The organism is Hwanghaeella sp. LZ110, assembly GCF_048892525.1.
In the GTDB taxonomy this organism is placed as follows: Bacteria; Pseudomonadota; Alphaproteobacteria; order UBA8366; family Aestuariispiraceae; genus Pacificispira.
Genome location: NZ_JBLZHT010000002.1, coordinates 225,937 through 340,278 on the forward strand (window position 1 = coordinate 225,937; position 114,342 = coordinate 340,278).

109 protein-coding genes and 2 tRNA genes (2 of these 111 cut by a window edge) are annotated in these 114,342 nt (G+C 56.9%); 55 read left to right on the plus strand and 56 right to left on the minus strand.

Translation table 11 applies throughout. The features are described from left to right. Positions 1–646: the 5' portion of an NAD(P)/FAD-dependent oxidoreductase gene (locus tag ACOSDM_RS04785; RefSeq protein ID WP_420723351.1), read on the minus strand. The gene continues 392 nt to the left of window position 1, outside the view; only the first 646 of its 1,038 coding nucleotides appear in the window; it begins with the start codon at positions 644–646; its stop codon lies off the left edge, out of view. 181 nt (positions 647–827) lie between these two features. On the opposite strand from ACOSDM_RS04785, the gene ACOSDM_RS04790 reads away from it, so the two are divergent. From ACOSDM_RS04790 to trxA, 5 genes are all read left to right on the plus strand, one after another. Next, positions 828–1,841 (plus strand): aminoglycoside phosphotransferase family protein, encoded by a 1,014-nt coding sequence (locus ACOSDM_RS04790; protein ID WP_420723352.1) that lies wholly within the window; start codon positions 828–830, stop codon positions 1,839–1,841. Beyond that, a complete protein-coding gene (locus ACOSDM_RS04795) occupies positions 1,838–2,581 on the plus strand; it encodes a nucleotidyltransferase family protein (protein WP_420723353.1) in 744 nt (247 codons plus the stop codon). Before ACOSDM_RS04790 ends, ACOSDM_RS04795 begins: the two co-directional genes overlap by 4 nt. Positions 2,582–2,621: 40 nt before the next feature. After that, positions 2,622–5,678, plus strand: a complete 3,057-nt coding sequence (gene addB, locus ACOSDM_RS04800) for a double-strand break repair protein AddB (protein ID WP_420723354.1) — start codon at positions 2,622–2,624, stop codon at positions 5,676–5,678. Further along, positions 5,675–9,205 carry a double-strand break repair helicase AddA gene (gene addA, locus ACOSDM_RS04805; RefSeq protein ID WP_420723355.1) on the plus strand — a complete coding sequence of 1,177 codons (3,531 nt, stop codon included), beginning with the start codon at positions 5,675–5,677 and terminating at the stop codon, positions 9,203–9,205. Before addB ends, addA begins: the two co-directional genes overlap by 4 nt. Positions 9,206–9,333: 128 nt before the next feature. Beyond that, on the plus strand, positions 9,334–9,654 hold the full coding sequence (gene trxA, locus ACOSDM_RS04810) for a thioredoxin TrxA (RefSeq protein ID WP_420723356.1): 321 nt from the start codon (positions 9,334–9,336) through the stop codon (positions 9,652–9,654). A 133-nt stretch (positions 9,655–9,787) separates the two neighbouring features. On the opposite strand, the gene ACOSDM_RS04815 is transcribed toward trxA, so the two are convergent. Beyond that, a complete protein-coding gene (locus tag ACOSDM_RS04815; protein ID WP_420723357.1) occupies positions 9,788–9,982 on the minus strand; it encodes a zinc-finger domain-containing protein in 195 nt (64 codons plus the stop codon). A gap of 270 nt (positions 9,983–10,252) precedes the next feature. Here ACOSDM_RS04815 and ACOSDM_RS04820 point away from each other — a divergent pair, with 270 nt between their 5' ends. Genes ACOSDM_RS04820 through ACOSDM_RS04830 form a run of 3 tightly spaced genes read left to right on the plus strand, consistent with a single transcriptional unit; the run spans position 10,253 to position 13,482 of the window. Next, positions 10,253–11,251 carry an ABC transporter ATP-binding protein gene (locus tag ACOSDM_RS04820; protein ID WP_420723358.1) on the plus strand — a complete coding sequence of 333 codons (999 nt, stop codon included), beginning with the start codon at positions 10,253–10,255 and terminating at the stop codon, positions 11,249–11,251. Between the two features lie 14 nt (positions 11,252–11,265). Further along, complete coding sequence (locus ACOSDM_RS04825; RefSeq protein WP_420723359.1) at positions 11,266–12,258, plus strand: lysophospholipase; 993 nt, start codon at positions 11,266–11,268, stop codon at positions 12,256–12,258. Between the two features lie 33 nt (positions 12,259–12,291). Further along, positions 12,292–13,482 carry a pyridoxal phosphate-dependent aminotransferase gene (locus tag ACOSDM_RS04830; protein WP_420723360.1) on the plus strand — a complete coding sequence of 397 codons (1,191 nt, stop codon included), beginning with the start codon at positions 12,292–12,294 and terminating at the stop codon, positions 13,480–13,482. Positions 13,483–13,485: 3 nt separating this feature from the next. On the opposite strand, the gene ACOSDM_RS04835 is transcribed toward ACOSDM_RS04830, so the two are convergent. Further along, positions 13,486–15,420, minus strand: a complete 1,935-nt coding sequence (locus ACOSDM_RS04835; RefSeq protein WP_420723361.1) for a transglycosylase domain-containing protein — start codon at positions 15,418–15,420, stop codon at positions 13,486–13,488. A 199-nt stretch (positions 15,421–15,619) separates the two neighbouring features. Here ACOSDM_RS04835 and irrA point away from each other — a divergent pair, with 199 nt between their 5' ends. From irrA to ACOSDM_RS04855, 4 genes are all read left to right on the plus strand, one after another. Continuing rightward, complete coding sequence (gene irrA / locus ACOSDM_RS04840; RefSeq protein WP_420723362.1) at positions 15,620–16,099, plus strand: iron response transcriptional regulator IrrA; 480 nt, start codon at positions 15,620–15,622, stop codon at positions 16,097–16,099. A 209-nt stretch (positions 16,100–16,308) separates the two neighbouring features. After that, positions 16,309–16,728, plus strand: a complete 420-nt coding sequence (locus tag ACOSDM_RS04845) for a rubrerythrin family protein (RefSeq protein WP_420723637.1) — start codon at positions 16,309–16,311, stop codon at positions 16,726–16,728. Positions 16,729–16,830: 102 nt separating this feature from the next. After that, the gene (locus ACOSDM_RS04850) at positions 16,831–18,189 is read left to right on the plus strand and encodes a (Fe-S)-binding protein (protein ID WP_420723363.1); all 1,359 of its coding nucleotides are present in this window, start codon (positions 16,831–16,833) and stop codon (positions 18,187–18,189) included. A gap of 46 nt (positions 18,190–18,235) precedes the next feature. Continuing rightward, positions 18,236–18,820 carry a DUF3501 family protein gene (locus tag ACOSDM_RS04855; protein WP_420723364.1) on the plus strand — a complete coding sequence of 195 codons (585 nt, stop codon included), beginning with the start codon at positions 18,236–18,238 and terminating at the stop codon, positions 18,818–18,820. A gap of 3 nt (positions 18,821–18,823) precedes the next feature. Here the strand turns inward: ACOSDM_RS04855 and ACOSDM_RS04860 are convergent, their stop codons facing one another. The 3 genes from ACOSDM_RS04860 to ACOSDM_RS04870 all read right to left on the minus strand — a co-directional run bounded on the left by ACOSDM_RS04860 (position 18,824) and on the right by ACOSDM_RS04870 (position 19,951). Further along, positions 18,824–19,102: a type II toxin-antitoxin system RelE/ParE family toxin gene (locus ACOSDM_RS04860; protein ID WP_420723365.1), complete on the minus strand. Its 279-nt coding sequence runs from the start codon at positions 19,100–19,102 to the stop codon at positions 18,824–18,826. Continuing rightward, entirely contained in the window at positions 19,102–19,392 is a 291-nt protein-coding gene (locus ACOSDM_RS04865) for an antitoxin of toxin-antitoxin stability system (protein ID WP_420723366.1), read from the minus strand. The genes ACOSDM_RS04860 and ACOSDM_RS04865 overlap by 1 nt, the downstream gene beginning before the upstream one ends. A 70-nt stretch (positions 19,393–19,462) precedes the next feature. Then, positions 19,463–19,951 (minus strand): SH3 domain-containing protein, encoded by a 489-nt coding sequence (locus tag ACOSDM_RS04870; RefSeq protein ID WP_420723367.1) that lies wholly within the window; start codon positions 19,949–19,951, stop codon positions 19,463–19,465. A gap of 233 nt (positions 19,952–20,184) precedes the next feature. Between ACOSDM_RS04870 and ACOSDM_RS04875 the strand changes: the two genes are divergently transcribed. Beyond that, positions 20,185–21,171 (plus strand): 2-hydroxyacid dehydrogenase, encoded by a 987-nt coding sequence (locus ACOSDM_RS04875; RefSeq protein ID WP_420723368.1) that lies wholly within the window; start codon positions 20,185–20,187, stop codon positions 21,169–21,171. Between the two features lie 97 nt (positions 21,172–21,268). Next, positions 21,269–22,693, plus strand: coding sequence for an MATE family efflux transporter (locus ACOSDM_RS04880; protein WP_420723369.1), 1,425 nt, complete (start codon positions 21,269–21,271; stop codon positions 22,691–22,693). 7 nt (positions 22,694–22,700) lie between these two features. On the opposite strand, the gene ACOSDM_RS04885 is transcribed toward ACOSDM_RS04880, so the two are convergent. The 5 genes from ACOSDM_RS04885 to ACOSDM_RS04905 all read right to left on the minus strand — a co-directional run bounded on the left by ACOSDM_RS04885 (position 22,701) and on the right by ACOSDM_RS04905 (position 28,084). Beyond that, complete coding sequence (locus ACOSDM_RS04885) at positions 22,701–23,942, minus strand: aminotransferase class V-fold PLP-dependent enzyme (protein ID WP_420723370.1); 1,242 nt, start codon at positions 23,940–23,942, stop codon at positions 22,701–22,703. A 3-nt stretch (positions 23,943–23,945) separates the two neighbouring features. Further along, positions 23,946–24,848 (minus strand): bifunctional 5,10-methylenetetrahydrofolate dehydrogenase/5,10-methenyltetrahydrofolate cyclohydrolase, encoded by a 903-nt coding sequence (locus ACOSDM_RS04890; RefSeq protein ID WP_420723371.1) that lies wholly within the window; start codon positions 24,846–24,848, stop codon positions 23,946–23,948. Between the two features lie 148 nt (positions 24,849–24,996). Continuing rightward, positions 24,997–26,652 (minus strand): EAL domain-containing protein, encoded by a 1,656-nt coding sequence (locus ACOSDM_RS04895; RefSeq protein WP_420723372.1) that lies wholly within the window; start codon positions 26,650–26,652, stop codon positions 24,997–24,999. A gap of 405 nt (positions 26,653–27,057) precedes the next feature. Further along, a complete protein-coding gene (locus ACOSDM_RS04900; protein WP_420723373.1) occupies positions 27,058–27,705 on the minus strand; it encodes a glutathione S-transferase family protein in 648 nt (215 codons plus the stop codon). Positions 27,706–27,730: 25 nt separating this feature from the next. Continuing rightward, complete coding sequence (locus tag ACOSDM_RS04905; RefSeq protein ID WP_420723374.1) at positions 27,731–28,084, minus strand: DUF1428 domain-containing protein; 354 nt, start codon at positions 28,082–28,084, stop codon at positions 27,731–27,733. A 222-nt stretch (positions 28,085–28,306) separates the two neighbouring features. Between ACOSDM_RS04905 and ACOSDM_RS04910 the strand changes: the two genes are divergently transcribed. After that, positions 28,307–28,786 carry a MarR family winged helix-turn-helix transcriptional regulator gene (locus ACOSDM_RS04910; protein WP_420723375.1) on the plus strand — a complete coding sequence of 160 codons (480 nt, stop codon included), beginning with the start codon at positions 28,307–28,309 and terminating at the stop codon, positions 28,784–28,786. A 26-nt stretch (positions 28,787–28,812) separates the two neighbouring features. Here the strand turns inward: ACOSDM_RS04910 and ACOSDM_RS04915 are convergent. Together ACOSDM_RS04915 and ACOSDM_RS04920 are read right to left on the minus strand one after the other, a co-directional pair. Next, a tRNA-Leu gene (locus ACOSDM_RS04915) sits at positions 28,813–28,898 on the minus strand. An 83-nt stretch (positions 28,899–28,981) separates the two neighbouring features. Next, positions 28,982–29,275 carry a hypothetical protein gene (locus tag ACOSDM_RS04920; RefSeq protein ID WP_420723376.1) on the minus strand — a complete coding sequence of 98 codons (294 nt, stop codon included), beginning with the start codon at positions 29,273–29,275 and terminating at the stop codon, positions 28,982–28,984. 153 nt (positions 29,276–29,428) lie between these two features. Between ACOSDM_RS04920 and ACOSDM_RS04925 the strand changes: the two genes are divergently transcribed. Further along, positions 29,429–29,599, plus strand: coding sequence for a hypothetical protein (locus ACOSDM_RS04925; RefSeq protein ID WP_420723377.1), 171 nt, complete (start codon positions 29,429–29,431; stop codon positions 29,597–29,599). Here the strand turns inward: ACOSDM_RS04925 and ACOSDM_RS04930 are convergent. Then, positions 29,583–30,365, minus strand: a complete 783-nt coding sequence (locus tag ACOSDM_RS04930) for a competence/damage-inducible protein A (protein ID WP_420723378.1) — start codon at positions 30,363–30,365, stop codon at positions 29,583–29,585. The genes ACOSDM_RS04925 and ACOSDM_RS04930 overlap by 17 nt on opposite strands. 10 nt (positions 30,366–30,375) lie before the next feature. Continuing rightward, on the minus strand, positions 30,376–32,256 hold the full coding sequence (locus ACOSDM_RS04935; RefSeq protein WP_420723379.1) for a prolyl oligopeptidase family serine peptidase: 1,881 nt from the start codon (positions 32,254–32,256) through the stop codon (positions 30,376–30,378). Positions 32,257–32,492: 236 nt separating this feature from the next. Between ACOSDM_RS04935 and ykgO the strand changes: the two genes are divergently transcribed. Next, the gene (gene ykgO, locus ACOSDM_RS04940; RefSeq protein WP_420723380.1) at positions 32,493–32,618 is read left to right on the plus strand and encodes a type B 50S ribosomal protein L36; all 126 of its coding nucleotides are present in this window, start codon (positions 32,493–32,495) and stop codon (positions 32,616–32,618) included. Positions 32,619–32,733: 115 nt separating this feature from the next. Here ykgO and ACOSDM_RS04945 read toward each other — a convergent pair whose 3' ends face one another. Next, complete coding sequence (locus ACOSDM_RS04945) at positions 32,734–33,621, minus strand: N-formylglutamate amidohydrolase (RefSeq protein ID WP_420723381.1); 888 nt, start codon at positions 33,619–33,621, stop codon at positions 32,734–32,736. Between the two features lie 201 nt (positions 33,622–33,822). Between ACOSDM_RS04945 and ACOSDM_RS04950 the strand changes: the two genes are divergently transcribed. Then, positions 33,823–34,293, plus strand: coding sequence for a RidA family protein (locus tag ACOSDM_RS04950; RefSeq protein ID WP_420723382.1), 471 nt, complete (start codon positions 33,823–33,825; stop codon positions 34,291–34,293). Further along, positions 34,293–35,162 (plus strand): HpcH/HpaI aldolase/citrate lyase family protein, encoded by an 870-nt coding sequence (locus tag ACOSDM_RS04955; RefSeq protein WP_420723383.1) that lies wholly within the window; start codon positions 34,293–34,295, stop codon positions 35,160–35,162. The genes ACOSDM_RS04950 and ACOSDM_RS04955 overlap by 1 nt, the downstream gene beginning before the upstream one ends. A gap of 356 nt (positions 35,163–35,518) precedes the next feature. Here ACOSDM_RS04955 and ACOSDM_RS04960 read toward each other — a convergent pair whose 3' ends face one another. Then, a complete protein-coding gene (locus ACOSDM_RS04960) occupies positions 35,519–35,698 on the minus strand; it encodes a hypothetical protein (protein WP_420723384.1) in 180 nt (59 codons plus the stop codon). A gap of 138 nt (positions 35,699–35,836) precedes the next feature. Here ACOSDM_RS04960 and gcvA point away from each other — a divergent pair, with 138 nt between their 5' ends. From gcvA to ACOSDM_RS04975, 3 genes are all read left to right on the plus strand, one after another. Then, positions 35,837–36,769: a transcriptional regulator GcvA gene (gene gcvA, locus ACOSDM_RS04965; protein ID WP_420723385.1), complete on the plus strand. Its 933-nt coding sequence runs from the start codon at positions 35,837–35,839 to the stop codon at positions 36,767–36,769. 334 nt (positions 36,770–37,103) lie between these two features. Further along, entirely contained in the window at positions 37,104–37,403 is a 300-nt protein-coding gene (locus tag ACOSDM_RS04970) for a hypothetical protein (RefSeq protein WP_420723386.1), read from the plus strand. A 22-nt stretch (positions 37,404–37,425) separates the two neighbouring features. Continuing rightward, positions 37,426–37,866: a hypothetical protein gene (locus ACOSDM_RS04975; protein ID WP_420723387.1), complete on the plus strand. Its 441-nt coding sequence runs from the start codon at positions 37,426–37,428 to the stop codon at positions 37,864–37,866. On the opposite strand, the gene cobN is transcribed toward ACOSDM_RS04975, so the two are convergent. Beyond that, complete coding sequence (gene cobN, locus ACOSDM_RS04980; protein ID WP_420723388.1) at positions 37,867–41,619, minus strand: cobaltochelatase subunit CobN; 3,753 nt, start codon at positions 41,617–41,619, stop codon at positions 37,867–37,869. It lies immediately after the preceding gene. Positions 41,620–41,845: 226 nt separating this feature from the next. Here cobN and ACOSDM_RS04985 point away from each other — a divergent pair, with 226 nt between their 5' ends. Further along, the gene (locus tag ACOSDM_RS04985) at positions 41,846–42,700 is read left to right on the plus strand and encodes a hypothetical protein (RefSeq protein WP_420723389.1); all 855 of its coding nucleotides are present in this window, start codon (positions 41,846–41,848) and stop codon (positions 42,698–42,700) included. A gap of 8 nt (positions 42,701–42,708) precedes the next feature. Here ACOSDM_RS04985 and ACOSDM_RS04990 read toward each other — a convergent pair whose 3' ends face one another. The 3 genes from ACOSDM_RS04990 to fabA form a co-directional block, all read right to left on the minus strand. Continuing rightward, positions 42,709–43,512 (minus strand): enoyl-ACP reductase FabI, encoded by an 804-nt coding sequence (locus ACOSDM_RS04990; RefSeq protein WP_420723390.1) that lies wholly within the window; start codon positions 43,510–43,512, stop codon positions 42,709–42,711. An 8-nt stretch (positions 43,513–43,520) separates the two neighbouring features. Continuing rightward, on the minus strand, positions 43,521–44,744 hold the full coding sequence (fabB, locus tag ACOSDM_RS04995; RefSeq protein ID WP_420723391.1) for a beta-ketoacyl-ACP synthase I: 1,224 nt from the start codon (positions 44,742–44,744) through the stop codon (positions 43,521–43,523). A 106-nt stretch (positions 44,745–44,850) separates the two neighbouring features. After that, complete coding sequence (gene fabA, locus ACOSDM_RS05000) at positions 44,851–45,387, minus strand: bifunctional 3-hydroxydecanoyl-ACP dehydratase/trans-2-decenoyl-ACP isomerase (RefSeq protein WP_420723392.1); 537 nt, start codon at positions 45,385–45,387, stop codon at positions 44,851–44,853. Positions 45,388–45,730: 343 nt separating this feature from the next. Between fabA and ACOSDM_RS05005 the strand changes: the two genes are divergently transcribed. The 9 genes from ACOSDM_RS05005 (at position 45,731) to ACOSDM_RS05045 (ending at position 55,994) form a co-directional block, all read left to right on the plus strand. Further along, entirely contained in the window at positions 45,731–46,390 is a 660-nt protein-coding gene (locus ACOSDM_RS05005) for a winged helix-turn-helix transcriptional regulator (RefSeq protein WP_420723393.1), read from the plus strand. Continuing rightward, positions 46,387–46,890, plus strand: a complete 504-nt coding sequence (nusG, locus tag ACOSDM_RS05010; RefSeq protein ID WP_420723394.1) for a transcription termination/antitermination protein NusG — start codon at positions 46,387–46,389, stop codon at positions 46,888–46,890. The genes ACOSDM_RS05005 and nusG overlap by 4 nt, the downstream gene beginning before the upstream one ends. 58 nt (positions 46,891–46,948) lie before the next feature. Further along, the gene (locus ACOSDM_RS05015; protein WP_420723395.1) at positions 46,949–47,965 is read left to right on the plus strand and encodes an MraY family glycosyltransferase; all 1,017 of its coding nucleotides are present in this window, start codon (positions 46,949–46,951) and stop codon (positions 47,963–47,965) included. After that, on the plus strand, positions 47,947–48,852 hold the full coding sequence (locus ACOSDM_RS05020) for an NAD-dependent epimerase/dehydratase family protein (RefSeq protein WP_420723396.1): 906 nt from the start codon (positions 47,947–47,949) through the stop codon (positions 48,850–48,852). Before ACOSDM_RS05015 ends, ACOSDM_RS05020 begins: the two co-directional genes overlap by 19 nt. Before the next feature lie 59 nt (positions 48,853–48,911). Further along, on the plus strand, positions 48,912–50,861 hold the full coding sequence (locus ACOSDM_RS05025; RefSeq protein WP_420723397.1) for a polysaccharide biosynthesis protein: 1,950 nt from the start codon (positions 48,912–48,914) through the stop codon (positions 50,859–50,861). Positions 50,862–50,886: 25 nt separating this feature from the next. Next, positions 50,887–52,443: a bifunctional phosphoribosylaminoimidazolecarboxamide formyltransferase/IMP cyclohydrolase gene (purH, locus tag ACOSDM_RS05030; protein ID WP_420723398.1), complete on the plus strand. Its 1,557-nt coding sequence runs from the start codon at positions 50,887–50,889 to the stop codon at positions 52,441–52,443. Between the two features lie 19 nt (positions 52,444–52,462). Beyond that, the gene (locus ACOSDM_RS05035) at positions 52,463–53,341 is read left to right on the plus strand and encodes a DMT family transporter (RefSeq protein WP_420723399.1); all 879 of its coding nucleotides are present in this window, start codon (positions 52,463–52,465) and stop codon (positions 53,339–53,341) included. 54 nt (positions 53,342–53,395) lie between these two features. After that, the gene (locus tag ACOSDM_RS05040; protein WP_420723400.1) at positions 53,396–54,103 is read left to right on the plus strand and encodes a HugZ family protein; all 708 of its coding nucleotides are present in this window, start codon (positions 53,396–53,398) and stop codon (positions 54,101–54,103) included. 286 nt (positions 54,104–54,389) lie between these two features. Continuing rightward, positions 54,390–55,994, plus strand: a complete 1,605-nt coding sequence (locus ACOSDM_RS05045; RefSeq protein ID WP_420723401.1) for a phosphoenolpyruvate carboxykinase — start codon at positions 54,390–54,392, stop codon at positions 55,992–55,994. Between the two features lie 62 nt (positions 55,995–56,056). Here ACOSDM_RS05045 and ACOSDM_RS05050 read toward each other — a convergent pair whose 3' ends face one another. From ACOSDM_RS05050 to ACOSDM_RS05085, 8 genes are all read right to left on the minus strand, one after another. Continuing rightward, complete coding sequence (locus ACOSDM_RS05050; RefSeq protein ID WP_420723402.1) at positions 56,057–56,623, minus strand: hypothetical protein; 567 nt, start codon at positions 56,621–56,623, stop codon at positions 56,057–56,059. Positions 56,624–56,656: 33 nt separating this feature from the next. Further along, positions 56,657–57,226, minus strand: coding sequence for a hypothetical protein (locus ACOSDM_RS05055; RefSeq protein WP_420723403.1), 570 nt, complete (start codon positions 57,224–57,226; stop codon positions 56,657–56,659). A gap of 56 nt (positions 57,227–57,282) precedes the next feature. Next, positions 57,283–57,849, minus strand: a complete 567-nt coding sequence (locus ACOSDM_RS05060) for a hypothetical protein (RefSeq protein ID WP_420723404.1) — start codon at positions 57,847–57,849, stop codon at positions 57,283–57,285. Positions 57,850–58,000: 151 nt separating this feature from the next. After that, a complete protein-coding gene (locus ACOSDM_RS05065; protein WP_420723405.1) occupies positions 58,001–58,750 on the minus strand; it encodes a hypothetical protein in 750 nt (249 codons plus the stop codon). A gap of 42 nt (positions 58,751–58,792) precedes the next feature. After that, a complete protein-coding gene (locus ACOSDM_RS05070; protein ID WP_420723406.1) occupies positions 58,793–59,566 on the minus strand; it encodes a hypothetical protein in 774 nt (257 codons plus the stop codon). A gap of 391 nt (positions 59,567–59,957) precedes the next feature. Continuing rightward, the gene (locus ACOSDM_RS05075; RefSeq protein ID WP_420723407.1) at positions 59,958–60,704 is read right to left on the minus strand and encodes a hypothetical protein; all 747 of its coding nucleotides are present in this window, start codon (positions 60,702–60,704) and stop codon (positions 59,958–59,960) included. Continuing rightward, complete coding sequence (locus ACOSDM_RS05080) at positions 60,701–62,320, minus strand: hypothetical protein (RefSeq protein WP_420723408.1); 1,620 nt, start codon at positions 62,318–62,320, stop codon at positions 60,701–60,703. Before ACOSDM_RS05080 ends, ACOSDM_RS05075 begins: the two co-directional genes overlap by 4 nt. A 170-nt stretch (positions 62,321–62,490) precedes the next feature. Next, entirely contained in the window at positions 62,491–62,751 is a 261-nt protein-coding gene (locus tag ACOSDM_RS05085) for a hypothetical protein (protein WP_420723409.1), read from the minus strand. 206 nt (positions 62,752–62,957) lie between these two features. On the opposite strand from ACOSDM_RS05085, the gene ACOSDM_RS05090 reads away from it, so the two are divergent. Further along, positions 62,958–63,242: a cupin domain-containing protein gene (locus ACOSDM_RS05090; protein ID WP_420723410.1), complete on the plus strand. Its 285-nt coding sequence runs from the start codon at positions 62,958–62,960 to the stop codon at positions 63,240–63,242. Positions 63,243–63,272: 30 nt separating this feature from the next. Here ACOSDM_RS05090 and ACOSDM_RS05095 read toward each other — a convergent pair whose 3' ends face one another. The 6 genes from ACOSDM_RS05095 to ACOSDM_RS05120 all read right to left on the minus strand — a co-directional run bounded on the left by ACOSDM_RS05095 (position 63,273) and on the right by ACOSDM_RS05120 (position 69,000). Further along, the gene (locus tag ACOSDM_RS05095) at positions 63,273–64,037 is read right to left on the minus strand and encodes an ABC transporter ATP-binding protein (RefSeq protein ID WP_420723411.1); all 765 of its coding nucleotides are present in this window, start codon (positions 64,035–64,037) and stop codon (positions 63,273–63,275) included. Further along, complete coding sequence (locus ACOSDM_RS05100; protein ID WP_420723412.1) at positions 64,034–65,080, minus strand: FecCD family ABC transporter permease; 1,047 nt, start codon at positions 65,078–65,080, stop codon at positions 64,034–64,036. Before ACOSDM_RS05100 ends, ACOSDM_RS05095 begins: the two co-directional genes overlap by 4 nt. An 11-nt stretch (positions 65,081–65,091) precedes the next feature. Beyond that, positions 65,092–66,210: an ABC transporter substrate-binding protein gene (locus ACOSDM_RS05105; protein WP_420723413.1), complete on the minus strand. Its 1,119-nt coding sequence runs from the start codon at positions 66,208–66,210 to the stop codon at positions 65,092–65,094. A gap of 84 nt (positions 66,211–66,294) precedes the next feature. Continuing rightward, positions 66,295–66,708, minus strand: a complete 414-nt coding sequence (locus tag ACOSDM_RS05110) for a hypothetical protein (RefSeq protein WP_420723414.1) — start codon at positions 66,706–66,708, stop codon at positions 66,295–66,297. A gap of 81 nt (positions 66,709–66,789) precedes the next feature. Further along, positions 66,790–68,154 (minus strand): MmgE/PrpD family protein, encoded by a 1,365-nt coding sequence (locus ACOSDM_RS05115; protein WP_420723415.1) that lies wholly within the window; start codon positions 68,152–68,154, stop codon positions 66,790–66,792. 9 nt (positions 68,155–68,163) lie between these two features. Next, complete coding sequence (locus ACOSDM_RS05120) at positions 68,164–69,000, minus strand: FAS1-like dehydratase domain-containing protein (RefSeq protein WP_420723416.1); 837 nt, start codon at positions 68,998–69,000, stop codon at positions 68,164–68,166. 391 nt (positions 69,001–69,391) lie between these two features. On the opposite strand from ACOSDM_RS05120, the gene ACOSDM_RS05125 reads away from it, so the two are divergent. Further along, complete coding sequence (locus tag ACOSDM_RS05125; protein WP_420723417.1) at positions 69,392–70,141, plus strand: NERD domain-containing protein; 750 nt, start codon at positions 69,392–69,394, stop codon at positions 70,139–70,141. A gap of 55 nt (positions 70,142–70,196) precedes the next feature. On the opposite strand, the gene gyrB is transcribed toward ACOSDM_RS05125, so the two are convergent. From gyrB to mutM, 8 genes are all read right to left on the minus strand, one after another. Beyond that, a complete protein-coding gene (gene gyrB, locus ACOSDM_RS05130; RefSeq protein WP_420723418.1) occupies positions 70,197–72,641 on the minus strand; it encodes a DNA topoisomerase (ATP-hydrolyzing) subunit B in 2,445 nt (814 codons plus the stop codon). Positions 72,642–72,675: 34 nt separating this feature from the next. Beyond that, complete coding sequence (gene recF / locus ACOSDM_RS05135) at positions 72,676–73,854, minus strand: DNA replication/repair protein RecF (RefSeq protein ID WP_420723638.1); 1,179 nt, start codon at positions 73,852–73,854, stop codon at positions 72,676–72,678. A gap of 17 nt (positions 73,855–73,871) precedes the next feature. Next, entirely contained in the window at positions 73,872–74,987 is a 1,116-nt protein-coding gene (gene dnaN / locus ACOSDM_RS05140; protein ID WP_420723419.1) for a DNA polymerase III subunit beta, read from the minus strand. Positions 74,988–75,452: 465 nt separating this feature from the next. Beyond that, entirely contained in the window at positions 75,453–76,817 is a 1,365-nt protein-coding gene (gene dnaA / locus ACOSDM_RS05145) for a chromosomal replication initiator protein DnaA (protein WP_420723420.1), read from the minus strand. Between the two features lie 872 nt (positions 76,818–77,689). Next, on the minus strand, positions 77,690–77,956 hold the full coding sequence (gene rpsT, locus ACOSDM_RS05150) for a 30S ribosomal protein S20 (protein WP_420723421.1): 267 nt from the start codon (positions 77,954–77,956) through the stop codon (positions 77,690–77,692). 148 nt (positions 77,957–78,104) lie between these two features. Continuing rightward, positions 78,105–78,881 carry an enoyl-CoA hydratase gene (locus ACOSDM_RS05155; RefSeq protein WP_420723422.1) on the minus strand — a complete coding sequence of 259 codons (777 nt, stop codon included), beginning with the start codon at positions 78,879–78,881 and terminating at the stop codon, positions 78,105–78,107. A gap of 111 nt (positions 78,882–78,992) precedes the next feature. After that, positions 78,993–79,412, minus strand: a complete 420-nt coding sequence (locus ACOSDM_RS05160; RefSeq protein WP_420723423.1) for a hypothetical protein — start codon at positions 79,410–79,412, stop codon at positions 78,993–78,995. 81 nt (positions 79,413–79,493) lie between these two features. Further along, the gene (gene mutM / locus ACOSDM_RS05165) at positions 79,494–80,375 is read right to left on the minus strand and encodes a bifunctional DNA-formamidopyrimidine glycosylase/DNA-(apurinic or apyrimidinic site) lyase (RefSeq protein ID WP_420723424.1); all 882 of its coding nucleotides are present in this window, start codon (positions 80,373–80,375) and stop codon (positions 79,494–79,496) included. 50 nt (positions 80,376–80,425) lie between these two features. On the opposite strand from mutM, the gene ubiE reads away from it, so the two are divergent. The 6 genes from ubiE to cysK all read left to right on the plus strand — a co-directional run bounded on the left by ubiE (position 80,426) and on the right by cysK (position 86,357). Further along, complete coding sequence (ubiE, locus tag ACOSDM_RS05170) at positions 80,426–81,175, plus strand: bifunctional demethylmenaquinone methyltransferase/2-methoxy-6-polyprenyl-1,4-benzoquinol methylase UbiE (protein ID WP_420723425.1); 750 nt, start codon at positions 80,426–80,428, stop codon at positions 81,173–81,175. 3 nt (positions 81,176–81,178) lie between these two features. Further along, on the plus strand, positions 81,179–82,723 hold the full coding sequence (ubiB, locus tag ACOSDM_RS05175) for a 2-polyprenylphenol 6-hydroxylase (protein ID WP_420723426.1): 1,545 nt from the start codon (positions 81,179–81,181) through the stop codon (positions 82,721–82,723). 104 nt (positions 82,724–82,827) lie between these two features. Further along, positions 82,828–84,060, plus strand: a complete 1,233-nt coding sequence (gene coaBC, locus ACOSDM_RS05180; protein WP_420723427.1) for a bifunctional phosphopantothenoylcysteine decarboxylase/phosphopantothenate--cysteine ligase CoaBC — start codon at positions 82,828–82,830, stop codon at positions 84,058–84,060. A gap of 10 nt (positions 84,061–84,070) precedes the next feature. Then, on the plus strand, positions 84,071–84,541 hold the full coding sequence (gene dut / locus ACOSDM_RS05185) for a dUTP diphosphatase (protein ID WP_420723428.1): 471 nt from the start codon (positions 84,071–84,073) through the stop codon (positions 84,539–84,541). A 15-nt stretch (positions 84,542–84,556) separates the two neighbouring features. Next, positions 84,557–85,009, plus strand: a complete 453-nt coding sequence (locus tag ACOSDM_RS05190) for an RrF2 family transcriptional regulator (RefSeq protein ID WP_420723429.1) — start codon at positions 84,557–84,559, stop codon at positions 85,007–85,009. A gap of 364 nt (positions 85,010–85,373) precedes the next feature. After that, entirely contained in the window at positions 85,374–86,357 is a 984-nt protein-coding gene (gene cysK, locus ACOSDM_RS05195; RefSeq protein WP_420723430.1) for a cysteine synthase A, read from the plus strand. Positions 86,358–86,516: 159 nt separating this feature from the next. On the opposite strand, the gene ACOSDM_RS05200 is transcribed toward cysK, so the two are convergent. Then, complete coding sequence (locus ACOSDM_RS05200) at positions 86,517–87,416, minus strand: LysR family transcriptional regulator (protein ID WP_420723431.1); 900 nt, start codon at positions 87,414–87,416, stop codon at positions 86,517–86,519. A 100-nt stretch (positions 87,417–87,516) separates the two neighbouring features. Here ACOSDM_RS05200 and ACOSDM_RS05205 point away from each other — a divergent pair, with 100 nt between their 5' ends. Both ACOSDM_RS05205 and ACOSDM_RS05210 read left to right on the plus strand, forming a co-directional pair. After that, the gene (locus ACOSDM_RS05205) at positions 87,517–87,978 is read left to right on the plus strand and encodes a (2Fe-2S)-binding protein (RefSeq protein WP_420723432.1); all 462 of its coding nucleotides are present in this window, start codon (positions 87,517–87,519) and stop codon (positions 87,976–87,978) included. 3 nt (positions 87,979–87,981) lie between these two features. Next, the gene (locus ACOSDM_RS05210) at positions 87,982–90,195 is read left to right on the plus strand and encodes a molybdopterin cofactor-binding domain-containing protein (protein ID WP_420723433.1); all 2,214 of its coding nucleotides are present in this window, start codon (positions 87,982–87,984) and stop codon (positions 90,193–90,195) included. Between the two features lie 67 nt (positions 90,196–90,262). Here ACOSDM_RS05210 and ACOSDM_RS05215 read toward each other — a convergent pair whose 3' ends face one another. The 6 genes from ACOSDM_RS05215 to ACOSDM_RS05240 all read right to left on the minus strand — a co-directional run bounded on the left by ACOSDM_RS05215 (position 90,263) and on the right by ACOSDM_RS05240 (position 98,644). Next, the gene (locus tag ACOSDM_RS05215; RefSeq protein WP_420723434.1) at positions 90,263–90,883 is read right to left on the minus strand and encodes a sarcosine oxidase subunit gamma; all 621 of its coding nucleotides are present in this window, start codon (positions 90,881–90,883) and stop codon (positions 90,263–90,265) included. Further along, entirely contained in the window at positions 90,876–93,869 is a 2,994-nt protein-coding gene (locus ACOSDM_RS05220; RefSeq protein WP_420723435.1) for a sarcosine oxidase subunit alpha family protein, read from the minus strand. Before ACOSDM_RS05220 ends, ACOSDM_RS05215 begins: the two co-directional genes overlap by 8 nt. Next, positions 93,866–94,162 (minus strand): sarcosine oxidase subunit delta, encoded by a 297-nt coding sequence (locus tag ACOSDM_RS05225; RefSeq protein ID WP_420723436.1) that lies wholly within the window; start codon positions 94,160–94,162, stop codon positions 93,866–93,868. Before ACOSDM_RS05225 ends, ACOSDM_RS05220 begins: the two co-directional genes overlap by 4 nt. Positions 94,163–94,176: 14 nt before the next feature. Then, entirely contained in the window at positions 94,177–95,433 is a 1,257-nt protein-coding gene (locus tag ACOSDM_RS05230; protein WP_420723437.1) for a sarcosine oxidase subunit beta family protein, read from the minus strand. A gap of 203 nt (positions 95,434–95,636) precedes the next feature. Beyond that, complete coding sequence (locus ACOSDM_RS05235; RefSeq protein WP_420723438.1) at positions 95,637–96,080, minus strand: RNA-binding S4 domain-containing protein; 444 nt, start codon at positions 96,078–96,080, stop codon at positions 95,637–95,639. Further along, on the minus strand, positions 96,077–98,644 hold the full coding sequence (locus tag ACOSDM_RS05240; RefSeq protein WP_420723439.1) for a helicase-related protein: 2,568 nt from the start codon (positions 98,642–98,644) through the stop codon (positions 96,077–96,079). The genes ACOSDM_RS05235 and ACOSDM_RS05240 overlap by 4 nt, the downstream gene beginning before the upstream one ends. 202 nt (positions 98,645–98,846) lie before the next feature. On the opposite strand from ACOSDM_RS05240, the gene ACOSDM_RS05245 reads away from it, so the two are divergent. From ACOSDM_RS05245 to ACOSDM_RS05260, 4 genes are all read left to right on the plus strand, one after another. Then, a complete protein-coding gene (locus tag ACOSDM_RS05245; protein WP_420723440.1) occupies positions 98,847–99,437 on the plus strand; it encodes a TetR family transcriptional regulator in 591 nt (196 codons plus the stop codon). A 30-nt stretch (positions 99,438–99,467) separates the two neighbouring features. Further along, entirely contained in the window at positions 99,468–100,169 is a 702-nt protein-coding gene (locus ACOSDM_RS05250) for a hypothetical protein (RefSeq protein WP_420723441.1), read from the plus strand. A gap of 72 nt (positions 100,170–100,241) precedes the next feature. Beyond that, positions 100,242–100,661 carry a DUF350 domain-containing protein gene (locus tag ACOSDM_RS05255; RefSeq protein WP_420723442.1) on the plus strand — a complete coding sequence of 140 codons (420 nt, stop codon included), beginning with the start codon at positions 100,242–100,244 and terminating at the stop codon, positions 100,659–100,661. A gap of 24 nt (positions 100,662–100,685) precedes the next feature. Then, positions 100,686–101,534 (plus strand): S1 family peptidase, encoded by an 849-nt coding sequence (locus ACOSDM_RS05260; RefSeq protein WP_420723443.1) that lies wholly within the window; start codon positions 100,686–100,688, stop codon positions 101,532–101,534. Positions 101,535–101,655: 121 nt separating this feature from the next. On the opposite strand, the gene ACOSDM_RS05265 is transcribed toward ACOSDM_RS05260, so the two are convergent. The 5 genes from ACOSDM_RS05265 to ACOSDM_RS05285 form a co-directional block, all read right to left on the minus strand. Further along, positions 101,656–102,951: a pyridoxal phosphate-dependent aminotransferase gene (locus tag ACOSDM_RS05265; RefSeq protein ID WP_420723444.1), complete on the minus strand. Its 1,296-nt coding sequence runs from the start codon at positions 102,949–102,951 to the stop codon at positions 101,656–101,658. Continuing rightward, positions 102,900–103,334, minus strand: a complete 435-nt coding sequence (locus tag ACOSDM_RS05270) for an NUDIX hydrolase (RefSeq protein ID WP_420723445.1) — start codon at positions 103,332–103,334, stop codon at positions 102,900–102,902. Before ACOSDM_RS05270 ends, ACOSDM_RS05265 begins: the two co-directional genes overlap by 52 nt. Before the next feature lie 302 nt (positions 103,335–103,636). Next, on the minus strand, positions 103,637–104,026 hold the full coding sequence (locus tag ACOSDM_RS05275) for a hypothetical protein (protein WP_420723446.1): 390 nt from the start codon (positions 104,024–104,026) through the stop codon (positions 103,637–103,639). Between the two features lie 400 nt (positions 104,027–104,426). Beyond that, positions 104,427–104,502: transfer RNA gene (locus tag ACOSDM_RS05280), tRNA-Ala, on the minus strand. Between the two features lie 104 nt (positions 104,503–104,606). Further along, positions 104,607–104,963 carry an FYDLN acid domain-containing protein gene (locus tag ACOSDM_RS05285; protein WP_420723447.1) on the minus strand — a complete coding sequence of 119 codons (357 nt, stop codon included), beginning with the start codon at positions 104,961–104,963 and terminating at the stop codon, positions 104,607–104,609. 292 nt (positions 104,964–105,255) lie between these two features. On the opposite strand from ACOSDM_RS05285, the gene aroA reads away from it, so the two are divergent. The 9 genes from aroA to ACOSDM_RS05330 all read left to right on the plus strand — a co-directional run bounded on the left by aroA (position 105,256) and on the right by ACOSDM_RS05330 (position 114,273). Continuing rightward, positions 105,256–106,581, plus strand: a complete 1,326-nt coding sequence (gene aroA, locus ACOSDM_RS05290; protein ID WP_420723448.1) for a 3-phosphoshikimate 1-carboxyvinyltransferase — start codon at positions 105,256–105,258, stop codon at positions 106,579–106,581. Between the two features lie 3 nt (positions 106,582–106,584). Continuing rightward, complete coding sequence (locus ACOSDM_RS05295; RefSeq protein ID WP_420723449.1) at positions 106,585–107,553, plus strand: NAD(P)H-dependent flavin oxidoreductase; 969 nt, start codon at positions 106,585–106,587, stop codon at positions 107,551–107,553. Positions 107,554–107,567: 14 nt separating this feature from the next. After that, positions 107,568–108,248: a (d)CMP kinase gene (gene cmk / locus ACOSDM_RS05300; protein ID WP_420723450.1), complete on the plus strand. Its 681-nt coding sequence runs from the start codon at positions 107,568–107,570 to the stop codon at positions 108,246–108,248. Between the two features lie 160 nt (positions 108,249–108,408). Further along, positions 108,409–110,097, plus strand: a complete 1,689-nt coding sequence (gene rpsA, locus ACOSDM_RS05305) for a 30S ribosomal protein S1 (RefSeq protein ID WP_420723451.1) — start codon at positions 108,409–108,411, stop codon at positions 110,095–110,097. Positions 110,098–110,467: 370 nt separating this feature from the next. Then, entirely contained in the window at positions 110,468–110,746 is a 279-nt protein-coding gene (ihfB, locus tag ACOSDM_RS05310; protein ID WP_420723452.1) for an integration host factor subunit beta, read from the plus strand. A gap of 107 nt (positions 110,747–110,853) precedes the next feature. Continuing rightward, entirely contained in the window at positions 110,854–111,225 is a 372-nt protein-coding gene (locus tag ACOSDM_RS05315) for a lipopolysaccharide assembly protein LapA domain-containing protein (RefSeq protein WP_420723453.1), read from the plus strand. A 167-nt stretch (positions 111,226–111,392) separates the two neighbouring features. Next, positions 111,393–112,016, plus strand: coding sequence for a cob(I)yrinic acid a,c-diamide adenosyltransferase (gene cobO / locus ACOSDM_RS05320; protein ID WP_420723454.1), 624 nt, complete (start codon positions 111,393–111,395; stop codon positions 112,014–112,016). A 45-nt stretch (positions 112,017–112,061) separates the two neighbouring features. Then, on the plus strand, positions 112,062–112,763 hold the full coding sequence (locus ACOSDM_RS05325; RefSeq protein WP_420723455.1) for a lipid-binding SYLF domain-containing protein: 702 nt from the start codon (positions 112,062–112,064) through the stop codon (positions 112,761–112,763). Between the two features lie 13 nt (positions 112,764–112,776). Continuing rightward, entirely contained in the window at positions 112,777–114,273 is a 1,497-nt protein-coding gene (locus tag ACOSDM_RS05330; protein WP_420723456.1) for a cobyric acid synthase, read from the plus strand. 35 nt (positions 114,274–114,308) lie between these two features. On the opposite strand, the gene ACOSDM_RS05335 is transcribed toward ACOSDM_RS05330, so the two are convergent. Next, on the minus strand, positions 114,309–114,342 hold the 3' portion of the coding sequence (locus tag ACOSDM_RS05335) for a Fic family protein (protein WP_420723457.1). The gene runs 1,055 nt beyond the window's last position; only the last 34 of its 1,089 coding nucleotides appear in the window; its start codon lies beyond the right edge, outside the window; it ends in the stop codon at positions 114,309–114,311.

A 114,342-nucleotide genomic window follows, 5' to 3' on the forward strand; every position in this document is an offset into this window, starting at 1 on the left:
CCAGTTTGCCTTGGTCGACCCAGGCCTGCATGCGGTCGACCATATCAGGTGCGGCGCGGAATTTGTCGCGACGATGGACGACATAAACCTTCTGTGCGACCTCTGGCAGGGAGACCGCCCAGTCGACAGCAGAATCGCCCCCGCCTGCAATGACGATGCGCTTATCGCGGAAATCTTCCCGTCGCTTGACCATATAGAAGACGGATTTGCCTTCATAATCCGCCAGATGATCCAACGGAGGGCGGTTTGGACCAAAGGCCCCGCCCCCGGCAGCGATGATAACCGCCTTGCAGCGGAATTGCGTTCCCTTGGATGTCGTCAGGTCAAAGCCGCCATCGGGTCGCACGACCAGTTCGGTGACCTGTTGGTTGACGTGATAGACCGGCTTGAACGGGGCTGCCTGTGCCTCCAGTTTCTCAATCAGCACCGCGCCTTCAATCCGGGGATGGGCGGGGATGTCGAAGATCGGCTTTTCAGGATAAAGCGCAGTGCATTGCCCCCCGACTTCTTCCAAAGAATCAACGACATGGGCGCGAATTTTCAGCATGCCCAATTCGAAAATGGCAAATAATCCAACAGGTCCGGCACCAACAATGACCACGTCGGTTTCAATCGGCGGGTTTTTCGGTGTCGTCTGATCGGTCATATCTGAATTCCTAGCAATGATATCTGGGCAGGGGTGTCTTGGGTTCGTCGCATTCGGGTGATAAGAAAGGTGCCAGACCCAACCCGTCAAGTGTTCTGACGTCGAAATGTGCCGGAAAATCACACTCGCCTTTGCGGAGAATCTCCTCTAACGCTATGGTTTCATATTGGAATTGGGATTTATGACAGGCGATCGCTCTCAACAGATTGACGCGTTTCTGGCAACTGCGGGCTGGTCCGGTGCGGCCCATGATACGTTGGCCGATGATGCCTCTTTTCGGCGGTATGAACGTGTCCGGCTTTCCGACAGGCAGGCCGTGCTGATGGACGCCCCGCCCGATAAGGAAGACACGCGACCCTTTGTGACGGTGGCGCAGATCCTGCGTGATTTGGGGCTCAGCGCCCCGGAAATCCTGGCGCAAGATGCGGATCAAGGCTTTTTGCTGTTGGAAGATTTGGGGGATGATACCTATACCCGCGTGCTGGCGCGGGGTGGGGACGAAGCGGCGCTGTATGCCCTGGCTCTGGAAACCCTGATCCATTTGCACCAGACATTTCCGGTGCGCGATCAGGTGCCCCCCTACACGATTGATAAAATGATGTCGGAAGCGACGCTTTTGATCGATTACTTCTGGCCTGCGATCAAGGGTCAGCCCTGTCCGGAATCCGAACGCGTCCTGTTTCAGGGATTGTGGCGCAATGCCTTGGCCCATGCTTTCGCCGTGCCGTCCAGTCTGGTTCTGCGGGATTATCACGTCGATAATCTGGTCCATCTGCCGGATCGTGACGGGGTTGCCGCATGCGGTCTTCTGGATTTTCAGGACGCGGTCATTGGGCCGATCAGTTATGATCTGGTCTCCCTTTTTGAAGATGCCAGACGGGATGTACCGCTGGACATGGCGAAAGCGCTGATGCGGCGCTATTTTCTGGCCTTCCCGGCCTTGCCCCCGGAGGCCTTGGCGCTGTCCTATGCCGTGATGGGCGCGCAACGGGCGACCAAGATCATCGGGATTTTCACGCGGCTGGATCGACGGGATGGCAAGCCCGGCTATCTGCGCCATATACCGCGTACCTGGCGTTGGCTGGATGGGGGGCTATCCCATCCGATGCTGCGGGATTTGAAATCCTGGTATGATCTGCATTTCCCGCCGGACCTGCGCATCGCGCCAGACAGCCAGCCAGGGACCCTGAAATGACAGCGCCAGTGTCCCCCGCAATCACGACCGCAATGATATTGGCCGCTGGGTTTGGGAAGCGCATGCGTCCCCTGACAAAAACCCGGCCAAAGCCACTTGTTGAATTATGCGGGTCGCCTCTGATCGATTGGACGATGGCGCGGTTGCGGGCGGGCGGCCTGACGCGGTTTGTGGTGAACAGCCACTATCTGGGCGATCAGATCGCGGCCCATTTCAAGAATCAGCCTGACGTGACGCTGTCCCCGGAAGAGGTCATTCTGGAAACCGGCGGCGGTGTGAGAAAGGCGCTGTCAGCCTTGGGGTCTGCCCCTTTTATCACGGCGAATGCTGATATCGTCTGGCTGGATGGCCCGACCCCTGCTGTTGCACGCATGGCTAAAGCATTTGATCCAGACGTAATGGATGTGCTGTTGCTGCTGCATCCGGTGACAACGGCGGCGGGGGATTACACGGGCGTTGGTGATTATACGCTGGATCAGATGGGGGTGGCGGCACGCCGTGTTGAACAGGCCGTTGTGCCCTATCTTTATGCCGGAGTGTCGGTGATGACGCCTGGTATGTTCGAAGGCGCACCTGAAGGATCGTTTTCCTTGAACTGGGTTTTCGACAGGGCGGAACAGGCAGGCCGATTATATGGGCTGGTTCATGATGGGGAATGGTATCATATCGGCACGCCACAGGCCTTGCAGGAGACCCAATGGGTAATCGCGCGCGGGCACACCAAATCCAACACCAGATGATGCTTGTTGCGGTCCTGCGAGTCCCGGTAGTCTTTTACCTGTGAAACACCAATCGCTGTACACAATCGCGCCCGATCGGGCTTTCGTGGACGCCTTGGCGCTGGGTCTTCTGGCCCGGGCAGGCGACGATCCCCTGGCTTTGTCTGATATGTTGGTTCTATTGCCGACACGTCGGGCCTGTCGGTCGCTGCGCGAAGCGTTCCTGCGTCAGGCGGATGGCAAGGCGATGCTGTTGCCCCGGATGCAGCCCGTTGGCGATGTGGATGAGGAAGAACTGGTCCTGACCGCCCCTGGTTCCGCCGCCGGTGCCCTGGCGGAACTGACCGATCTGCCCCCGGCGATATCTGAAACAGAGCGCCTGTTACTGTTGACCGGTCTGGTAAAGGCACAGCGCAACCAGCAGGCCAAATCGGACCCGGCGCTGGACCCGATCGGCCCGGATCAGGCGCTGCTTCTGGCCCGCGAATTGGGGCGGCTGTTGGATCAGGTTCAGACGGAGGGGTTAAGCCTGGATCGGCTGGATGGGCTGGTGCCCGAACTATATGCCGACCATTGGGGTGTGACGCTGGATTTCCTGAACATCATCCGCACGGCATGGCCCGCGCATCTGGCGGAAAGCGGCCTGATGGATCCGGCAGAGCGTCGCAATCGCCTGCTGTTGTCCCAGGCGGAATTGTGGCGCGAATCCCCGCCGACCCATCCAGTCATCGCGGCAGGGTCGACAGGGTCCATTCCCGCTACAGCGCATCTGATTGCAACGGTTGCCAATTTGCCCCAGGGCATGGTCGTTCTGCCCGGTTTGGATCGGGTTCTTGCCCAAGAGGATTGGGGCGCAGTCGTCGAAGATGCGACCCATCCCCAGCATGGTATGGCCGTGCTGTTGGAGAAGCTGGAGGTAACCCGTGCGGATGTGCTGGATTGGCCCGATGCGGGCACCGGTCCGGATCGGACGGCCCGGGTGCGGTTGATCGCGGAGGCTTTGCGCCCGGCGTCAACGACGGAGCGCTGGCGTGGCTTGGCGGAGTCCGGCGGGTTGGATGAATCGGCCTTCGCGGATGTGCAATGGCTGGCTGCCCCATCGCAATCGGCAGAGGCGGAAATGGCCGCGCAATGCCTGCGGGAGGTCTTGGAAACCCCCGGCAAGACCGCAGCCTTGGTGACACCGGATCGCATTCTGGCCCGTCGGGTGGCGGCGCAATTGGATCGTTGGGGGATTCAGATCGATGATTCCGCTGGTCGCCCGCTGGCTCAGACGGAGGCGGGTCGGTTTTTCGTCCTGACGGCAGAGGCGGTTCAGAAGCGATTGGCCCCGGTCGCCCTGTTGGCCCTGTTAAAGCATCCGATGGCGGCATTGGGCGGGCAGCCTGGCGATTTGCGGAAGGCGGTGCGGCATCTGGAAGTCACTGGATTGCGCGGGCCAAAGCCTGCAGGTGGGCCACAGGGCCTGCGCCGGGCCCTGATCGCACGACGCCAGGAAACCCGCAAGCCGCCCAGTGAGGAGTCCATTCAAGCGGCGCTGGGAACCGTGGATGCGATTGAAGCCGCCCTGCAGCCCCTGCTGGCCCTGATGGCGGGGGGTGACATCGGTTTTGATGATCTGCTGACCGCCCATATCCAGGCCGCAGAGGCGCTGGCTGCGACACAGGATAGCCCCGGTGCCGATGCCCTGTGGCGCGGTGAAGATGGGGAGATGCTGGCTGATTTCATCGCTGATCTGATGCCCGCCGCCCCCCTGTTGGGTGCGGTTGGTCCAGGGGATTATGTCGCCCTGATCGATGCGCTGATGGCAGGCAAAACGGTGCGCCCGCGCTATGGCGCGCATCCCAGACTGGCCATTCTGGGACCGCTGGAAGCCCGTTTGCAGCACGCTGATCGCCTGATCCTGGCAGGATTGAACGAAGGGGTATGGCCGCCGGAACCGGGGGATGATCCCTGGATGTCGCGTGCGATGCGCAGTGCCTTTGGCCTGCCCCCGCATGAACGGCGCATTGGTCTGTCGGCGCATGACTTCGCCCAGGCCTTCGCCGCGCCAGAGGTTGTTCTGCTGCGGTCAGAAAAGACCGGTGGGCAACAGACAGTGCCCGCCCGCTGGCTGGAGCGTCTGGCAACGGTGACGGAGCGGCTGGGTCTGGATCCTATCCTGCCCAAGAATAACACGGACAGCCGGCAGCGTATGGACTGGCAACGTCATCTGGACAGCCGGGATCGCCTGCCGATGTTGCAGCCGCCCGCACCACGTCCCCCCGTTGACAAGCGCCCCCGCAGGCTGTCGGCGACGCGCATTGAAACGCTGATGCGCGACCCGTATTCGATCTTTGCCAGTCGCATCTTGAAATTGGATGTGCTGGACCCGTTGGAAAGTGATCTGGGCGCGGCGGATAAGGGAAACATGATCCATTTGGCGCTGGACCGGTTCACCCGCGATTATCCTGATCATTTGCCCCCTGATGCCGCCGCCCGGCTAATAGAGATTGGACGAGACGTCTTTGGGCAGGAGGCATTGGCACGCCCCACTGTGCGGGCCTTCTGGTGGCCACGGTTTGAGCGGATCGCGGTATGGTTCCTGGCTCAGGAAGCAGCAAGACGCCCGAGACTGGCGCAAAGCTATACAGAGATCAGCGGGAAGATTGAAATCGCAGCCCCTGCTGGCCCGTTCCTGCTGACAGCCGAAGCGGATCGCATCGACCGGTATCGCGATGGCGGTTATGCCATTCTGGATTACAAGACCGGCACCATGCCCAACAAAAAGGCCGTAGGGGCCCTGACAGCCCCGCAATTGCCCTTGGAGGCTGCAATATTGAAGAACAGGGGGTTTCTGGACATTCCGCCAGGTCCCATTGTTGAATTGGCCTATTGGAAGCTAAGTGGGGGCGAACCGGCGGGATCGATTCAGATCAATGATGCGGCTGATCCTGATGAATTGGCCCAATTGGTGCGCGACAAGCTGACCGCGCTGATCGCGGCCTATGATGATCCAGACACGGCCTATCCGTCTGTGCCGCGCCCGGGGGAGGCCCCGCGCTTTAACGATTATGCGCATCTGGCCCGTATTAAGGAATGGTCGCTGGGTGGCGATGCGGACGGGGGTGAGTCATGACAGACCCAAGGCCCGATCCCAATCTGACCCAACGCCGTGCTGCGGATCCGAAATCCAGCGTCTGGGTTGCGGCCAGCGCTGGCAGTGGCAAGACAAAGGTTCTGACCGACCGGGTTCTGGCCCTGTTGGTCGATGGGGCCAAGCCGGATGGATTGCTGTGTGTCACCTTCACAAAGGCCGCCGCCGCAGAAATGGCGAACCGCATTCACCGTGAATTGTCAAAATGGACTCGCATGGATGAAGGGGCGTTGAGCACCGCAATCCGCAATCTGGATGGTGGCACAGTGACACCGCAGAAACTGGCGCGGGCCCGACGCCTGTTTGCCCAGGTGTTGGATCTTCCAGGCGGGTTGCGCATCCGCACCATTCACAGTTTCTGCCAGTCGGTTCTGGGCCGCTTCCCGCTGGAGGCCCGCGTCGCACCGAATTTTGAGGCGATGGATGAGCGCCAGGCGGCGGAAGCGATGGAATTGGCGCGCGATACCGTGTTGGGCGCTGCAGAGGGTAATGCGACCTTGAATGCCGCGTTGACGGCGGTGACGGCGCGGGCGGCAGAAGGCACATTCTCCGATCTGATGGCGGGGCTGTCCAGACATCGCGCCTGGCTGGCGCCGGATGCCCTGCGGCGCGTTGGCGGGTTGGATGGGGCAATTGCGGCCCTGCATCAGGCCTTGGGCGCAGAACCGGGTCTGGATGAAGATCAGGTGATCGATGACGCCTGTGCACCGGGCGTGGCAGACGAAGCGGCATTGCGACAGGCCGCGACGGCTCTGCTGGATTTTGGCACAGGTCCGAATCAGGAAAAAGGGCGCATTATCGCGGCATGGCTGGCCGGGGGTCGCGAAACGCGGATTGCAACATTTGATCGCTATATCGGTGCCTATCTGACCAGAAAGTACGAGCCCTTAAAGACCTTATGTGTGAAGGCGGTGGCGGAAAACAGTCCGGCGACGCCCGATGTGCTGTTGGCGGAACAGGACCGGCTGCTGGCGGTCGATCAACGCCTGCGCCGTCAGGCCACGGCGCGCGCCAGCGAGGGTCTGTTGCGATTGGGTGAAGCGGTGCTGCGGGCCTATGAGGCCAACAAACGGGCGACGGCGCGGCTGGATTATGATGACCTGATCCATTTCACCGGCCGTCTGCTGGCCAGGGATACTGTGCCCTGGGTGCTGTTCAAACTGGATGGCGGCCTGACCCATATGCTGATTGATGAGGCACAGGATACCAGCGCCGATCAGCGCGCCATCATTGATGCGCTGGTCACGGAATTTTTTTCCGGCCAGGGGCGTGCGGAACAGGCCCGAACCCTGTTCGTCGTTGGGGATGCGAAACAATCCATCTACAGCTTTCAGGGGGCAGATCCCGAAGGCTATCGCCAGTGGCGCGACAGTCTGACAAACAGCGCCCAGGCGGGCGGACAGGACATTCGCCGGGTGCCGATGGATATCTCTTTCCGCTCCGTCCAGGCCGTTCTGGACGTTGTAGATTCAACCTTTGCCGAAATGCCCGCCCGTGATGGTGTCGTGGAACCAGATGAACCGGCCTTGAAGCACCATGCCTTTCGCACCGGCTTACAGGGTCGGGTCGAGGTCTGGCCCCCCACGGTTCCCCCAGACACGCAGGATGATGATCTGTTCACCATCCCCAGCCTGGAAGGCGGCAGTTCTGCGGACGCGACTCAGACTTTGGCGGAAGGTCTGGCAGAAACCATCAGTGGCTGGATCGGAAACAAGGAAATCCTGCCTGCCAAGGGTCGCCCGATCCGCGCCGGGGATATCCTGTTTCTGGTACAGCGCCGAACGGTCCTGATCGATGCGCTGGTGCGGGAATTGAAACGCCGCAGCATTCCGGTCGCCGGGGTGGATCGGATCACGCTGACGGAACAGATCGCGGTGATGGATCTGCTGGCGCTGGCCCGCGCCTTGCTGTTGCCCCAGGATGACCTGACCTTCGCCTGTTTGCTGAAATCGCCCTTTGTCGGAATGGATGATGACGACCTGTTTCACCTGGCCACGGATCGCGGCGCGCAAAGCCTGTGGCAACGGCTTTCGGCCCTGAAGGCCCAGAATCCGCGTTTTGCGGCGGCAGCACGCTGGTTTGACGGATTGCTGGATGCCACAGACCGGCTGGCCCCCTATGAATTGTTTCAGCGCGCCTTGATTTCCCCCTGTCCCGGCCCTGGAAAAATGGCGACGGACAGTCAATCCTTTACCGGGCGTCAGGCCCTGGTCGCGCGATTGGGGACGGAGGTTGAAGACCCGCTGGAGGAATTCCTGACCCTGACCCTGGACCATGACCGCACCAATACGCCGTCGCTGGAAGGCTTTCTGGCCTGGTTTGCCCGGGGCAATACGGATTTGAAGCGGGATCTGGAGACGGAGGCCCGTGACGAGGTTCGCATCATGACGGTGCATGGCGCAAAGGGGCTACAGGCCCCGATCGTGATCCTGCCCGACGCCATGACGAAAAGCGGTGCGCGGGGCACCCCCCTGCGCTGGCTGTACCATGACAGTGGCTTGCATCTGCCGATATGGACACCCTCTTCGCGCTATGAGGAACCGGTGGCGGCATCCCTGAAGGAGGCTGAAAAGGCCGCAACGGAACGCGAATACCGCCGACTTCTATATGTCGCCATGACCCGGGCGGAGGATCGGTTGATCGTGACCGGGCGTTTGCCCCGAACCACCCCGCCAGAGGGGAACTGGCATGCGCTGGTGAAAAGCGGGTTGGAGCGCCTGGACGGCACAGTAGAAGCCCCCTTCCTGCCATCGGGTGCAGGTGCTGATGGTGCTGCGATTGGGGGCTGGACCGGTGATATCCAATTGTATGAAACCGGCAATCCCGGCACAGAGACTGACAAGAAACCAGATCGTCCGGATCTGATGGACAAAACTGTGCCCCGCTGGCTGACGGCCGCGCCACCGGAAGAACCGGCCCCACCGCGCCCGCTGACGCCCAGTCGACCTGGACTCCTTGATCCGGCTGTACGCTCCCCCTTGCGGGATGATGATCCCTTGCGCTTCAAGCGGGGAAAGCTGATTCACCGTCTTTTGCAGACCCTGCCCGATCTGCCGTTGGTGGATCGCGAACAGGCGGCAATGCGGTATCTGGCCCTGCCGGCCCATGGTTTGATAGAAGAAGAACAATCCGCCCTGTGGCGGGAAACTGATGGTGTTTTGCGCCATGCCGCCTTCGCCCTCTTATTCGGGCCAGACAGCCGGGCAGAGGTGCCATTGGCGGGGCTGGTGTTACAGTCTGGCGAATCACTGGGCCCGTTTGCGGTTTCTGGACAGGTGGATCGACTGTTGATCGCCAGGAATGAGATCCTTGTCGTGGATTATAAGACCCTGCGGCCCGCCCCGACGGAGGCCAGTGCGGTACCTCGTGCCTACCTGGCACAAATGGCGGGATATCGGGCTATTTTACGGCAAATCTATCCAGACCGTGCGGTGCAATGCGCGCTGGTTTTCACGGAAACACCGCGTCTGGTCGCATTGCCCGACGCGGTTCTTGATCGCGTCGCTTGATTCCAACCCGGCCCCTGCTTAGATTCACCCTGAGCATAAATGAGATGCACAAAGTTAACCCGTAACTGTCCGTCCCGCCGACGCTCCCATTCTGGGAAAAGTCCGCGACGGGAATAAGGAGACGCAGTATGAGCACGGTCAAAGTTTCTGATGACGAATTTGAAAGCAAGGTGTTGCAGGCGGACGGCCCGGTCCTGGTGGACTATTGGGCGGAATGGTGCGGTCCCTGCAAATCCATTGCCCCGGCGCTGGATGAAATTTCCGCTGATATGGATGGCAAGCTGACGATTGCAAAGCTGAATATCGATGAAAACCCCCAAACGCCGACGAAATATGGCGTGCGCGGGATTCCGACCCTGATGTTGTTCAAGGATGGTCAGGTGATTGGCACGAAAGTCGGCGCCGCCCCGAAAAGCGCCCTGCAGGACTGGTTGAATCAGCACGTCTAAGACAGGGGCACGTCTAACACTGGGGAAAGTCCCATAAAAAAACCCCCGCGGATGACTGGTCGCGGGGGTTTTGTTTGGCCGTTGTCGGTCTGGCATAGAGCATCTTGTGTGAGCGCATGCGAACGCATGATGCTCAGTGATGGCCGCCCAGCGGGACACCGTCTTTCAGCACAAATTTTTTGTCGCAATAGCCGCATTCGACATAGCGTTCCGGGCCGATCTGCATATAGACCTTGGGGTGGCCCAGGGCACCGCCGCCGCCGTCGCAACTGACGCGGCTGGTTTCGACGATTTCGGTTTCAGGTTCATTGATCGAAGGCGCTGGCATGGTGCGATGCATCCTCTATCCTAAGAGCACGAGTAAGAGGCCGGGAGACCCCAAACCAAAAGTCCATTTGCGTCAGGCCGGTAATGTCGGTGCTTGCCCCAATCGGCCTGTAGGCCTATCTAAGGGCGCAGGCCGACCATCCCGCCCGTTGTTTCGTTATGACCCAGCCACGCCCCCCCGTGCAAGTGTAAATGGGGCGAATGTGTAAATGGGGTGCAACAGCACAGGGCGGGCTGAACCGGTCCAGACTGAAGCTGAAAGAGGATATCCATGCCGCTAGACACCCATATGCATGTCGATGCCGCCACATCGACCGACCCCGACCTGGCGATTGATGCCAAGGGTCTGACCAAGGTCTATCGCGGACAGGGCAAGTCACAGGACAAATTGGCGCTGGATCATATCGATCTGCAAATCCCGCGCGGCAGCCTGTTTGGGTTGCTGGGGCCAAATGGGGCCGGTAAATCGACCTTTATCAATATACTGGCTGGCCTGGTGACGAAAACGTCCGGCAGCGCCCGGATCTGGGGCTATGATGTGACAGATAATCCGCGCATGGCCAAGGCGTCCATTGGTGTCGTGCCGCAGGAATTGAATATCGACCCCTTCTTCACACCAGAAGAAATGCTGGATGTGCAGGCGGGCCTGTATGGCGTTCCAAAGGGGGAACGACGGACCAAGGAAATCCTGGATATGATTGGGCTGGCAGATAAGCGTGATGCTTATGCGCGCACCCTGTCGGGCGGCATGCGCCGTCGTCTGCTGATCGGCAAGGCGCTGGTTCATAATCCGCCGGTTCTGGTGTTGGACGAGCCGACCGCCGGGGTCGATATCGAATTGCGCCGCCAGCTTTGGGAAAATGTCGTCGCCTTGAACAAGCGCGGCACGACCGTGGTCCTGACCACCCATTATCTGGAAGAGGCGGAAGAACTGTGCGATCATATCGGTATCATCAATCAGGGCAAACTGGTTGCCAATGATGACACCCGCAGTCTGCTGGGACGGCTGGATGCCAAGACCGTGCGCGTCACGGTCCGCGAAACCCTGGCCATCGTGCCGGAAAAACTGGCGCAGATGGGGGCAACGATCCACCCACAGGACGGGACCAGTGACGGACCAACCGTCATGACGGTCGCCTATCGCCCGTCCGCCATGACGGCGGGACAGATCATTTCTGCTGTGACTGAGGCCAATTTGCATATTCTGGACCTGTCGACCGAAGAGACCGATCTGGAAGATATCTTCCTGCAATTGACCAAACACGACTGACCCTGGGGCGGCAGATGATCCTGCGCGGCCTCTGCTGTGTCCTGTTGGCGATCCTGGTCTCAGCCTGCGCGCCACGCGTTGAGGGGTTGGGGCCCCTGATTGAAACCCCCAGACTGGCAAATGATGCCTTCATTATGGCCGATGGGTATCGCCTGCCGGTGCTGGAAACCCTGCCACAGGATGGACCGGTTCAGGCGGTTCTGGTCGCGCTGCATGGCTTCAACGATTATTCTCATGCCTTTGCCAAGGCCGCCCCGATCTGGGCCCAGGCCGGGATTGCCGTTTATGCCTATGACCAACGGGGCTTTGGTGCGACCGAAGGACGCGGCCTGTGGCATGGAACAGACGCGATGGTCAGCGACCTTGCCAGCGCAACACAAATCCTGCGCGCCCGATATCCCAAAATTCCCATTGCGGTGCTGGGGGAAAGCATGGGGGGTGCGGTGGCATTGACCGCGATCACTTCCGACAGCCTGCCCCATCCCGATGTGGACCGCACGATCCTGTCCGCCCCGGCAGTATGGGGCCGTGCCGTTATGCCCTGGTGGCAGCGTTGGCCGCTATGGGCGATGTCCTATACCCTGCCCTGGCTGGAGGTCGCGCCCCAAATTCGCCGGACCCCGTCGGACAATATTCCCATGCTGCGGGCGCTGGCGCGGGACCCGATGATGATCCGGCGCACCAGAATCGATGCGATCCACGGTCTGGTGGACCTGATGGACAGCGCTTATGCCGGGATTCCCCAATTGGGGGATAATGTCCTGCTGTTGTATGGATTGAATGAGGATATCCTGCCCGATACGGCCTGGCAGGGGGCGGTTTCCCGCCTGACACCGGGGGCAGGGTGGCGATTGGCATTGTATGATACGGGCTATCATATGTTGATCCGGGATTTGAATGCGGATCTGGTGATCAGGGATATCACCAGCTTTGTTCTGAATCCCGACTCCCGCCTGCCATCCGGGCGGGAACGTGACGGACTGGACTTGCCCCGGTCGGTGAATTGACAGATTGTGCGCCGGTTAAAATCGGAGGATTGCATGCGGTATTCAGACAATGCGAAACGGTTTGGTGGCATGGGCGACGATGCCTGGGAAATCCATCGGCGTGCCTGGGTCAAGGAAGCGGCGGGGGAACCTGTGATCGTCCTGTCAGCGGGCGAAGAACGCTCTGCCACAACGCCGCCTGCCATTGTCGCCGCTGCGAAACAGGCCCTGGATGCGGGGCGGCATCACTATTCACCCCTGACCGGGTCGGATGCCCTAAAGGCCGCCGTGGCGGCACGTCATCTTGCGCTGACGGGTCAAAGGGTCACGCCTGACAGTTGCTGTATCCTGGCGGGTGCCCAGAATGCCCTGTATTCCGTGCTGGTCTGTCTGGCTGGCGTGGGGGATGAGGTCATTGTCCCCGAACCCTATTATGCCACCTATCCTGGCGTCTGTCGTGCCGGGGGGGCAACCATGGTCACCGTACCCTGTGATCCAGAAGCAGATTTTGTTGTAGATCCTGAGAGAATTGCCGCGGCGATCACGCCCAATAGCCGCGTCATTCTGTTGAACAGCCCGAATAATCCGACCGGCGCGATTTATCCCAAAGCGGTGCTGGAAGCGATTGCGGATCTGGCCAAGAAGCATGACCTGTGGGTGGTTTCGGACGAGGTGTATGCGGATTTCGTTTATGATGCGACCCATGTGGCGATTGGCGCGCTGCCCGGCATGGCGGATCGCACCGTGACCCTGGGGTCGATGTCCAAGGCCTATCGGATGAGCGGCTGGCGCGTTGGTTGGATGGTCGCCAATCCAACCCTGGCCGGGATCATTACGGATATGGCCAGTTGCACGCTGTATGGCATTCCCCCCTTCATTCAGGATGCCGCACTGGCCGCCTTGATCGATGAAACCGGAGAGATTGAATCAGATCGGGCCAGCATGTTGGCCGATTACCGTGCCCGTCGCGATCTGGTCTGTGAGCATCTGGCCAATATTCCGGGCCTGACGCTGCGCTATCCGGCGGCGGGGATGTTTGTCATGGTCGATGTTCGGGGAACCGGTCTGGATGATTTCACCTATGCCGCCCGTTTGCTGGATGAAGAGAATGTCGGGGTGATGACCGGAACAGCCTTCGGGCCCAGCGCAATCGGGCATATCCGTCTGGGCCTTGTGGCTAGTCAGGAGAAACTGGCGGAGGCCTGTATGCGCATTCGGCGATTCACCCTGTCCCTGGCGGCATAAGCCTTAATTCAAGGGCTGGATCGGCTGGCCCTGCATGGCCTGCATCATAAAGGCCCGCCACATCTGGGCGGGATACAGGCCGCCATAGACGCCATCGCTGGCCCTGCCATTGTCGTTGCCCATCCAGATGACCGCAGCCAATTGCGGCACATAGCCAGCAAACCAGGCATCCTTATAGTCCTGCGTCGTGCCCGTCTTTCCTGCGGCAGGGCGGTCCGGCAGGGCGGCGGCCTTGCTGGTGCCCCAGGCGACGGAGGCGCTGAAGACATCATCGGCCATCGCGACGACCTGGGGGGAGAGGATGCGCGCGCCCTGGGTCGTGCCCCGTTCATAAATCACGGACCCATCGGCGGCATCGCGGATACGCCGGATGACATAGGGCGTGGCGGCATATCCCCGACCGGCCAGGGTCGCATAGGCTCCGGCGATCTCCATCGGGCTGACTTCATACACGCCCAAGGCCAGTGAAGGGTCGGGGGACAGCGGCGCAGTAATGCCAAGCCGCCGTGCCATATCAACAACCTTGCCCCGCCCGACGGTTTCCATCGCAGCGACCGCCACTGTATTAATCGATCGCGCGACCCCTTCTCGCAGGCTGACCACACCCCGATGCCCGACCCCCGCATTGCGCGGGGTCCAACCTTCAATCGGCGCGATACGATCATCAATGGGGCTGTCTGGGGTAAGACCCCCTTCAAAAGCAGCCAGATAGACGAACAGCTTAAAGACAGACCCTGGCTGGCGTTTGCCATGTACGGCGCGGTTAAAGGCGGATTTCTGCCGGTTGGCCCCACCCAATAGGGCTGAAACCGCGCCATCGGGCCGCATTGCGACAAAGGCCAGTTCGCCCGCCCCTTTTTCGCGCGCCAGGGGGCCAATTGTGGTCGCAGCGGCCTCTGCGGCGCGCTGCAGGTCCGGCTCCAACGTGGTTTCCACCAGGATGTCGCGGTCCACACCGCCCAGAATATCTGCGGCGCGATCAAAGGCCCATTCCGCCAGCCAGCGCGTCTGCGCCCCTGATGCATCGGTGGCGACAGTTTCAACACGGCTCTGTTTGGCGGCGTCGGCGGTGGCCTGTGTGATGAACCCGGCGCTGACCATATCATTCAGCACTTCGCGGGCGCGGCGGGCGGATTGTTCCGGTGCCCGGAAGGGGTTCAAGGCGGACGGGGCCTTGGGCAGTCCCGCCAGCACGGCGGATTGCCAAAGGCTCAATGCGGCGGCAGGCTTTCCGAAATACCGCCTGGCCGCTGCGTCAACGCCATAGGCACCGGCTCCCAGATAGATGCGGTTCAGATAGATTTCCAGGATCTTGTCCTTGCCATATCGCGCCTCCAGCCAAAAGGCCAACAACGCTTCCTGCACCTTGCGCCGCAAGGTTCGCTCGCGCGACAGGAACAGATTCTTGGCAAGCTGTTGCGTCAGCGTGCTGCCCCCCTCCCGAACGCCCCCGGCGCGCAGATTGCTGACAATCGCCCGGATCACCCCAATTGGGTCGACCCCCGGATGATAATAAAATCGCCGGTCCTCCGTCGCCAGCAAGGCCTGGGGCATGTAGGGCGGCAAGTCGGACAGGCTGACCCGCAGTCCATATAAATCCCCAACCTTCATCAGGGACGCGCCATCAGAGGCGACAATTGTGACGGCAGGCTGGCGATTGTCCTGGGCCAGAACAGTGCTGGGGTTGGGCATGTCCCAGGCAAACCAGCCTATGACACCTGCACCCAGCACCAGTCCCCAGATGATCAGGGACACAAATCCCCGAACGACGCGGGGCCAGCGCCGGGGTTCCCGGCTGCCGCCGCCCCGACGCAGGGCGGGTATCTTCCTTTTTCCGGTTTTTGTCTGCTTCGATTGCGCAGGCGCAGCTTTCCGGGGCGCAGCCTTTTTCGCACCGGATTTGCGGGGGGATGATTTCTTGCCGGTCTGTCGGGTCATAGGGCCGATATAGCGTATCACATCAGAAAAATCGCGATATATTGTGGGGGGTTGGTCGAATTTTTTCTGAAAATCAGGGAGAATTGGGCTAACTTTGAATTGGTGTTGTTCTAGAAAAAGGCATAGAGTATTGTGATTACGGTTGAATTTGATCCGTTGCGATGCAACATCAGGATCAAATCACGAAGGAGACTGTCGGATGCCCGACGATCAGACCGGTAAGACTGTCACAGATGGGACTTTAGAGGCAGCAGGAAGCACTCCTGGTGTCCAGCGCCCCTATGCCGATGCCCTGTTGCGGTTAAAGCAGGTCGGCTTGCGCCCGACACGCCAGCGCATGGCTTTGGCGAAACTTCTGTTTGATGGCGGCGATCAGCATATCACGGCGGAAGATCTGCACGGGATGGCCCGCAAGGCGACGGTGAAGGTCTCTTTGGCGACGGTTTACAACACGCTGCATCAATTTACCGAATCCGGGCTGCTGCGCGAAGTCGTGGTGGGTCCTGGTCGCTCTTACTTCGACACCAACACCCATGCACACCATCATTTCTATGTGGAGCCTGTGGGGGAACTGGTGGATATCCCCGTCGATTCGGTGGAATTGAGTCGTTTGCCCACGCCCCCCGACGGGACCGTGATGGATCGCGTTGATGTCATTATCCGTGTGACACGGCCGTGAGTTTGGTAAGCGTTCCGTAACAAAATCATCCCAATATTTTCTAGTTTAGAATTGTTTTAAACTGTTGACGTGGGTTTTCCCTGCGCTAGGATATCTGTGTCCCGACGTAATCGGGGCGTTAGACGCCCTTGCGGCGGTTAGCGGATAGTACACCACGTACATTGCCCTTTTCTGTTTGGTTGGGCGGTGTTCAACGGATCAGGAGGATGATCATGTCCCTTAAAGGCAGCAAAACCGAAAACAATCTGAAAGACGCGTTTGCGGGCGAAAGCCAGGCAAACCGCCGCTATCTCTATTTCGCCCAAAAGGCGGATATTGAAGGCTATAACGACGTCGCCGCCGTTTTCCGCTCAACGGCGGAAGGTGAAACCGGCCACGCCCATGGCCATTTGGAATATCTGGAAGAAACCGGCGACCCGGCAACGGGCGAGCCGATTGGCGAAACCTCGCTGAATCTGAAAGCGGCCATCGTTGGCGAAACCCATGAATACACGGATATGTATCCGGGCATGGCGCGCACGGCCCGCGAAGAAGGCTTTGACGAGATCGCCCAATGGTTCGAAACCCTGGCGAAGGCTGAAAAGTCTCACGCCGGTCGTTTCCAGAAAGCATTGGACTCGATGGACTAAGTGTCTGTCAGAAGGGGGCGGTAGCGGCAAATTCCGGTACCGCCTCTCTTCTCTTTGCTCGTAAAGAGCTCTCTTATTCAGTCTTGAAATCAGGAGACGGAAATGCGGGAAGGCAGTTTGGACGCGCCAATGCGCCATCCAATCGGGTGGGATGATCCGGATTTCTATGACGAGGAAAAGCTGGATGCGGAATTGCGCCGGGTGTTTGACATCTGCCATGGCTGCCGCCGCTGCTTTAACCTGTGTGACAGCTTCCCGCGGCTGTTCGACCTGATCGATGCCGCGCCGTCGGAAGAGTTGGACACGGTTGATTCTAAAGATTTCAAACCGGTCGTGGATGCCTGCACCCTGTGCGACATGTGTTTCATGGTGAAATGCCCCTATGTCCCGCCGCACGAATTCAATCTGGATTTTCCCCATCTGATGCTGCGCTATCGGGCGGTGGAAAATAAGAAGGGCCTGCGCGGCGGACTGGAAGCGCAACTGACCAAGACCGACCGCAATGGCAAGCTGGGAACATCCTTAGCCGGCTTGGCGAATTGGGCAACAGATCGCGGCAATGGATTGACCCGGGGCGTGATGCAATCGGTCGCGGGGGTCCATAAGGACGCGGCCCTGCCACCGTTTGCGGGCAAGACCCTGGTGGATATGGCGAAGGATTTCCCGAAGGCTGATCCGACAGGTCCTGGCGCCGGCCAGAAGGCCGTGATCTATGCCACATGCTATGGCAATTACAACACGCCCCAGATTGGCGAGGCTGCGATGAAAATCCTGGCCAAGAACGGGGTGGAATGCGAGGTCGTCTATCCGGAATGCTGTGGCATGCCGCAAATGGAACAGGGCGATCTGGGCACCGTTGCGGGTAAGGCGAAAAATGTTGCCAAGGCCCTGCGCCCCTATATCGATCAGGGATATGATGTGATTGCCCTGGTGCCATCCTGCGCCCTGATGCTGAAATTCGAATGGCCGCTGCTGGTTCCAGAGGATCCGGATGTGAAGGCCTTGTCCGGGGCGTCGCACGATATCTCGGAATATGTCGTCGCGCTGTCCAAACAAAAGGGTCTGGCAGAAGGGTTGCAGCCTCTGGATGGTCCGATCTCCATTCATATCGCCTGTCATGCGCGGGCTCAGAATATGGGCCAGAAGGGGGCTGAACTGGCCCGCCTGATCCCCGACACCCGCATTGCGGCGGTGGAGCGCTGTTCCGGCCATGGTGGTTCATGGGGGATAATGAAGGACACTTTCGATGTCGGCATGAAGGTTGGAAAACCGGTCTTCAAGCAGATGCAATCTAAGGGCAAGGCGAAATATATCGCATCAGAATGTCCTCTGGCGGGTCTGCATATTGAACAAGGCATCGCCGCCGCCCCGGAAACGCCGGAGGGGGAGGGTGAATATACAAAACCCGAACTGGCCGCCCACCCGATTGTGCTGTTGGCAAAATCCTATGGATTGATGTGAGCGCCAAGCTTACCAAATTGAAAGTCAGAGCAAACAGATGGAATACATGATGAAAACTGAGATCACCAAAGCCGATATCCTGCCCCTGCCGGACTATATCAAGGTTCGGAAAGAGCGCCATGCCGCGCTGATCGCGCTGAAGAAGATGCGCCGCATCGAAATTGGCCCGGTCGCGACCTGCTATTTCGAAAACTACGACACGATGCTGCATCAGGTGCAGGAAATGCTGTATATCGAAAAGGGCGGGGACGAGCAGGTTGAGGATGAACTGCGCGCCTATAATCCGATGATTCCAAAGGGGAAGGAGCTGACCGCCACGGTGATGTTCGAAATCGATGAACCGATCCGCCGCAAGAATTTCCTGTCGCGCCTGGGTGGGGTGGAAAACACCATGTTCATCCGCTTTGGCGATCATGAGGTTATGGGCGTCCCGGAAGAAGATCTGGACCGCACCACCGCCGACGGCAAGGCATCATCGGTTCAATTCATCCATTTCCCCTTCACCGATACCCAGATCGCGGCCTTCAAGTCGGCGGCGCAAGTGCTGGTCGGTTTCAGCCACGACCAATATGGCCACATGGCCGTCCTGACCGACGCGTCCCGCGACGCCCTGGCGAAGGATTTTGGGTAGGGGTTACAAAGGTGGCCACTGTCTGGATGTATGGACTAAGGCCAAAATCCAGACAGTCGTCCCGTTCACTTCATAAATCACGCGAAAGTGCTTCTCTAGGATAAGTTCTCTCGTGCCACTTATGAGCCCCTGGGTGCCCATTGTTGGAAAATCGATCAGTTTGGAAACAACCTCAACCAACCGATCATCTAAAGTGATCGCGGCGGATGGATTATCAGCGGCGATGTATTCAAATACCGCCAAGCGGTCTTTCTCTGCCTCTGGAGTCCAAATTATCTCCATTAATTTTTAGGTACCAACGTGTCTCTCAGCACCTGCTTCCGACTCTCGAATTCTGAATTGGTCGCTGTGTGCGTTTTTCCGGATTTAGCGGCGACTGATTGCCGTGCTGCTGAGACCTTTCTTTCCAGATAGGCTTCGTAACCCGCCTTTTCCTTTTGTTGCTCAATGAAATCGCGCATCAACTCGCGAACGACTTGTGATGCCGGGCGGTGCGTTGCCTCTGCCGCCTGTTTAAAGGCTGCATGTAGATCTGGTTCCAGCTTTAGCGTAAATACGGAATCCTTCTGCATAGCACGCTCCTTCGTCAGAAAAGATCATGACGAAGTATATACTTTATCAGTATGCGAATTAAAGGACCTTCTACTGCAGCACCTCGCCGGGATCGATGCCCCAGACGTCGTTGCGGTCCAGCCAGCCGTCATAGCCTTCGACAGTGACCAGGCACCAATCGGGTTCGCACAGTTCGATGCGGGCAACCATGCCCTGGGCCAGGCGCGCGACAGCGGGAGACGCGGCGGCTGACAGGCGGCGAAGGGTGGTTTCCGGTGCCGTGACGATCACCGTCCGCCGGGAGCTTAACAGTGCGAAATGGACCCAGCCTTCATCCCCCTCCCAATCGCGAATTTTCCGCCACTTATCGAATTCTGCGATGACCTGAACCGGCATATCCATGCGATGATAGACCCACCGAATGGGGTAATCCACGCCGGGGCCGGTTCGGGCATTTGCTTCTGAGGCCTTGATAGAGACCATACGGGGCACTGGCTGGCCGCTGGATTGCGCTGCCAGCGGGCCTGGCGCAAGGGCCAAGGTCAAAAGCAAAGAGAGAAGTGTGAAAATGCGGCGCATGTTTTCCTTAAGGGAGTGACAAGCAGGGTCAATCGGTTTCCTATAGCGTGATTCTCCTATAAAGAAAGCGTTGGACCTTGGTTCATAGCGACGCAGGACCGTATCAGGCTGGTTTTTGACTCAAAATCAGTGTTTTTGAACTGAGAATTACGACTGAAACAATAAAGCCCGTCGCTTGCGCCAGATTGCGGAACAAACGGGCGGGGCAGTGTTAGGGAACGGATGGAATTGTCATGACGTATAGGAAGCCGAAAGTCATCGTCACGCGCAAGCTGCCGGATATCATTGAAACCCGGATGATGGAGCTGTTTGATTGTGAGCTGAACCTGGTTGATGAGGCTTTTACCCGCGACCAGATGCTGGATGCGGTTTCGCGCGCGGAAATTCTGGTCCCAACTGTAACCGACAAGATTGACAAAGACATACTGGATGCGGCTGGCGACAGCCTGAAAATGATCGCCAGTTTTGGCACCGGCGTGGACCATATTGATTTCGCCATCGCCCGCAAACGTGGCATCGTTGTGACCAATACCCCAGATGTGCTGACCGAAGACACCGCTGATATGACCATGGCGCTTATCCTGTCGGTTCCCCGCCGTCTGGTGGAAGGGGAGCAATTGGTGCGCGAGGGCAAATGGACAGGATGGAGCCCAACGGGAATGTTGGGCCATCGTATTCATGGCAAGCGGCTGGGCATTATCGGCATGGGTCGGATCGGCACCGCCGTTGCGCGCCGGGCCAAGGGGTTTGGCCTGTCTGTCCATTATCATAATCGCAACCGGGTGGCCGAAGACGTCGAACACGCGCTGGAGGCGACCTTCTGGTCGTCCCTGGATCAGATGATTGCGCATATGGATATCCTGTCGATCAATTGCCCCCATACGCCTGCAACCTATCATTTGTTGAATTCACGCCGCCTGGATCTGATGAAAAGCCATGCCTATGTGGTGAACACGTCGCGCGGGGAAGTCATCGACGAAGGGGCCCTGGTCAAGGCGCTGTCCCAGGGACAGATCGCCGGTGCGGGCCTGGATGTTTATGAAAATGAACCCGCCGTGAATCCAAAATTGATCAAGCTGTCAAATGTCGTTCTGTTGCCGCATATGGGCTCTGCAACGATTGAGGGCCGGATCAATATGGGAGAACGCGTTATCATCAACATCAAAACCTATGTCGATGGGCACAATCCCCCGGACCGGGTTATCGATACAATGTTCTAGGACTGTATTACAGTGACCTTGAGGTGTAGTTTTAAAAGGTTGGAATTTTTATTCTCTTTTTGCTTGCATAAATCTCAGGCTCAGGTCACCTAAGGTCATGAGCGAAAATTCACAACCCGCGCCGTATTCCTCCCCCCAGCGCGCATCTGGGCAATCCGGCCTGTCGTGGTTTTTTAGCCGGTTCAACCGACACACCCATGAGCTATTCCGTCTTGCCGGGCCGGTGGTTATCAGCCGTGCCGGCATTCTGACCCTGGCGCTGACCGATACCATCATGTTGGGGCCATTGGGGGCGGAAGAAGTGGGTCGTTATGGCCTGGGAACCTCTGCTTTCATCCTCTTGCTGGTCTGTGGCATCGGATTGATGTTCGGAACTGTGGTGGAAACCAGCCACTTGCGCGGTGCGGGTCGGGTTGCAGAAACCGGACAGGTTTGGCGTCGTGCACTGCCCTATGGCATCGTCCTGGGTATTGTCGGCGTTGTTATGACACAGTTCGCTGAAACCTATTTTCTGCTGGTCGGACAGGATCCCCACCTCGCGAAAATCAGCGCCAGTGTGACCCATATTCAGGGGATCGGTCTGTTGCCCCTGATGATTTATATGGCCAGTAATTACTACCTGGAGGCGATGGGGCGACCGGTCCCAGGCATGATCATTGTCTGGGGTGTCAATCTTGTGAACATCCCTCTGAATCTGTGGCTGATCCATGGCGGGTTGGGGGTAGAAGGGGCAGATGGTGCCGCCCTGGCGACCACGATCTGTCGCACCCTGATGATGATCGGGGTGACAGGATATGTCTGGTATCTGGGCGGTCGTCAGGAATATGGCATTCGCCAGCGTCCTCAGCCTGGTTGGATTGCTGGCGGGAAGGTCATGCGCCGACACGGCTATGCCGCAGGTCCTGCCTATGCCGCGGAAAGCGGGGCGTATCATGTATTGCATATCTATGCCGGTTGGATGGCCGCGAACGAGCTTGCCTCGTTTACCGTGAATATGAATCTGTTATCGATGATCTTCATGATATCGCTGGGCATCGCCAATGCGACAGCGGTTCGCGTCGGGGTTGCCCATGGTCGCCGGGACTGGCCGGATCGCGCCCTGGCGGGCTGGACGGGCATGTTCTGGAACATGGTCCTGTTACTTCCCATAGCCGTTATCCTATGGTTCCTGCCTGAACAGACCATGGCCTACATGTATCAGATCACCGATGAAAAACTACTGCATGTCATGGCGCCCGCAACCATGTTGGTCGGTGTTGCGATGATGTTGGATGGCGGTCAGTTCACACTGGCCAATGCATTGCGGGGCACGGGCGATAAATGGTCCCCCACATTTATAAATCTGGTCGGCTTTATCGGCTCGATGATCCCTGCCGCTTATATTATCGGTATTGTGATGGAACGCGGCGCACAGGGGCTGTATGAGGCGATCCTGTTAGGGGCGACCCTGGCCTGTATCGTCCTGGTGGTTCGGTGGACCTGGGTTTGCGCCAAGCGCGCCCGGCAGTCAGACACACTTTAACGCGGTTCTAGGACAGCAATGCGTCCAGGGCGTTCGTCAGGCGGTCCACTTCCGGAACGGTGGAATAATGCACCATTGAGACGCGCAGGACACCGATTTCAGGATCAATGCCCAGGGCTTCGACACAGCGTCGCCCATAGAAATGGCCTGCCCCAACGCATAGACCCCGTTCCGCAAGGGCGATTGCCAGCGCCTCTGGCGAATGTCCCGGAATATCCAGCGAAAATGTCGCCGCCCGCCGTGCCGGGTCAGACTCCCGCCGTCCAATCAGGCGGATCTCCGGACGGGCTTCCAGCCAGGCCAGAAACCGCGCCATGACCGTTGCTTCCTGCTGCTGGAACAGCGTGTAAACCTGAACCGCCCGGCTGCGTGGATCATTGGAGGGGGTGTCGAAATGGTGGTCGTGGACCGTATCCAGATAATCCAGAATGCCGCCAATCGCGCCTGCGGATTCGTAATTGGTGCCGCCAGGATTCAGCATCGCAGCGCCATTGCCATCATGAAAAAAGTGGTTCTGGTTGGCGACCGCATCGATGCGGGCCTTCTTGCCATACAACATGGCCAGATGCGGGCCGTATAACTTATAGAAGCTGAACATATAAAAATCGACATCCAGCGCCACCAGATCGGGCAGGGTATGGGCCACGGCAGCAACGCCATCGACCACCACCATCGCCCCGGCTTGATGAGCCTGGCGGGTGATGGCCGCCACATCATTAATTGACCCAACGATATTGGATACATGGGGAAAGGCGACCAGCTTGACCTTACCATCTGCAAGCAGGGGCGTCAGATCCGCCGGGTCCAGGTCGCCCGTCTTTGGATCAATGCGCCATTCACGAACGTCGATACCCGTATCGGCCAAACGCCGCCAACAGCCGCCATTGGCTTCATGATCCTGATTGGTGACAACAATCGCATCACCGTCCGCCATGCCGGGCCGCAAGGCATGGGACAGGACATAGGCATTCAGCGTGGTTGACGGTCCGATGACCAATTCGTCCGGGTTGATGTTAAACAGCGCGGCAATGCCCTTCTGGGCCTTGTCGATCTGGGCCTTACCCCGTTTTGCCGCAGCAAAGGGCCATTCCGGCTGGGTCTGGCTGTCGCGCATGAAATGCGACATGGCCTGGATCACCTGTTGGGGCACATAAGATCCACCAGCGCTTTCGAAATAGGCATCCGCCTCAGTTTGCGCCAGCAGGGGAAATTGCGAACGGCAAAAATCTACATCCAGAATATCGCTCAAAACCTACTCCGCAGCATCGGTTAGTTTGAAATGGGCCTCATAGGCGGCCTTTTGGCGTTTCAGCGCGTTGATCGTGTTGCGCATCAACAGGGCAACGGTGACCGGACCAACGCCACCGGGGACGGGCGTAATCCAGCCGGCGACCTCTGACACGCCTTCGTAATCGACGTCCCCGCACAATCCCTCTGTGCCATCTTCTTTGGTGATGGCATTGATACCGATATCGATCACCGCCGCGCCAGGCTTGATCATATCGGCTGTCACCAGTTTCGGGCGCCCGACTGCGACGAAGACCGCATCGGCACGTCTGGAATGAATGGAAACAGCGCGGGTCATATGGTGACAGACGGTGACCGTCGCGCCTTCCGCCATCAACATAAAGGCGATGGGCTTGCCAACGATTTCCGAATGCCCGATGACAACGACTTCCAATCCCTGCATGGGCAGATTGGTGCTGCGCAGCAACTCGACAGAGGCTGCGGCGGTGCAGGGTGCCAGATCGATTTCGTTATAGACGATATTGCCGATAGAGGTCGGGTTCATCCCTTCAACATCCTTGAACGGATGCACGGCACTTTGCAGCGCCTTAATGGAAATTTGCGCAGGCACGGGGCGCTGAATAATGATGCCCGTGACGCGCGGGTCGACATTCATGGTCGCGATGGCGACTTCCATTTCCTGCTGGGTCACATCGCCTGGAAAATGCCGCTCCTCAAAGGCGATGCCAATCCGCTCCGCCACGCGACGCTGGTTGCGGACATAGACAGCCACGGCCTCCACATCACCAACCGTGATGGAAATCAGCTTTGGCGGCCAGCCTGCAGCCGTAAAATGCTCAATATCCGCCTGAACCGCATTTAAGATTCTGTCCGCAACTGGTTTTCCACGCAAATCCCGATTGCTCATAGCTCTTTTATCCGTTTAACAAAGGCAAATCCTGCAAGGGTGTTAGCCCAGCCCACCGGATGGGAAAAGCAATATTGTGCAACCACTCACGGGAAACAGCCGCAATCGTTTGGGACTCATTGCTTTTGGCCTAGCGGAGGCTGGACGTTTACGCGGAAATTTTCCCAGGATAAGCCTGTTTGGAAAGCCAAGCCGTGAAGTCCTTACCACTCATTGGCTTTGCAATGAAATAACCCTGAGCATAATGACAACCGGCGATTTTCAGCTTGTTCAAGACGGCTTCGGTTTCCACCCCCTCGGCAACGATTTTCACATCTCTGGAGCCGCAGATTGAAATGGCAGCATTGACGATGTTCTGAGAATCTTTCGAGGAAGCGAAATCCTGCACAAATGATTTATCAATCTTCACGGTATCGACTGTCAGCAATTTGAACTGTTCAAGGGTGGAATACCCTGTGCCAAAATCATCGATGGCAATTCTATAACCAATCGATTGCAGTTTCTGCAAAGTCACCATTGCGGCATCGAAATCCTGGACAAGGCCGGTTTCGGTCAATTCCAGCTCAATGCCATTAAAGTCGCTTCCCATACGGGTTGGAAGGTCGCTGAGAACAGCCAGAATTTCATTGTCCGACAGATCATTGCCCGACAGATTGATGGACATATCAATCGGTATCCCCGCCTTGCGCCAATCAACCAATTCCTGGCTGACCTTATCTAGGACCCATTTCGTTACTTCCCCGATCAGACCGGCTTTCTCTGCAAGGGGGATGAATTTATCCGGTGGTACAACGCCATGCCGAGGGCTGTTCCATCTCAGCAACGCTTCCGCTCCGGTAATCATATTATCGTCCAGAGACAGTTTGGGTTGATACACAATGGAAAGGCAGCCCTGTGACAGATCCTTATACAGGTCATCCATCAAAATCAGGTTCTCGCGCGTATTTTCATGCTGCAAAGCATTGAAGGTCGCAATGTGTGACGGCATTTTGATCGCCACTTCAGAGGCAAACAGCGCCTTATCCATGGCTTTATGATGTATCTGCTCCACTTGATCGGTCGTGGCTATTCCAACCGTGTATCGAACCGGAAGGGGGATGTTGTTGACAATTACCCGTTTCGGAATTGCTGCTATTAAAATAGCAATGTGTCGTTGCGCATCCTTCAGGGCATTGTTGTGAACCACCCCCAGCGCTGAGGCGCCGATTTTAAAAAGTTGAAAGTCTTGCGCGTTCAGATGTGCCTTAAGGGTCAGAAATGCCTTCGTGGAAAATTCTGTGGCGATTGTATAGCCAAATACAGTCTGAACATCCCGATAATTGTGCAGCCGAACCACACAGATCGTTGCCTCGTTTGATTGATTTCGCATAAATCTGTCATCGGTAGGCAGTTTGCCAAACAAGGTCAATCCAGTGTCGGGATCTATCCGGCTCAACCGATCTTGATTTATTCTTTGGCGATCCAGGAAATCCGCTAATGCGCCGATAAACCCGCCAATGATCACAAAAAAGCCGGTCCGAAGAAGCCAATTTTCTTCGCTCTGCGCAATGTTTTGAACTGTATCCAGCGGCATGTAGGGGCCAAGCAGAAGCGCCCCCGCAACGCCGGTCAGCACACCGCCTGGGATCTTGAAAATCATTGCCCCCAGCGCAATCGGTAGAATCATCAGATAGGGCCAGGACAGTTGGGTCCCCCCGGTTTCATAGACAAGATAGGCAATAAGTGGAAGACATATACAGATAAGCCCCAGACTGATGATTTGCGTCAGCAAACCACCAATAGGGGTAAAAATGGACTTAATCATAAATATGACCCCTTTGAATTGCAGGGCTTATCCGAACAATGTAGCTATTCTTAAAAGAAAGAAAGCAATATGCTGGTGTGCCCTAAATTTTCAAAAATGGGAGCGTAAACTCCTTTGATTGACGGGTACTTAGGGACACAATAAGGCCTTTCAACCATTACGTTAAGTGAATCTTTTCATTCGGTGAAAACCCAGAAAGAATTATACAATAATTTCAATTTCTTATTAAAAACTCAATCTATGTAATAACGTCTTAGTGAAGTGTTCTAAATGGTAAATTTTATCGTCTGGCGAACAACAGGATTTGAATCTCATTAGGATTGTGGAATACAAAGCAAAGCCGTCGCAAGCGGACCCGGTTGCGACGGCGTATCTGCTGAAAAGGGGCCTGCGCGGCAGTCCAGGTTAGGGGGCATTCTTGGTGAATGTATCCAGTTGCGCATCCAGGGCTTTCTTGAAGGCGGGGCGGGCCAGGCACCGGTCCAGATAGGCCACTAGGTCGGGATGGTCCTGCAGGACCGGTTCTGCCTGCACGCCACGCAGGACGGTCGCCATGATGATATCGGCCACGGTGAACCGCCCCACCAGCCAGTCGCGCCCTTTCATCCAACCGGAGAGGGACTTCAGGCGCAATGCCAACAGATTTTCCGCATGGGGGCGGAATTCAGATACCCAGGCCTCCCCCGTATGAAAGATGGCCGGCAGGATCAAATTCTCGACTTTGGGTTCTACTGAATTTAGTGCGGCGATGACCCAGGCCTGAATTTGCGCCGCTTCCTGTTTGGACCGGGGCGCAAGCGCGTCTGACAGACTCGCAATATGCAATACGATCGCACCGGATTCGAACAATTCAACCGTCTCATCACGATAGGCGGGAACCTGGCCGAACGGCTGCCAGGCACGATAGTCCGGTTGATCCTGTGCGCCGTCTGGCAACAGGTGCAGGTTATAGTCCAACCCGGCTTCAGCCAGGGCCCAGCGGGCGCGGATATCTTTTACATAACCCTGTGCGAAAGGGGGAACCCAGGCAAAGGCGCTGATCGTAATGGTCATGGCTAAATTCCTTAGCGTGAAGGGGTCAGTCAAACCGGACGAGTTCTTCAAACCCGCCCCACATCATGCGCATCCCGTCAAAGGGCATTTTGGGCATGTCCTTCATGCGCGGATCATCCATCATCGCCGCGAAACATTTTTCACAGGTTTCCTGATCCGGCCATTCCATCCAGGAAAAGACGACGGTTTCGTTTTCTTCTTTCTTAACCGCCATGGGAAAGGATGTGACCTTGCCGTCTGGAACACTGTTGCCCCAGTTTTCGCGCATGGACAGACATCCATAGGATTTAAAGATCGGCCAGGCCACCTTTGCCATTTCTTTATAGACCGCCTTGTTTTCAGTCGGGACGGCCAACAAAAAGCCACTGATATAGGTCATCTCCCCTGGTCCTTTCTGTCATTTGCGGCCAATCGATTGCCGCTGCAATGATCGGGACAAAAGCAAGTGCCCAGCCTTTGCCCAGCCTATGTCCAGCCCTGGACGCGTGAAATCCCAATGGACTGCCCATCCATCGACGGATAGAAACGGTCCTGACGGTGTGTCTGGTAAGTCCTATAACTTGACATATACGTTGATGTCAACGTATATATTGGAATGATAATGGATGACGATCTGCCCCTATCAACAACGCTTGAAGTGCGTGACCGCTGCCTGTGCCTGTATGTCCAGCGGGCGGCCCGCATGCTGGCCCGGCGCTTTGACGAGGCTTTGCGCCCCCTGGACATCACGAATGGTCAGTTTTCCCTGCTGATGTCGCTGAACAGACCGATAGGTCCCAGGATCAGTGACCTTGTGCCCTTGCTTGGCATGGACCGCACAACCCTGACCGCCGCCCTGAAACCCCTTCAGCGGCGCGGATTGGTGACGGTTCTGCCGGATGAGAAAGATGCACGCGCCCGGCGCTTGACCTTAACCGATGCCGGGCGCGACACCCTGAAGGCCGCCCTGCCAATCTGGCGCCGCACCCATGATGCGGTCGATCAATTGCTGCAACAACCGGATGGCGTGGCCTTGCGTCAGGACCTGATGGCCCTGGCCCAACCGACTGTGCCAGTGGAGGGGGAGTCGCATAATTCCTGATTGGAAACCATAGTGTGGGAAAACCTTGGTGCGGGCGGCCGGACTCGAACCGGCACGGGCTAAAGCCCGAGGGATTTTAAGTCCCTTGCGTCTACCATTTCGCCACGCCCGCAGCGGGTCTTGAGAGCATACCTCTTTCGACCGGGCGGGAGAGTACCCGCCTCGGTTTCCGGGCGCAAGTTAGACGATGGGGATTTAGGCGTCTGGAACAGAAAAGAAGGTCTGAATCCGGTCCAGGATGTCATTGGCCGTGGGCAGGCCCAGATTGCTGACCAGTTCCGGCAGGGTCAGCCAGGCGACAAAGGCCCCGATCAGCAGAACAGCAAAGAAAATCAGCCAGGCACGCCATCCCGGCCCGGTCCGGCGGTCCTTGTGCAGAAAACGACCACTGGTGCCATTGGCGGTAATGCTGTCGCGCAGCAACAAGGGGACGGTGCCGCCCAGCGTATCACCGCGATCCATGCGAATTTTACGTCGTCTCTGTTTCATATACAGTGAAGGTCCCGCTCAGGGTGAATGCCAAGATGGTGTGCTCACCCTATTCAATGTCGGAAAAATACGGCGACATCATGACAGGGATAGGGTGATTATCGCGTGTTGTGCCGTATCGGGCCTGATCAGACAACAGCTGGAGGCAAATTTATGGATCGTGGGATGGCCTATTTCGGGCTGGTCGCCCTGGGGGCGGTGCTGCTGATACTGATGTTTCGACGCCGGGCCAGTGGTACACGCCCCGGCATGCTCAGCACGCTGATTGCCTGTGCCATCGCTGTCGCCCTGACTTATATGATCCTGTTCAACCTGATGCAGTAGGGGCGGATGCTGTGATGCGCTCTGCGGTGTCGCCTAAATCTCGTATCAATCCTTCCACTGCCAGGGCGGCTTGCTCTACCCGGTCGGGATCTTCCCCGCGCACCACCAGGGACACCTGAAACGCAGTCTTCGTCCAGGCGGGGTAAGAGCCGAAATCGACATCGGGGTAGGCATTTGCCAGGGCCCCCAATCCCTCTGCAATGCGCCCCTCCGGCAGGCTGCAGCGCAGCGTGATCGATATCATCGGGCGTCCGCCTTTCAGGGTCGGCAGAATGCCATCCAGCATTGCCTGCATAATCTTTGGCACGCCCGCCATGACATGGACATTGCCGATGCGGAATCCCGGTGCAGCGGAAATTGGATTGTCGATCAGGGTTGCCCCGGATGGAATACGCGCCATGCGCAATCGCGCCTCATTAATCTCAAGCCCGGAATTCTGATAGTGGATTTCCAGCCGACGCAGCGCCTCTGGCTCAATATCGATGGCAACCCCCATCGCTTCGGCCGCGCAATCGGCGGTGATGTCATCATGGGTCGGTCCAATGCCCCCGGTGGTGAAGACATAGGTGAAATTGGCGCTCAATTCCCGAACCGTGCGAATGATGATGTCTGGGATATCGGGAATGACCCGCGCTTCGGTCAGGCGCACGCCGACCCCGTTCAGTTTCTCTGCAATATAGGGCAGGTTCTTGTCATGGGTGCGGCCCGACAGGACCTCATTCCCGATGATGATCAGGGCGGCGGTGACAGATGCAGATGGGGTCATTTGGATGTTCCTAAGACCGAAGGTTCGTGATGCTGATGGGGGAGATATCGCCAGCCGGGGTAAAATCAAAGATTTGTCCATAAAAAGACAGTTCCGCCTGCAGGGCGGCCCGGACCGATTCCGCCCCGCGAAAGCCATGCCCCTCCCCCTGGAACAACAGATAGGCGACGGGCAGGCCCTTTTCTTTCAGAACCTCTACCATGGCCTCGGCCTGATTGGGGGGAACGACCTTATCTTCGGCCCCTTGCAGGAACAGGATCGGACAATCCAATCCGTCTGTATGGTGCAGGGGGGATCGCGCGTGATACACCGCCTTTTCCTGTGGCCAGGGGCCGATCAGGCTGTCCAGATAGCGGCTTTCAAATTTATGCGTGTCCCGCGCCAGGGTTTCCAGATCCCCAATGCCATAGGACGACCGCCCTGCCTTGAAGACGGATCGGAAGGCCAGCGCGCTGAGCGTCGTATAGCCCCCCGCACTGCCCCCGACGATAATCAGGCGATCGGGGTCGACCAAACCTTCCGCCACCAGATATTTCGCGGCGTTACAGCAATCATCCACATCAACAATGCCCCATTGCCCCAGCAATCGACGGCGATAGGCCCGACCATAACCGGTGCTGCCGCCGTAATTGACATCCGCCACGGCAAATCCGCGCGTGGTCCAGAACTGCACTTTGGCGGAATATCCGGAATCGGCCTGCCCGGTCGGGCCACCATGCCCCATGACAATCAGGGGTGGGCGTTCGCCGTCCATTGGGCAATAGTCCGCATTGGCGGGGGCATAGAAAAACGCATGCGCAACCTGATCATTTTCGGTTGGAAAGGTGATGGCTTGCGGCCTGGAAATACTGCCATCGGGGATATCGGTGCTGCTTGCTGCGCGCAGGATGGTTTCCGGCTGTGCACCGCCAAAGGTCAATTGCACGATGGCCGCGGGCCCGTCCGGCCTGGCCCCACAGAAGACGGCCCTATTACCCTGGGCCAGCAAACCATCGAAGCGGCACCAGGGCAGATCAATCGGTGTTGCCTTGCCTGTGTCCAGATCAAACAAAGCAAGTCGCCATTCACCCGCCACAGCAAAGGTCACAACGGCTGTATGAGTATCCAGAAAGGCATAGGTCCGCATGCCAAATTGCCAATGCGGCAGGCCGAATTCCGCCTGCGCCTTATAATGGGCTGGCGGGTCACCGTCCCGGTACAGGTTCCAGAACCCGCTTTCATCGGAGACATAGTATAATCGACCATCCGGCGCATATTCCGGCTGAAACACGCTTGTATCAGTCCCACCGGCGACGGTGCGAAGTGTCGTTGGGGTCCCATTGGCATCCAGTTGCGCTTCTCTGCACAGGGTGCCGTCCCAGGGCATATTAGGGTGATACCATTCGATCCAGGCCAGCTTTTGCCCATCGGGCGACAGGCGGGGCGCGGCATAAAAATCAGCCCCTTCTGCCAAGGGGGTGACATGCCCGTCAAAATCAATGGCGACCAACAGGTTTTCTGCTTCCTGTCCGGGGCGGGACCGTTCCGCCACGGCAATCAGGCGGGACCGGGCCGGATCTGGCAGGAAATCGGCATAGTCTGTCCCATCATCCTGTGTTATCGGTTCAGGCGTTCCTTCCTGTACCACACGGTAAATTCGTTTGTCCGTGTCATTCAGATACCAGGCTGTATCCCCGGCGGCGGCAAAGGCGCGCCCGCCATATTCATGCACACGGCTGCGCACGGTATGGTCCGGCGCACTGATATCTTTCGCCCCCGATTGCGCGGTATGGCGCACCAGCACGCTGCGCCCCTTGTCCCAGGGCCGCAATTCCGTCCAATAGACCGCATCCGGGGTCATCGCGACAAACCCCAGACCGACGGTGCCACGGGTGATCGATTCCTCCGTCACGGGGGAGGTCCAGGAACCACACGGGGCACCACACGGGGCGGGCTTCGGATCAGAAATGGGTTTTGTGTCAGATATTGGTGGCATGAATCCCCCTGGCGCTTAAAAAAGTGACGTTCAAGAGCCTAGTCGGCAAAACCCGTTTGACAAGCATAGGTCCGGTCCATATGTTCCGCCGGTCTTTCGCCGGGGCCTTTTGGGATTGACCCGAAGGAAACCGAAAATAACGGAGAAGCGCCATGCGCATCGCAAGCTCGCTGAAAACGCTGAAAAAGCGTGAAAAAGATTGTCGCATCATCCGCCGTAAAGGTCGGGTATTTGTGATCAACAAGAAGAACCCTCGCTTCAAGGCGAAACAGGCTTAAGTCTGACGCTGTAGGCCCGCAACGGCGCTTTGGCGCTGGCGGTTGGAGTTTTCGAAGCCGCGTCCGATAAGGGCGCGGTTTTCGCTTGCCTGTGATTTGAAAAATTCCAAAGAATTCACTCGGCGGCTTCTGCCCGGATTGTGTTGCGTTGATCCCGGGCAAATTGTGCCAGGCTTGCGATTAACCCGGTCAGGCTGTTGCGCAGTGCCTGATAGCCCTGTCCGGGCTGCAGCGAGACTTCATCCATGTAAAGGGCCCGGTTGATTTCGATCTGCAGGCTGTGGCGCCCCTGATCCGGCGCGGCATAGGCCCGCACCAGTTCCGCACCCCGATAGGGATCGTTCAGGCGCACGGCATATCCCTGTCCTTGCAGAAAATCGCGGACGAAATGTGTATAAGCACCATCGCAACTGGTGCCATCCCGATCCCCCAGCACAAAATCTGCCCGCCCGCCGAAACGCCCGCCGCCGGCCATGAAAGGGCTGCTGGTCGATGGCATGGAATGACAGTTCAAGTGATAGACGCAGCCATGGGCACTGTGCAGGCGACGGATCTCTGTCTCCAGCGTTTCATGATAGGGTCGCCAGTATTTCTCAATCCGGCGATGGACGGCGGTGACAGGCAACTTGCCCGCATAGAGTGGCCGATTGGGGGGATAGGTCTTCCAGACAAGTCCATGGCCCAGTCGGGATTTCTCTGTCGGGCGCAGCGGTTCCGGCCAGGTTCCCATCACCAGGCCCGGATCGATATCCGTCACTGCCCGGTTGGGATCGATGTAGCTGCGGGGGAATCGCGCGCACAGCAGGGTTGCCCCCCATTGCGCGGCTGTCCCAAACAGGTCGTCGACGAAACTGTCCTCTACCCGGCGCAGATCCGCCCTTGGCACCAGGGATTGAAAGTCATCGGGGTAATCATGACCAGAATGCGGTGAATCCAGAACAAGAGGCACCTCTTCCGATTCCGGAAGCGTTAGATCATAAACGCCTGGCACTTGATACAGCATATTGTCCGGGAATCCCGTCTGGTCCGAAAGTGATCCTGCTACTATACACGAGATAGCAATCCTGACTGTAAAATCAAAGCATCATCACGTCGCAGCCGAAACTTTTTGGCATGTGCCCTTTGGCATGGGTCGATGATGGACAGGGTCATGATGCGATGGCTATAGTCCCGCATCTTATCGAAATTTTAGAAAGGATTCCCGATGACTGGCAAGATTGACGCGCGTTTAGAAGCGCTTGGTATAGAACTTCCGCAAGTCCCGCCGCCCGCTGGTGCCTATGTCGGGGTGGTTCAAACCGGCAACCTTTTGTTCGTTGCGGGGCAGGTCCCCTTCTGGAACGGGGAACGCCGCCATATCGGGAAAGTCGGCACGGATCTGACGGTTGAGCAGGGTCAGGAGGCTGCGGGTGTCTGTGCGCTGAATATTCTGGCCCAGGCAAAGGCGGCCCTTGGTGGCGATCTGGACCGGATCACGCGCATTGTGAAACTGGGCGGATTCGTCAATTGCCCCCCCGACTTTGACCAGCATCCTGTGGTGATCAATGGCGCATCGAACCTGATCGGTGAAATTTTTGGGGAAGAGATTGGTGCCCATGCGCGGTTTGCCATGGGGGCTGGGTCATTACCCTTTAATGTCGCGGTGGAAATTGATGCTGTGATCGAGGTTAAGTGATGGCGCTGCGACCCCCGGCCTTGCGCCGTACCTGGCTGTTTACGGGCGGTGCCGATCGTGACCGGCAACTCGCCGCAGCAGAGTCTGGCGCGGATGTCATAACCCTGGAACTGGAGGATTTCACCCGACCGGCCCATCGTCCTGCGGCCCGTGCTCTTGCGGCGGAATTGTTTGCGGCCTGGCGCAAGGCGGGGGCGGTGGCCGCCGTGCGCGTGAATCCATTGTCAGGCGATGGCATAGAAGATCTGACCGCAATCCTGCCTGCTGGCCCGGATGTGGTGATGTTGCCCAAGGTCGATGGCCCCACCCGCATTCAGGACCTGGCCAAGGTGATGGACCGGATCGTCGGGGACAAGGCCAAGCAGATGGAAATCGTTCCCAATGTGGAACTGGCCCGGGGCCTGATGCAGACCTATGACATTGCGCGATCCGACCCCCGCGTGACGGCATGCCTTGTCGCGTCTGAAGACATGGCGGCGGATCTGGGGGCGGAACGGGGGCGCGACGGACAGGAATTGCTGTATGTCCGCCAGCGCTTCCACCTGGAATGTCGCGCGGCGGGCGTGGTTTCAATCGATTGCCCCTATACCTATACCGATTTGGAAGGGCTGGAGGCGGAAACCCGCCATGCCAAGCGGTTGGGCTATACCGCAAAAAGCCTGGTGCGGCCGGATCATGCGCCGAGGATCAATGGAATTTTCACGCCCGATGCCCAGGCTGTCACTCAGGCTCAGCGGATCGTGGATGCCTTTAACGCGGCAGACTCTGCCCATGTGGAACTGGACGGCGTGATGCTGGAATTGCCCATGATCAGCAATGCCCAACGCCTGCTTGCCCGCGCCAAGGCGTATCAGGACTGGCAGGGATAGCCATCTTGCCGCGCGGGTGGATGCCTAGGCGCGATTTACATTGAATGTGCCTGACTGCCCTGGACCCCGGATCGGGTCCGGGGTGACGATGCGGGACGGCTGTCTGATGCCCAACGTCGTCCGGGGCGCACCGACATAAATCATACGTCACACCCGCGCAGGCGGGTGCCAGGGCGGCCTGTTCTGAAGCTGACTGCGCGCTCTGGGGCCCGGATCAGGTCCGGGGGTGACGGTGGTGTGGCATTTTAGGGACCACCTCTTGGGCAGGTGCTGCCGATCAAAAAAGTAGCCCCGGACGGGGGGATCGCCCGGGGCTCAGTTTGGGATCTGCACTGGGGTGCTTCGGTACTCAATGCTCAGGCGCTTGCACTCTGGGGCAGGGACACTTTTCCGCGTGCCCAATTCAGTAAACGGGCCAGGCGGCGTTGGGACTGGTTGATCGACTGCCAAGACCGATATGCCTTAGCTTCATTAACCATCTGGCGGTGGGAAGCATAGAAGGTATGGGTCATCAGATCATAGGGCATGTAGTACATATTACCTCTCCTTAATCTAGGTTTTCCGCGGCGCTTGATCGCCTTCACTGATCCTAAGATGGGGCAAATCTTTACGCTTCACAAACGAGTAATTTTTGACTTATAATTAAGATATTCTATTTTATAGAGGATATCTTAATGCGCTCTCTTCCACCACTATCGTCATTGCGGGCCTTTGAAGCGGCGGCCCGGCATCTGAGTTTCAAGCTGGCGGCGGAGGAATTGCGCGTGACCCCGGCGGCGGTCAGCCAGCAGATCAAGACATTAGAAGATCATTGCGGTCTGACCCTGTTCCGGCGGTTGACCCGTGCGTTGGCCCTGACGGAGGCAGGTCGCGCCGCCGCCCCGGCCCTGACTGATGCTTTTGATCAATTGGAAGCCGCCTATGGCGTGATGCGCAGCGGCGGGCGCGATGGGCCCCTGACGGTGACGCTGCCGCCATCCATGGCGGGAAAATGGCTGGTGCCGCGCCTGGGTCGGTTCCATGCGGCCCATCCTGAAATTGAATTGCGCATCGATGCCAATGCCAAACTGGTTCAGTTTGACAAGGAAGAGATTGATATGGGCATTCGGTTCGGCCTGGGGTCGTATCCCGGCCTGACCTGTGAGCGTCTGTTTGCCACCCCAACAGTCCCGGTCTGCAGTCCCAGCCTGCTAAATGGTCCTAAACCATTGAAGAAACCGGAAGATTTAAAGAATCACACACTGATCCATATTCAGGATACCGGGGCGGCGGCGATGGAGGATACCTGGGCCCTGTGGCTCAGGGCGGCGGGGATTACAGGGGTGGATGCCAATCGCGGCCCGCGTTTCAACGATTATGTGCTGGCGATTGATTTTGCTGCGTCGGGGCAGGGAATTGCTCTGGTCGGGCATGTTTTTGTAGAGGCGGAACTGGCCAGCGGAAAACTGGTGCAACCCTTTGCCAATGCGCTGCAGATTAATGAGCGCTTGGGCTATCATCTGGTATATCCGCCCACAAATGCGTCTGATCCCCGCCTGCAGGCATTTCGTGCATGGCTGTTTGAAGAACGCGATCAGGCGCTGAAGCAATCGGCGCTGTTGGCATGATTTGAATGCAAACGGAGGTCCCCTCGTCGGAGACCCCCGGTTGGTTTCGCGTCTTACACGCTCATTTATTCTGGAACCAGGTCCCACCGGCCGTTGTGAGAGGGCTCCGTCCACCCCAGGGTTTTGGGGCGGATGTTTCACCAACGAATTTCAGTTCGTCCGCGCAAGAGAAGTGTCCCCCCAAAGACCGAATCGAGTCAAGGGACCCATCTCGCGCTGCGAATTCGCGTCGCAGCACGATGACAAATGCCTCAAAACTATTATCTTAAATCAAAACAGGATTTCCGAATCACCTGATTCGCGCTATTATCTTTGCCTTAATCGGAGTCGTGGAATGACTGAAGACATTTTGCAGAGGCTGAAGGCTGTATTTAGGGACGTTCTTAATGAACGGCTTGAGGGCGTTGAATTTGAATCTGTTGATGTCCAGTCTGATCATGATGAGGATGGAAACGAGATTCTTGTGGTTCAAATCGTATTTGATGGAAAACAGCGCGCGTTGGACCCTCAGAAAACATCTAGTTTGACGCGCCACTTGCGTCCACGAATTGCCGATATTGGTGTTTATGCGTTTCCTGTTATTTCCTTTGTGTCTAAATCTGATCTAGGGAAACGAGCCGCTGCAGTCGCATGACTTACTGAAATCGGCACGGGATTTGATTCGTATTGATCGCGGGAAACCGCGTCAGGCAAATCTTAGACGGGCCGTCAGCACGGTTTACTATGCCTTGTTTCATTGTTTAGCTGAGGACGCTGCGAACCTGCTTGTTGGGGGACAGGGATCAGATCGAAGCAAACATGCCTGGCGACAAGCATATCGTGCGCTGGAACATGGGCATACGAAATCGCGGTGTATCGATCAGAGATTTATCAAGAAGTTTCCTCCAGAGATTGAAGATTTTGCAAATCAGTTTGTGGAAATGCAGATTAAACGGCACGATGCGGACTATGATCCAAGATCAGGCCCATATTACAAATCTTCGGTTCTTCAGGATATTGAAGATGCTGATGTGGTCATAGATCGATATGGAAAAAGTCCAAAGAAGGATCGTCGGGCATTCGCCGTGTATGTAATTATGAAGACGCGCTTTTCCTGATTAAGATATGCCCCGCACAATTTCCGCCAGAACGGGGCGGGTATCGTTGCGGCGCGAAGACCATAGGCCGCGTTCCTGCGCCTCTGTCAGGCGCGCGGCGATGTCATGCAGGGCGTCTGGATTGGTCTGTTGCAGGAAGTCTCGCACCGCAGGGTCCATCAAATAGGCCTCAAAAACCGCATCGAAATGATGGTCGGACACCGCCCGGGCTGTGGCGGCGAAGGCGAACAGGTAATCGACGGTCGCGCTCATCTCAAATGCGCCCTTATAGCCGTGGCGCATGACGCCTGCGATCCACTTTGGATTGACGACGCGGGCGCGCACAACGCGGCCAATCTCGTCTTCCAGCTTGCGCACCTTTGGAGATTCCGGGCGGCTGTGATCATTGTGATAGACCGGCACGGTCTGGCCCGTCAGGGCACGGGTTGTGACCGCCATGCCGCCTTCAAATTGATAGTAGTCATCCGAATCCAGCAGATCATGTTCGCGATTGTCCTGATTGTGCAGGATCGCCTGAACCTTGCTCAGCCGTCGTTCCAGCCCGGCACGGTCCGCCTCTCCCTCGCGCCCGGCGCCATAGGCATAGCCGCCCCAGGCCAGATAGGCTTCGGCTAGATCGGCGTCGGTGGTCCAGCCTTTCTCGTCAATCAAGGCCTGCAACCCCGCGCCATAGGCCCCAGGCTTTGAGCCGAAAATGCGGGCACCGGCCCGTTGTTTTGCAATGTCTATGTCCAGTCCATCCGCCGCCAAGGTCTCAGACTCAGCACGGACATTCGCCGCCAGTGGGTTTATTTCTGCGGGTTCGTCCAGGGCGGCAACTGCGCGGGCGGCGGAATCCACCAGATCGATCAGATTGGGGAAGGCATCGCGGAAGAATCCTGAAATGCGCAAGGTCACATCAACGCGGGGTCGGTCCAGCATGTCTGCGGGCAGGATTTCAAATCCGGTGACACGGCGCGACGCACTGTCCCATTGCGGCCGCACGCCCATTAGCGCCAGGGCCTGGGCGATATCATCACCCCCGGTTCGCATATTGGCTGTGCCCCAGCAACTCAGCGCCAGCCGGGTCGGATAATCGCCATGTTCCTGGGCATAGGTTTCCACCAGCAATTGCGCCGATTTCCAGCCCAGCGTCCAGGCCGCCGGGGTGGGTACGGTGCGGGTATCAACCGAATAAAAGTTCCGACCTGTGGGCAGCACATCCGGCCGTCCCCGCGTTGGCGCACCTGATGGGCCGGGGTCCAGGAAACGCCCGTCTAGCGCGGTCAGCACGCCGTTGATTTCGGCGGGGCCACAGTTTTCCACCATCCCCTTTAGAGAACCGGTGATCCAGTCCAGCACCGCAGCGCTGTTGGGGCCCGGCGCGGCGGCCTGTCCCAATACCATCAGGCGGCTTAAGGCTTCCAGACGTTCAACCGTGTCCCCATTGCTGCGCCAGGGGGCGATATCCAGGTCCTGCAAGGCGTTTGGTTTGGAACCGGTCCAGGCATCGCCCATCGGGCAATCCAGCGGGTCAAAATTGCCATCGAAGCCAAAATCTTTTGCCAGCGCGCGGATCAGGGAGGCATCGCCCCCTTTCGCCGTGCCGCGCGGCACACGGGCCAGGGCAACCAGCAGGTCTGTCATCTGGTCGCCTTGGGGCGCGCGACCAAAGATATGCAGCCCATCGCGAATTTGCATTTCCTTCAATTCGCACAGGTAATTGTCCAGCTTGGCCAGCGCCTGTTCCTCATCCTCATCGGGCTGAATACCGCAATCCTGCGACAGGCCGATGCGATGGGTCAGGTCCAGAATATCGCGTTTCAGCACCTTGATGCGCCTGGGGTCGACGCCTGCGGCCTCAAAATACTCATCGACCAGCAGTTCCAGATCTTTCAGTGGCCCGTAGCTTTCCGCCCGGGTCAGCGGTGGTGTCAGGTGATCGATGATGACGGCCTGCGCACGGCGCTTGGCCTGGGTCCCCTCCCCCGGATCGTTGACGATAAAGGGATACAGGTGGGGCATCGGCCCCAGAATCGCCTCTGGGAAACAGTTTTCCGACAGTGCCACTGCCTTGCCTGGCAGCCATTCCAGATTTCCGTGTTTGCCCATATGCAGCGCGGCATGGGCGCCGAACGCTTCGCGTATCCAGGCATAGAAGGCCAGATAACCATGGGGTGGCACCAAATCCGGGCTGTGATAGCTGGATTTGGGATCGATATTGTATCCTCGCGCGGGCTGTAGCCCGATGGCGATATGGCCCAATCGAAAGACCGGCAGAGCAAAGAACCCGCAATCCGTTTCCCCGGCGTGGAAGAACGGGTCGGCTTCTGGCGCTCCCCAACGGTCGGTCACTGCTTGTTGCACGGCGTCGGGCAGGCTGCTGAAAAAGTAATGATAGTCCGGCAGGGCCAGGCGTTCGCGGATTTCCCGCCCCTTGATGGCGGCATTAGTGGGCCCGGCTTTCAAATGATTGATCAGGGCATCACTGGTCTTGAAGCCCCCCTCAACATGATATCCCGCCTGGCGCAGGCCATCCAGCAGGGCCATTGTGCCAGCCGGCGTATCCAGTCCGACGCCATTGCCCAGCCGGGCATCCTTGTTGGGGTAATTGGCAAAGATGATCGCGACCCGTCGATCCGATGCCGGGGTTCGCCGCAGGCGCAGCCATTGGCCTGCCAGGTCTGCGACGAACTGACAGCGATCCGGAACAGGATCATAGGTGACTATATCGGCCTGGGTCAGCGGATCCCGTTTGGCGCTGCCCTTGAAGCTGACAGCGCGACTCAACAGGCGACCATCCACTTCTGGCAGGGCGACATTCATCGCGATATCCCGGGCGGCCAGGCCGCGTGTTCCGTCCCGCCAGGCGGCTTCGTTGCCACCGGAAAAGACCACTTGCAGGACCGGGCAATCCTGTCCGTCGAAGGGGGTTTCGCTGCGGACCGCACCCGGAACAGATAGCGCGAACCCGGTTCCGTTCAGAACGATCTCAACATTCCCCCGGGCCATTAAATTGGATACTGTATCCGCGGACACCGGGTCTTTCAGGCTGGCGGCATAAATTGGCAGCGGGTTTATCCCGGCGGCTTGTAAGGCCGTGATCAGGGCGTCAATGACACGCAGATTGGCGGCCTGATACAGTGCACGATAAAACACGATGGCGGCTGTGGGCTGGGCCGTGTCATGGGGAAGGTCTGTGATATCCGGCAGGGTTTTGCCCGGCCAGTACAGGCCTGCGCGCAACAGGGGGGCGGGTTCCTGCCATTCTGCCGCATGATCCATCAGGGTCGCGGCATAGGCCAGCGCATGTTCGGCATTGTCGATACCCCCATGCACACAGTACTGCCAAAGCCGATGCAGTGTTTCCGCGGGCAGGGTGGACAGGCCATGCAATTCTGTATCGGGCTGATCATCACCAGGAAGCCAGGCAAGCGCGATGCCCTTGTCCCGGCACAGGGCGGTGACTTCATCAACGCCATAGGACCAGTAGCCCCGCCCACCCAGCAATCGACCGATCACCAGCTTGGCGCTGCCGATCACTTGTTCCAGATACAGATCGACGGAATAGTTATGCCCCAGATGCAGCAGGTTGGCACAGCGCAGGCTGGGCGCAGATGGGTCTTTCTCCTGGCGGCGGGCCTGAGCGGCAGCGAAACAGGCGATTTCTGTGTCAGCGGCGCTGAGAATGACAATATCCGCCGGGTCCTGATTCAGATCGACAGCTTCGGACCCGTCATCAATTCCCCCCGGTGTGGCGGCCAGTAAATGCATACAGTGTGTACCCTAAATCGCCGTTTGCGTTGTCGATCATTGCCACCCCCTGTGGACCAAGCTTCCGGGGCGACGTCAAGCATGATGACGGCAGGTGCAACAGATTCTACGCCATTCCCTATGGATCCTTGAGACAGAAGGCCGAAAGGAAAACAGCTTGAAACCAATGCGACCATCCAAATATCCAGTGCAGCAGTTCTGCAAGCATTTGAAAGAAGGTCGGATTATGCACTCATCTGGGACATCCACAGCCTATTGGCTTTCCTGCGCTGTTTTCGGGGTGCTCCTGGGTGTATCAGGTTATGCCGGGGCCGCGTCTGATACTGCTATACCAACACAATTCTCAGCCCAGAAAGTGCAGGGGCAAGAAGACAGAGTGGCGATGGAGCAGACGGCAGGTCAGACGACGGGTCAGGTTGTTGATGACGCCGTTGATCCAGATCACATCGCACAGGACCCGGTTGCGTATCTTTTGGCATTGGACACCATCCGAGCCTATTTCTGGGCTGGCCAAATCGCTTATCAAAGCAATGATCCGGGTACTGCGGGGGAGATGTTTGAAGCCCCGATGGTCGATGTCTATGTAAACCTGGAATCCTTTCTGAACCAGCAGGGTGCGCGCCCATTCGGGGAGGCGTTGAGTGAGGCGTCCGATGCGGCTTTTCTGGAAAAATCACAGGGCGACATGCAGGCAGCGATTGATACCATCTTCGATTCTTTGACCGCTGCAGAACAGGTCACCCCAAAGAGCGACCGCAGCCCGGAAGACAGCCAGGCGGAGGTTTTGGCGAATTTGCTTGTGCGGGCTGCAACCCAATACAATTCGGCTTTTGAGGCGGATGGCACGGATCGTACCTGGTTGAATGGATATGGCTTTTACAAGGCCGCCCAATACCGGGCATCCGTCGCATTGCCCTTGTTGTCGCAGCAGAAGACGGAAATACATTCCGCCTTCCTGAAGGCGATGGAGATTCTGGATCAGGCTTATAAGAGCACAGCACGACCGGTAATCGCCCCGATCAGGCAGTCATCAGTGACCGAAGCAGCACAGCATGCCGCTGACCTTGTGGGCGCGCACTAGAAGGGGGTTTATTCCAGGTCTGTTTCCGCCGGGATTGCCATGCCGACCAGATGATATCCACTGTCGACATAATGCACTTCGCCAGTCACACCGCCAGATAGATCTGAAATCAGATAAAGCCCGGAATTTCCGACTTCTTCCAATTCGATGTTCCGACGCAGGGGGGAGGATTTTCCCTGCCAGTTATAGGTGAACCGGGCCCCTGCGATCGCAGATCCAGCCAGGGTGCGCATCGGACCGGCTGATAAGGCATTCACCCGAACACCATTGCGGCCCAGATCCACAGCAAGATATTTCACCGATGCTTCCAAGGCGGCCTTGGCAACGCCCATCACGTTATAGGAGGGCATGACACGTTGTGCGCCTTCATATGTCAGGGTCAACAGACTGCCCCCGGGACGCAGCATCGGTTCGGCATATTTTGCGACCGATGTGAAGGAAAAGCAGGAAATATCCAGCGTATGGCGGAAATTGTTGCGAGTCGTGTCAACATACCGCCCTTTCAGTTCTTCCTTATCGGAATAGGCGATGGCATGGACGACGAAATCAAAGCTGTCCCAGACTTTACCCAGGGCCTCAAATGTTTCCTTGATGCTTTCATCCGTGGCAACATTGCACGGCAGGCAGGCCGCCGCATTCACACTCTCCGCGATTGGGCGGACGCGCTTTTCAAAGGCTTCCCCCTGAAAGGTGAAGGCCAGTTCAGCACCGTGATCGTGGGCAGCCTTGGCGATTCCCCAGGCAATAGAATGCTGGTTCGCAACCCCCATGATCAGGCCGCGTTTGCCGGCCATTAGTTTCTTCGCGCTCATCGACCGATTCAATCCGTTACTTTTCGGAGGGCGAGCGTGGCATTGGTGCCGCCGAAACCAAAGCTGTTTGAGATGACGAGATTCAGATCAACATCGTCCATCCGCTCCCGCGCGATGGGCAGGCCTTCGGCCTCCTCATCCAATTCATCAATGTTGATGGAGGGAGCAATAAAGCGATGCTTCATCATCAGCAGGGAATAGATCGCCTCCTGCACGCCGGTCGCGCCCAGGGAATGACCGGTCATTGATTTGGTGGACGAGATGATCGGCACCTTGTCGCCAAACACTTCCTTGATCGCCTGCAATTCGCGGGTGTCGCCAATCGGGGTGGAGGTCCCATGGGTGTTGATATAGCCAACAGGTTCGTTCAATCCCTGAAGCGCTAATTTCATGCAGCGAACGGCGCCTTCGCCCGACGGCTGAACCATATCGTACCCGTCGGAATTGGCCCCATATCCGACCACTTCGCCATAGATTTTCGCGCCCCGCGCCCGGGCATGTTCCAGTTCTTCCAGAACAACAACCCCGCCACCGCCGGAAATCACGAAACCGTCGCGATTCTTATCATAGGCGCGGCTGGCCTTGGTCGGATCGTCGTTATAGCCGCTGCTGAGCGCTGGCATGGCGTCGAAGACCACCGTCATGGTCCAATCCAACTCCTCGCCGCCGCCGGCGAAGACGATATCCTGCTTGCCCCATTGAATCATTTCCGCGCCGTTGCCGATGCAATGGGCGCTGGTCGAACAGGCAGAACTGATGGAATAGTTATGGCCTTTGATCTTGAACGGCGTGGCCAGAGTTGCAGAATTGGTCGACGACATAATGCGCGGCACCATGAAGGGGCCAACTCGTTTGGCGGATTTTTCGCGCGCGGTGTCCCAGGCCCACAACATATTCTTGGTCGACGGCCCGCCTGATCCCATGATCAGACCGGTGCGCTCGTTAGAGACTTCCTCGTCCGTCAGACCTGAATCGTCGATTGCCTGTTGCATGGCGATATAGTTATAGGCCGCGCCATCCCCCATGAATCGCAGCAGCTTCTTGTCGATATGGTCGCTGACATCAATGTTTGGTTTGCCATGGACATGACTGCGAAAGCCGCGTTCCGCATAGTCGTCGCTATGGCTGATGCCGCTGCGTCCGTTGCGCAGGGAATCCAGGACTTCGTCTTGAGAATTTCCGATACAGGACACAATGCCCATGCCGGTGATTACTACCCGCCGCGTATTCATTTGCGTCGCAGCTCCATTCGTTAAGTGAAACAATCAGGACTTTCTATTGACCTGCTCGAGTCGCATATGGGGTCGACCCTGCCAGAAATTAAGACCAGCGAAACGTTTAAGACCCATCGGTTTTGAACAGACCAACCTTCATATCGCGGACTTCTGCGGCCGGGTTTCCATCAACCTTCATAAGGCCGTCGGCGATGCCCATAACCAGTTTGCGCATGATGACACGTTTCAGATTGATCTCGTAGGTGACCTTTTTTGCAGTGGGCAGCACTTGTTCAAACAGCTTCACTTCGCCCACGCCCAAAGCGCGCCCTTTACCAGGGGCGCCCATCCAGCCCAGGAAGAAACCGACAAGCTGCCACATCGCGTCCAGCCCCAGGCAACCGGGCATAACAGGGTCGCCCTGAAAATGGCAGTCGAAGAACCAGCGATCCGGCGTAATATCAAATTCGGCCAGAATATGACCTTTGCCCAGATCACCGCCGTCTTCTGTGATGCTGACAATGCGGTCCATCATCAACATCGGGGGCAATGGCAATTGCGCATTTCCCGGCCCAAAGAGTTTGCCCTTTGCGCATTCGATCAATTCCTCATACGAGAAGCTGTTCTGGCGCGCGGTTGCGACTGCTTCGTTACCCGTCAAGAGCTCATCCTCATGAAAACCACATCAGAAACCGGGGCGCAGGCCCCGAAGCGTTGGGGCTTTTGCCCATCTTGGTTTCCTTCATACCTAAGTTGCCCCTGTAATACAATGGATAGCGGGTTTGGCTCAAGCACTGTCGAAACCTGTGGTTTGTATTGCCCGAAAGGCCGGTTCCAGTGATTCGTAAAACATAGAGATGATGATCGAGCGGTCCTTTTCGTCAGACCCCCGGAAGGTCCTGTTTTCCTTAGAGAAGGGTGTTTATCCGAAAATTATCTTGACGTTCATGCGATGAACAGAGTACGTGTTCAAGCCGTGAACATGGTTTGATGCGGGCCCTGAAATGAGCGAGAAGAAGCCAATAGATATAGACACGGTGGACGCTGATATGGCGATCACGCTGGGTCTGTTGACGGCGGTGGAGCGTGAGGGTCAGGTCACGCAGCGCTCGCTGGCAGGTGAATTGGGTATCGCACTGGGCCTTGCCAATTCTTATCTGAAGCGGGCCGCCCATAAGGGATGGATCAAGGTTCAGCAGGTTCCCCCCAATCGCTATGCGTATTATGTGACGCCGCAGGGATTCCACGAAAAGGCCCGCCTGACAGCGGAATATCTCAGCAGTTCCCTGACGTTTTTCCGCCGAGCGAAAACACAAATCAGCGAAGCACTGGAAGAATTTGTCGCACAGGATCGACGCGCTGTCGTCTTGATCGGCGTCAGTGAACTAGCGGAAATCGCCGCACTATGTCAGTTACAGATTGACGTGACCCTTATCGGCATTGTCGATCCAGACAGCAGCAAGGACAGCTTTGCAGGCCTGCCCGTTGTTCGCCGGATGGAGGATTTACCTGCCGGTGAAGCCTATTTGATCACGGATGTTAAAAAGTCCCAGGCGACATACGACGCGATGATTGCCCGCTATGGCACACTGCGCGTCAAGGCCCCCCGACTGCTGCATATTCGGACGGACAAGCCCGCAGCACGGCCGGAGTCGCCGCAATGAAGCAATGGTTCGTAATCTATTCCAGGTCATCACAGGAACGCATAGCCGAAGGAAATCTTCAGGCGCAGGGGTTTGAAACCTATCTGCCGCGACTGGCCTGCCGGAAAACCCAGGCGCGGCGCAGTTTGGTTGTCACGGTCCCGATGTTCCCGCGCTATTTCTTTGTGCGCGCGGATCTGGATGCCAGTCGGTGGCGTTCAATCTATGGCACGTTCGGGGTTGCCACAGTGGTCTCGTTTGGCGACCGTCCGGCTGCTGTACCCGATGCGGTGATAGAAGAATTGCGGATGCGGGAAGATTCGGACGGCATCATTCGTTTGCCAAAAGAGGTCGCATTCAATGCCGGTGATCAGGTTCAGATTACCGATGGACCCCTGTCTGATGTGGCGGCGATGGTGGCGGCAAAATCGGACCGGGACCGTGTTTTCGTGCTGATGTCGATTTTGGGTCAGCAGGTCAAGGTCCGGGTTGGAAATGACCGCCTGCGCCGCGCGTCCTGAGGAAGAGGACCTCGAAATTCCCTTGCCTCACAGCGGGTCCGGGCCGTAAATCGACCCCATGATTTTCTATATCGTCTTTTCCGGGATAATTTTTGCCCTCAGCATTTTGCTGACCGGTGTCGTGCTGCGCTGGTTGCGTCACCGCGCCATTCTGGATGCGCCCAATGCCAGGTCCAATCACGATACGCCAACACCCCGTGGCGGGGGGATTGCAGTCGCAGCGACGATCGCGATTGCCTGGATTGCCTTGCTGTGGCTGCGTCCTGATCTTGCGATAGGCCTTAATCCGGCAGTGATGTTGGGCGCCTTGGGCCTGTGTCTTTTGTCCTGGCTGGATGATTTACGACCCCTGGGGGCGGGATTGCGCCTGCCCGCGCATTTGGTCGCCTGCGCCATCGGGATCTGGGCACTGCCGGATAACGGTCTGGTCTTTCAGGGACTGTTGCCCGCATGGGCGGATGCGGTGCTGGTTGTGCTAATCTGGGCTGGGTTTCTGAATTTCTATAACTTTATGGATGGGATCGATGGCATAACCGGTGTTGAGACCGTCGGAATTGCGGGCGGTTTGGCGTTGTTCGCAATTGTTGTGTCGATGGAGCCTGCTTCTGAAAGCTTGCCGATGGCAGCACCTTTGGCAATCGCTGCGGTCGCTGCTGGTTTTCTGGTGTGGAACTGGCCGCCTGCAAAACTGTTCATGGGGGATGTTGGCAGTGTGCCTTTGGGCTATTGCCTGGGCTGGTTTCTGCTCTTTCTGGCCGTAAAGGGTAATTGGGCGGCGGCGGTGATCCTGCCGGCTTATTATCTGGCGGATGCCGGATTGACCCTGGTAATCCGGGCCGCCCGTGGTGAGAAAGTCTGGCTGGCCCATAAAGAGCATTTCTATCAACAGGCGGTTGCATCCCGCATGAATGCTGGTCTGTCGCGGCGTCGCGCGCACTGCCGTATTTCCGCCGTCATTGCATGCCTGAATGCCGCCCTGGTTGCCCTTGCCCTGCTATCGCTCAGTCATGCGATTGTGGCATTGGTCGTAAGCGTCGCTATGGTGGGAGGAGTATTATGGTGGATGAAACGCTGAAGCCGGGCAGTACCGTTCTGGTGACCGGAGCCAGCGGTTTTGTCGGGCGCGCGGTATGCGCCACATTGACCCGGGCCGGATACAAGCCCCGTCCCGTTGGCCGTCATGATGTGGGCGAGATTCATCGCGGCACCGATTGGGGCCAGGCCCTGCAAGAGTGTCAGGCGGTGGTTCACCTTGCGGCGCGGGTTCATATCATGGGCCATGACAGCGCAAAAGGGGAAGATGCCTTTCGAGAGGTCAATCTGCACGGCACCGCCAATCTGGTGCGTCAGGCGGCAGATCGGGGCATTGGCCGCTTTGTGTTTATGAGCACGATAAAGGTTCTGGGCGAAAACGGGGTCGAAGTAACACCGGACGACCCGCCCGCCCCGTTTGACGCCTATGCCGTCAGCAAGACAGAGGCGGAAGCCGCAGTGCGGGAGTTATCCGGTGATATGGAGACCGTGATTTTGCGCCCTCCCCTGGTCTATGGACCTGGCGTGAAGGCAAATTTTGATCGACTGATGCATCTGGTCGCCAGCGGATGGCCCCTGCCCTTTGGCGCAATCGAGAACCAGCGCAGCCTGATCTATATCGATAATCTGGCCGATGCGGTGCGCCATGCGCTGACCTGTCATCCCGGCACCTATCACCCGAAAGACAGCCGCGATTTCAGCACGGCCAATCTGGTCCGTCTTCTGGCTCAGGGTATGGGGCGACGCTGTTTCCTGCTGCCGGTTCCAGTGGCCCTGATGCGGGGAATGGGACGCCTAACCGGAACTTATCCGGCCGTTGCCCGCCTGACGGGCAGTTTCACCTCTAATGGCGCAATGGATGGCTGGGAGCCGCCCGTGCCTGCGGAACAAGCCATGTTGCAAACCGCGCGGGCGTTTGCCGGGTCGTAAAGGCACAGGAAACGAGTCATTCGCTTGCCTGAGAACATTTGCAAGGCTATACGCCAGTTATGTTGGGGCCATTGAAACATAACCGCGCGCGCATCGCCTTCACCCATGACGTGATTATGGCGGCATTGTCCTTTCCCCTATCGCTGTATCTGCGTATGGGGGATGGGATTTTTATATTTGCCGGCAGCTATTTACTGCGCGGAACAATAATCTTCACGCTGATCGCCGCCGTGGTTTTTCTGACCAGTCGCCTGTACAAGGGGATCTGGCGCTACGCCTCGATTGATGATCTGGTTGCGATGACCAAGGCCGTGACCCTGATCGTGCTGATCTTTCTGCCCCTGATGTTTATCGTTGGGCGTTTGGAATCGGTGCCCCGCTCCCTGCCTCTGATCAATTGGTTTGTTCTGTTGGCGATGCTGGGCGGGCCACGGTTTCTATACCGTGTGATGAAAGATCGCGGCATTCGCAAAGGATTGCTGAAAAGCCCTACAAAACAGGTCCCCATCCTGTTAATCGGCGCCGGAGACGGGGCCGAGTTATTTCTGCGAGAACTTCGTCGGGATGCCAATACGCCCTATCATCCGGTCGGCATTCTGGATGAAACCGGCGGTCGGGTCGGTCGGGAAATCCACAATGTGCCGGTTATGGGCACGGTGGAGGATATTCAGGACGTGCTGAAAAAATGCGCCCTGGCTCCGCAAAAATTGGTCATTACCAAGGAAAACCTGGACGGGGCACTGGTTCGCCGTGTCATGGAAAAGGCAGAGGCCCATGGCCTGACCGTATCGCGCGCGCCGAAACTGACGGAGTTGCGCGGTGGCCTGGATTCTGAGCGATTGGAAATCAAGCCGGTTGCGGTTGAGGATTTGCTGGGTCGCCCCCAGCAACCGCTGGACCGGGAGGCGATGAAGGCGCTGGTTCGGGGTCGGCGGGTTCTGATCACCGGGGCGGGGGGAACGATCGGGTCCGAATTGGTGAACCAGATCGCCGACAGCCATCCGTCGCATCTGTTTCTGTTCGATGCTTCGGAATATCAACTCTACCAGATCGATATGGCGATGGCGGAAAAACATCCCGATCTGCCCCGCGAAGCCGTTTTGGGCGATGTGCGCGACAAGATGCGGGTGCAGGACACCATGCAGCGCCTGCGCCCCCAATTGGTGTTTCATGCTGCCGCCTTGAAACATGTGCCGATGGTTGAGGCGAACCCGTTGGAAGGCGTACAGACCAATGCATTGGGCAGCCGCATCGTCGCGGATGCCTGCCGCGCGGCGGGTGTCGATTGCATGGTGCAGATTTCCACGGATAAGGTTGTGAATCCAACCAATGTAATGGGCGCAACCAAACGTGTCGCAGAATCCTATATCCAGGCGCTGGACCCGGTTTCCCGCGCCGAAGGCGGCACCCGCTATGTTGTCGTTCGGTTTGGCAATGTGCTGGGATCCACCGGGTCCGTGGTGCCGCTGTTCCGGCGTCAGTTACAGGCGGGCGGTCCCTTGACCGTGACCCATCCCGATGTGACCCGGTACTTTATGACTGTGCGTGAAGCCGTCGAACTGGTCTTGCAGGCGGCCGTTGTCGGGACAGAGGATGCCGATGCCGCTGGCCGGATTTTCGTGCTGGATATGGGCCAGCCCATCAAGGTTCTGGATCTGGCCCGTCAGATGATCCAGTTGGCCGGACTGCAACCCGACAAAGACATCCAGATCAAATTCACCGGATTGCGGCCCGGTGAAAAACTGTTTGAAGAATTATTGCATGGCGGTGAGGCCGAATTGCCCACCCGCGCGCCGGGCATGACCCTGGCGGCACCCCGTACTGCGAATCTGAAAGATCTGCAATCTGCCCTTGATGCGCTTGAAAAGGCTGCGCGGGCCGGACAGCGTGATACAGTGCTGCGCATTATGACCGATTTGGTGCCGGAATATACACCTGATCCCGGGACAATGGTGCCCGTCGTCTCGGAACGCGCCGTTCCGGAGTCGGGGCGCCCCCAGACCGATTGACCTGACACGAAGGAACTTGCTTGCCATGACCGATATGCCAATACACCGCGCTTTGATCTCTGTCTCGAACAAGACAGGGCTGGTGGAGTTCGCTCAGGGTCTGGCGCGCCATAAAGTGCGCCTGCTCTCGACGGGTGGGTCAGCGAAGGTATTGAAAGAGGCTGGCCTGGCTGTGACCGAAGTATCGGATCACACCGGATTTCCGGAAATCATGGACGGGCGCGTGAAAACGCTGCATCCATCGATCCATGGCGGTATCCTGGCCCGCCGGGATGATCCAAAGCATCGGGTGGCGATGGAGACCCATTCCATCTCTCCCATCGATATGGTGGTGGTGAATTTGTATCCGTTTGCTGAAACGGTCGCATCCGGGGCCAGCTACGAAGAATGCATCGAAAATATTGATATCGGCGGGCCGGCGATGATCCGTGCTGCGGCAAAAAACCATGAATGCGTCACCGTCAGCACCGATCCAGCCGAATATGAAAGCATCATCAAAGCGATGGATGAGAATGACGGTCACACACCGCTGGAACTGCGCCAATTCCTTGCGAGAGAAGCATATTCCCGCACGGCTGCTTACGATAGTGCGATTGCAAGCTGGTTTGCCTCGCAGCAGGGGGAACACTGGCCCAAGCGTCTGGCCGTTGCCGGTCGTCGGTCGCTGAAACTGCGCTATGGTGAAAACCCGCATCAGCAGGCCGCCCTATATACCCGTGCTGGCGACCATCGTCCCGGCGTTGCCAATTGCGAACAATTGCAGGGTAAGGAACTCAGCTATAATAACATCAATGATGCGGATGCCGCGTTTGAACTGGCTGCGGAATTCGAAGAACCGACTGTTGTGATCGTTAAACATGCCAATCCGTGCGGCGTGGCCAGTGGGGAGACGCTGGCCGATGCCTGGGATGCGGCGCTGGCCTGTGATCCGGTATCAGCCTTTGGCGGCATTGTTGCGGTCAATCGCTCGGTTAATCTGGATCTGGCATTGAAGCTGAAGGAATTGTTCCTTGAAGTGGTGATCGCGCCGGAATTCGGATCGCGCGCGCGCGAAACGCTGGGTCAAAAGCCAAACCTGCGTCTGTTACGCACGGGGACAATGCCCGATCCCAAGGCAGACCGGAATCGCCTGTCTTCCGTTGCGGGTGGTATCTTGATTCAGTCTGCGGATAATGGGCGGGTCTCCTTGGATGATCTGAAAGTGGTGACCAAGCGCAGCCCGACCGATAAGGAACTGTCGGATATGATGTTTGCCTGGCGCGTTGCGAAGCATGTCAAATCCAATGCCATTGTCTATGCCCGGGATAACGCCACGGTTGGCATCGGTGCCGGTCAGATGAGCCGTGTTGATAGCGCGCGAATCGCCGCCCAGAAGTCTTCTGAACAGCAAGGCACAAAGGATTCCGTCGTTGCCTCGGACGCGTTTTTTCCCTTTGCCGATGGACTGTTGGAGGCAATCAAGGCCGGCGCAACGGCAGCCATTCAGCCCGGCGGTTCCATGCGCGATGAAGAAGTCATCGCCGCCGCAGACGAGGCCGGAATCGCCATGGTCTTCACCGGCATGCGCCATTTTAGGCACTGATATCTGTTAGGCGTTCGCCATGGGTGAGGTCAAAGCGACCCTGATCGGGTTTTCGGCGATTGTGATGTGGGGCGCGCTGGCCGTATTCACGACCTGGACCGGGGGCATTCCGCCGTTTCAGCTGGTTGGGATGACGTTTACGATCGCCTTCCTGCTGATGTTGGGGAAATGGCTGTGGCGGAGGGAGGCGATCGGCGCCCATTTGCGTCAACCTGTCCGGGTCTGGATTTTTGGCACTGCAGGCCTGTTTGGCTATCACTTCTTTTATTTCATGGCCCTGAAGAACGCCCCGGCGGTGGAGGCAAGCCTGATCGCCTATCTGTGGCCGCTGTTGATCGTGGTCTTTTCCGCCCTTCTGCCAGGGTCGGAACGGTTGGGCTGGCATCATATCGTGGGGGTGCTGTTGGGGCTTGGCGGGTGCGTCTTGTTGGTGTCCGATGGCGGGTCGGTTCGTTTCAAGGATCAATATCTGCTGGGCTATTTGTCAGCAGCCGCCTGCGCCCTGACCTGGTCCAGTTATTCGGTCGGATCGCGCTATTTTGGCAAGGTGCCGACCGATGCCGTGGGCTGGTTCTGTGCCGCCACGGCGATTGGCGGATTTGTCTGTCATGGCCTGTTTGAAACCTGGATCCAGCCGGAAACGCCGTTGATCTGGATTGCAATCCTGCTGTTGGGATTGGGGCCGGTCGGGGCGGCCTTCTTTGCCTGGGATATCGGGATGAAACGCGGCAATATCAGGACATTGGGGGCCTTGAGCTACATGGCCCCGCTGTTGTCTGCGATCCTGCTGGTGGTGGCGGGACAGGCCAGCGTCAGTCTGGTTCTCGCCCTGGCCTGTTTGGCCATTGTCGCCGGTGCCTTGTTGGCGGCAAAAGACATGATCCGACGCCGCATATAAGGAATTCTTGCAGTCCAAGGTGGAACAAGATCAGATTGGGTCATGGAAAAAGACATGTCGACAGACAATCCCGCCAAGACCTGCCGCCTGCTGGTGCGGGCGACAGACAGGGCTGTCCTGTCCACCAGATTGCCCGACACGGGGGAGCCTTATGGCTCCCTGGTCCTGATCGCCGCGACGCCCAGGGGCGAGCCATTGATGCTGCTCAGTGACCTGGCCGAACACACGAAGAATCTGAAGGCCGATCCACGGGTCTCGCTGTTGATCGATGGGACCGCCGGGCTGGACAATCCCCTGACCGGGGCCAGGGTCAGCCTGCAGGGGCGGATTCAAGCGGACGATGATGTACTGGCGCGAACCCGCTATGTCCGGCGCCATCCCTCTGCCCGGCTGTATGCGGGATTTGAAGATTTTTCGCTTTATCGTCTGATCCCGGATCGGGCCCATCTGGTCGCGGGTTTTGGGCGCATAAACTGGACACAGGACGTGCTGTTTACGGGCGATTATCAGGATCTTGCAGAAGCGGAGGCTGAAATTTTGGCCCATATGAACAGCGATCATCTGGATGCGGTGGGCCTATATGCGAATCGCTTGCTGAAGCGTTCCGGGGTTGGATGGTTTTTAACAGGCATTGACCCGGAAGGGTGTGATTTGCGTCGGGGCGGCGATTGTGCGCGTCTGAATTTCGCCACGACTGTAAGCGATGCGGAAGGGGCGCGACGGGAATTTGTGCGTTTGGTTCAATTGGCGCGATCTGCGTAAGAAAATGCCGAAAATGCGGCATTCCAGACTCGCCATTCTGGGGTGTGGCTAGTATAAACATCGCCCCGGCATGCTGATCAGGTGGGGGGTGAGGCAGCAAGGCTTTCACCCGTGTTGGATTGGGCGACACCATAGAGGCTGTGACCTCATCAGGTGTGCGTCTATAATTGAAGCGTAGGCAACAAAAGCGTCGGCTAAAAGCTCGCACATTGTCTGATCCCGGTCTGAGATCGCGACAGTTCAGTATGGCGAAATCCTGCCAGGCGCGACCATGGAGGAATATTTGGTGTCCGAGAAAATTATCTCCCGCAGCTCCTATGGGCTTGGTAAACACGGCATCGTCAATGCGGCGGTGCAGCACTGGAATCTGGGCACGGAGGCGCTGTATGAAGCGACGGTGCGTCTGGGGCTGGGCACGATTACCAAAGGTGGGGCGCTGGCCTGCCAGACGGGTAAATATACCGGGCGCTCCCCGAATGATAAATTTATCCTGGAAGAGGCGAATACGAAGGACAGCATCTGGTGGGGCAAGGTCAATAAGCCGATCAATCAGGACCGTTTCGACCGCCTGCATGCGATGACTTCGGTCTATCTGCAAAACCGCGATCTGTATGTTCAGGACCTGTATGCCGGGGCGGATCCAACCTATCGGCTGAAGGTGCGCGTCATCTCTGAAAGCCCCTGGCACGCCCTGTTCGCGCGCAACATGTTTATCGTTCCAGAGGCTGAGGCCTTGGCGGATTTCGTGCCTGATGCGACCATCCTGCACGCGCCCTTCATGAATGCGGTGCCAGAGCGGGACGGCACCAATTCCGAATGTTTCATCCTGGCGGACCTGAATCGCAAACTGGTTCTGATCGGGGGCAGCCAATATGCTGGGGAGATTAAGAAATCTGTCTTCTCCCTGATGAATTACATCCTGCCGGAAAAGGGTGTTCTGCCGATGCATTGCTCCGCTAATATTGGCGCACAGGGCGATGTCGCGGTGTTCTTTGGTCTCAGCGGCACCGGTAAGACGACCCTGTCGGCGGATGGATCACGCACATTGATCGGTGATGATGAACATGGCTGGTCCGACAATGGCGTCTTCAACTTTGAAGGCGGGTGCTATGCCAAGGTGATCAATCTCAGCCAACAGGCAGAACCGGAAATTTTCGCCACCACGCAGCGATTCGGCACGATTCTGGAAAATGTCGTGTTCGACCCGTTGACCCGTGAATGCGATCTGTATGATGGAACGCTGGCGGAAAACACCCGTGCCTCTTACCCGATTGATTTCATTCCCAATATCGAAGCATCGGGGATGGGCGGTCAGCCGCAGAATATCGTCATGTTGACGGCTGATGCCTTTGGCGTACTGCCGCCGATTTCGCAATTGACGCCGGAACAGGCCATGTATCATTTCCTCAGCGGCTATACCGCCCGCGTGGCGGGGACGGAGCGCGGCGTGACCGAGCCTCAGGCAACCTTCTCCACCTGTTTTGGGGCGCCCTTCATGCCGCGCCATCCCACCGTCTATGCCAAGATGCTGGGCGAGAAAATGGCGAAGACCGGCGCGCGCTGTTGGCTGGTCAATACCGGCTGGTCCGGTGGGCAATACGGTGTGGGCAAACGGATGTCGATTCAATACACCCGTGCCATGCTCAGCGCCGCGATTGAGGGCAAACTGGCCTCCGTCGCCAAGGTTCAGGATCCCAATTTCGGCCTGCTGGTCCCGGAAAACTGCCCGGACGTTCCCAACGACGTGCTGCAGCCCAAGACCACCTGGACCGACGGCGGTGCCTATGACTCAACCGCACAAAACCTGCGCGGCCTGTTCCAGAACAATTTCAAACAGTTCGAAACCGATGTTTCCGACGACATCAAAAAAGCCGGCATCTACGCTGCCTGATCGGTGCCTGCCCCGTTACAGCAAAACGCCCGGGCCAAGGTCCGGGCGTTTTTGTATGGAATTCATTTCGCCTCAGGCCGCGCAAAGCGCCCGCCTTTGAGAATGAGTTCTTCGGCAAAACCGCATTCGTCTGGGTCCATGAGTTCTGGGACAGCTAATTTTTTCCCGTTCTTGCCAAAGGAGACCATGAAATCTGAAAAGTCTGCCCCTTCTGCTTGGCGACGTTTAAATATTATGTATGTAATATGCTGAGTCATATAAAATGCGCTCTCTTCGAATTCACCGCCATATTTAGGAAGATGCTCATCGGGTAGGTAATAGCTGATTTGCACGTAAACTTTTTTGTTCGTTATTTTGATAAAGCCGTTTTCCTCAAAACGCCTAAGATCTTCTCCATAAGATTCCCTCACAAGTTCCCAAGCCTCATCAGAGAGATCGCCATATATCAAATGCAAGTCATCTATGGTCTGAGGCGGCACTCGGAAATAGGTTCTGCAGGCGGGATGAAATGCTATAAGGGGCACATTATTTATAATCCATTGAACAGAGAAATATCCTGAAACAAGAATGCTGCCGAGGATTAGCAAGAACCATGCGCGCCCAGTATCTGTTTCAGGATATAGTCTCATAGAATACAGCCTGTCATCCGGAGGTTCTAAAAGTTACTCTGACGAGTCTTGAGCAAAGCGCCCGCCTTTAAGGATGAGTTCTTCGACAAAGCCGCACTCGCCAGATTTCATGAGTTCAGGCTCACCAAGTTTCCTCCCGTAGGTTCCAAAATTTGCCCTGAAGTCGGAAAAGTCCGCGCCATCATTTCTACGCCGTTGAAGAATTTCGTAAGCGGTGTCAGCCGTAGCTCTATAAGCAACTTCTTCAAATTCCCCTTCAAACTTTGCAGCCGTTTTAGGCAGTGGAATATAAAAAGAGAGGGTAACATAAAGCTTTTTGTCTTTGACGGTTAGCAAGTTTGCTCGAATCAGCGCTTCGAGCCTGTTTCCATATCCGACGATGAGAGTATCCCAGAATTCTTGCGTCAATTCACCCGAGACCAGACTTAGATCATCCGTTCCTAGGGGGGCGTTCCGAAAAAAATCTCGGCACGCCGCCCGAAATTGAACGAAGGGAACATTGTAAGTGACCCATATAAAGCTGAAGTACCCACAAGTAAGTACCGCAAACAGGATTGCTAAAAAGAGAAGCCTTCCACCATTGGTTCTAGGATACAGTTTCATATGAGTACCTTCCCTTAGTTCCGGCCTCTCCAACTAAATGATTCTGGTTCCATTGGTTATTGTGATGACTCGCGGGCAAAGCGCCCGCCTTTAAGGATGAGTTCTTCGGCAAAGCCGCATTCGTCTGGTTCCATGAGTTCTGGGACAGTTATCTTTTTCCCCTTCTTACCATAGGAGACCATGAAATCTGAAAAGTCTGTACCCTCTGCTTGGCGGCGCTCAAATATTTTGTAGGTTATAAATTGGGTCATAAGATACGCACTTTCTTCGAATTCACCGCCATATTTAGGAAGATGCTCATCGGGTAGGTAATAGCTTATCTGTACATAAACTTTTTTGTTCTTTATTTTGATAAAGCCGCTTTCCTCAAAACGCTTAAGATCTTCTCCATAAGATTCCCTCACAAAGTCCCAAGCTTCATCTGAGAGATCGCCTGACATCAGATGCAAGTCATCTACGGTCTGCGGTGGTACTCGGAAGTAATTTCTACAGGCAGGATGAAATGCCACAAACGGCACATTATTGATAATCCATTGAGCAGAGAAGTATCCTGAAACAAGAATGGTACCAAGGATTAGCAAGAGCCATGCGCGCCCAATATCTGTTTCAGGATACAATCTCATAGAATACAGCCTGTCTTAATCCCGGTCCGTCCAAACGAATGATTTCGGTTCCAGTTTGCCCTCTTTAATTTTAAAGGTAGCCGTCAAATCTTGCTGCCATGTGGCGGAATTGCGGTGTTTCTGAGGGGGCGCTGAACCCTTTATCCGGCCGTCAGCGGTTCTTTAGGACATCGACCAGTTCATAGGGCGTCTTGCGGGGGCCGCCGATGAAGTCGGGAACTTCCCAGCCTGCGCATTCATACATCCAAGCCAAATTTTTTGGATGCTCGCATCTTTTAGAGGATCTCCCCCAATAGGCATCCAGGTCCTGGATCAGGATATCCAATCCGCCTGAAAGTTCGATAATACGATCAATAAAATCCGGTTCGCCGCCCAACATGGTATAGAAATCCAGATCCGTGCAGATTCCCCAGTTTTCCTCGCGCGAGAACATGAAGCCGCCTGCACCTTTCGTAATGAGAAGATCATAGGAAAAGGCCATGTCGCCATTTATGGAACCGGGCGGGGTCGCGATCGCACCAATGTCTGACCATCGCGTAAAGACAGGCAGATGGAGAACCTCGTCAATTTCCCGCTCTATCAGGGCGATCCAAAGCGGTCGCATAACATCCCAAACCTCAAAGGATTCCCCGTCATCGAAATGCATAAACCGTTGCGGCAAATCTTTTGGGGCCCCCGTTTGGGGTGCTTCGCTCAGCATCGATTCATAGGCGCACCCGCAGATCGCGATGCATTTCCAGTCTGGATTGTTAAAGAAGGGCAGTAGGGCATCATTCTTGGTGAATAGGCGCGATTGATCCTGCGGCACGAAAATGCGCTCCTTTGCCGCCCGAAACAACACATCCGCCTCGTCGACCGTATAGGCCCGAAAGTATCGGTCATTCTCAAACTCGACTTTCATTACTGCGCCTTTGCATATCTAACCAAAATGACGGGATTTTTCTCATTCCCTGCCCTTGTCGGCCACGTCATTGATCCAACTGAGATGGGATCGGTCCAGGCTTTGTCCCGGCTCCAGATTGCGGATGATGTCTGGCACGGGCCACCCGATGCACTCATAGCATGCGAAGGTCCAGTCATGGTCGACAGGAGCGCTCATGACGTAGTGATCAATCCAGCACTGATCAAAATCTGTTCTTAGGAAATCTTCACCACCGGCAAGTTCTATAACGCGGGCCATCAACTGTGGCTCACCGCCTAGAATCGTTACCGTATCGTCGTCACCAAACAGCCCCCAATCGCCATCGCGAGAGAACATGCATCCTGAAGTTAGAATGTTGAGAGGTTCCAAGTTTGCACGCGTGGTTGTATTTGCCAAAGGCAATGAGGATATAGCACCATTTTCCGCACGATGCTCATGATCAGAAGTTTTTAACCGGTTCATGTGAATAACCTCATCCACCTCTCTTTCAACGAGGGTAACGTAAAGAGGCCGAAGTAAGTCCCATTTGTCAGTTTCTCGATCATGTTGCACACATTTTTTAGGGGCGGACGGTCTGATGTAAGAGGAAATTCCCCCCCATGCCGCTGAGCCAAATCCGATGATTTTCCATGTCGGGTCTCTAAATAATGCTGATCCACGAATTGGTGAACTCGTCAAAGAATTCAGATGATCAGGAGAAACGAAAATTTTATCGAAAACAGGCATGAATAGTTGTTTGGTTTCCATTTCGTCATAGACACGATAATAGCAATTTTGATAGTATTCAACTTTCATTTTCTCAGTCTCCGCTGGCGTATTTGTATCTGGTTTTGAAGTTAGCGATCACTTTTCTTTCATTATTGTTTGTGATGACATAATTCGTCAGACTCTTGATTTTAGAGTTTGTCAAAAACGTAATAGTCGTTCCATCACCCAGATTTTGGACCCGAGTTCTTTTTCCCTGTACCACAGTTGACCTAATATCATTTGGGTTGTCGTCCGCGCGCCCAATATCTGTTTCAGGATATAGTCTCATAGAATACAGCCTTTCTTAGTCCCGGTCCGTCCAAACGAATGCTTCCGGTTTCAGTTTGCCCTCTTTAATTTTAAAGGTGGCTGTCAAATCTTGCTGCCATGTGGCGGAATTGCGGTCTTTCTGAGGGGGGCTGAGATTGTTATCCAGCCTTCAGCGGTTCTTGAGGACGTCGACCAGATCATAGGGCGTCTTGCGGGTGCCGCCGATGAAGTCGGGAACTTCCCAACCTGCGCATTCATACATCCAAGCCAAATTCTTTGGGTGTTCGCATCTATCGGACTCAGCCCCCCAGTAAAAATCTAAATCATGCATCAGCACATCCAAACCGCCTGATATTTCAATAACACGATCAATGAAATCCGGTTCGCCGCCCAGCATGGTGTAGAAATCCAGATCCGTGCAGACCCCCCAGCTTTCCTCCCGTGAGAACATGAAGCCCCCCGCGCCCATACAAATGAAGAGTTCCTGAAAATACGCAATGCCGGCATTTATGGAGCCTGGCGGCGTCGCGATGGCCCCAATGTTTGAGCCCTGTGTGAAAACAGGCATATGGAGGACTTCGTCAATTCCCCGCTCAATCAAGGCAATCCAAAGGGGACGCATAACATCCCAAATGTCTGAAGCCTCATCATCTTCGAAAAACACATAATGTTGCGGCAAATCACTTGGCACGCCTGGCGGGGATTCGCTTAGCATAGATTCGTAGGCACAGCTGCTGATCGCAATGCATTTCCAGTCTGGATTGTTAAAGAAGGGCAGCAGGGAATCATTCTTGGTGAACAGCCGCGATTGATCCTGCGGCACGAAAATGCGCTCCTTGGCCGCGCGAAACAGCCCATTTGCCTCTTCCACCGTATAGGCCCGAAAGTAACGGTCACTCTCAAAGCCGACTTTCATTTCTGTGCCCTTTCGTATCGTATTTTCAGGTGGTGTTTGGTGCCACCTCCACGAGTTACGGTAATCTGATTGGTAGGCTTTCGGTCACTTGAAAATTCTCTCGCAGTAATATTCGTCCCATCGCTGGCTTCAAAATACCGAAAAGGCTTTCCGGTTTCTTTGTCTATGTCCCTTTTTATGTCACTGTACTTGCCGCCATGATCCAACACAATTTTTTCCATATCAGCATACATTTCTGGAATTGGATAACCCCTTACAGTTTTTGTAACATCGTTTGTCGTATTGTTTGAATTTCCTTTAGTTGAGAGGCGCGCATTGTTCGATAAGACTCTGCCAATTGCCCGTTGTGTGTTTGGGGAAACCTTTCGGACGAATTTAGTATAGCGGTCTACAACCTTCTTAGGGGCGCCGGATACATCAAGATTATACGGATTTCCCGTGTCATCTTTCATATTCAAGATTGTGCCCTGGGGCAGGGTATCGGATTGGTCTTCGGATGGGGGCAGGGTGTCGAAACCCTTGTGCTTGCTGCCATCTGGGAAGGTGAGCGTGTAACCGCCCAGGGTCTCATTGGACTGATCGGGGCGGCCTGCGGGCGTATCGTCCAGATCGGGCGGGTCGGCGGGCGACTGTGTCTGGTTCGGCAACGGCTCTGCTGGCGTAACGCTGTTTTGGCCGCCGGTGATCGCGTCCCAGGCCCCGTCCAGGGCACGGTCAATATCTTTGCCATATTTATCCCCAAGCTGCTGGCCAAGGTCATGGGCGGCAACACCAGCAGCGGCAATACCTGCTGGTCCTGGAAGCGGTATCGCTTGCGCTACCTGCACCCCTGTCTCTGGAGATTTGGGGATCAGGCCGAGGTGTTCGGCGACGCCTTTGGCAAAGGCATTGCGGGCCTCTGGTGTAGAGGGCGCGCTGGTATTCGGGTTTTGCGGCAGGGTGGAGTTGTTTCCCGCTGTCCGGCCTGGTGCCTGGCTTGATGCTTGGCCTGACTGGTTTGAAGATACGCTGGCCTTGGCGGAAAGCGGGGTGGCCTGCGTCGGGCCTGGCGCCTTATGCGGGCCGGACGGCAGCACGCGCCTGCTTTCCGCGCGCAGCGTGTCCAGATCCACAGCAGGGTGATCATCCCGACCCCAACTGCCAGGCTGATAGCGACCGGGATAGCTGAGTTGCCAAAGTTTTGTTACACCATCACGATAGGCATCATCCTTTTGGTTGGGATCCCAATAGCGTCGGTCCTGCATCTTGCCCTTCATGAAATCATCAATTTGGGCCTGAGCGGACGCACCGGGTTGGGGTGACGGTTTTTGACGCGCGCGAATGCGCTCAATCGAGGCCTGGATCGGGTCTTCGATGGTCGATGGCGGGTGTTGCGTCGTGTCGATGGCCTTGGGACCCTGGGTCGGGGCTTTTCCGGTGCCCGCATATTGAATGACGGGTGGGTTCGGCTCCGGGATCGCAATTTTCGCCCGACCATTCAGTATATCGTCGGGGATTTCTTCACGACGTACAAAGCGTCCCAGGCTTGGCACATATCGGTAGCCGTATACAGGTTTGACCCGGGCGACCAGATCATCGACGGAAGCACGTGGGAGTGAGTTTTTGAAGTAGGTCATGCTATTTATTCCCTTTTTGTTCCTTTGTAATTGCGTAAAAAAGGCGGAATTCCGCCTGTGTCAAGAATACCCTCAGTTTGTGAAGATAATCCTTTTGGTTGCTCTTATTATTTCTATAAACCTATACTATATTTTTTGTCAAGTTATAAAAAGAACATAAAGAATATAAATCATGTTTGGCTGATGCGAATACCGAAATACATGGCGATGAAGGCCAGGATACCGACCAGCAGCACCAGGGCGACAATAACCAGAATATTGGGGCCGGATTTACCAGAACCAGCGGAATTGCCGCCGCCCAGTTCCAGTTCAATTGCCGCGATCCGGTCACGGATTTTTTGCGCCGCATCGTCTTTCTGATCCTTCATGGCGCGCAGCATCATTTGCAGACGCTGTAGTTCTTGTTCTGCGGATTTGCGCGACCGTGCCATGGTAAGCCTATCTGTGTCATGGTTTTGGATATTTCGACCGTTTAGCGTATCAGCCCTTGGGCCCTAATTGAAAGGGATTGGATGTCATTCAGGGTCTGTATCCTGTCCCGCCCGTACCTATACCCCCTTACCAAGGCGCATTGCCGTGATATATCTGTTTCCGATAAACTGTGCACGAAGATGTGTTGAGGGAGGACATTGATCAAATGCAAGGTGATATATCCGCTTCGGAAGCAGCGTTTCGCGCTAAGGCGCAGCAGGATGGATTTTGTGATCCGATACAGAAAATGGTGGAGGCGGATCGATTCAACGCGCCCCACAGCCATGACGAGACATTGTTTCTGTTCATTCAGGCCGGTCAGTTGACAGTGGACAAACCCGAGGGTCCAGTGGTCGCGACGCCTGGCAACACCATCACCGTCGCGGCCGGGCTGGAACACACCGAACTGGCCGGGCCGGATGGCGCGACGATTCTGGTTACGCGGCGCTGATACTCATCCGCCAGCCGGGTTGCCTATCTATCACCGCGCGAACACATCTTCCGGGGAAATCGGGATATTCAGAACATGGCCGGACTGGTTCTGATAGGCGTCGATTTCCACCCGATACACGGTTTTGATTGTCTGTGCCGTCAGCACCTCTTGCGGGTCACCATGACAGTGCAGCGCCCCCTCCATCAGCAGGGCGATTGAATCACATTGCCGTGACGCCAGGTTCAGATCATGGATCGCAGCCAAAATGATGGCGTCATTGTCCTGTGCATAGGATCGCAAGACCGCCAGAACGGACAGTTGGTGGTGCAGATCCAGGGCGCTGGTCGGTTCATCCAGGATAACCACACGCGGTCTGCGCATCAGGCGCTGCGCCAACAACACGATCTGCTGTTGCCCGCCCGACAGCGTCGCGATGGAACGGTCCGCAAAATCCGAAATCATGAAATGTGCCATCACTTGTGTCGCGGCGTTCAGGTCTTGGTCGGAAATGCGCCAACCCAGTGTTTCCCGACGCCCCAGCAGCAGTACTTCCAGCACGGTCAGACGTGACGAAACGCCATGGGTCTGGGGAAGATAGCTTACTGTTGCGGTGTCCAGGCGCGCACCGTCCAACTGGATATCACCCCCAAAGGGCAGGTGCCCGGCAATCGCCGCCAACAGGGTTGTCTTGCCCGTGCCATTGGGCCCGACCAGGGCGGTCATCGTGCCGCCAAACAGGGTCAGATCAAGCGGGGCAATGATGCACCGCCCCGCCCGTGCAACCGTTACGGCCTGAAGCGTTAAATGGGTCATTTGCCTGCTCCCTTATGGCTCAGGATGACGGCCATCAGCATCGGTATGCCGGCAATGGCGGTGATAATGCCAACCGGAATGGCCGTGCCGGGCGACAGCATTTTGCCCAACACCGATGCGCTGATTAGGATGATGCTGCCGGTAATTGCCGATAGGGGGATGGCATAGCGATGATCCTCCCCAATCACGGCGCGGCTGACATGGGGGGCGATCAAACCGACAAAACCGATGGTCCCAACGAAACAAACCGCAGCGGAGGTCAACAAGGCGACAATGATAAATGTGCGCTGGCGCATGGCCTGCAGGTTCAATCCCAGGCTGGCGGCATTTGCATCGCCCAGCCGCATCGCGGTCAGGTTCCAAATATCCCGCAGGACCAAGGGAAGGCAGATCACCAGGATCAGGCCACTGACCGATACACTGGTCCAGTTGGCCTTCAGCAAAGTCCCAAACAGCCAGAAAACGATCTGCTGTAAGACCTCCGGCGACGCCATGAATTGCAGCAGCGATTGCAGCGATTGGAAGAAAAACAGGACGGCTATGCCAGACAGGACCAGCATTTCCGGTGTCGCCCCGCGCCAGACGGCTATGACATAGATGATCGCGCAGGCAACCAGTGTCATGACAAAGGCGCTGATCGGGATGATCAGAAAGGAAGGCAGCGGTATCCAGCCGCCATACATAATGGCCAGCGCCGCCCCAAATCCAGCGGAGGCTGAGAATCCTAATGTGAAAGGGCTGGCCAGGGGATTGGCCAATATGGTCTGCATCTGCAGCCCGGCAATCCCAAGGCAGGCCCCCACAATGACCCCCATCATGGTCTGGGGCATTCTGATCTGCCACAGGATGGTTGCGGCGGTGCGGTCTTCCCCCGCTGGTCCCGCCCTAAAGGCCTGTGACAGATCAGCCAATGACATGCCCGACGGACCCGTCAACAGGTCCAATAGGACAAGTGCGGCCAGAACGAGGATCGCCATCAGGATCAGCACGATCCTGCGACCCTCCGCACGGGCATAGCGCGTGCGGATGCTGGTGTCGGACATGTCGTTTCGCCCTATTTCTTCGCCGGATCCAGGGCCAGGACATAGACGCCCTGGGCTTCAATCGGCAGCCATGCCTTATAATAGGCCTTGATTTCCGCATCCGGATCGACATCCGCAAAGGCGTCTGGATACAGTGCCTTGGCGATATAACGGCCATAGATGAAATCTGACAGGGTGCGTGCTCCCCCATGGTAAATGGCATAGACATTGCCAGATTTTGCAGCCGGCAGATCCGACCAGCCGGGGCGGGTCAGATAGGCCTGCATCCGCTGACGGGCTAAGGCCGGATCAGCAGAAAATCCCACCTGGACGGATTGGTCCTGATTGATCCATTCGGACCCGGCCAGCAGAATGATGTCGGGTTGCTGGGCCAGGACATATTCCGGGTTCAGGGGACCCCAGTTTTCGATTTGCCCCTTGGCGATGTTGTTCCCGCCCAGGCCCTCTATAACGCCGCCCCACATGCCATTGCCATAGCTGTTGCCGATCGTCTGCGGTCCCTTTTGTGCCAGTTCGACATAGACTTTTTTATCGGATGGGCCTGCTTTCGAAACACGGGCCATTGTATCCTGATAGGCAGTCTCATACAGGGCAGCCAGGGCGTCGGACCGGTCTTTTGTGCCCATCAAGGTCCCTAATGCATGGGTGGATGCCAGATGCTTCTCCAGTGTCTGGGCGTTATAGTCGATCACGACAACTGGAATTCCCGCCTGGTCAAACTGATCCACATTCTGTCCCAGGGCTTTCCAGGACCATGCCGACAGGATCAGCAGATCGGGTTTCAGGGATATGACTTTCTCAACCGAAAAATCTCCGGTTTCCGTATCGCCGATATCGGGAATCTCCGCAATTTGGGGCATTGCTTTCAAATAGGCTTCATATTGCTTTGGGCGCCAGTCTTTCCAGGGGGTGCGGGACAGGCCAACCACCTTATCGATGGCCCCGGGGCCGGTGATCGCCAGGAAATCTTCATAATAGAAACCCAGTACGACGCGCTTGGCCGGTTCGGGCAATGTGACGGTGCGCCCCAGCACATCAACGGTGCTGACCTGTGCCTGTGCGGCGGAAAGGGGGATAAGCATAATAACAAGCAACGCGGCCCAGCCACGCAGTGTGTTTAGGAAGTTCATCGGAAGTCTCCATCAAAATCCAGCCTGCGCCTGAAAACGCGCGGGCCGGACAATCAAACGGGATGGGCCGAAATCGGGCCCGATTTACAGTGTTTGATTGCGCGGTGGAGGACCCCGTGGGGAGGCATTGGTATAAACCACCTGCCGGGAAATATCGTCCGGCGCGGCAAAGAAAATGCGCGCGGTAACGGAAAGCGCGCAGGCTTCAAACAGGTTAGATGGCTGTGGCAGCGCCGCGACGGAAACATTGCGACAGAAATCACATTGCCCCTTGTTGATCTTGACCGGGCCTTGCGTGTTTCCTCCTGCGATACACAGAACGGGGATAGACCCATCCGGCGCGACATAACCCCCAAGATCGACGGACCCATTCGCGGCGGTAAGCGCAAATGTATTCTGGGCAAAGACAGATGGATGATGAACAATCGACACGACCAACAGCGACAGCACGCAAAAAATGCGCAGCACTCTGTCTATAGGGCGGGATATTGATGTCATCGATCACTCTTCGTTGCGGCAAAAAGCCCTAGCATAAAGACCGCAGACACCAAAAGGATATAGTGTCGCAGAAGCAATTCTCTAGACGGCTTGTCTGGCATCCAACAGGCCTGTTTCCGACAGTATGGTTTTCCCGTCCAGAGCCAAACAAGTGTCGACCAGATCACAGGATGCCCCGCAATCTGTTACTTTCCGTACCAGTTCTTCCCGGGTGATCGGCAGAGTTACGGCGGGCACATCGCATGTTTCAGTCTGTAAGGTCCGACCAGAGCGCAGTGTTACTGTGATGGTTTCAACCGTGGTTGGCCCAAATTCACCCGGATCGCCAGGAGGCAGATCATAGGCATCAATTTCAACCAGCTGCGCCAGCCTCTGGCGGTCAGGCTGGTTAAAGCGATGGGGATGGAAATCCTCAGGCGTGACATGGCCTGTCAACAGGCCAACGACCGTACAGTAGCTGACCGAAAACCGCGCCTCCGCCTCATTTTGCGGTACGTGAAAACAAGCGACGCGATAAAAGGGTTCGGGCAGGCGCACTTGAATGCCGATAATTGGGTCATCGTCCGGCACGTCGCGATGCAGCCGCTCCGCACCCAGGATGGCCCGATGCGTGTAGGAGCAACTGGGCCAGAGTTTTCGCGCCACGGGAAAAATGCGCACGGCGTGACCCAACGCCATAGTCTGCATCATCTCAGCAAAGGGAACCGACCCCGCTGCCCCATAGAGATCCATAAAGCCCTGAGGGGCGTCCCAAATCTGTGTGTTGGCTGTGGCATCTGCTTGCGCCAATAGGGCGGCGCGCAGCCCATTCTCCGCGGCCAGTCCGATATGAAACGCCTTGGTATCGGACCCGAACTGACGCTTAAGGCCAGAGGAGGAACTGGTTGCCAGAGCCATGGCGTTGGACATTTGCTGCTGCGTCAGACCCAAAGCACGGGAGGCTGCTGCCGCTGTGCCAATCGGGTCCAATGTCGCACTGGCATGCCAGCCCTTGTCATAATGCCCAAATCCAAGGGCTCGGCCCATCCAGACAATGGTTTCATAGCCAACAATCCAGGCGTCACAAATCTGATTAAGGGAAAGCGGCAGAACCTGCGCAAGACTGAACAGGGCCGCAAAGAGCGCCGCGCTGGGATGGGTGGAGGCAGGGAATTCATAATCATCAAAATCGATGGCATGGGCCCGCACACCATTCAAAAATGTTGCACCCAACAGGGACAGTTTTTCATTGCCCCCAATGGCCAGGATGGGACCGTGTTCCTGGCCAAAGAGCAGCGCCTCTCGCGCCGCGGTGGGTTGTTGCTCGCGCGCGCCTACGATCATACAGGCCAGTGTATCGATCAGGCTGATGCGCGCGGCCTCATAGGCCTCCGGCGTGGTTGTTAGAACCGGTTGGCTGGCCCAGTCGGCGACTGTGTCAGAAAAACTTTGTAATGGAGATCCCATCGTGTTGGCCTAAAATTGCACCGTTGCGGACATGGCCAGCGCGCCATCCTGACGCCTGGCCCACAGGTCTATCCCGTCTGTTGAGCGACGCCCTTCCAGATGAAATGAGGCTGGGCCAGATATCGGGGCACTACCCCGAAAGGAAAAGCGCTTCGGGCTTTTCTGCATTTCAGTACGGGCAAGGTCGACCAGTAGGGTTGCCGTCAGTGGCCCGTGAAACACCAATCCTTCATAGCCTTCAACCTGGCGGGCATAGTCCACATCATAGTGGATGCGGTGACCATTGAAGGTCAGCGCAGAATAGCGAAACAGCATCACTTCGGTCGGCATAACAACTTGAGAGAATTCCGGATTGTCTGGCGCTGGCGCCGGTAACGGCTTTTGCGCATCAGGGGCCGGGTCTTCGCGATAGACGATGTCATGCTCTTCCGTCAGGGCCAGGTAATCCCCTTGGAAAACCTCGTGCTCGACCGTCACAAAGCACAGGGACCCGGACCGACCAGATTTTTCAGAAACGGACTTGATGGTGGACCGCTTTACAGCGGCCTGTCCCAAAATCAACGGCGTGTGAAAGGTCAGGCGCCCCCCGGCCCACATGCGCCGTGGCAGGCTGACCGGCGGCAGGAAGCCCCCCTTCTTCGGATGCGCATCGCGGCCCAACTCACTCGCCCGCTTGGCCTCCAGAAAATACAGCCAATGCCATAGGGGCGGCAAGAGGTCGCCATCCTTTAAGGAAGGTTCTCGGTCTAAGGTCGCCTGCATGAATTGCGCCGGCTGCGCCCGCAGAACATCACCCGCCTCCTGGCTTCGCCCAATCCAGTCTTGTAAATGTTCAGCACTAAACATTCTGGAACGTCCCTTTCAAGCGACAGGTTTCCCTATGTCAGGGGGTAGCAATTATCATTTCGAATCTCACGAAGTTTGTAAGGAAAGTCACTTTCTAACGTGATCAAACACTTTATCCATCGACCGGGCTTCCTCTTGAGTCCTGCTTAGAGTTAAACATTCGTACAGCATAAAGATAAGAGATCTCAGCGTTCACGGTCCTATGGCTCTATCCAATGACAACAGATTTACATGGTTCCCGGCAGAAAAAGGCCACTTTAAGAGCCCTTTCATTTAGGGCGAGGAATCTTATCCTTATCGATGGTTTCAGAGCAAATTTGGTTCAGGAGGGAAGAAGGCAATGTTATTCTGATCTTCGGTTATTTACAGGCTGGCTTGCAGGAAGAATAGGATGGGGTCATTTGGTGGATACCTGTTGTTCGCTTTAGTACCGGTGATTTTGATTCTTCGGTCTGCGTGGTTCAAAGGACAGATTGGCGAATTCAAAGTCAATTTTGGCATGAGGCTTTTGCTCAACAGGGATGTCTTTCGTCTTTTCAAGGATGTAACTCTGCCATTCGAGGATGGCACCACACAGATTGACCATCTCGTTATCTCGCCCTTCGGAATATTTGTTGTCGAAACCAAAAATATGAACGGATGGATCTTTGGGAGTTCAAATCAGGAAAGGTGGACACAGCAATTATTCCGAAAGAAATTCCAGTTTCAGAATCCGCTTAGACAGAACTATGCGCATGTAAAGGCGGTACAGGATATACTCGGCTTGGACCAGCGACATGTATTCAATGTCATTGTGTTTTTGGGTGGCTGTAAGCTCAAAACATCAATGCCTGATGAAGTGCGGAATGGCGTTTTCGACCTGGTTACATTTATAAAGTCAAAGCGTGACCCTTTACTTGCCGAGCAAGACTTGCCGTGCCTAATTGAGACGCTAATGAAGCATCGTCTGGATCCTGGTTTCCGGACAAGACGCCTCCATCTTAGAAACATAAAAAGGCGTGCTGCGGACCGTAAGCTTAAAGCCAAGTCCTGCCCGCGTTGTGGTTCAACGATGATTGAGAGAACCAATGCAAAATCTGGAGAACTTTTCCTCGGATGCAGGCACTATCCACAATGTACCGGCACGCGTTCCCTATCGTGAGAAACTCGCGCAATGATACATCAAATCCCTACATGTGAAGCCGCTCTACACCCCATCAAACATCCAGATTGGCGACCTTCAGGGCGTTTTCCTGGATGAAGTCGCGGCGGGGTTCGACGATGTCGCCCATCAGGGTGGAAAACACGGTGTCGGCGTCGTCGCCATGGGCGACCTTGACCTGTAACAGAGTGCGGGCTTCGGGGTCCAGGGTGGTTTCCCATAATTGATCGGGATTCATTTCCCCCAGGCCCTTATAGCGCTGTATCGACAGGCCCTTGCGGCCGGTCTGGACGATCTTGTCGATCAGGTTTATGGGCCCGTCGATGCGGAAGGTTTCGTCTTTGATCTGCAGGGTGGCCCCGGTGCTGCCATAGACTTCCTGCAGATGGGCGGCCATGCCATCCAGTTTGCGGGCTTCGCCGCTGCGCTGTAATTCTGGGCTGACATTGATTTTTTCCGTCACACCGCGATTGATGCGGGTGAAGGTATAACCGTCTTCTTCCGTCGCGATGCCGGTCCAGCCCCTGGCATGTTCATCGGCCAGACGGTTCAGCACTTTGGCGATAAATTCAGCGGCATTCTGGGCGGTTTCCAGATTCTGCTGTACGGTCGCGCTCATCGCGCCACAGATTGCCAGTTGTTCGATCACCTGGGCACTGCCACAGGACCGCGCCAGGGGTTCGATAAAATGTTTCGCATCTCGGGCCTGATCGGCAATCGCGCGCAGATCTTCGCCGCCGCGCTGGGCCCCATTGGCGTCGGTCAGGATGGCATCTGTCAGGCCGTTCCCGGTCAGATATGCCTCCAGCGCCTTGTCATTCTTCATATAGTGCAGCTTGCGCTCACCCTTTTTGACCAGATAGAGCGGGGGTTGTGCGATATACAAAAAGCCCGCATCCACCAGGCTGCGCATCTGGCGATAAAAGAAGGTCAGCAACAGAGTCCGGATGTGACTGCCGTCGACATCCGCATCGGTCATGATGATGATCTTGTGATAGCGCGCCTTTTCAAAATTGAAATCATCCTTGCCAATGCCGGTGCCCAGCGCGGTGATCAGCGTGCCGATTTCCTGGCTGGACAGCATCTTGTCAAAGCGTGCGCGCTCTACATTCAGGATTTTCCCTTTCAGCGGCAGGATCGCCTGATTTTTGCGATTGCGCCCTTGCTTTGCAGAGCCACCAGCGCTGTCACCCTCGACCAGGAACAATTCAGATTTGGCAGGGTCGCGCTCCTGACAATCGGCCAGTTTGCCGGGCAGGGAGGCGATGTCTAAGACACCCTTGCGGCGGGTCAGTTCGCGCGCCTTGCGGGCGGCCTCGCGGGCGGCGGCGGCTTCCACAACCTTTTGAACAATGCGGCGCGCTTCGGCAGGGTTTTCCCCGAACCATTCCGACAATTTGTCATTCACGACCGCTTCCACCACAGGACGGACTTCGGAGGAGACGAGCTTGTCCTTGGTCTGGCTGGAGAATTTCGGGTCAGGTACCTTTACGGACAGGACACAGGTCAGGCCTTCGCGCGCATCGTCCCCCGACATGGAGACTTTCTCTTTCTTGCCGATCCCGCTTTCCCCGGCATAGGCGTTGATCTGGCGGGTCAGCGCGCCGCGGAAACCGGCCAGATGGGTGCCCCCATCCCGCTGGGGGATGTTATTGGTGAAACACAGCATGTTTTCGTGATAGCTGTCATTCCACTGCATCGCGCATTCAACGGTCAGGCCGTCTTTCTCACCCGTGATGAAAATCGGATCGCCATGCAGGCTTTGGCGGGATCGGTCCAGCCATTTCACAAAAGCCTTCACGCCGCCGTCATAGTGCAGATTGACGATCTTCTTATCGGCAGAGCGGGAATCCGTCAGTTCGATATTGACGCCGGAATTCAGGAAGGCCAGTTCCCGCAGCCGGTGTTCCAGCGTGCCGAAATCAAATTCGACCATGGTGAAGGTTTCCTGCGACGGCATGAAGGTGATCTGTGTCCCCTTCGCACCACCACTGGGCCCGACAATCTTCAGCGGCTCCACGGCATCGCCATGCTCAAAGCGCATGCGATAGATATTGCCGCCGCGCTTGATTTCCAGTTCCAGCCAGGAAGACAGGGCGTTCACCACGGAAACGCCAACCCCATGCAGACCGCCCGATACTTTATAGGAATTCTGGTCGAACTTCCCGCCTGCATGCAACTGGGTCATGATGACCTCTGCCGCCGAAATGCCTTCGGTCGGGTGCAGTTCGGTGGGGATGCCGCGACCATTATCCGACACGGTGACGGATCCATCACCATTCAGGGCGACCTTGACGATATCGCAATGACCCGCCAGCGCCTCGTCAATCGCATTGTCGACGACTTCATAGACCATATGATGCAGCCCGGTGCCGTCATCGGTGTCCCCGATATACATGCCCGGCCGTTTGCGCACGGCTTCCAGGCCCTTCAGGACCTTGATGGAGTCTGCGCCATAGGCGTCGTTTTCGCGTTGGACGTCTGTTTGATCGTCGCTCATATCGGTCTTACCTTATTATTTATCATCAACTCAGTCACAATTCGATGGGGCGGACCTGTGCCGCCTCCACCGCGAAATACTGGGCCTGATCCCCAAAGGTGCCAAAGACGTTCTGATCCGTCCCTGTAATCCAGGCCTGTAAGCCCAACCCCAAAATCGTTTCAAACAAAGCATCGCGCCGGGCCTCATCCAGATGTGCGGCCACTTCGTCCAGCAACAGGACCGGTCCTGCACCCCGTTCCGCCCCTTGCAGGCGCGCATGGGCCAGGACAATGGCGATCAACAGGGCTTTCTGCTCCCCGGTTGAACACTGTCCGGCGGGCAGTCCTTTATCCCGATGCGTCACCGCCAGATCGGATCGGTGTGGCCCAATCGCCGCCCCGCCGGTTTCTGCATCACGCCCGCGCCCCTGATGCAAGGCGGCTGCAAAGCGTTCCTCTGCTTCCAGTGCAGACGTTCCAGACAGCCAGGCTTCGACATCCCCCTGAACCGCTAGGTCAGCCCCTGGGAAGGGACCTTCTGCACGGGCACAGGCACGGGCCAAACGATCTGTCAGGCTCAGCCGGGCCGCGGCAATCGCGATCCCCCGCTCAACCATCTGCGATTCCAGTGCACCCAGCCAGGCGGTGTCTGCACCGCCATCTTTCAACAGGCGCGCCCGTTGGCGCAGGGCCTTGTCATAGGCATTGACCCGACCGGCATGGGCTGGGTCAAAGCCGTAAATCAAACGATCCAGGAAGCGACGGCGTTCACCGGCAGATTCCTGAAACAGGCGATCCATCTGGGGCGTCAACCAGACAACGGATAAATGTTCGCCCAGGGCGGCCTGACTGCGTTCCGCCTCTCCATCGATGCGGACCAGTCTGCGTTCCCCTTCCGGGTCTCGCCCGGTGCCCAATTCCACAGGGCCAAAGGGGGTTTCGACAGTGCCCGCCACGGCCCAGGCGGCTCCCGAAACGGGGGGGCTGTCTGGATCAATGCGATCCATTTCCCCGGTTTTGGCGCGCCGCAAACCGCGCCCGGGGGTCAGCATCGACAAGGCCTCTAACAGGTTTGTCTTGCCCGCCCCGTTGGGTCCGGTCAGCACGACCGGGCGCGCATCAGGATTCAGCGCCACCGCCTGATAGTTCCGAAACGCGCTGAGACGCAGCCGCCGAATTCTAAGCGCAGGGGCGGCCGATGATGCGTCGAATGGTTTCTTCGCTGCGGCCATTGTGCTCACGGGTGCAATCACACTCGCATCGGCATGAGGACATACAACGCGCCAGGGTCTTCCGCATCGCGCACGATGGTCGGTGACGCTGCATCGGCAAGATGGAATTCCGCCTGGCTGCTTTCGATTTGATCGGCGATATCCATCAGATACCGGGCATTGAAGCCGATTTCGATGGATTCCTTGTCGTAATCCACCTGCAGTTCTTCGATAGCGGTACCATTCTCCTGGCTCGACGCGCTCAGGGTAACCTGACCTGAATCGATGCTAAGCTTGATGGCGCGCAGTTTTTCGGTCGCAATGGTCGACACGCGGTCTACCGCGCGAGAGAAGGTCTCGCGATCCACTTTCAGGATCTTGTCATTGCCGGTGGGAATGACCCGTTCGTAATCCGGGAAGGTGCCATCAATCAATTTAGATATCAGCACCGCACCATCAAATTCGAAGCGGACTTTTGTTTCGGACAGGGAAATCGTGATCGCCCCATCTGCTTCTTCAATCAGCTTGCGCAATTCCGCGACGGTCTTGCGGGGGATGATGACGCCGGGCATCGTCTCCGCCCCTTCAGGCAGATCGATTTCAACCCGGGCCAGGCGATGGCCATCGGTGGCAACCGCGCGCAGCTTCGGATCGCCCTCTGTGACCGCATGGACATAGATACCGTTCAGATAATAGCGGGTTTCTTCTGTCGAAATTGCAAAGCGCGTACGATCGATCAGGGTGCGCATCGCCCCGGAATCCAGATCGAAACTATGGGGCATATCGCCCCCTGTCATGACCGGGAAATCTTCTGTCGGCAGGGTCTGCAAGGTGAACCGTGACCGTCCAGACGACAGGACCAGGCGATCCCCGCCACCGCTGGCATCCAGATCAACCTGCGCCCCTTCCGGCAGTTTGCGAACGATGTCATACAACGTATGCGCAGGCGCAGTGATCGACCCGGGAGAGGAAACCTCAGCAACCGTTTTCTCAACGATGGAGATATCCATATCCGTGGCATTCAGGCTCAGCATGCCGTCTTTGGCCTCAACCAGAACATTGGCGAGGATCGGAATGGTATTGCGGCGCTCAACGACACTTTGGACGTGGTTTAATGCGCGAAGCAGCGCGGCCCGTTCGATGGTCAGTTTCATGGCTTAAATGATCATTTCCGTGGTTGTTGTCCGATTATGCGCTGTGCAGGGTTAAGAAGCCCTTTCATACAGGCACGCTCCCAAAACTCTCTCTTGCTTCCCATGCCCCGTTGCAAAAAGCGCTTTGAAAAAAGCCTTCCCAGAACGGGATGAAATTCTCGTGCTTCGGATGATCCAGGCTGAATCGCATCGCCGGATTCCGCCCGTCGAACAAGGAAATCCTGCATGTCTGCGCAGACTGTCCGACCGGGATGGGACTATAGCATGCATGCCCGATAACGCCCGCTTTTTTTGCAGAATCAGGGCGCGCCATCACAGATTTCGCGATAAATTTCCGGCGTCACCACAAGTATTTGAAATTACGTCAGTTTTTTGAGTGATCTACAAGATATAGTGGATCGTCTGAGGCAACAGCGGATTGGTGTTTCGTCGCCCAAAAGGATGAAAAATCACCCGATTCGCGAATCACCCTTCCAGCATGCGACGCAGCAGTTCCACATCTTCTGCAAAACTGTGGTCTGATTGGCGCAGTTCATCGACCTTTTTAACGGCATGCATGACGGTCGTATGATCGCGACCCCCGAATTTGCGTCCAATTTCGGGCAGGGACCGCGCGGTCAATTGCTTTGCCAGATACATCGCCACTTGACGGGGCCTTGCGACAGCACGGCTGCGGCGTGCGGAATGCATCTCAGAAATCTTTATGTTGAAATGTTCTGCGACCCGCTTCTGGATTTCTTCTATCGTGGCTTTGCGATCATTGGCGCGCAACAGGTCATGCAGAACCTCCTGAGCGTTTTCCAGATTGATCGGGCGACCTACCAGATTGGCATAGGCGACCAGACGGTTCAGCGCGCCTTCCAATTCGCGTACATTCGATGTGATGCGATGGGCCAGGAACTCCAGAACCTTGATGGGCACGTCGACATGCATCTGGTCGGCCTTGGACTGAAGAATGCCCAGGCGCAATTCATAGGTGGTGCTGTGAATCTCCGCGACCAGCCCCCAACCCAAACGGGATTTCATGCGGTCTTCGATGCCATCCAGCTCTGCGGGAGATTTATCGGCGGAAATGACGACCTGCCGGTTCTGATCCACCAGTGCATTGAAGGTATGGAAGAATTCTTCCTGGGTGTTCTCTTTGCCGGCGATAAACTGGACATCGTCAATCATCAGGACATCAACGGACCGGAACAGCTCCTTGAACGCCATTGTGTCCTTGTAGCGCAAGGCCCGGATGAACTGGTACATGAATTTCTCGGCGGACAGATACAGCACCCGCTTTTGCGGGGCATTGGCGCGGATCTGCCCGGCAATGGCATGCATCAGATGGGTTTTGCCCAGACCCACACCGCCAAACAGGAACAGCGGGTTGAACGGGACATTAGGGGCCTCTGCCACCCGGCGGGCGGCGGCAAAGGCCAATTCATTGGGCTTGCCAACAATAAAGGTTCCAAATGTGAATCGCGGATCGACCGGCGCACACAGATTGGCGGTGGCAACAGCCTCCAGATCGACAGTCTGGTCTCCCGCCTCGGCGGCGACGGCGTCCAGCGCGACGTCTTCCTGGGCCGGGCGTTGACGGGCCTGCCGGACGGAAACGGATTTGACTTCAGAATTTTCAGATGACCACAGCGCAACCAGCCGGGCACCATATTGCGATTCAATCCAGTTGCGCATGAATCGTGTGGGGACGGACAAATGCACCGTCCCATTTTCCACAGCCTCCAGCGTCAAGGGCTTAAGCCAGCTTTTATAGGCGTTTTCCCCAAACTCTTCGCGCAATCCGGCTCGAACGCGCGCCCATTGTTCATTTGTTTTTAAATCCATAAACTTCTGTCCAACCCCCAAAAAATCACGCTGGGGCCAAAGCCCGCAGAATTATGGCCGTTGTCATAACCGCACCGCATCTGAAACTTCCTTCCGCATCTGCCTGCGCAGTGCATGGGACCATCAGACATACGGCATTGCCGCGACGCGAACTCATTTCCTGCCCCTTTCCGTCTGGGATATGTCTTTCGACATAAACCGGACCGGACCATCATCGCCCCTCAGCGATGATGTCACACCGATATGGGGTCAACATCACCCAGACTTGGCTGGCTGGAAGAGACAAAAGGACATCAGTTAGAAGTGCACGGCACATCTTACGAATATTGCCTTTCATCCCAACAAGAAATTTCACCAAACAAGTGAAACCCTTGCCAAAACTCAGCAAGCCACACTAAAACGAGGCCCATAGGAAGTATTATTCCGGCACGTCATAGCCGAAAAAGACGGTATTTCTTACGTTCCCTGGAATTTACCTATCAAATACATGACAGGCATCCCGTTTTTCTGGCGTTAGGTGGGGTTGACCAACCTCATCTGAAGCAATCTTACGCATCCGAATTTGGTCGATCAAGCGAACAACTTACCCGATTCGGAAAATAAATCGGTTGACTCTAAATGGCTTGTTTCCTGGACGTGTGATACAAATACTGATCTTGGGTATTGAAGTGGTAAAAACTGTTTCGAGTCTGCTACATGCGAACCAGAAAATGACAATTCGATGAAATTGCGTGGAGGCGGGTCGGAAATATCGCACTGCACTCTGTGACAGAAGTGCGACAATGAAAAACCGCCATCTATAAAACAAATGGCGGTCTTTCATATCGGCTATTGAGATAGGGCGCGCGCTAACGCCACCCTAAACGAGAATATTAAGCGCTGACGGCTTTCACGCGCTGGGCCAGGCGGCTGAGCTTCCGATTGACGGTGCTCTTGTGCATGATGCCTTTGGACACGCCCCGATGCAGTTCGGGCATTGCCACTTTCAACGCTTCCGTCGCCGCAGCACGGTCACCGCTGACAATCGCTTCCTCAACGCGACGCACATAGGTGCGAATGCGATTGCGACGCGCGGTGTTCAGATCGGTCCGCTTCTTGGTCTGGCGGATGCGCTTCAGCGCGGATTTATGATTCGCCATTGTCTTACATCTCTTATTTCATAGGCCACCCGGAATGCCGGGGGCACGGTGTTGGATCGGCGGCGCTTATACGGAGCAAAAAGGCCCCCGTCAACCCCAACCGAGCGAAAGTCGGTGTTTCTTCTTTATTATCGCTGGGCGTCCCGGATCAGCGGTTGGTCCATTTGGGGGTGCGCTTTTCCGCAAAGGCTGCCATGCCTTCCTTCTGATCGTCGGTGGCGAAGGTTGAATGGAACACGCGGCGTTCGAACCGGATGCCTTCCGCCAGCGTGGTTTCATAGGACCGGTTGACGCATTCCTTGGCCATCAGGACGACAGGGCGCGACAGATTGGCAATCTTACCGGCAGTCTTAAGGGCATCGCCCAGCAGCTCTTCTGCGGGGACAACCCGGCTGACCAATCCAGCGCGTTCTGCCTCTTCCGCGTCCATCAGGCGACCCGTCAGGCACATTTCCATGGCCTTCGATTTGCCGACAAAGCGCGTCAGGCGCTGTGTGCCACCAGCGCCGGGGATCGTGCCGATCGTGATTTCCGGTTGTCCGAATTTTGCGGTGTCGGCGGCGATGATGAAATCGCACATCATGGCCAGTTCACAGCCCCCGCCCAGGGCATAGCCTGCGACCGCGGCGATCACGGGTTTGCGACAGGTCGTCACGCGCTCCCAGCCTTCGGTAATGAAGTTCTGCAGGTAGACATCCATAAAGGATTTACCGGCCATTTCCTTGATATCGGCGCCTGCGGCAAAGGCCTTTTCCGACCCGGTCAGGACGATGGCACCAATGGCGTCGTCCGCTTCCATGTCGTCCAATGCGCGGCCCAGCTCCTTGATCAAGGTCGCGCACAGCGCGTTCAAAGCTTTGGGTCGGTTTAATGTGATGATACCGACAGCGTCCTTCTTTTCTGTCAGAATTTGCTCGTAACCCATCTTCCATTCCCCTTAGTTTGTTCCGTTTCGGTCCGACGCGGTGCCGGTCCAAAGTCATTCCTGGTGGCGCGTTCAGTCTCTTCCAACGCGGTCAACGATGTCCGGGGCATCCTATTCCGGGACCAACGTAAACCGCACATTCAGCGCCCCATCGGCGCCAAAAAAATCGATTACCAGACGCTCCCCTTCGCGATGATAATGCGTTGCATCCAGTGATTTCCACCCCAATTCAGGCAAGGTCTTGATGTAGAAGTCTGTCACGGTATTCCGACTGGTATTGCCATAGGCGATCGCTTCAACAATCCGACCGGAAGGCGAATCGAAAACCACGGCCCCTTCCGCCACCGGTGTCAGCATCGGGGCCAGGGGCAGGTCCTCTGACCCTTCAATAAAGGCCTGTGCGCCAGCGGATGTGCTGCCAGCCAGCCCGATGACGATACCCCCAACAATGCTGGGCCCCAACCCCAAAGAGGTTAGTCCCAGAAAAGCCAAGAATGCGCCCCGCGCCATTGTCTGTTTGACAAAATTCATGGGACGTTTGCTATCCGGTTTTTTTGCGTCACACAATGCTGATATAGATCGGCTTGATTTCACGGCAAAAATTTACTGTGTCTAGCGTTGATGGCGGGGGCAATAATAGCTGGATCGCCCAGATTGGACGATGCGGATCATGGTGCCATCACAGTCTGGACGACGACACAGATCCCCCTCCCGGTCATAAGCATCCCAGGAATGTTGGAAATATCCCAATTCGCCCGTCGCCTGAACATAGTCCCGCAGAGACGATCCGCCTGCGGCAATGGCAGCGGTCAAAACATCCTTTACGGCGGGCACCAAGCGTTCTGCGCGCTGCCCTACAACGGTATGGGCGGAACGTTTCGGGCTGATGCCTGCACGCCACAATGCCTCGCAGACATAAATATTGCCCAAGCCGGCGACCAGACGCTGATCCAACAGGGCAGCTTTGATCGGCGTGCGTTTACCCCGAATGGCGTCTGAAAATTGCCTGGCATTGAAGGCTTCTGATAGGGGTTCCGGCCCCAGATTCATAAGGTGCGGGCTGGTGGCCTCTCCCCCCGGTGGGATCAGGTCCATATATCCAAAGCGCCGGGCATCATTATAGGTGACCCGCGCACCCGATTCCATTTCGGCGATCAGATGGTCGTGTTTTTCGCCCAGGGCCCAACCGGAATTGTGGCCCGCTTGACCACTGGTGGCCTGACCATTGGTGGCAAGCCCGCCCGGACCAACGGTGAATCGCCCGGACATGCCCAGATGCACCAGCCAGGTCCAGCCATCTTCCAGTCGGATCAAAATATATTTTGCACGGCGGTCGATGGCGGTTATGCGGCGTCCTTCCAATCGGTCCTGAAAGCCCGCGGGGAAGGAAAATCTAAGGTCTGCGCGGCGTTGATCGACCCGTGACAGACGCAACCCGACCATGGCGGGGCGCAACCCGCGACATACTGTTTCGACCTCTGGAAGCTCTGGCATGGCAGATATGCTTTGATTACTGGTTTCTCAGCGCTATTGTCTGGCTCATCATGACAGAAAAGACCAGCGATAACGCAAGCTTCGGCTACAGAACAGTAAATCCAGAGGAAAAACCCGGCCTGGTTCAGGGGGTGTTTTCCTCTGTGGCAGGGCGCTATGACCTGATGAACGACCTGATGTCCGGGGGTGTTCATCGGCTGTGGAAGGCGTCTCTGATCGATCAATTGCGCCCGCGGACCGGTCAACACCTGCTGGATGTTGCCGGGGGAACGGGGGACATCGCCTTCCGTTTCCTGGAAGCGGGCGGGTCGCGCGTCACCGTCTGTGATCTGACGGAAAATATGGTTCGCGTCGGGCGCGATCGTGCCATCGACAAGGCCCTTTTAACGTCGCTGGACTGGACCGTTGGCGATGCCCAACGCCTGCCAATCGCGGAGTCCAGTGTGGATGCCTATACAATTGCTTTTGGCCTGCGCAACGTGACGGATATCGACTCAGCCCTCAGCGAGGCCTATCGCGTGCTGCGACCAGGCGGGCGGTTTTTGTGCCTGGAATTCAGCCAGGTTGCGCTGCCGGTCCTGGATAAGGTTTATGACACGTATTCCTTCAAGGTTTTGCCAGCGTTGGGGAAATGGGTCGCCAAGGATGAGGAAAGCTATCGTTATCTGGCCGAATCCATCCGTCGTTTCCCGCCGCAAGACGCCCTGTGCGATAAAATGCGAAATGTCGGGTTCCAGACGGTCACCTATCGCAATCTATCGGGCGGCATTGCGGCTATTCATCAGGGGTGGCGTATCTAAACAATGTTGACGGGTCTCTTACACCTTGGTCGATTGGTGGGTATCGCGCGCAGCCTGGCCCGCCATGATGCGCTGTGGCCGCTGGAACAGGTCAGCCGCCGGTTTGCGCCTCTGCGTGCCTGCGTTTGGCTGTTGCGGGTTATGTTCCGGCGCAAGCGTCCGGGTCGCCCCGGCGAACGCCTTGCTGCCGCCTTTGCGGATCTGGGACCCAGCTACGTCAAATTAGGTCAGGCCCTGTCGGTGCGTGCGGATCTGGTGGGCGAGGACGTGGCCCGGGATTTGGAATTGTTACAGGACGGGCTGGATCCTTTCCCAACCGATCAGGCGATTGCGACCATCGAAGAAACCCTGGCAATGCCATTGATGCAGGCCTTTGCGCAGTTTGACCGGGATCCGGTCGCCGCAGCCTCCATCGCGCAGGTCCATTTCGCGGTAACGCCTGATGGGCGGGATGTCGCGGTCAAGGTCCTGCGGCCCGGTATTGTCGACAAGCTGGATCGCGACGTTGGCCTGTTTCGGTTTCTGGCGAAAATGGCGGAGCGGATTTACCCCCCGATCCGCCGCCTGAAGCCCGTCGCTGTCGTAAATACCTTTGAAGAATGGATCCGGGTCGAACTGGATTTGCGCCTGGAAGGGGCGGCGGCGGCCGAACTGAAAGAGAACTGCGAAGGCGATGAAGGATTCCATGTCGTCGATGTGGATTGGGAACGCACCGGCCAGCGCGTGCTGACGACAGAGCGCATTCGTGGAATTAACATTGATGATGTCGATGCCCTGCGCGCCGCCGGTCATGATGTTGATGATATCCTGGCCCGGTCATCGCGGATTTTCTTTCTGCAGGTTTTCCGGGATGGTTATTTCCATGCGGATATGCATCCCGGAAACATGTTCATTGATGAAAATGGGCGCCTGTGTCCCGTGGATTTCGGGATTATGGGGCGTGTAACCCGGCGGCAGCGGATATTCATGGCCGATACGCTGGTTGGGTTCCTCAGCCGCGATTATCGCCGCGTTGCCGATGCGCATTTTGAAATCGGCTATGTCCCGCCAACGCAATCGCGCGATCTGTTCACCCAGGCCCTGCGCGCGATTGGGGAACCTGTTCTGGATAAATCGTTAAACGAGATTTCCGTTGGCCGATTGCTGGAGCAATTGTTCCGCACCACAGAGCGGTTCGATATGCCCACCCAGCCCGATCTGTTGCTGTTACAGAAAACAATGTTGGTCGCTGAAGGGGTGGGGCGCACCCTAAACCCCTCTTTGAATATGTGGTTGCTGGCCAGGCCGTTGATCGAGGAATGGATGATCGTCAATCGCGGGCCAGAAGCACGGATCACCGACACGCTGCGCGACACGATGGAGACGCTGGAGCGCCTGCCACGCACATTGCAAAAGGCGGAAGAAACCCTGGATCGGCTGGCCAAGAACGGTATGAACCCCGACGGCAGTCTGCGCGAGCCTCAAGGTGTCAGCACCAATATCAAGCTGTGGGGGCCGGTTGTCATTATCGCCCTGTTGGCTGCGATTGCCGTGAATTTGGCGGGGTGAATTGCCAATAGTCCGGCGCTTTTGCGGTCCCAGCACACTCTTGTGGTGCGCCTCGGATTAATCTACATAGAGATTCTGTTTTTTAATCGGTCCGGGAAGAAAAGATGGCGGCGCAACACCGCATTGTCTTAATCGTATCAGGGGGCATCGCAGCGTATAAATCGCTGGAATTGATCCGACGCCTAAAGGAACAGGACATTGCTGTGCGCTGTGTTCTGACCCGGGGCGGCGCACAATTCGTCACCCCGCTATCGCTGGCGGCGCTGAGTGAAGACAAGGTATATCAGGACCTGTTCTCCCTGACCGATGAACAGGAAATGGGCCATATCCAGCTTTCCAGACAGGCGGACTTGATCGTCGTTTCCCCCGCCAGTGCGGATATATTGGCGAAAATGGCCGCCGGGCTGGCTGATGATTTGGCAACCACGGTCCTGTTGGCGACGGATAAGCCGGTCATGGTGGCCCCTGCGATGAATGTGCGCATGTGGGATCATCCGGCCACTCAGGCCAATCTGGCGACACTAAAAGCGCGCGGTGTTTCAGTGATTGGCCCGGATGAAGGGCCCATGGCCTGTGGCGAATTCGGCTTTGGTCGGTTATCGGAACCAGCGGACATCGTCACCGCCATTCAGGCGGCCCTGTCTCCTGATAAGGATTTACCGCTGAAGGGGCGCAAGTCGCTTGTCACGACCGGGCCGACGCATGAACCGATTGACCCCGTGCGCTATATCGCCAATCGGTCTTCCGGCAAGCAAGGGCATGCGATTGCAACGGCCCTTGCGGCCCAGGGGGCATCGGTCACCCTGGTCAGCGGTCCGACGCATTTGCCCGATCCCCCTGGCGTTTCCACGATTAGGGTGGAAAGCGCGCGGGATATGCTGGCGGCCTGTCAGTCTGCGCTGCCGGTGGATGTGGCGATCTTTGCCGCAGCCGTTGCGGATTGGCGGATCGCGACTGAATCCGACCTGAAGTTAAAAAAGCAGGATGGCGCGGAGTGTCCAACGCTGACCCTGACAGAAAATCCCGATATTCTAAAAACCATCGCCCAGTCACTCTCCAATCGACCGGCGCTTGTGGTCGGCTTTGCAGCAGAAACCGGATCGGTTGTTGAAAAAGCTGTCGCAAAGCGCGCCCGAAAGGGCTGTGACTGGATTCTGGCAAATGATGTATCGCCTGGAACCGGCACATTCGGGGGCGATGACAATACCATCCATTTCATCACGTCATCGGGCACGGAAGATTGGCCGGCGCAGAGCAAGCCAGCGGTGGCGGTCGCTTTGGCGGGTCGCATTGCCGATTACTTTCGGTCTGATGCCGGATCAAAAAATAAAAAGTGAGACAGTCCGTATGAGTGCAAAGCCAATAAGCACAAAAATCGATGTTTCGGTTCAGCGCCTGCCCCATGGGGCGGATTTAGCCCTGCCCGCCTATGGCAGTGTGGAGGCGGCAGGCTGTGACCTGTTGGCCGCCATCGCGGAGACAAAAATCCTGGCACCGGGCGACAGCGCGATCATTCCGACCGGATTAAAAATCGCCCTGCCGCCTGGCTATGAGGCGCAGGTGCGGCCCCGATCAGGATTGGCTGCAAAATTTGGGGTGACCGTGCTGAACACACCCGGCACGGTCGACAGCGACTATCGGGGCGAAGTCGGCGTGATTCTGATCAATCATGGGCGGTCTGATTTTGCGGTAGAGCGTGGAATGCGGATTGCCCAGATGGTGATTGCGCCGGTGGTGACATTGAATTGGCGCGAAACAGATGACCTGGACGAAACTCAGCGCGGTGGCGGCGGTTTTGGGTCGACAGGAATCCGATAAAAAGAGGGGAAAGTCATGCGGCTGACCAAGAAACTGATGTTTGCGATTGAGGCAGTGTTGGACATTGCCTATCACGCGTCTGACCTGCCGGTTCAGTCGAAGGAAATCGCCGACCGCCAGGGCATTCCCCGCCGCTATCTTGAACAGGTGCTGCAGCAATTGGTGCATGCGGAGATTTTACGCGGCGTGCGGGGTCCCAGGGGCGGCTATCGCCTGGCAAAGGAACGCCGTCGCATCACGGTCGCTGATATCGTTGCCGTTGTGCACGAAATGGAAGGCGGGCGCGACCCCCTGACCGATCCGGCAGGCAGCGAATTGGGCCATACCGTCCTGCGCCCGATCTGGCAGGAAATCGAAGAGTATGCGATGGAAACCTTATCTAAGAAAACCGTCGAAGACCTATGCGTCGCCGCCCAACGCGCCGGGATTGAAAGCCAGTCTCAGAACCAGTTCGATTTCATGATTTAGGCAGTTTCGTCCCTCATTCCTGCACAGGCCTATAACGCATTCTCCCCAGGTTGCCGGATCAAGTCCGGGGTGACGTTGATGTATAGGCTTCGCTATTCCCGCGAAGGCGGGAAACCAGGGCCAAGCGCCCCAACCCCACCTGTAGCCTTGGATCCCGGATCAAGTCCGGGGTGACGATGGTGTATAAATCTCGTCTTATCCGTTCCAGTTGATCCGGGAAATGTCTTGCAGAAACGCATGGGCGTTCAAAGGTATTGGCGTATCGGGCATGACAAGAATCCTGCGGTGAGTGGCTTGCTCAAGCGCTATCGTAGGCTAAAGTCGGGCCAGAGAAATTGCAAAAATGACAATAGGGACGAAAATCATGACAGACGCGACGAAAAATCCCCTTTCCTCAACGGGCGAGTTCCGGGGCAAAGTATATGACAGTATCTTGGACACGATTGGCGCGACCCCGCTGGTACGGATGTCGCGGCTGACCGCCGCCCATGGCGTGAATGTCGAAATTCTGGCCAAGCTGGAATATTTCAATCCCCTGTCCAGTGTGAAGGACCGCATCGGATATGCCATGATCCAATCGCTGGAAGCGCAGGGTCTGGCAACGCCGGGTAAGACGGTTCTGGTGGAACCGACATCCGGCAATACTGGGATTGCGCTGGCCTTTGTGGCTGCGGCGCGGGGGTACCGCTTGATCCTGACAATGCCCGAAAGCATGTCGGTGGAACGCCGCCGGATGCTGAAACTGTTGGGCGCAGAACTGGATCTGACGCCTGCTGAAAAGGGCATGAAGGGGGCAATCGCCCGGGCGGAAGAATTGCAGAAGACGATGCCCGATGCGATCATCCCCCAACAGTTCGCCAATCCGGCCAATCCGCAAATCCATCGTGAAACAACGGCGCAGGAATTGTTGAAAGATACTGGCGGCAAGATTGATTACTTTGTCGCAGGCGTAGGCACTGGCGGGACGGTAACGGGTGTCGGGGAAATCCTGAAACAGCACAATCCGAATGTGAAAATCATCGCTGTTGAGCCAGAAGACAGCCCGGTCATTTCCGGCGGCAAGCCGGGTCCCCACAAGATACAAGGGATCGGGGCCGGGTTCATTCCGGAAAACCTGAATACCGACGTGGTCGATGATGTTGTGCGCATTGCCAATGAAACAGCCTTTGCCACCGCGCGCGAGGCCGCCAAGCTGGAAGGCATCGCCTGCGGGATTTCATCCGGTGCGGCGATTGCCGCAGCCCTTGAATTGGCAGAACGCCCCGGCATGGAAGGCAAAACCATTGTGGTCCTGTTGGCCAGCTTTGCCGAACGGTATCTGTCGACCAGCCTGTTTGACGGTCTCTAGGGCAACGTCAGAGCATGATGCTTGTTTATGTTTAAGCTCATGCGAGCGCATGATGCTTGTATATGCTTAGCTCATGCGAGCGCATGATGCTTTGTCTAGTATAAGCTCATGCGAGCGCATGATGTTTGTATATGCTTAGCTCATGCGAGCGCATGATGCTTAAAGCTTCAAAACTTCCCGCGCAGTGTCGATAAAGGCGCGCAGCTTCGGCGTGCGCCCGGCACTGCGGGTGAAGTACAGGAATAAACCGGATTCCATGGAGCTGGTTTCAGGCAGAACCTGTACCAAACGACCGTCGCGCAACGGTTCGGAAATCGAAGGCTCTGCCATATAGGCCAGGCCAATGCCATCCAGGGCCAGTTCGATAGCAAATTGCCCCGTATTGACGATCATGGAAATTGATGTTTCCACCCGGACCTCGACATCATCCTGCATCAATTCCCATTGATAGACGCGCCCGGAACTGGTCATGCGATAGCTGATGCAGGTGTGATGCTTTAGGTCATCAATGGACTTTGGCGTACCATGCGTCGCCAGATAACCCGGCGATCCTACGACTACCCATCTAAAGGGCGGGGCCAATCTGACAGTCACCATGTCCTGGGCCATCATGCCCCCCAGTCGGATTCCTGCATCAAATCGATCTGCGATAATATCGGTCATGGCATTGTCGGCAAATAATTCGACAGTCAGTTTAGGGTGACGCCGATGCAGTTCCTTGATCACGGGGGATATCGTCTTATGCAGGGAAAGATATGGCATATTGATGCGCAAGAGCCCTGAAACCTGGCCTTGTGCAATCTTCACCCGTTCCATGGCTTCGGAAATTTCCGTATAGGCCGGCGCAACGGTGTTGATGAAATCCATCCCCCAATCTGTCAATGAAACCGAGCGAGTCGTGCGTGCAAACAACGGCAGCCCCAACCGATCTTCCACCGTCTTGATGGCATGGCTGACCGCAGACGCACTCATGCCCAGATCTTTTGCCGCCGCCGCGAAGCCACGGCACCGGGCAACAGACAGAATTACCGGCAGGTGTATCAATATGTCACGATCCATTCATGCACTATATAGGATAATCTATGCTATTTAAACGAACTTGTTTGTGTGCAAGGTCGGCGTATCTATTCCTTCAAACGCTCATGACAGGGGATTTCACATGACAACATTTACACTCAACGGCGCTCAGATCAGCCTGGATGCCGATCCGGACATGCCGTTATTGTGGGCCTTGCGGGATCATGCTGGCCTGACAGGCACAAAATTTGGCTGTGGTCTGGCGCAATGTGGTGCCTGTACCGTGCATCTGGATGGCATCCCGATGCGATCCTGCCAGACTTTTCTTGGCGATGTCGAAGGGGCCACCGTAACCACCATTGAAGGCGTTACCGGCAATAAAGTCGCTGAAACGGTTCAGAAAGTCTGGGCTGATCTTGATGTTCCGCAATGCGGGTATTGTCAGTCCGGCCAGATCATGTCCGCTGTCGCGCTGTTGGCAGAAAATCCCAAGCCCAGTGACGGCGATATCGACGACGCAATGAGCGGCAATCTGTGCCGTTGCGCCACCTATCAACGCATTCGCGCAGGCATTCATGAAGCCGCGCGTCGATTGGAGGCTTAACCTATGCTCCCGAACAAACTCTCCCATTTTAAACTGCCAGCTCGTGTTGACGCACCCTCGGCATTCTCTGTCTCACGGCGTGGCTTTCTGTTATCCGCAGCGGCGACAGCGACCGGGCTGGCCGTTGGCTTCCGCCCTCTCTCAGGACAGGCGGCGGATGCCGACGTGATTAACCCTCTGGCGGCCTATCTGGAAATTGCTCAGGATGGATCGATCACGGTTCTGTCCTCTCAATTCGACATGGGGCAGGGGTCGTATCACGGCCTCGCCACGCTGGTCGTGGAAGAACTGGGCGCCAGTTGGTCTCAGATCGACGTACGCGGCGTGACGGGTGATGTGGCCCTTTACGGCAACGTCGCCTTCGGTGGGGCGTTCCAAGGAACCGGTGGATCCACCTCTATGATGACATCCTGGGACCGGTATCGCATGGCAGCCGCGACGGCGCGGGAAATGCTGGTCGCAGTGGCGGCGGATCAATGGGCTGTGCCTGCCGGTGAAATAACAGTAGAGGCTGGACAGATCATTCATCAGGCCAGCGGCAAGGCAGCCGGTTTCGGAACCTTCGCCAAGGCAGCGGCAACCCGGCCCGTGCCCAAGGATGTGGCTTTGAAATCGCCTGCGGACTGGACCCAGATCGGCAATGCGGACCTGCGCCGCTATGACCGTGTTGGCAAAACCACTGGTCAGCAGGATTTCACCATCGATGTGAAACTGCCCGGCATGTTGACAGCTGTGATGATCCATCCACCAAAATTTGGCGCGACACTGACGGCCTTTGATGGCAGCAAGGCAAAAGCCCTGAAGGGCGTAGTGGATGTCGTTGCCATTGATCGCGGTATTGCCATCGTTGCACAGGATATGTGGACCGCCTTGAAGGGTCGCGATCTGGTGACCGCTGATTGGGATGAATCAAAGGCGGAAACCCGCAGCAGCGATGAAATTCTGTCAGAATATCGCACCTTGGCGAAGCAAACGCCCCAAGCCATGGCGCGCAACGACGGGGATACCGCTGGCGCGATGGCACAGGCCGATAAAGTGATCGAGGCCATCTATGAATTTCCCTACCTGGCCCATGCATCGATGGAACCACTGAATGCGGTTGCGCGAATGTCGCCAGAGGGTGTTCTGGAAGTTTGGGGCGGTCATCAAATGCCAGGCCTGTATCAATACATCGCCTCGCAAATTGCAGAGACGACCCCGGATAAGGTTGTGTTGCATATTCTAAAAACCGGCGGTGGCTTTGGCCGTCGCGGTGTACCGGATGCAGATGTCGTGGCGGAAGCTGTTGCGGTGGCAAAGGCGATTGGCTGGAAAGCGCCGGTTAAGGTCCAATGGACCCGCGAAAATGACATGCGTGGCGGTCGTTATCGCCCAGCCTATGTGCATCAAATGCGCGCCGGGCTGGACAAGGATGGTCAGATCATCGCCTGGGAGAACCATATTGTCGGGCAATCCATTATGGATGGGGGGCCTTTTGCCAGCATGGTTCAGAATGGTGTTGACCCCACCTCTGTTGAGGGGTCCTCAACGCTGCCTTATGCGATCCCCAATATGTCTGTCGGGCTGACATCCACGAAGGTTGGTGTGCCGGTCCTGTGGTGGCGTTCAGTCGGATCGACCCATACCGGCTATGCGACAGAGGTCTTTCTGGATGAGATCATTGATGCGGTCGGGGCAGATCCGGTCGAGTATCGACTGGCCTTGTTGAAGGACCATCCTCGTCATGCGGCTGTTCTGAAACTGGCGGCTGAAAAGGCTGGATGGGGCAAGGCTTTGCCTGAGGGACACAGCCTGGGTGTATCCGTGCACGAGAGCTTCAGCTCCTATGTGGCCCAGGTGGCGGAAGTTTCTGTCGACGGCACAGATATCAAGGTACATCGGGTGGTGGCTGCTGTGGATGTTGGTACCGCGATCAACCCAGACACAATCAAGGCCCAGATTGAAGGCGGGGTTGGGTTTGGACTGGGGGCCATCCTTCAGGAAGAAATCACGCTGACAAAGGGTGAGGTGGATCAGGGAAATTACGATACCTATCTGCCGCTGCGCATCGACCATATGCCTCAGGTTGAGGTTCATATCATACCCAGCACAGAACCCCCGACAGGGGTTGGAGAGCCGGGCGTGCCCCCTATCGGGCCAGCGGTCGCCAATGCGGTCTTCCGCGCATCAGGGCGACGTATTCGGACGCTGCCTTTCAGCAAGGGCATGACCGCATAATCAGATTTATTCTGAAAACGAAAAAGGCCGCGCCAATCCAGCGCGGCCTTTTTCTATTGAGGCGGCGTCAGGCTGGTTCCAGCACCCGCAGACCATATTCCAGGCTGGATGCGTGCAGCCAATGGTCCATATCCACCGCGAAAGAGCGCGCGGCGTAAACATCGACAGTGTCTTCACCTCGACAATGCAGCACGGTGGTGAAATGGCTCAACAGGGTTCCGACACAGTCGCCGGGTACAAACTGGCTTCGGTCAAAATCTATTGTCGATCCCTTCGCCAGAAGATCGCGCATATTCGGACCCGTGATGCGCCAGCAAACCCGCGAATGGCTCTGATCGGTCAGGGTTGCCAGGTCGACGCTGACATCCGCACTTACCGTTGCGAATAAGTCCCGCGATTCCGGTTCCACGATCAGCCAGCGGTTGGGGCCGACCCACAGCACGGCGGTGTCGTTTTTCTCCACCGCTTTCACGGGCTCGGCTGCCGGGGCCGTGCCGCAGGCTTTCTCTATCGCCTTGCCACAGGCCTTGACCTGATCGGCCCAGGCATCGACATGAACAATGGACAGGGCCCGGCGTTCCTGAATCACGATTCCAGGTACACCGCCCTTGATCGTACCGAAATCACCAACATGCTGATGTCCATCCAGGGCAGAGCGTCGGGTTACTTTTGGCGTAGTATCAGGCATGAAGCCGTTTCCCTTCTGGATCGACAAAGACAGGGTTGGTCACTTTGGCTGGAATGGACAGGCCTTTCAGCGGGCTGGCGACAATCACGATATCGCCTTCACGGGTCAGGCCCCCTTCCAGCAGGGCCAGCGCCATCGGGCTGTCCAGTTCGGGACTGAAACCATTGGCGGTGACATGGCCCAGCATTTTGACGGGCGGGCGCGTATTGGCTTTCTCAATAATTTGGGATCCATTGGGCAGGGAGGATTTCCCATCCACCGGCACCAGCCCGACCAGCTTCTTACGCGGATCGGCGACAAAACCTTCGCGGTAGGCCAATGCCTTGCCGATAAAGTCCTTCTGTTTGGACAGCATCTTGCCCAGGCCCAGATCTTCCGCCGTGGTGCGTCCATCCAGTTCAGACCCGGCCACATGGCCTTTTTCAATCCGCATATTGCCCAGGGCCTCCAGGCCATAGGGCACCATGTCGAATTCCTTGCCAGCCTCCAGCAGGGCATCCCAGATATATTGCCCATAATCGCTGGGCACATTGATCTCAAACGCCAGTTCGCCTGAAAAACTGATCCGGAACAGGCGGCTGGGCACACCTGCTGCCATGCACGGGGCACAGCCCATAAAAGGGAACGCCTCGTTAGAGATATCCAGATCGACGATCTTTTGCATGATCTTGCGGCTGTTCGGGCCAGCAACGGCGATGGCGGCATATTGTTCGGTCACGCTGACGACTTTGACCTTTAGGTCGGGCCAGACGACTTGCAGGTAATATTCCATCTTGGCCATGACCGGCACAGCATTGGCCGTGGTGGTGGTCATCACGAAATGATTTTCTGCCAGCCTGGAGGTCGTGCCATCGTCATAGACATAGCCATCTTCCCGCAGCATCAGGCCATAGCGCGCCTTGCCGACCGGCAATTTGGCAAAGCCATTGGCATAGAGGCGGTTTAAGAATTCAGCTGCATCCGGGCCCTGAACATCAATCTTGCCCAAAGTCGTGACATCACAAATCCCTGCCGATTTCCGGGTCTGTGCGGTTTCCCGAATATAAGCCTCGCGCAGGGTCTCACCCTTATGGGCGGGATAATGACGCGGGCGTTCCCACATGCCCGCTGGCAGCATTTCGCCCGCCCGTTCCAGATGCCAATCCTGCATCGGGGTGCGACGGCGGGGTCGGTAATGCTGTCCAACCTCAGACCCACCCATCGCGCCAATGGCAATGGGGGTATAAGGCGGGCGAAAGGTTGTGGTGCCCACTGCCTGGATTGGCTCGCCGCGCAGGGACGCCATGATCGCCAAGCCGGTAATATTGGACGTCTTGCCCTGATCGGTCCCCATGCCCAGCGTCGTGTAGCGCTTCAAATGTTCGACTGAAACAAAGCCTTCCCGATGGGCCAGGCGCACATCATCGGAACTGACATCATCCTGATGGTCGACAAATTTCTTGGGGTGACCGCCAGAATCCGGGGCTTCCCACAGGGCTTCTGTGCGGGCGGGCTTTTCAATCGCAACTGTTGGTACAGTCCAGCTTTTCTCAGATTTAAATCCGGCGGCGACGGCGGCTTCGACGCCCCGCACATATCCTTCGGAGAGGCAGGCGTAGAGCGAGAATTGCCCCGCACTGGCCCCGGCGGATCGTTCCGCCCGTTTTGGGGTGCCCGGCAGGAAGCAACAGGATTCTGGATTCCAGACGGCCTTTGCGCCGGTCTGGCTGGATAAGTGCAAGGCAGGCTGCCAGCCGCCGGAAATCGCCAACAGATCGCAGGATATCTCCCGGGGGCTGCCACCAACCAGTGGCATGACCTCAACCGATTGCAGGGCGAAATGCCCATGGGTGTTTGTCACCGCATGGCCCATCAGGATTTCCACGCCTTTAGCCCGAACTGCGTTGATCAGGTCAGACTCAGGCGCACTGCGCGCATCGATAACTGCCTGAACGCTGGCACCGGCCGCCAGCAGATCCAGGGCGGTGCGATAGGCATCGTCATTATTGGTGAAGATCACCGCACGGCGGCCGGGCAGCACCCCAAAGTCATTGATATAGGAGCGCACGGCCCCGGCCAGCATGATGCCCGGGCGGTCATTGTTGCCAAATACCAAGGGCTGTTCCAGCGCGCCTGTCGCCAGCACAACCTGCTTGGCGCGGATCTTCCACCAGCGCTGACGCGGCAGGTTGTCCGGCGGCACGGGAAAGTGATCCGCGACTTTCTCAATACAGCCGATCAGGTTGTCATCATAATACCCGAAAGCCGTGGTGCGGGTCAGGATGCGGACATTGGGCATGGCCTGCAATGTTGCCGCCGTTGCCATGGCCCAGTCATAGGCAGGCTTGCCGTCAATTTCCATCTGTTCCTGGCGCAATCGTCCACCCAGAACAGGATTCTCATCGACCAACACAACCCGCGCACCGGTTTCAGCCGCGGTTAGCGCGGCGCTCAGGCCCGCAGGTCCGGCCCCGATCACCATCACATCGCAATGGGCCTGGCTGCGTTCATAACGGTCGGGATCGGCAAGACCACTGGCGGTTCCCATGCCTGCTGCCTTGCGGATAAATCCTTCAAAGATCATCCACAATTTGGTGCTGGAAAACGGACCCATGAAGGTCTTGTAGTAAAACCCTGCGGGAATGAAGCGGGCGATCAATTGATTGACCGCCTGGGTGTCGTATTTCAGGTTCGGCCAGCGATTCTGGCTGTGGGCGACCAGGCCGTCATACAATTCCGCCACGGTGGCGCGGGTATTGGGTTCCTGACGGGCCCCTTCCCGCAAAGCGACCAGCGCATTGGGTTCTTCTGCCCCGGCAGAGAATATCCCGCGCGGCCGATGATATTTGAAGCTGCGCGCGACCAGTTTGACGTCGTTTGCCATCAGCGCAGAGGCAAGCGTGTCCCCTTCAAACCCGGTATAGGATTTACCATCGAAACTGAATTTAATCGGTTTGGATCGGTTGATATGCCCGAAACCACCCAATCTGTTGGGTTGCGCGCTCATTTATCCGACCCTTCACTGGTGGTGGCCTCATCGCTCATCGGGCCGGTTGCGGCCCCATACGCCAGAATTTCATGGGTCTGGGTATTGCGCTTGATGCGGATCCATTGGCGACAGCCAGCGACATGCTGCCAGAATTCTGTATGGGGACCCCGGGGATTTTCGCGGATATAGACCGCATCGAACCAGGTTTGCTCATCAGCATCCAGATCGGGGACATCGACGGTCGCATCGCCGCCATAATTGAATTCGACCTGATCGCGTGGACCGCAATGGGGGCAGGTTAGCCTGAACATTGTCTCTATTTTCCTTAATGCGCGTTCGGGATGGGGCCGGCGCCGCGTTCATCAACCATGCGACCGGTGCGGAAGCGTTCCAGATTCAGATCGCGATTGATCCAGTGTGGCTCGTCATTGGCGATGGTATGGGCAAAGACCCATCCCGATCCTGGCGTCGCCTTAAAGCCGCCATAGCACCAGCCGCCATTCAGATACAGGCCTTTGATCGGGGTCTTGCCGATGATCGGGCTGCCATCCATCGACATATCCATGACCCCGCCCCAATGGCGCAGCATCCGGATGCGCCCGATGGCGGGGATCAGGGCCATGCCTTCCTCTCCCAAATGTTCGATCAGCGGCAGGTTGCCGCGCTGGGCATAGGAATTATAGCCGTCCAGGTCGCCGCCAAAGACCAGCCCCCCCTTATCAGACTGGCTGATATAGAAATGCCCTGCACCAAAGGTAACCACCCCATCGATGAAAGGCTTCAGTGGTTCGGACACAAAGGCCTGCAGCACATGACTTTCGATGGGCAGCTTCAGGCCTGCCAGGGCGGCCACCTGACTGGTATGACCGGCGACCGCCATGCCGATTTTTTCAGATTTGATCAGGCCGCGACTGGTTTGCACACCTTTGACCGCACCGTTTTCAATTTCAAACCCGATGACTTCACAGTTCTGGATAATATCAACGCCCAGCCGGTCCGCACCCCGCGCAAAGCCCCAGGCGACCGCATCATGGCGGGCCGTGCCGCCACGGGCCTGCAACAATCCGCCTGTAATCGGGAAGCGGGCATTGTCAGAAAAGTCCAGGTTCGGGGCATATTTGCGCACCTGATCCCGGTTCAGCAATTCCGCATCGACACCATTCAGCCGCATCGCGTTGCCGCGCCGGGCATAGGCATCCAATTGCGCGTCGGAATGTGCCAGGTTCAAGACGCCCCGCTGAGAGAACATCACATTATAGTTCAGGTCGACCGACAGGCCTTCCCACAACTGCAATGATTTCTCATAGAAGAAAGAATTGGCCTCCAGCATGTAGTTGGAACGCACGATCGTCGTATTGCGCCCGGTATTCCCGCCACCGATATAGCCCTTTTCCAGGACCGCGACGCGGGTGATGCCATGCAGTTTTGCCAGATAATAGGCGGTTGCCAGACCATGCCCGCCGCCGCCGATGACAATCGCGTCATAGCTTTCCTGCGGTTTTGGATCACGCCAGGCGCGAGTCCAATGTTTTTGACCGGTCAGGCCCCCTTTGAGCACGCTGAACACTGAATAACGAGACATGTATCGCCTGTCGCTTCCTACAGGATGGTCCTGAAAAAGGGGGAGGTTTCCCCGTAACAAGGGACGCGCCGAAGATCATCGACGCGCTGAAATCTTTATAGATCATTTCCTGCTCAAGGCACGCGCTGAAACGCGCCCCGGATCGTTCAATTTTCGACATCACCGGTAATTTTTAGACAGAACAAGTGTTATGGGGATACCAGCTATCCCCTATCATCCTGTCCCCGCAGGCGATCTGTTTCGCGGCGTTCTTTTTTTGTCGGGCGGCCTGCGCCCTCACCGCGCAGCGCGACGGGGGCCGGATCATCGGTTTTTGATCGGGGCTTGGGAGGCGCCAGATCTTTATACAGGGTCTGGGCGATTGGTGCGGGACCGCGATGATCGGCAATGGCCTGAATTTCGATGACCCTGACATCCTTTTCCTGCAAGAAGGTTAAGACATCACCGGGCCCAACAGATTGGCTGGGTTTGCGCACAGGTTGGCGGTTCAGCCGGACATGACCGCCGGAAACGACCTCCGCGGCCCGCGTACGGGTTTTAAAAAACCGTGCATGCCATAACCATTTGTCCAGCCGCCCCTTGCGGCCGGTATTGGCGTTTCCCTCTAAATTGCCCTTGGGATATGGGTCATTGGCGTGGTCGGTCATTTCCGGGAAACCAGACCTTTCAAAATGGCGAAGGGGGAATCGGGATTGGGGCGCACCGTCACCGGACGCTGAGGTTTTTGTGTTTTTGCACTCGGCGTTTCGGGCTTGATGGATTTCCGGAGCGCATTGCGATTGCGCGTGGCAGGAACAAAGGCGGGTGGGTCGGCCAGGGCGTCCTGCGTTCCTTCTTTCAAGGGCGCGGGCTTGAAACCCAATGCCCGCATCACGCCAGCCAAAGCGGGGTCCTTTTCGGGCAGGCCGATTTGCGCACAGAATTTGCCATCGCCTAGAAATGGTGTCTTGCGCGGATGATGCCGCAATTTCGCGGTCAGTTGTTCCCAACGATCCAGCCGTAAGGCGATGGGCCCCAAGGGGGTATATCCCAACATCGGCCAGATCGGATCGGAAACGCGATCACGGGGCAGGCTGGGAGATGACGAATTAGGGATTTCAGGGACGGGAGAGCCGGACCAGGCGGACCACAGGATCGCCCTGGCGCGCACGGCCTTGATATCCATCAGCCCGGCCAGATAAATCCAATCGCGCCCAAACCGCAGGCCGATCTTGGTCAGGCTGGCCTGGGCGGATTTGCTGAGGGCCCCCAGAGTATCTGCGGCCTGCTTGCGGGTCAGGGCACCCAGATTTTCGCGCAATTGATACAATAGACCGCGCGCGGCCGCATCCAGACTGTGCGGGTCTATATCCGGGGCCAGCAGCGGCTTTAACCGTCGCAGCATGAAGGCATCCAGGAAGTTCTGAACCCTGATCCGCGCCCGTTCCGTCAGATTTGTGTCGGTCAGGCTGTTGCTCAACAAGACAGCGCGCGGCGATAACAGGGAATCCCCCTTGTCCGGGCGGGCGATTACCCGGCCCCGCCATGTGATGCGGCCTTCCGGGGTCATGCCAAAATCCTGATCCGGGGACTGTTCCAGCGCTTTGACGCGGCGCGGGGCGTCCTCCCCCAATGCGCGATGAGCGGCGGCCAGCAGAGCCTTGGCTTCGCGCCGGTCGGCGGCGTCATGGGGCTTGAAAGACAGGCCTTCGATATGGCCCACGACATGCCCTTCGACGACAACCTCGTCCTTTTTGGTCACGGCGGATAACAGGTCCGCCCCCTCGGCCCCTTTGGACCGACCCAAAACGGCAGCGCGTTTATCAACGAACCGATCCGTCAGGCGCTGATGTAGAGCATCCGACAGGGCATCTTCGATCTGGCGGGTCCGGGCCTGCCAGTCGGCGGCGCTGGTGATCCAGTCAACCCGATGGGTGATATAGGTCCAGGTTCGGATATGCGCCAAGCGGGCCGTCAGCGTGTCAATATCGCCGTCGATCCGATCCAGCCGCTCAATCTGATCCGATACCCAATCGGCGGGCAGGCGACCATCTTTATCGACCAGATAGGTAAAGATGTGCCCGATCAGGGTGGCGTGATGGTCGGGCATCACCTTGCGGAAATCAGGAACCTGACAGACATCCCATAACAGTTGCACGCGGTCCCGGCTGCCCGCTCGCGCCAGAATGCCTTCATCGCGCATCAGGGCGGCCAGGACCACCTGATCAGACGCGTCCCGGGCCCGGGTCAGTTCTTCCTGTTGGGGATGGACGTTCAGGCTGGCATAGAGTCGCCTGGGGGAGGCAAAATCCAGCGACCGATTGCGCCAGTAAATCTGACGGACCGGGTGGTAATCATGTTCTTCGACGCGGCGCAGGACCTCTTCATCCGGCGGCTTTACATTATTGGTAATGCCAAAGGTGCCATTGTTCATATGCCGCCCGGCGCGCCCGGCAATCTGTCCGATCTCTGGCGGGGTCAAGGGACGTCTGCGGGCACCATCGAATTTGCTCAACTGGGCGAAGGCAACATGGTCAACGTCCATATTCAGCCCCATGCCAATCGCATCCGTGGCGACCAAATAATCGACCTCCCCGGCCTGATACATCTCCACCTGGGCATTGCGGGTGCGGGGGCTCAATGCGCCCAGGACAACCGCCGTGCCGCCGCGTTGCTGGCGGATCGCCTCTGCCAGTTCATAGACCTGATCGACAGAAAAGGCGACAACCGCACTGCGACGCTTCAGGCGGTTCAGTTTCTGTGCCCCGGCATAGCTGAGGGTCGACAGGCGGGGGCGGCTTTCAATCACCGCATCGGGGATCAAATGCCGGATCAGGCCCGCCATGCTGTCCGACCCCAGGAACATGGTTTCAAACCGTCCCCTGGCATGCAGCAGGCGGTCTGTGAAAATATGACCCCGTTCCGGATCCGCACAGAGTTGAATTTCATCGATGGCCATGAAATCAACGGTTCGATCCATCGGCATGGATTCGACGGTACAGATGAAATAGCGCGGATTGGGGGGCAGGATTTTCTCCTCCCCCGTGATCAGGGCGACGGCGGACAATCCGACACGGGCGACAATGCGGTCATAGTTTTCCCGGGCCAGCAGGCGCAGGGGAAAGCCGATCATGCCCGACATCTGCCCCAGCATGCGTTCCACCGCTAAATAGGTCTTCCCCGTATTCGTGGGGCCCAGAACAGCGCGTATCTGCGAGTGCAAGGGTCTCATATCAAGACAGCCTAAACCATATGACCGGGTTCGTGAACCGCTGCGGCAAAACGAATTTCCTGCATACGTGATTCCTGTGCGAAGAACCAGCACTATGCGCATCCGTGAAATAATAAATTGATTGACTAATTTATAGATTGAATGATCAATCAACTTATTGAATGATGTGTCACCATATTGAAATACTATAGGAATTCGCCACTTGGCCCGACAGTCAATTGAAGATATTCGAAAGATTGAGCTGATCGATGCGGCCCTGGCCGTGATTGCGGAAGAGGGGCATGATGCCGCAACCACACAGAAGATCGCCGCCCGGGCAGGAATTTCGGCGGGGATCGTGCATCATTATTTCGGGGATAAGGCCAGTCTTTTGCAGGCAAGCATGCGCGCAATCCGAAAGCCTGTCGCCCGCGCCTATGTCGAAAATCTGGCCGCGCAGGGACTGACCACGACGGCGGGTCGCCCGGCCTTGGAGGCCTGCCTGGAAGCCCATTTGTCCCCAACCATTCTGACCGTGCGGCGGGCGGCGGCCTGGCTGCAGTTTACCGCGCGGGTGGCCTATGTCCCGGATTATGCCAGGGTTCACGCATTGGTCCGCAATCGCCAGATCGCCGCCTTGACACGGGCGGTTCGACCCCTGGTGCCGCATCAGGGGGATGCTGTTCGGATGGGGATACGACTGGCTGTCGCGCTGGATGGCTATTGGATGGAATGTGCAACCCGCGAAGGGGGGCTGACCGCCAAAGAGGCGCGTTTGGCAATTGATGCCCTGTTGTCGGATTCCGTTTGGTAAGAATGCCCAGTGCGGTTTAGACTCCCCCTCATGAAAACACTTCTTTCACGCCTTGGCGGTCTGGGCCTGGCCTGTCTTATGCTGACGGGTTGTTACCTGCCCAATAAGTTCGAACTGACGATGCAGATCGCACCGGATGGGCGATATGCTACAACCTATGACGGCACGCTGACGCAGTTACAGTTTCTCCAACGGATCGGGACGGGGGATCTGGTCGGCAATCAGATCGACGAATATGTCGGCATTTATGAAAATGATTTGCGCCGCAATTCCGGCTTTAAGGAAGTCACCTATCTGGGCAAAGCCGAATATCGGGTGAAATTCGACAAGCAGGGCAGTTTGGCGCGGGAAAAGCAGTTCAGCTTCCCGGAACGCAACGGCGTTGTCCTGGGTTTGCGGCGATGGACGGCGGCCAGCGCGGAAGGCTATATGGCCAAATTCCGGGCCACCAATCATCCGGCACTTCCCTCCCTGGCGGCGGCGAATTTCGCCAACGAACCCAATATTATGGAAGTATTCGGGGATCGCCTGCCCAAAAAAATGCGCGATGACCTTATTGCCAATGGGTTCTGGGTGCGCGGCAGCATTCGCATCTGGACCTCGGCAAAGGTCGGCTATCACAATGCGCAGGAAGTTGTGGAGGGGAATCCGACCCTCTATGTCTGGAACATTGACAGCCTGAACGCCCAACCGCCGGAAATGATCATGGCCTGGACCCCGCCCAGCCAGTAAGTCCCAACCAGTAAGTGAGGGCCAATAAGTTGGGGCCTTTCGTTCAATGCAGCCTTAAAAAAGGGATCACACATGAATTTTGACATCATTCTGGAAAGCGTGATGACGGGCTTTCCTTTCCTGTTCCTGCATTTTGCGCTGACCGTGGCAATCTGGCTGGTGGCGGTATGGGTCTATGCCCTGTCCACCCCCTACGCGGAAATGAAGCTGATCCGGGAGAATAATGTTGCGGCTGCCGTGACGCTGGGTGGGGCCATGCTGGGGTTGGCGATCCCCCTGGCATTTGCCATGGCGTCTAGTGTCAGCATGGCCGATATTCTGGTTTGGGGGCTGATCAGCATGGCCTTACAGATTGTCGTTTATCGTGTGATCGACCTTGTGCTCAAGGATTTACCGCGCCGTATAGAGGCCGGGGAAATTGCCCCGGCAGTTCTGGCGACGGCAACGAAATTGTCGATTGCGTTCTTTAATGCGGCGGCCATCTCAGGATAGGCGCAGCGGGGCAGTAGCGACGCGATGAAGCTGATCGACAAAATCGCCTTCCTGGTGCTGGGCATCGTGTCCCTGGCGTCGATCTTTGGCTTCTTTGAAACCAGCCCCGACCCGGATGCGCCGCGTCGCCCCGGCATCGCCCTGGCCCCGCCTCAGGGGGACCCGCTGCCGCCCCGCAATCCAACCCGCGATCCGATTGTCATGGTGGATATGGGCCAAAAGCCGACGACCAGCCTGGGGACGGCATTTTCGCTGGAATCCGCCGGTGTCTGGATGACGGCGCGCCATGTCGTTGATGGCTGTGACAGGGTGGGACTGATGACCGGCCCGTCAAAGGCCGCCAAGGTGAACCAGATTTGGATTCACCCCTCTGCTGATCTGGCCCTGTTGTCGCAATCCTTGCGGCGTCCCGCCCTGAGAATGGCGGATCGCGATCCGGTGATCGGAGAACAGGGCTACGGCGTCGGCTATCCGCAGGGAAAGCCTGGGGAGGTGGTAGGGACCTTGTTGGGGCGCGCGACATCGCGCAGCACGGGGCGATATAAGCTGGATGAACCCGTGCTGATCTGGACGGAAACTGCGCGCTTTCCCAATTTCTCCGGGGATCTGGCGGGGATCAGCGGCGGACCACTCTTCGCACAGGATGGCACTGTTCTGGGTGTCATCGTATCGGGTACCGTGCGGCGGGGGCGTTTCAATACGGTTGCGCCATCTTCCCTGACCCTTGCCCTGCAGGAAGCGCAATTGACGCCAGGAGATATCGGTGACACCGCCCCTGTGCCGGTCCCCATCGAAACCCAGGCCCTATCGGATCTGGGACAGCAATTGCGGCAGGATGGCGCAGTTGCTCAGGTTATCTGCCTGGTTAATTAAGGGAATATCGCGATACACGCGGAACCATTCCAGCAGGCAGATCCCAGCATCCTTCCTGTTGTGATACATGTCGCCCTGGACCCCGGATCACGTCCGGGGTGACGAGCGGGATTGTTTCAAATCACAGCCTGGCTAATCCACTCTCCAGGCGATTGAATGCTTCTGATAAGCGGTCGGGGGACAGGGCGAAGCACAGGCGGTACCAACCCTCCGCGCCGGGGCCAAAGGCGGTGCCCGGCGCGATGCCGACCTTTGCTTCCCGCACCAGTCGCTGACAGGTCTCCAGCGTGCGGTCCCCGGTCCCATCGATACGGAAGAACCCATAGAAGCTCGCGCTGGCCGGGCGATAGTCCCGCACCTTAGGCAGATTTGGCAGGCGTTGGTTGCAGATGTCGCGGCCGATGCGACAATGCTCGACAATCTGGGCAACAGCCCGCTCCCCCTCCACAATCGCCTGTATCCCGGCGCGCTGGATAAAGGTCGGTAGGCAGGAGTAATTGAACTCGATCATATTGCCCAAAACATCGCCCAGCTCTGGCGGATGGGTGATCCAGCCCATGCGCCAGCCGGTCATGGCCCAGCTTTTGGAGAAGCTGTTGACCACCAGGACCGGATCGTCGGGCTGTGCGATTTCCAGGAAGCTGGGGGCCGCGCGCCCGTCATAGACCATGCGGGAATACACCTCGTCAGAGACGATCCAGATGCCCCGCTCCCGCGCAAAGGCCAGCACTTCAACCATTTGCTCCCGCGGCATGACCCAGCCCGTCGGGTTGTTGGGCGTGTTGATGAAAATCGCCCGGGTGCGCGCGTCACATTGGTCATACAGTTTCTGTAAATCCAGATGCCATCCCCGCTGTGCGTCATTGTCCAGCACGGCATAGCGCGGCGTGCCCGACAAGGCGCGGACCACCGATTGCGCATTGGGCCAGACGGGGGAGATGATGACGGCATTGTCGCCTGGATCCAGAATGGTTTGAAAGATCAGCATGATCGCCGACATGCCCGATTGCGTCACGGTGATACGGTTGGGCGCAATGTCCTGCCCAAACAGGCCGGTGACATAGCCCGCCAGGGCCGCCTGAAATTCGGGCAATCCGCGCTTGTGACCATAGAATGTCTCCCCCGCATTCAGGGAGTTGATGGCCGTCTGGCGGATCTCTGTATCGGTCACCAGGTCGGATTCACCATACCACATGGCAATCACCGACGGATCCCCCAGCGCCAGTTTCGACACGGCCAGGATCTGCTGTTCTTCGATACCGGCAACGGTGGGGCGGATGTAACCAATCGACATGGCGGGCGCTTTCCGGAACGGGAGGGATGAGGGCAACTCTATCGCCAAAGTGGCCGAACTGACGGCGTGCTTCAAGCCAGAAACCGCGCCGCCTGACGAATGATGCGGATCGTCTCGTCCCATAGATGATAGTCCGCCAATTGCGCCAGCGGCACCCAGCGTGCCTGAACCGCATCATCGCCAGCCTGCAGCACCCCGCCAACCGGCCGGGCCGCAAAATCAATCAGCGTATAGTGATGCGACAGGTCGGGGGAACCGGGAAGGGGCGTTAGGGAATCCACCACATCGATCAGCCCCAAAATCTCAATCTCGATCCCCGTCTCTTCCAGCACTTCCCGGATGGCCGCAGCGCGAACCGTTTCCCCCCATTCCTGCCGCCCGCCAGGAATAGACCACTCCCCCACACGCGGCGCCCGCCCCCGCTGAACCAACAACACATCCATCCCGCCCGCCGAGGGACGCAGGACGACGGTGCCAATACCAATGAGGGGACGTTGCTGGGTCACGCGGGTTTCCTTGCAGGTTTTGTAACAAGTCTACGGGATGTAATTTAATCTGCAAACCGCGCGTCCCTTAGAGTCTTACAAAAAGCAGGAAGGAGGACCTTGAGGCCCAGGAAGCGCCCCAACCTATCGCGCAGGGGCCAGGAAAGGAAAAAAGGAGCGCAGCGACGACTTCCTCTCCTGGAACCCTGCCCACCGCCGAGGTGCGGAGGTTTGGGGGCAAGCCCCCCAAAGGTACAAGGTTCACAAATAAAAAGGGAAGCGATATGACTTTCCTCTTAACTGCTATGCGAACCATTTTACCGTTAATAGAATCGTTTTGTGGGAGTTGTATTAACTTGGAGTGGGAGCCGGAATTTTATCCGGCTAACGCTTGCGTTTTTGTTTGCTTCTTCAATACCAGCCTCGGCTTTGAAGAATGTAGCGACTGTGATCCCTCCACCAGCTTTTGCTTTGTCGCTTTCCTCGGCGGTCACGGCGACATCGAAGTCGACCATGCTGGCATACTGAAGCTCGTCATGGGTGCCATATCCAGTAATTATGATTCCCGCTCCAGCCCACTCTTTGGTATTCGTTCCACCGGAGAGAGTGGGGCTAGTGGTTGCGAATGCTTCTTTATTTTCGGTGTTAAATTGCTGAACTCCTCGAACAATTTGTTCGAGGCTTGCTTTAACAAAATCTTCAAGACTAAGCATTCGTTGCGTCTCCTGAGTTCAGGTTTGGTGGACATCGCATGATTTCTTCCTCTTATACTCGCGCGAGTAATGTTTCACCTGCAAGCGAAAAGGCGAAACCGGCACTCAAAGGCAATCCTAACGCGTTGCCAGTTCCCAAGCCAAATACGGCCAAAGATAACTTTGGATGGAAAGCCGGACCGAAGGAAATCAGCACTAAGGAAATTGGGGAAACTTTCACCGGGCGGGAAGTATCCCGGGAGAGTTTTGTCGATGGGAAAGGTTGGGAACGGCAACTGATCGGACAGACTGAGGATTTAACAACTCGCTTGAAGCGTGTCAGCATGACCGGGACTTATGGCATGCCTCTTAGATCTGGGTCCCAACAAGCGAAAACCCCCGGTTTCCCGAGGGTTTTCGATGGTGGAGCCAAGCGGGATCGAACCGCTGACCTCTACACTGCCAGTGTAGCGCTCTCCCAGCTGAGCTATGGCCCCTTATGTGTCGGTCCTGGACTTTTTCGACCGGCGGCGCGTGTTATACACGCCGTATCCGGTCTCGCAAGAGTTTTCAAGAAACCGACACAAAGACTTTGGGATTCTTACAGGTCGTCGTCGTCTTTTTTGGTGCCGACAACCGGAACATCATCGTCGTCCAGGTCGGATGTATCCTCCAGCACGCCATCATCGTCGTCGTCATCAACATCCAGAACGTCCAGATCATCATCGTCATCGTCGCTGTCATCATCCAGATCGCCGGATGACTTGGACGCGACTTTGGCTTCCTTCTTGGGCTTGTCGTCAGGCACCTGGTTGCGACCGCGCTTCAGCTTGGTGGCGGCTTCCGGATCGAAGACAGCCTCGCAGCTTGGGCAGATGATCGGGTCTTTCTGCATGTCATAGAACTTCGCGCCACAGCTGAGGCACAAACGCTTAAAGCCCCATTTGGGATTTGCCATGTCGCTGATCTCCTTCGGATTGACAGTAAAATTAATATTTTCGGAGGCTCCCTATAGAGCAACCGCGACCGATACGCTAGGGCGATGATACACTCATCCCCCTATTGTTCAGCCGATTGCGGGCGGAATTGCCAAATTCCAGCGGCGCTGTCAAAAGATAAATAGGGAGAAACGGTAAATCACGAAACGGGGTTTGTTCGCCGGGGGGCCAAGGTGTAAAACACCCACGCATCAGGTTTGACGATATTCGACTGCCAAAATACCGCTGTGTATAGAATAGGATCGTTCTGAAATGAGCTCTTCTTTAACCGTGTCTGCCGGGTCCTCTTTGATTGGAACGGTGCGGGTGCCGGGTGATAAATCAATCTCGCACAGGGCGGTTATGTTGGGGGGGCTTGCGGTCGGCACAACACAGATCGAAGGTCTGCTGGAAGGGGAGGATGTGCTGGCGACAGCCGCCGCTTTTCGCCAGTTGGGGGCGGATGTCACACGCCATCAGGATGGGGCCTGGACCGTCACCGGCGTTGGCCTGGGCGGATTGCGGGAACCAGAAGATATTCTGGATATGGGCAATTCCGGCACGGCGGCGCGCCTGTTATTGGGTATTCTGGCGGGCCATCCCATCCGGTGCATGATGACGGGCGATGCGTCTCTGCGGTCGCGCCCGATGGGCCGCGTGACTGATCCGCTGACGGCAATGGGGGCGCGGATCGAAACACGCGACGGCGGGCGTCTGCCGCTGATGATCCAGGGTGCCGATATGGTGCTGCCGATCACCTATGAACTGCCGGTCCCCTCGGCGCAGGTGAAATCTGCCGTGCTGCTGGCGGGGCTGATGGCGCGGGGCGAGACCGCCGTGATTGAATCGGTTGCCACCCGCGACCATACAGAACGCATGCTGACCCATTTTGGCGGCAAGGTCAGCCGTGAGGCCCTGGCCGACGGGGGCAGTCGCATCGCGGTTGCGGGGGAACCGGAATTGACCGCCGCCGATATACTGGTCCCGGCCGACCCATCCTCTGCGGCCTTTCCTTTGGTGGCGGCCTTGCTGGTGCCGGGATCGGAAGTGCATCTGCCCAATATCGGCATGAACCCGACCCGCATCGGGCTGATCAAAACCCTGCTGGAAATGGGCGCCGATATCGTGATTGAAAATGAGCGTGTTGCAGGGGGGGAGCCGGTTGCCGACCTGATCGCGCGCCATTCCACGCTGCATGGGATAGAGGTGCCGCCAGAGCGGGCGGCCAGCATGATCGACGAATATCCGATCCTGTGCATTGCCGCCTCTCAAGCGGAAGGAACGACCCGGATGCAGGGCGTGTCCGAATTGCGGGTCAAGGAATCTGATCGGATCGCGGTGATGGCGACGGGCCTGCGCGCCAATGGCGTGACGGTGACAGAAGGCGAGGACTGGATGCAGGTCGAAGGCCGCCCCGGTGATGTTGCCGGCGGTGCCATGGTCGCCACCCATCTGGATCATCGCATTGCCATGAGTTTCTTTGTCCTGGGGCTGGTGACGAAAAAGCCGGTCACCATCGATGATGCCGCCCCGATCCGCACCAGTTTCCCGAATTTCCTGGATCTGATGGCGGCGCTTAATTCCGGACGGAAAGGGTAATCGATGGGCCGGATTACGACCCGACTGACACGCCAGTTTGGAATCGACCATCCCATTCTATCGGCCCCTATGGCGGGTGCCAGCGGGGGGCAATTGGCCAAGGCTGTCAGTGAGGCTGGCGGGTTGGGCCTGATCGGCGGCGGTTACGGCGATGCAACTTTTTTGAGCCAGGCATTTCGAGATACAGGCAACACGGCGGTTGGTTGTGGTTTCATCACCTGGTCTTTGGCACAAAATCCGGATTTGCTGGATTTGGTTCTGTCCCATAATCCCTGTGCGATCATGCTCTCCTTTGGGGATCCCGGCCCGTTTGTGGCAAAAATAGCAGAGTCTGGTGTCCCGCTGATCTGCCAATGTCAGACCATCGCGCATGTGCGACAGGCCGTGGATCTGGGCGCGACGGTCATCGTTGCCCAAGGGGGAGAGGCTGGCGGTCATGGCGCCCTGCGCGGCACGATGAATTTCGTGCCGGAGGTCGCCGATCTTCTGGCCGCCAACTCCCCCGACACGCTGTTGGTGGCTGCTGGTGGGATTGCTGATGGGCGCGGATTGGCTGCGGCCTTGATGCTTGGCGCAGACGGGGTTCTGGTCGGTACGCGGTTTTGGGCGTCGCTGGAGTCGCTGGCCCCGATGCAGCATCGTAAGGCCGCTATCCCCGCGACCGGGGATGATACCGTGCAGACCACCGCTGTGGATATCGTGCGGCAAAAAGACTGGCCAGCTGAATTCAAGGTTCGGGTACAGCAGAATGCTTTTACCCAGAAGTGGCATGGGCACGAAGAGGAATTGCGTGCGGTTGTGGAAACCGCCGTCCCGGCTTATACAGCGGCGCTGGGAGCGGGCGATCCGCAACAATCCGCCCCGATCTGTGGTGAGGCGATTGGTCTGATCGCCAGCATTGAGCCAGCGGCCCGTATTGTGGAGACGATGGTTGAAGAGGCCCATGCACGGCTGAACAGTCGATTTGAGTGAAGGAGTTTCCAGATATGTCATCCAATGCGCCCATTATTATCGCCGTTGACGGCCCGGCCGCCAGCGGCAAGGGGACTGTGGCGCGTAAACTGGCGACAGAATTTGATTTCGCCTATCTGGATACGGGCAAGCTGTATCGTGCGGTGGGTTTGGCGGTGGTGCGGTCTGGTGGCGACCCGGAAGATGAGGATGCGGCCACTGATGCCGCCCGCGCTTTGGACCTGCAAACCCTGGATGACCCGGAGCTACTGGGCGATGATGCGGCCTCTGCGGCATCCAAAGTTGCCGCTATTGACGGAGTGCGGTCGGCCTTGTTGGAGTTTCAAAGAAACTTCGCAGCCTCGCCACCGGATGGCAAATTGGGGGCGATTTTGGACGGGCGGGACATTGGCACAGTGATCTGTCCGGACGCGCTGGTGAAGCTGTTTGTAACCGCCAGTGTGGATATTCGTGCACAAAGACGACACAAAGAGTTGCTCAATCGGGGTACGCCCAGTATATACCCGCGCGTTCTGGATGAATTGAAGGCCAGGGACGCGCGCGATATGAATCGTGCGACGGCCCCTTTGAAAGCGGCAGAGGATGCTGTGGTGCTGGATACCACGGAACTGGATGTCGATCGGTCTTTTGCTCAGGCTCTCCGCTTGATCGGGGGACCGGTAAGAGAGGCCCTTGAAGATGCAGACGGTGCCTAGGGCGCGGATCTGCGACTGAGCAGACCATAAGGTTAGGTTTGTTATGATGGCGGCACGATAAGCCTCAAGCGTGCAGCCATCCCCATTCATTTTGAGGTGAGACCGCCGGATACAACCGGATGGCCGGAAATGAAACAAGACTGAAAGGAACATCACAACCATGGCAAATGAAAGTTTTGCCCAGCTTCTGGAAGAATCCCTCGGCGAAAACGAGTCGCTTGAAGGGACTGTAGTAAAAGGGATCGTCATTTCTATCGACAATGACATGGTCCTGATTGATGTCGGCCTGAAGGCCGAAGGCCGCGTCGCGCTGAAGGAATTCGGCAGCCCCGGCCAGCCCGCTGATTTGAAAAAGGGCGATGAAGTCGAAGTTTTCGTAGAACGCATGGAAGACAAGAACGGCGAAGCGATGCTGAGCCGCGAAAAGGCCAAGCGCGAAGAAAGCTGGATCAAGCTGGAAGAGCAGTTCAACAAGCAGGAACGCGTCAATGGCGTGATCTTCGGACGCGTGAAGGGGGGCTTTACGGTCGACCTGAACGGGGCTGTTGCCTTCCTGCCGGGCAGCCAGGTCGATATCCGCCCCGTGCGCGATATCACCCCGCTGATGAACACACCTCAGCCTTTCCAGATCCTGAAAATGGACCGCAGCCGTGGCAATATCGTCGTCTCGCGCCGCGCCGTGCTGGAAGAAACCCGTGCTGAACAGCGCGCTGAACTGGTCGAAAACCTGAAAGAAGGTCAAGTCCTGGAAGGCGTTGTCAAGAATATCACCGATTACGGCGCATTCGTCGATCTGGGTGGTGTGGACGGCTTGCTGCACGTAACGGATATCTCATGGCGTCGCATCAACCATCCCTCGGAAGAGCTGACAATCGGTCAAACGGTCAATGTACAGGTTATCCGCTTCAACTCGGAAACCCAGCGCATTTCGCTTGGCATGAAACAGCTGCTGTCTGATCCATGGGAAGGCGTTGACGCTAAATACCCGGTCGGCACCAAGTTCTCGGGCCGCGTCACCAACATCACCGACTACGGCGCATTCGTTGAGCTGGAAGCCGGGATCGAAGGTCTGGTACACGTGTCCGAAATGTCCTGGACCAAGAAGAACGTTCACCCCGGCAAGATCGTATCCACCTCTCAGGAAGTGGATGTCATGGTCTTGGATGTGGACCCGAACAAGCGGCGCATCTCCCTTGGCATCAAACAGTGCCAGGAAAACCCATGGGATACCTTCACGGAGAAATATCCGGTGGGCGCCGAAATCGAAGGCGAGATCAAGAACATCACCGAATTTGGTATGTTCGTTGGCTTGACCGAAGAAATCGACGGCATGGTTCATATGTCCGACATCGACTGGCACAATGCGCCGGAAGAAGCGCTTGCGGCCTATACCAAGGGCGACATGGTCAAGGCCAAGGTCCTGGATGTGGATGTTGAGAAAGAACGCGTTTCTCTTGGCATCAAACAGCTGGAAAATGATCCGTTCGAAGAAGCCATGGATGGCCTGCGCAAGGGTGAAGTTGTCACCTGCACGGTCACCAAGGTTCTGGACAATGGCATCGAAGTGACGGTGAAAGACAATGTTCCAGGCTTTATCCGCAAGGCGGAATTGAGCCGGGATCGGTCCGAACAGCGTCCTGACCGTTTCGCCGAAGGTGAAAAGGTTGATGCCAAGATCACGGCCATCGACAAGACCACCCATAAGCTGACCCTGTCGATCAAGGCGCATGAAACCGCAGAAGAAAAAGAAGCCATGGCGGCTTATGGTTCTTCTGACTCCGGTGCGTCCCTGGGCGATATCCTGGGTGCGGCCTTGAAGAAGCAGAAAGAACAGTCGGGCGACGAGTAAGTCCCCTACTGAACTAAAAGACGAATGATCGGGCCGGTTTTCTATCAGGAAGACCGGCCCGTATCTTTGTGTCGACCCATCCAGATTGAAGAATCAGGTCTTCGCATTTTCCTGAAATATTCAATAAATAGAGCGATATCGGGCGTTTGTCCTTGACTGCAAATCAGGGCTTTGGCACGCTCTTTACCGGTTTGGTGGTTGGATAGTTTTTTAAATTAGAAAAATTGAGTAATGGGGCGATATCATCACGGCTGAGACAGCAAGAGCGCCTGTTTTGACGCGCTGACTGAAATGCCGCGATATCGATAGGACAAAAATTGGCGCAGGAAGAGGATCATCCGATGCGCCCCAAACAGGTGGGAGTAACTATATGACACGGTCCGATTTAATCGCCCGTATCGCTCAGCGTCGGGGATTGTTTCAACGGGATGTGGAACGGGTTGTGTCGACCGTATTCGACGAGGTGACGCAGGCTCTGGCCCAGGGTGACCGGGTTGAATTGCGCGGATTTGGCGCTTTTTCCGTAAAGGCGCGTGACTCTCGCACCGGTCGCAATCCCCGCACGGGAGAGGCTGTTTCCGTCGAGGCGAAGTCGGTGCCTTTCTTTAAGACCGGCAAGCAATTGCGGGAACGCCTGAACGCGGATTGATCCGGCTTTCATTCAATCGATCAGGTCTTTATCGGTCTTAACCCCCGCGAAGTCATGTGACGGCTAGGGCGGGTATCATGGCGAAGGCCGGAGGAACAGATAGGCGAATGCGACAGATTTCAAAGCTGTTTGGTCTAATCATCACCGTGCCAATTCTGCTGGTGGCGATTTCTTTCGCTGTTTCCAATACAGATATCATGACGTTGCGGCTGTGGCCTTTTACCACTGAAGTCACCATGCCCACGGCGTTGGCCTTGTTCATTGTTTTGATTTTCGGATTTCTTATCGGTGCGATCGCGGCCTTTGTTGGCGCGGGTTCCTTGCGCAAACGTCTTCGCAACGCTGAATATCGGCTGCGCCAGATGGAAATGGAACAGGCCCGGATCGCCCGTGAAAAAGAAGCCGCTGCGGCGAAGGCTCAGCAGGAAACAGTTGCCCTGTCACAGCGCAGTTCGACGCCAGCCTTAGCAGCAGAATAGGCGGCCTGCGGCTGTTTATTGGCCCGTTGGGCCATCCTGATCTCAAAATTGCCTCAATTTCAGCCTTAAATCTCCCTGGTCGGATGCTCGAATCGTGCGAAATTCGGCGGGATAGGAAGTTCTGCGCTGATTGGGGCTGCAGATTCAATTTGGGGATACGGACCGGTATGAAAACCGATGGCATGACCGAAGACGAAATCAATCAACGCCACGCCGAAAAGATGGCCAAGAAGAAAGCCGCCCGCGACAAGATGCTGGCGGAAAAGACCATCGAAAAGGGCCTTTTGATGGTCCATACCGGCAAGGGCAAAGGCAAGACCACGGCTGCCATGGGCCTTGCTGCGCGCGTTGTTGGCAATGGTAAAAAGGTCTGTATCGTTCAATTTGTCAAAGGTGTGTGGAACACGGGGGAACGCGAAGTTCTGAAACATTTCCCCGATCTGTGTGTGATGAAGGCGATGGGCGAAGGATTCACCTGGGACACGCAAGATCGCGCCCGTGATATTGCGGCGGCGACGGCGGCCTGGGATTTCGCAAAGGAAGCCATGGCGGACCCCAGTTTCGACATGGTGATCCTGGACGAAATGAACATCGTGTTGCGCTATGATTATCTGGATCTGGCAGAGGTCCTAAACACGCTTCAGGCCCGTCGTGACATGCTGCATGTCGTCATCACCGGTCGCAACGCCAAGGAAGAGTTGATCGAGATTGCAGACCTGGTCACAGAAATGACGCAGATCAAACATCCCTTCCGGTCCGGCGTGAAGGCGCAGATCGGGATTGAATTTTAAGCCGCGTCGCCGTCTGGCGCGCGTTTGCAGGAAAGGATTTAATCCATGCGATCCATAGCACAGTTCATCGGGACGATTGCGCTGTTTCTGGCCGTCAGTCTGACCTCCACACTTCAAGCCCAGGCACGGGTCGAAGATGCCGAACAACTGGTGGTCAAATCAGAATTTACCATCAAGAATATGTGGGATCATCCCGAATTTTCGAAATATGTGCGCCATTATCTGCGCGAATCGAAAGCTGTTGTGGTTATCCCGTCTATGTTGAAGGGTGGTTTTTTGATTGGCGGAGAAGGCGGATCGGGGATTCTGATGGCGCGCGGCGCAAATAATGAATGGAGCTATCCGGCCTTCCTGTCGATTGGGTCTGCCTCTTTCGGGCTGCAATTTGGCGGGCAGTCGTCAGAGATGCTGTTGATCGTGATGACCGGGCGCGGATTGCAAGCCATTCTGGACGATCAGGTTCAGATCGGCGGCGAAATTTCCGGCGCGATTGGTCCCTATGGCAGTGGCGCGGAAGCGTCCACCACCAGCAACATGGATGCGGATGTCATTGCCTATTCCATCTCAAAAGGCGCATTTCTTGGCTTTAATGTTGAAGGAACCGCGCTTGTGCCCCGGGAAACCCTGAACCGCGAATATTATGGACAATCCGTAACGCCCAGTGAAATCGTCTTGAAGGGGGTGGTTGGAAATCCACAGGCGGATCAATTGCGCCAAACCCTGAAGGAATTGATGACCAAACAATAGACAGGGCGGGTTTATGGCGCATGCGCCCCATTGCCCGGCCCTGATGCTTCAGGGCACGGGCTCGGATGTTGGGAAAAGTCTGCTGGTGGCCGGCTTGGCGCGTGCCTATACCCGTCGTGGGTTACGCGTCGCCCCGTTCAAGCCACAGAATATGTCCAACAACGCCGCCGTCACCCCGGATGGCGGAGAGATCGGGCGCGCACAGGCACTGCAAGCCTTGGCCGCCCGACAGCCCTTGTCTGTGCATATGAATCCAATCCTGCTGAAACCCCAATCAGATTATGGATCGCAAATCATTGTGCAGGGGCATGTGTTTGGCACCGCCAAGGCACGGGATTATTATGGCCTGAAATCCACACTGCTGCCGAAAGCTTTGGAGAGTTTTGATATCCTGGCCCGGGATGTCGATCTGGTCCTGGTCGAGGGGGCTGGAAGCCCGGCCGAAATCAATCTGCGCGCCGGTGATATCGCCAATATGGGCTTTGCTGAGGCGGCGGATCTGCCGGTAATCCTGGTCGCTGACATTGATCGGGGCGGGGTGATCGCCTCTGTGGTTGGCACCTATATGGTGCTGGAACCCTCTGAACAGGCACGGTTGGGGGGGTATCTGATCAATAAGTTTCGCGGTGATGTTTCCTTATTCGATGATGGGCTGACTGCCATCCAAGGCCGAACTGGATTGCCGTGTTTCGGTGTATTGACCTGGTTTCCTGATGCGCATCTGCTGCCTGCAGAAGATGCTGTGGCGATGGATCGGGGGGCGATGGCAACCCAAGGCAATGGTGCCGCCCCCATTAAGATTGCCGTGCCCAGACTGGGCCGGATTGCGAACTTCGATGATCTGGACCCGCTGCGGGCGGAACCGGATGTTACCCTGGTCGTCGTGTCGCCGGGTCAGGCCCTGCCGGGGGATGCTGACCTGGTGCTGATCCCCGGATCAAAGGCAACAATCGCCGATTTGCAGGATTTTCGGCGCAATGGGTGGGATATCGACCTGTCCGCGCATCTGCGCCGCGGCGGATCGGTTCTGGGCCTGTGCGCCGGCTATCAGATGCTGGGTCAAAGGATCGCGGATCCCGAAGGCATCGAAGGCCCCCCCGGTACAATCGAAGGATTGGGGCATCTGGACGTCGAAACCGTGCTGAAGGGGCCAAAGCGACTGGTTCAGGTGACGGGGGTGGACCTGACGACGGGGGCTGCGATCCGCGGGTATGAAATGCATATGGGCAAGACCGAGGGGCCGGGTTGCGCGGTCCCGATGGTCGAAATCGATGGCAAGCCGGACGGGGCCATTGCCGCATCCGGCCAAATCGCGGGCTGCTATCTGCACGGTATCTTTGCCGATGATACATTCCGCAATGCGTATCTGAACCGGTTCCGCGATGGACGCGTCCAATCCACAGCCTATGATACCGTGGTCGAACGAACCCTGGACGGCCTGGCAGATCACATGGAAACCCATTGTGACCTGGACGCCCTGTTAGCCCTTGCACAAAACCGCGTTGTTTAGGTCTGCCTTTGGTTTGAGCGTGTGTTGATCAGGCGTTACGCAGCGGCCTGAATGAACAAGTTGATAAGT

Coding starts and splice junctions, on each gene's coding strand:
- ACOSDM_RS04790 (WP_420723352.1), top strand. CDS start 828: ATGACAGGCGATCGCTCTCAACAGATTGACGCGTTTCTGGCAACTGCG.
- ACOSDM_RS04795 (WP_420723353.1), top strand. CDS start 1,838: ATGACAGCGCCAGTGTCCCCCGCAATCACGACCGCAATGATATTGGCC.
- addA (WP_420723355.1), top strand. CDS start 5,675: ATGACAGACCCAAGGCCCGATCCCAATCTGACCCAACGCCGTGCTGCG.
- trxA (WP_420723356.1), top strand. CDS start 9,334: ATGAGCACGGTCAAAGTTTCTGATGACGAATTTGAAAGCAAGGTGTTG.
- ACOSDM_RS04815 (WP_420723357.1), bottom strand. CDS start 9,982: ATGCCAGCGCCTTCGATCAATGAACCTGAAACCGAAATCGTCGAAACC.
- ACOSDM_RS04820 (WP_420723358.1), top strand. CDS start 10,253: ATGCCGCTAGACACCCATATGCATGTCGATGCCGCCACATCGACCGAC.
- ACOSDM_RS04825 (WP_420723359.1), top strand. CDS start 11,266: ATGATCCTGCGCGGCCTCTGCTGTGTCCTGTTGGCGATCCTGGTCTCA.
- ACOSDM_RS04830 (WP_420723360.1), top strand. CDS start 12,292: ATGCGGTATTCAGACAATGCGAAACGGTTTGGTGGCATGGGCGACGAT.
- ACOSDM_RS04835 (WP_420723361.1), bottom strand. CDS start 15,420: ATGACCCGACAGACCGGCAAGAAATCATCCCCCCGCAAATCCGGTGCG.
- irrA (WP_420723362.1), top strand. CDS start 15,620: ATGCCCGACGATCAGACCGGTAAGACTGTCACAGATGGGACTTTAGAG.
- ACOSDM_RS04850 (WP_420723363.1), top strand. CDS start 16,831: ATGCGGGAAGGCAGTTTGGACGCGCCAATGCGCCATCCAATCGGGTGG.
- ACOSDM_RS04855 (WP_420723364.1), top strand. CDS start 18,236: ATGATGAAAACTGAGATCACCAAAGCCGATATCCTGCCCCTGCCGGAC.
- ACOSDM_RS04860 (WP_420723365.1), bottom strand. CDS start 19,102: ATGGAGATAATTTGGACTCCAGAGGCAGAGAAAGACCGCTTGGCGGTA.
- ACOSDM_RS04865 (WP_420723366.1), bottom strand. CDS start 19,392: ATGCAGAAGGATTCCGTATTTACGCTAAAGCTGGAACCAGATCTACAT.
- ACOSDM_RS04870 (WP_420723367.1), bottom strand. CDS start 19,951: ATGCGCCGCATTTTCACACTTCTCTCTTTGCTTTTGACCTTGGCCCTT.
- ACOSDM_RS04875 (WP_420723368.1), top strand. CDS start 20,185: ATGACGTATAGGAAGCCGAAAGTCATCGTCACGCGCAAGCTGCCGGAT.
- ACOSDM_RS04880 (WP_420723369.1), top strand. CDS start 21,269: ATGAGCGAAAATTCACAACCCGCGCCGTATTCCTCCCCCCAGCGCGCA.
- ACOSDM_RS04890 (WP_420723371.1), bottom strand. CDS start 24,848: ATGAGCAATCGGGATTTGCGTGGAAAACCAGTTGCGGACAGAATCTTA.
- ACOSDM_RS04895 (WP_420723372.1), bottom strand. CDS start 26,652: ATGATTAAGTCCATTTTTACCCCTATTGGTGGTTTGCTGACGCAAATC.
- ACOSDM_RS04900 (WP_420723373.1), bottom strand. CDS start 27,705: ATGACCATTACGATCAGCGCCTTTGCCTGGGTTCCCCCTTTCGCACAG.
- ACOSDM_RS04905 (WP_420723374.1), bottom strand. CDS start 28,084: ATGACCTATATCAGTGGCTTTTTGTTGGCCGTCCCGACTGAAAACAAG.
- ACOSDM_RS04910 (WP_420723375.1), top strand. CDS start 28,307: ATGGATGACGATCTGCCCCTATCAACAACGCTTGAAGTGCGTGACCGC.
- ACOSDM_RS04920 (WP_420723376.1), bottom strand. CDS start 29,275: ATGAAACAGAGACGACGTAAAATTCGCATGGATCGCGGTGATACGCTG.
- ACOSDM_RS04925 (WP_420723377.1), top strand. CDS start 29,429: ATGGATCGTGGGATGGCCTATTTCGGGCTGGTCGCCCTGGGGGCGGTG.
- ACOSDM_RS04930 (WP_420723378.1), bottom strand. CDS start 30,365: ATGACCCCATCTGCATCTGTCACCGCCGCCCTGATCATCATCGGGAAT.
- ykgO (WP_420723380.1), top strand. CDS start 32,493: ATGCGCATCGCAAGCTCGCTGAAAACGCTGAAAAAGCGTGAAAAAGAT.
- ACOSDM_RS04945 (WP_420723381.1), bottom strand. CDS start 33,621: ATGCTGTATCAAGTGCCAGGCGTTTATGATCTAACGCTTCCGGAATCG.
- ACOSDM_RS04950 (WP_420723382.1), top strand. CDS start 33,823: ATGACTGGCAAGATTGACGCGCGTTTAGAAGCGCTTGGTATAGAACTT.
- ACOSDM_RS04955 (WP_420723383.1), top strand. CDS start 34,293: ATGGCGCTGCGACCCCCGGCCTTGCGCCGTACCTGGCTGTTTACGGGC.
- ACOSDM_RS04960 (WP_420723384.1), bottom strand. CDS start 35,698: ATGTACTACATGCCCTATGATCTGATGACCCATACCTTCTATGCTTCC.
- gcvA (WP_420723385.1), top strand. CDS start 35,837: ATGCGCTCTCTTCCACCACTATCGTCATTGCGGGCCTTTGAAGCGGCG.
- ACOSDM_RS04970 (WP_420723386.1), top strand. CDS start 37,104: ATGACTGAAGACATTTTGCAGAGGCTGAAGGCTGTATTTAGGGACGTT.
- cobN (WP_420723388.1), bottom strand. CDS start 41,619: ATGCATTTACTGGCCGCCACACCGGGGGGAATTGATGACGGGTCCGAA.
- ACOSDM_RS04985 (WP_420723389.1), top strand. CDS start 41,846: ATGCACTCATCTGGGACATCCACAGCCTATTGGCTTTCCTGCGCTGTT.
- ACOSDM_RS04990 (WP_420723390.1), bottom strand. CDS start 43,512: ATGAGCGCGAAGAAACTAATGGCCGGCAAACGCGGCCTGATCATGGGG.
- fabB (WP_420723391.1), bottom strand. CDS start 44,744: ATGAATACGCGGCGGGTAGTAATCACCGGCATGGGCATTGTGTCCTGT.
- ACOSDM_RS05005 (WP_420723393.1), top strand. CDS start 45,731: ATGAGCGAGAAGAAGCCAATAGATATAGACACGGTGGACGCTGATATG.
- nusG (WP_420723394.1), top strand. CDS start 46,387: ATGAAGCAATGGTTCGTAATCTATTCCAGGTCATCACAGGAACGCATA.
- ACOSDM_RS05015 (WP_420723395.1), top strand. CDS start 46,949: ATGATTTTCTATATCGTCTTTTCCGGGATAATTTTTGCCCTCAGCATT.
- ACOSDM_RS05020 (WP_420723396.1), top strand. CDS start 47,947: ATGGTGGATGAAACGCTGAAGCCGGGCAGTACCGTTCTGGTGACCGGA.
- ACOSDM_RS05025 (WP_420723397.1), top strand. CDS start 48,912: ATGTTGGGGCCATTGAAACATAACCGCGCGCGCATCGCCTTCACCCAT.
- purH (WP_420723398.1), top strand. CDS start 50,887: ATGACCGATATGCCAATACACCGCGCTTTGATCTCTGTCTCGAACAAG.
- ACOSDM_RS05035 (WP_420723399.1), top strand. CDS start 52,463: ATGGGTGAGGTCAAAGCGACCCTGATCGGGTTTTCGGCGATTGTGATG.
- ACOSDM_RS05040 (WP_420723400.1), top strand. CDS start 53,396: ATGTCGACAGACAATCCCGCCAAGACCTGCCGCCTGCTGGTGCGGGCG.
- ACOSDM_RS05050 (WP_420723402.1), bottom strand. CDS start 56,623: ATGAGACTATATCCTGAAACAGATACTGGGCGCGCATGGTTCTTGCTA.
- ACOSDM_RS05055 (WP_420723403.1), bottom strand. CDS start 57,226: ATGAAACTGTATCCTAGAACCAATGGTGGAAGGCTTCTCTTTTTAGCA.
- ACOSDM_RS05060 (WP_420723404.1), bottom strand. CDS start 57,849: ATGAGATTGTATCCTGAAACAGATATTGGGCGCGCATGGCTCTTGCTA.
- ACOSDM_RS05065 (WP_420723405.1), bottom strand. CDS start 58,750: ATGAAAGTCGAGTTTGAGAATGACCGATACTTTCGGGCCTATACGGTC.
- ACOSDM_RS05070 (WP_420723406.1), bottom strand. CDS start 59,566: ATGAAAGTTGAATACTATCAAAATTGCTATTATCGTGTCTATGACGAA.
- ACOSDM_RS05075 (WP_420723407.1), bottom strand. CDS start 60,704: ATGAAAGTCGGCTTTGAGAGTGACCGTTACTTTCGGGCCTATACGGTG.
- ACOSDM_RS05080 (WP_420723408.1), bottom strand. CDS start 62,320: ATGACCTACTTCAAAAACTCACTCCCACGTGCTTCCGTCGATGATCTG.
- ACOSDM_RS05085 (WP_420723409.1), bottom strand. CDS start 62,751: ATGGCACGGTCGCGCAAATCCGCAGAACAAGAACTACAGCGTCTGCAA.
- ACOSDM_RS05090 (WP_420723410.1), top strand. CDS start 62,958: ATGCAAGGTGATATATCCGCTTCGGAAGCAGCGTTTCGCGCTAAGGCG.
- ACOSDM_RS05095 (WP_420723411.1), bottom strand. CDS start 64,037: ATGACCCATTTAACGCTTCAGGCCGTAACGGTTGCACGGGCGGGGCGG.
- ACOSDM_RS05100 (WP_420723412.1), bottom strand. CDS start 65,080: ATGTCCGACACCAGCATCCGCACGCGCTATGCCCGTGCGGAGGGTCGC.
- ACOSDM_RS05105 (WP_420723413.1), bottom strand. CDS start 66,210: ATGAACTTCCTAAACACACTGCGTGGCTGGGCCGCGTTGCTTGTTATT.
- ACOSDM_RS05110 (WP_420723414.1), bottom strand. CDS start 66,708: ATGACATCAATATCCCGCCCTATAGACAGAGTGCTGCGCATTTTTTGC.
- ACOSDM_RS05115 (WP_420723415.1), bottom strand. CDS start 68,154: ATGGGATCTCCATTACAAAGTTTTTCTGACACAGTCGCCGACTGGGCC.
- ACOSDM_RS05120 (WP_420723416.1), bottom strand. CDS start 69,000: ATGTTTAGTGCTGAACATTTACAAGACTGGATTGGGCGAAGCCAGGAG.
- ACOSDM_RS05125 (WP_420723417.1), top strand. CDS start 69,392: ATGGGGTCATTTGGTGGATACCTGTTGTTCGCTTTAGTACCGGTGATT.
- gyrB (WP_420723418.1), bottom strand. CDS start 72,641: ATGAGCGACGATCAAACAGACGTCCAACGCGAAAACGACGCCTATGGC.
- recF (WP_420723638.1), bottom strand. CDS start 73,854: ATGGCCGCAGCGAAGAAACCATTCGACGCATCATCGGCCGCCCCTGCG.
- dnaN (WP_420723419.1), bottom strand. CDS start 74,987: ATGAAACTGACCATCGAACGGGCCGCGCTGCTTCGCGCATTAAACCAC.
- dnaA (WP_420723420.1), bottom strand. CDS start 76,817: ATGGATTTAAAAACAAATGAACAATGGGCGCGCGTTCGAGCCGGATTG.
- rpsT (WP_420723421.1), bottom strand. CDS start 77,956: ATGGCGAATCATAAATCCGCGCTGAAGCGCATCCGCCAGACCAAGAAG.
- ACOSDM_RS05155 (WP_420723422.1), bottom strand. CDS start 78,881: ATGGGTTACGAGCAAATTCTGACAGAAAAGAAGGACGCTGTCGGTATC.
- ACOSDM_RS05160 (WP_420723423.1), bottom strand. CDS start 79,412: ATGAATTTTGTCAAACAGACAATGGCGCGGGGCGCATTCTTGGCTTTT.
- mutM (WP_420723424.1), bottom strand. CDS start 80,375: ATGCCAGAGCTTCCAGAGGTCGAAACAGTATGTCGCGGGTTGCGCCCC.
- ubiE (WP_420723425.1), top strand. CDS start 80,426: ATGACAGAAAAGACCAGCGATAACGCAAGCTTCGGCTACAGAACAGTA.
- ubiB (WP_420723426.1), top strand. CDS start 81,179: ATGTTGACGGGTCTCTTACACCTTGGTCGATTGGTGGGTATCGCGCGC.
- coaBC (WP_420723427.1), top strand. CDS start 82,828: ATGGCGGCGCAACACCGCATTGTCTTAATCGTATCAGGGGGCATCGCA.
- dut (WP_420723428.1), top strand. CDS start 84,071: ATGAGTGCAAAGCCAATAAGCACAAAAATCGATGTTTCGGTTCAGCGC.
- ACOSDM_RS05190 (WP_420723429.1), top strand. CDS start 84,557: ATGCGGCTGACCAAGAAACTGATGTTTGCGATTGAGGCAGTGTTGGAC.
- cysK (WP_420723430.1), top strand. CDS start 85,374: ATGACAGACGCGACGAAAAATCCCCTTTCCTCAACGGGCGAGTTCCGG.
- ACOSDM_RS05200 (WP_420723431.1), bottom strand. CDS start 87,416: ATGGATCGTGACATATTGATACACCTGCCGGTAATTCTGTCTGTTGCC.
- ACOSDM_RS05205 (WP_420723432.1), top strand. CDS start 87,517: ATGACAACATTTACACTCAACGGCGCTCAGATCAGCCTGGATGCCGAT.
- ACOSDM_RS05210 (WP_420723433.1), top strand. CDS start 87,982: ATGCTCCCGAACAAACTCTCCCATTTTAAACTGCCAGCTCGTGTTGAC.
- ACOSDM_RS05215 (WP_420723434.1), bottom strand. CDS start 90,883: ATGCCTGATACTACGCCAAAAGTAACCCGACGCTCTGCCCTGGATGGA.
- ACOSDM_RS05220 (WP_420723435.1), bottom strand. CDS start 93,869: ATGAGCGCGCAACCCAACAGATTGGGTGGTTTCGGGCATATCAACCGA.
- ACOSDM_RS05225 (WP_420723436.1), bottom strand. CDS start 94,162: ATGTTCAGGCTAACCTGCCCCCATTGCGGTCCACGCGATCAGGTCGAA.
- ACOSDM_RS05230 (WP_420723437.1), bottom strand. CDS start 95,433: ATGTCTCGTTATTCAGTGTTCAGCGTGCTCAAAGGGGGCCTGACCGGT.
- ACOSDM_RS05235 (WP_420723438.1), bottom strand. CDS start 96,080: ATGACCGACCACGCCAATGACCCATATCCCAAGGGCAATTTAGAGGGA.
- ACOSDM_RS05240 (WP_420723439.1), bottom strand. CDS start 98,644: ATGAGACCCTTGCACTCGCAGATACGCGCTGTTCTGGGCCCCACGAAT.
- ACOSDM_RS05250 (WP_420723441.1), top strand. CDS start 99,468: ATGAAAACACTTCTTTCACGCCTTGGCGGTCTGGGCCTGGCCTGTCTT.
- ACOSDM_RS05255 (WP_420723442.1), top strand. CDS start 100,242: ATGAATTTTGACATCATTCTGGAAAGCGTGATGACGGGCTTTCCTTTC.
- ACOSDM_RS05260 (WP_420723443.1), top strand. CDS start 100,686: ATGAAGCTGATCGACAAAATCGCCTTCCTGGTGCTGGGCATCGTGTCC.
- ACOSDM_RS05265 (WP_420723444.1), bottom strand. CDS start 102,951: ATGGGACGAGACGATCCGCATCATTCGTCAGGCGGCGCGGTTTCTGGC.
- ACOSDM_RS05275 (WP_420723446.1), bottom strand. CDS start 104,026: ATGCTTAGTCTTGAAGATTTTGTTAAAGCAAGCCTCGAACAAATTGTT.
- ACOSDM_RS05285 (WP_420723447.1), bottom strand. CDS start 104,963: ATGGCAAATCCCAAATGGGGCTTTAAGCGTTTGTGCCTCAGCTGTGGC.
- aroA (WP_420723448.1), top strand. CDS start 105,256: ATGAGCTCTTCTTTAACCGTGTCTGCCGGGTCCTCTTTGATTGGAACG.
- ACOSDM_RS05295 (WP_420723449.1), top strand. CDS start 106,585: ATGGGCCGGATTACGACCCGACTGACACGCCAGTTTGGAATCGACCAT.
- cmk (WP_420723450.1), top strand. CDS start 107,568: ATGTCATCCAATGCGCCCATTATTATCGCCGTTGACGGCCCGGCCGCC.
- rpsA (WP_420723451.1), top strand. CDS start 108,409: ATGGCAAATGAAAGTTTTGCCCAGCTTCTGGAAGAATCCCTCGGCGAA.
- ihfB (WP_420723452.1), top strand. CDS start 110,468: ATGACACGGTCCGATTTAATCGCCCGTATCGCTCAGCGTCGGGGATTG.
- ACOSDM_RS05315 (WP_420723453.1), top strand. CDS start 110,854: ATGCGACAGATTTCAAAGCTGTTTGGTCTAATCATCACCGTGCCAATT.
- cobO (WP_420723454.1), top strand. CDS start 111,393: ATGAAAACCGATGGCATGACCGAAGACGAAATCAATCAACGCCACGCC.
- ACOSDM_RS05325 (WP_420723455.1), top strand. CDS start 112,062: ATGCGATCCATAGCACAGTTCATCGGGACGATTGCGCTGTTTCTGGCC.
- ACOSDM_RS05330 (WP_420723456.1), top strand. CDS start 112,777: ATGGCGCATGCGCCCCATTGCCCGGCCCTGATGCTTCAGGGCACGGGC.